Below are 115,343 nucleotides of genomic sequence, written 5' to 3'. Positions count from 1 at the left end.
AGGTTGGCGGGCTGATCGGCCTGTGGCCGACGCTGGCGATCGTGTTGCTGACGGCGGTTCTGGGCACCGTGATGGTGCGCAACCAGGGGCGGATGGCGCTTGAGAAGCTGCAGCGCAGCTTTGCCGAACTGGACGACCCGACCGAGCCGCTGGCCAGCGGGGCGATGATCCTGGTCTCGGGCGTGCTGCTGCTGACGCCGGGGTTCTTTACCGATGGGCTGGGATTTGCGCTGCTGATCCCGGCGGTCAGGGCCGGCGTCTTCCGTTGGCTGAAGTCGCGCGTCACCGTCACGCAGTTCCAGATGGGCGGCGCAACGCGGCACGGCCCCGCGCAGGACCCGTTCGCGCCGGGCGACATCATCGACGGCGAATTCACCGAGATCCGCCCCCGTTCGAACCCGTCGCGCCCGTCGAAATGGGTGGAAGGCCCCCACCGGCATTGAGGTGCCGCGCCCAACTTGCTAAGCAGTGGCGAATTTCATTTTTGGAGCCGTTCCATGACCGAAGACACCGCCGCAGGCAACACCGAAGCCCCCGCCAACCCGCAAGTCAAAATGCGGGTTCTGGGCCAGTTCATCCGGGACATGTCGTTTGAAAACGTGATGGCGCAGAAGGGCATTGCGGGCGACGTTCAGCCCGAAATCTCGGTTCAGGTGAACCTGGATGCAAAAAAACGCCCGGTCGAACATCAGTTCGAAGTGTCGATCAAGCTCAAGCTGACCTCGAAGGCCAAGGGCATGGAGGACGTCCTGTTCCTGTGCGAGATCGACTATTGCGGGTTGTTCCACGTGGAAGGCGTGCCAGAGGACCAGCTGCACCCGTTCCTTCTGATCGAATGCCCGCGCATGCTGTTCCCGTTCCTGCGCCGGATCGTCAGCGACATCACCCGCGATGGCGGCTTCCCGCCGGTGAACCTGGACAGTATCGATTTCGTCGCGCTGTACCGCAACGAACTGATGCGCCGCCAGGCCGAACAGGCCAACAAGACCGAAGCCTGATAGGGATCCCCGCGCCTGGCTCGGGTCAGGTGCGGGTCCACAGGGCGTTGTCGCCCAGTTTCTTCACGAAAGCCTCATGCGCGGCGCGCTCCTCCGCGGTGATCCGCGGGGGCAGGGGCGCAGGCCGCGGGCCCGGGCGCCAGGTCTCGCCGCCACCGCTGGAGTCAGAGCGGGCTGCCGACAGGCCGAAATCGGGCTGCCGCCCGCCGATCAGCTCAAGATAGACTTCGGCCAGGATTTCCGAGTCGAGCAAGGCGCCGTGCAGAACCCGGTTCGAGTTGTCGATGTTGAACCGCCGGCACAGCGCATCCAGCGAGGCGGGCGAGCCGGGAAACCGCTTGCGCGCGATCGCCAGCGTGTCCAGCGCCTGCTCCATCGGGATCAGGGGCAGACCCATCCATCCCAGCTCGGCATTGAGGAATTTCATGTCGAAGGCGGCGTTGTGGATCACCAGCCGCGCATCGCCGACGAAATCGCGGAAGGCCTGCCCGATCTGGGCAAAAACGGGTTTGTCCTTCAGGGTGATCTGGCCGGGTTCGGGCTTTTGCGGCGGCTCCAGCAGGTCGGGGCCGATGCCGTGCACGCCGAAGGCCTCGGCCGGCATCGAACGTTCGGGGTTGATGTAGACGTGATAGGTCTCGCCCGTGGCGACGTGGTTCCACAGCTCGATGGCGCCGATCTCGACGATCCGGTCGCCGCTTTCGGGGTCGAATCCGGTGGTTTCCGTATCCAGTACGATTTCACGCATCTGCCAATCCTGCCCTGATCTGCCTGACCACATCCTGCACCTGTGCGCGGGCATGGTCCAGAGTGTCGGTGACGATCACGAAATCCGCCCGCGCGCATTTTTCGTCATTCGGCATCTGCTTGGCGCGGATCTGCTCGAACTGCGCCTCGGTCATCGTGCCCCGCGCCATGACGCGGCGCTTCTGCTCGTCTGCGGGAATGGAAACGCAGGCCACCGCATCCATTTGCGCGTCGCCGCCGGTTTCGAAAAGCAGCGGGATGTCAAAGACAAGTATGTCTGCCTTGGCCGCCTGTCGAAACGCCTCGCGATCCCGGGCCACCAGCGGGTGGACGATGGATTCGATCCGTTTCAACGCGGTCGGATCGGCGCTGATGATCCGTTTCAGGGCGTCGCGGCTGACCGCGCCATTCTCGATGGCCTCGGGGAAGGCCGCGCGGATCGGCGCGACCGCCGCGCCGCCTTCCGCATACAGCCGATGCACCGCGGCGTCGGCATCCCACACGGCGCAGCCTTCCTGCGCGAACAAGTCGGCGGTGGTGCTTTTGCCCATGCCGATGGACCCGGTCAAACCCAGAGAGAAGCTCATGCCAGAACCGCCGCGCGGGTTTCTTCGGTGACCTCGGGGCGCAGGCCGAACCACCGCTCGAACCCCGGCACCGCCTGATGCAGCAACATGCCCAGCCCATCGACGACCGTACAGCCGGCAGCCTCGGCCTGTTCCAGAAGGCGGGTCTTCAACGGTGCATAGACCAGATCGGTCACCACCGTTCCCGGCTGCAACCCGTCCAGCGGGACGCGCAGCTCGGGCTGACCCTGCATGCCCAGTGACGTGGTGTTCACCACCAGCTCGGCGTTTTCGATCACGTTTCCGGCCTGGACCCAATCGACCACGGTGATGCGCTGGCCGAATTCCTCTTTCAGGTGATCGGCGCGCGACCGCGTGCGGTTGGACAACAGGATCTCGGGCACGCCGGCCTCGGCCAGCGCCTGCAGCACCGCCCGCGCGGCACCGCCCGCGCCGAACACCACCGCCGGCCCGTCTTGCGGCACCCAATCCGGCGCACCCGCGCGCAGGTTCTGCATGAACCCGTACCCGTCGGTATTGTCCGCGTGGATCGAGCCATCGGCCCGGAACACCAGCGTATTCGCCGCCCCGATCACCGAAGCACGGTCCGACACGTGATCGGCCAGGCGCAACGCGGCCTCTTTGTGCGGAACGGTGACATTGGCCCCGACGAACCCGGCCTTGGGCAAGCTGCGCAGGACCGTTTCAAGATCGGCGGGTGCGACATCCATCGGCACATAATGGCCCGGCAATCCATAGGTCTTCAGCCAATAGCCGTGCAGGGCAGGCGATCGGGAATGGGCAATCGGGTGTCCGATGACCCCGGCCAGTGGAATGCGGTTGTCGGTCATTGTTCGATCACCCCTCGGACCGCAAGAAAGTTGAGCAGCTCCAGCAGGGGCATACCCAAGACGTTAAAATAGTCGCCGTCAATGCTGGTGAACAGGCGCACGCCTTCTTCCTCCAGCTTGTAGGCCCCGACGGCGTGGCGAATGCTGTCCCAGTTGCGCGCGACATAACCCTTCAGATAGGCATCCGAACTGGCGCGCATCCGCAACCGCACCTGCCCGACATGGCGCCAGAGCGGTTCGCCGTCCTGATAGATCACCGCCGCCGACAGCAGCATGTGACGCTTGCCGCGCATCGCCTTCAACTGCGCCAGCGCGTCCTCGGGCGTTTCGGACTTGGACAGCAGACGTCCGTCGAAATCCAGAACCTGGTCACAGCCCAGAACCATCGCGCCGGGCGTCTTGTCACTGATCTTGCGCGCCTTGAGCTCGGCCAGAGCGTCGGCGATGTCGCGCGGCGGCGCGCCCTCGGCCAGAAGCGCGCGTTTGGCGGTATCCTCGTCCACGCGGGCGACCTGGACGGAAAACGGCACCCCGGCGTTCCGCAGCAGCTGCGCGCGGATCTCGGACCCCGAGGCAAGGACGATGGGGACAGTCATGTGGAAAACCCCGTGGGCAAGTGGATCATTGGTCTTGAACGGTTTGTATGGTTTTCCGGTTGACACGCAAGCCCGCGATTTCGGCCTGAAACTTCCCTGAGTCGCCCGAAGACTGTCCTGTCGGGACAAGGATAACTCGGGATCTTGGGATTTCCTGTTCATCAAAAGATGTCCCTTGAGTTATCCCCAGAAAAGTTTGGACATCCTCATTTCAAATAATTGAATTTGCTTGCAAAAATTTGGTTTCAACAGAATCACGTAAAATCGGGATTCATTCATCCACCTGGGGAAAACTGGCGGACAAAACAATAATCCACGGATTTTGCCCACCCTACAAAACCATCATCCTTTCTCTTTTCTATTTTTTTTATTAGGGAGGGTCCGACCAGTGCCGGGAAACCCGATGACCGATCTTCTCTTCACGCTGTACCCTTGGGTGAAATCACTGCACATCATGGCGGTGATCTCGTGGATGGCGGGGCTGTTCTATCTGCCGCGCCTGTTCGTCTATCACGTCGAAAAGGCGCAGGCCGTCGACGGCGCGCCCGAGATCTTCTTTGAAATGGAAGAAAAACTGCTGCGTGTGATTATGCGACCGGCAATGATCGTGGCCTGGGTCTGCGGCCTGATCATGGTGTTCACGCCCGGCATCGTCGGGTGGGACTGGGCCTGGCCCTGGGTCAAGGGCGCGGCGGTGATCGGCATGACCTGGTTCCATCACTGGCTGATGGCCCGGCGCAAGGATTTCGTCGAAGGCCGCAACACGCTCACTGGGCGCCAGTACCGTATGATGAACGAGGTTCCGACCGTTTTGATGGTCATCATCGTTCTGGCGGTCATTCTGAAGTTCTGAGGGCCATTTCCGCAGCGGTTTGACTCGGGCGGCGACCGGCCTTATGTAGGGGGCAACCCATCCGTCCGGATGGCGCATCTTCCTGTTTGAAATTCAACGCTGTGCCGCACCCTTGCGGCCAAGGTCCGTATCATCATGACAACCGAATCCCTGAATCTGTCCGATCTGAAGGCCAAAAGCCCCAAAGACCTTCTGGCCATGGCCGAAGAGCTCGAGATCGAAAACGCCTCGACCATGCGCAAGGGCGAGATGATGTTCCAGATCCTGCGCGAACGCGCGGATGAAGGCTGGACCGTGGGCGGTGACGGCGTGCTCGAGGTGCTGCAGGACGGTTTCGGCTTTCTGCGCTCGCCCGAGGCGAACTATCTGCCCGGCCCGGATGACATCTATGTCTCGCCCGAGATGATCCGCCAGCACTCGCTGCGCACCGGCGACACGGTCGAGGGCGAGATCAAGGCCCCCGAAGAAAACGAGCGCTATTTCGCGCTGACCAAGGTCACCAAGATCAATTTCGAAGACCCGGAAAAGGCCAGGCACAAGATCCTGTTCGACAACCTGACGCCGCTTTATCCGAACGAACGGCTGAAGATGGAGATCGAGGATCCCACGATCAAGGATAAGTCCGCGCGGGTGATCGACCTGGTGGCGCCGATCGGCAAGGGCCAGCGGTCGCTGATCGTGGCGCCGCCGCGGACCGGTAAGACGGTGATCCTGCAGAACATCGCGCATTCGATCGAGCGCAACCACCCGGAATGCTACCTGATCGTCCTGCTGATCGACGAACGCCCCGAAGAGGTGACCGACATGCAGCGTTCGGTGAAGGGCGAGGTGGTGTCCTCGACCTTTGACGAGCCCGCATCGCGCCACGTCGCCGTGTCGGAAATGGTGATCGAAAAAGCCAAGCGTTTGGTCGAGCACAAACGAGATGTTGTGATTCTTCTCGACTCGATCACAAGGCTTGGTAGGGCCTTCAACACCGTGGTGCCGTCCTCGGGCAAGGTTCTGACCGGTGGTGTGGACGCCAACGCGCTGCAGCGGCCCAAGCGGTTCTTCGGCGCGGCCCGGAACATCGAAGAGGGTGGTTCGCTGACCATCATCGCCACCGCGCTGATCGACACCGGCAGCCGGATGGACGAAGTGATCTTCGAAGAATTCAAGGGCACCGGCAACTCGGAAATCGTTCTGGACCGCAAGATCGCCGACAAACGCGTGTTCCCGGCCATCGACATCCTCAAATCCGGCACCCGGAAAGAGGATCTGCTGGTCGACAAGGGCGATCTGCAGAAAACCTTCGTGCTGCGCCGGATCCTCAACCCGATGGGCACGACGGATGCAATCGAGTTCCTGCTGTCCAAGCTGAAACAGACCAAGACCAACTCCGAGTTCTTCGACTCGATGAATACCTGATACGGTCTTGTAACCGACGCGAGGCCTTCGAATGGATACGATATTCGCCTTGGCCAGCGCGCAGGGCAAAGCTGGCGTGGCGGTCATCCGTCTGTCCGGGCCATTGGCGCATCGGGCCGCGGCGGAGCTGTCGGGTGGTGACTTGCCGGCGCGCGGGATGCGGGTGCGCGAATTTCGCGCGCCTGACGGCTCGCGCCTGGACGATGGCCTGGTGTTGACCTTTCAAGGACCGGCCAGTTTCACCGGCGAAGACGTGGCCGAACTTCAGATCCATGGCAGTACGGCCGCGGTCAATGCGGTGTTGCGTACGCTGGCTGACATGGATGGGTTGCGGATGGCCGAGCCCGGCGAATTCACCCGGCGCGCGCTCGAGAACGGCAAGCTGGATCTGGCCCAGGTGGAAGGCCTGGCCGATCTGATCGACGCGGAAACCGAGGCGCAGCGCAAACAGGCCCAGACGATCCTGGCCGGAGAGTTGGGGAACCTGGCCGAGCGCTGGCGGCGCGACCTGATCCGGGCGGCCTCGCTGCTCGAGGCGGTGATCGATTTTGCCGACGAGGAGGTTCCCACGGATGTGACGCCCGAGGTGCGGCAGTTGATTGCCGGGGTGATGGGCGATCTGGACCGCGAGTCGCGGGGGGTGAGAATTGCCGAGCGCATTCGGACCGGTTTCGAGGTGGCGATCGTCGGGCCGCCGAATGCCGGTAAATCAACGCTTTTGAATGCCCTGGCCGGGCGCGAGGCGGCGATCACCTCGGAATATGCCGGCACCACGCGCGACGTGATCGAGGTTCGGATGGATCTGGCCGGCCTGCCGGTGACTTTGCTGGACACGGCCGGCTTGCGCGAAACCCGGGATCACGTCGAAAATCTGGGTATCGCATTGGCGCGGGACAGGGCGGACAAGGCCGATCTGCGGGTTTTTCTGACCGAGGATCCTGATCGGTTGGGAATCGCTTTTCAGCCCGGGGATATTCATGTTCTGCCGAAATCCGATCTGCGCGGTGAATCCGAATTCGGTGTTTCAGGAAAGACCGGGCAGGGTGTGGATCAGTTGATTGACCAGATATCGCGTGTTCTGAGCGATCGAACCGCAACATCTGGAATTGCAACGCGAGAACGCCATCGAGCCGCCATGCAACGCGCATCTGCGGCTTTGACCGAAACGTTGAAGGTTCTGGAATCGGGTCCCGACCTGTATGATATTACAGCGGAAGAATTGCGCACTGCCATCCGCGCGCTGGAATCGCTTGTGGGCCGGGTAGATGTCGAGAACCTGCTGGACGAGATCTTTGCCAGCTTCTGTCTTGGAAAATAGGGAGTGTTTCACGTGAAACATTCACAGTTTGATGTCGTGGTGATCGGGGCCGGCCACGCCGGTGCCGAGGCCGCTCATGCCGCCGCGCGATTGGGCGCGAATACGGCGCTGGTCACGCTGTCCGAGACGGACATCGGTGTCATGTCGTGCAATCCGGCCATCGGAGGGTTGGGCAAGGGTCATCTGGTCCGCGAGATCGATGCCTTGGATGGAGTCATGGGCCGAGTCGCGGACCGGGCAGGTATCCAGTTTCGCCTGCTCAACCGCCGAAAGGGGCCGGCCGTTCAGGGGCCGCGCGCTCAGGCTGACCGGGCGTTGTACCGGGCGGCCATGCAGTCGGAAACGCGGAAACGTCACAACCTGACCGTCGTGACCGGAGAAGTCGTTGATTTTCGGATGGATGGTCCACGTGTTGTCGGGGTTGTTCTGGGCGATGGTTCGGAGATTCCCGCAAAAGCGGTGATCCTGACGTCTGGCACGTTCCTTCGGGGGGTGATTCATATCGGAGATGTCCAGCGCCCTGGCGGACGTATGGGCGACCGACCTTCAGTCAGGTTGGCCGAACGTCTGGACAGCTATGACCTTCCGATGGGCCGTTTGAAGACTGGAACCCCGCCGCGTTTGGATGGACGTACTATCGACTGGAGCGGTCTGGAGCACCAGGAAGGGGATGCGGATCCCACCTTGTTTTCTTTCCTGTCGAAGGCGGTAGAAGCGCCTCAGATCGCGTGCGGAATCACTCATACCAACAGCCGCACCCATGACATCATCGAGAAAAACCTGAAGCGCTCTGCCATGTATGGCGGCCATATCGAGGGCGTCGGCCCGCGTTACTGCCCGTCGATCGAGGACAAGATCGTGCGCTTTGCGGAAAAGGACTCGCACCAGATTTTTCTCGAGCCCGAAGGTGTCAATGACCATACGATCTATCCCAACGGGATTTCGACATCGCTTCCGCAGGATGTACAGGTTGAATACGTCCGGACGATCAAGGGATTGGAAAACGCCGAAATCCTTCAACCCGGCTATGCGATTGAATATGACTATATCGACCCGCGCGTATTGACGGCATCTTTGTCGTTGCCAGATATCCCGGGCCTATATCTTGCAGGCCAGATCAACGGCACCACAGGATATGAGGAGGCGGCAGCGCAAGGTCTGGTTGCCGGTCTGAACGCCGCACTGGTCGTCAAAGGGCGAGAGCCGGTCCATTTCACCCGTTCCAACAGCTATATCGGCGTGATGATCGATGATTTGACCACCCGCGGCGTTGCAGAACCCTATCGGATGTTCACGTCCCGGGCCGAGTTCCGCCTGTCGCTGCGTGCGGACAATGCCGACCAACGGTTGACACCCGTCGGTTTGGAAATCGGCTGCGTGGGTGAAGCGCGCCGGGCGGCATTCCAAGACAAGATGGAGAAACTGGCCTCGGTGAAGCAGAAGCTTTCCGGCCAGACCTTCACGCCAAAACAAATTCAATCCGTGGGAATTGACGTCAACCAGGATGGAAATCGACGTGACGGTATGGCGATCCTTGCTTTCCCATCAGTATGTTTTGAAGACCTGATGCCTTTGGTCGATGGTCTGGATGATGTCGCGCCCGATATCCGGCGGCAGATTGAGCGTGACGCGCTGTATGCGAACTACATCGCGCGTCAGCAGAAAGATGTTGAAGCATTGAAGCGGGATGAAGCCTATGAAATCCCAATGGATTTCGACTATTTCGCGCTCGACGGGCTGTCCTCTGAGATGAAGCAGAAGCTGTCTCATGCGCGCCCGGCCAATATCGCACAGGCCAGCCGGATCGAAGGGGTGACGCCCGCTGCGCTGACCTTGGTTTTGGCAAAGCTCCGCCGGGATCAAAAAGCGCGCCCGGCATGACCACCAGTTTCACAGCAACGCCGGACAGCTTGAGTGTTTCACGTGAAACATTCGATCGGTTGCGCCTGTATGTCGACCTGTTGAAGAAATGGAACGCCAGAATCAACTTGGTGTCGCGCAAAACACTGGCTGAGGTCTGGTCGCGTCACATCCTGGATTCGGTTCAGGTCTTTCGTCAAGTGAACGAATTTGACCACTGGGCGGATCTTGGAAGCGGCGGGGGCTTTCCAGGGCTCGTTTGCGCTGTCATGTCCATTGAGATTCAGCCCCAGGCCCGGTTCACTCTTGTCGAAAGCGATCAACGAAAATCGGCTTTTCTGCGCACGGTCATACGCGAGACGGGTGCAAACTGCTCGGTCATCTCCAAGCGAATCGAGATGGCGGACCCGCTGAAGGCCGACGTTCTGTCGGCCCGGGCCCTGGCCGATCTGACGACGCTTTTGTCTTTCTGTGACAGGCATTTGCAAAAAAACGGCGTTGCACTGTTCCCAAAAGGCGCCATCTGGAAAAAAGAGCTGGAGGATGCGCAGCGGGAATGGAAATTCGACGCCGAGCCGATTAAAAGTTTGACTGAACCTCAGGCTGTCATCCTCAAGATCAAAGGAGTCTCACGTGGTTGATCTGTCGCGCCCGGCCGGACCTCGGATTATCGCCGTGGCCAACCAGAAAGGCGGGGTGGGAAAGACGACGACGGCAATCAATCTGGCAGCCGGTCTGGCCGAAGCGGGCTGCAAGGTTCTCGTGGTCGATCTGGATCCGCAAGGCAACGCGTCCACGGGGCTGGGCGTCGAGGATCGGGATTGGACGACCTATGACCTGATTCTCGATGAGGCGCCCCTGGCAGCGGTTGTGCAGGAGACCGAACTGGAGAACCTGTACATCATTCCGGCAACCGTTGACCTGAGCTCGGCCGATATCGAGCTGATTTCAAATGAAAAACGCAGTTATCTTCTGCATGACGCCCTGCGTCAGCCGGCCATTGATGCTTTTGGGCTGGATTTCATCCTGATCGACTGTCCGCCATCGCTGAACCTTCTGACGGTCAACGCGATGGTCGCGGCACATTCGGTTCTGGTTCCCTTGCAGAGCGAGTTCTTTGCGCTGGAAGGTCTGTCGCAATTGATGCTGACGATCCGCGAGGTTCGTCAGACTGCGAATCCCGATCTCAGAATCGAAGGTGTTGTGTTGACCATGTATGACAACCGCAACAAATTGTCCCGGCAGGTCGAAAAGGACGCCCGTGACAACTTGGGCGAGATGGTATTTAAAACCAAGATACCCAGAAACGTCCGGGTCAGCGAGGCACCGTCTTTTGCAATGCCGGTGTTGCAGTATGATTCGGGGTCTTTGGGCGCCATGGCTTATCGGCACCTGGCGCGCGAGATCATGCAGAAGAACAAGAAAATGGCTGTCTGAACGGCTGTCAGGAGGGCGAAATGAGCGCCAAGAAAGCAAAACCAAGGGGGCTGGGGCGCGGGTTGTCCGCATTGATGGCGGATGTCACGCAGGAACCGCAGGGGCAGGAACCAGCCGCGCCGCGTCGACCGGACATGAAAGTTCCGATCGAAAAGCTGCGGGCCAATCCGAACCAGCCGCGCCGCACCTTTTCGCAAGAGCAGTTGGACGAACTGGCCGCCTCGGTCAAGGAAAAGGGCATCATCCAGCCCCTGATCGTGCGTCCCGTCGGGGGGGGCCAATACGAGATTGTCGCCGGTGAGCGCCGGTGGCGCGCCGCGCAGATGGCGCAACTGCATGACATTCCGGTCATCGTGCGCGAGTTCGACGACACCGAGGTGCTGGAAGTCGCCATCATCGAAAACATCCAGCGGGCCGATCTGAACGCCGTGGAAGAGGCTGCCGGTTACAAGCAGTTGATGGATCGGTTCGGCCACACGCAAGAGAAACTGGCCGAAGCCCTGGGCAAGAGCCGCAGCCACATTGCCAACCTGTTGCGTCTGCTGTCCCTGCCCGCAGACGTTCAAGCCCTTGTCGTCGAAGGAAAATTGTCGGCCGGACACGCCCGTGCCCTGATCACGGCCGAAAACCCGTCTGAATTGGCAAAGACCGTGGTCAAAGAGGGGTTGTCGGTTCGGGCGACCGAAGCCTTGGTCAAAAAGCAGCAGCAGAACGACACGGACAAGGCAGCGCCGCGCTCCCGCAACCTGTATGCGGGAAAGGATGCCGATACCCGGGCGTTGGAAAAGGATCTGTCGGCGATCCTGGCGATGAAGGTGGTCATCAACCACAAGCCGGGAACCGAGACGGGGCAGGTTGTGCTGACCTATGAAAACCTGGATCAGCTGGATGATCTCTGTGCCAAGCTCAGCCGCTAGGGCGTGACCAGATAAAGATCATGACCGCACCCAGGGTCACGGCCTGAATGATCAGGACATGAACCGGAACCGAGACCAGAACGGACAGGCCAAAGACGGCGGCAACCGACAGGGTGGCCGCCTTTTTTGCCGCCGGCCGGATCGCGCCCGAGCTTTGCCAGTCGACAATCAGCGGGCCGAAGGTCCGGTGCGTCAGCAACCAGGTGTGCAGCCGGGTTGAGGACCGGGCAAAGAAAAACGCCGCCAGCAGCAGGAACGGAACCGTGGGCAGCAGGGGCAGGACGACCCCGATCATCGCCAGCGCGACGCAGATCAATCCCATTGTAGCCCACAGATAGTGCATCTCTACTCCAGCAATTCCCGGATCACCGCATTTAGGACGGCGCGGCCGTCCGCGGTGGCTGCCAGACGGTTTTCCTGTTGGGTGATCATCCCGATCTCTTGCAGATAGTCCAGTTTGGTCTGCGGCAAAGAGCGCCCGGCCAAGCGACAATACCGATCTATATCTAGACCTTTTGTCAATCGAAGACACATCATGAGGTATTCGTTCGCCTGTTCTTCGGCGGTCAGGGGGGTCCGCAGCTTTTCGCCATTTCCGCGCGCGGTGGCCTTCAGCCACGCGGTCGGTGCCAGATGGGTTTCGGTTGCGATCCGTTGGCCATCTACCGTGATCCGCCCATGGGCGCCCGGTCCGATGCCGACATAATCGCCATAGCGCCAATAGATCAGGTTGTGCCGCGACTCGGCCCCGGGAACGGCGTGGTTCGACACCTCGTAGGCGGGCATGCCGTGGGCTTCGCAGATCTCTTGCGTGGCCAGATACATGTCGGCTGCGCTGTCGTCCTCGGGCAGGCCACGCAGCTTGCCGACTGAATAGCGGTCGCCGAATGCGGTGCCGGCCTCGATGGTCAACTGGTACAGCGACAGATGGTCGATCGCCATCGACAGCGCCTCGGTCAGCTCGGCGCGCCAGTCCTCAAGCGTCTGGTACTGGCGGGCATAGATCAGGTCAAAGCTGACCCGGTCGAAACAGCTGCGGGCGATGTCGAAGGCGGCGCGGGCCTCGGCCACGCTGTGGATGCGGCCCAGCCGCCGCAGATCTTCGTCATTCATTGCCTGAATGCCCATCGAGATCCGGTTCACACCGGCATCGCGATAACCGGCGAACCGTCCGGCCTCGACCGAGCCGGGATTGGCCTCGAGCGTGATTTCCATGTCATTGGCGGGCCGCCAAAGGCTGCGGGCGGCGTCGATCACGGCGGCGACGGTTTCGGGCGCCATCAGCGACGGGGTGCCGCCGCCAAAGAAGATCGTGTTCAGAACCCGCTCGGGGGTTTCGGTGGCCGAGCGTTTCAGCTCGGATAGATAGGCGTCAAGCCATTGTTTTTGATCAATATTTATGGAAACATGGCTGTTGAAGTCGCAATAGGGGCACTTGGCCTCGCAAAAGGGCCAATGCACGTACAGGCCAAAGCCCCCGTTGCGCCAATCATCCGCCAAAGCAGCCTTTCACGAACAGCTCGACCGCGCGGGCGCGGTGGCTGATCTTGTTCTTTTCCCACCGATCCATCTCGGCGAAAGTAACGTCGTACCCATCGGGGACGAACATCGGGTCATAGCCGAACCCGTCCTTGCCGCGGATCGGCCAGACCAGATGACCGGGTGCGACGCCCTCGAACACCTCGTCATGGCCGTCGGGCCAGGCCAGCACCAGCGTACAGCGGAACTGGGCGGTGCGTGGATGCGGGGCGTTGCGCGCCTCAAGCTCTTCATGCGCGCGGGTCATGGCCATCAGGAAATCGCGACCGTTTCCGGTTTCGGCCCAGTCGGCGGTGTACACGCCCGGCGCACCGTCCAGCGCATCGATGGTGATGCCGGAATCGTCGGACAGGGCGGGCAGGCCGGTGGCCTGTGCGGCGGCGTGGGCCTTGATGCGCGCATTGCCGACGAACGTGTCCTCGGTCTCTTCGGGTTCGGGCAGGTTCATCTCGGCCGCGCCCAGGACGGTCACGCCAAAGGGCTCGAGCAGATGGGCCATCTCCTCGAGCTTGCCTTTGTTGTGCGTGGCCACCAGCAGCCGATCGCCTTCGAACCGGCGGGTCATGCGGTGGCGGCCTTTTGCGCGGCCACCAGCTCGGACACGCCTTTTTCGGCCAGTTCCATCAGCTGATCCATCTGCGCGCGGCTGAAGACGGAACCTTCGGCGCTCATCTGCACCTCGATCAGCTTGCCGGATCCGGTCATGATGAAGTTGCCGTCAACGCCGGCCTCGCTGTCTTCGGGATAGTCGAGGTCCAGAACCGGCTGTCCGGCATAGATGCCGCAGGACACGGCGGCGACCGGATCGACCAGCGGGTCCGTGATCACGTCGCCGGTCTTCATCAGCTTGTTCACCGCCAGCCTCAGCGCGACCCAGCCGCCGGTGATCGAGGCGCAGCGGGTGCCGCCATCGGCCTGCAGCACGTCACAATCGACGGTGATCTGGCGTTCGCCCAGGGCGACACGGTCGACCCCGGCGCGCAGGGCCCGGCCGATCAGGCGCTGGATTTCCACGGTCCGGCCACCCTGTTTGCCGCTGGCGGCCTCGCGCCGCATCCGGGTGTTGGTCGCGCGGGGCAGCATGCCGTATTCGGCGGTGACCCAGCCCAGGCCCGACCCCTTGATGAAAGGCGGCACGCGATCCTCGATCGTGGCGGTGCACAGAACATGGGTGTCGCCGATCTTGATCAGGCAGGAACCTTCGGCATGTTTGGTGAACCCGGTCTCGATTGAAACCGGGCGCATTTCGCTTAAATCTCGTCCAGAGGGTCGCATGAGATATCCTTTGTCTGCTGGCTTGGGGATACCGCCCGGCGCGGCAGCGATGCAACCCCGATTGACCTTTCTGTTGGCAGCTATTTAATGACCACCCAGCAAAAGGATCGCCGATGAGTGAAGCGAGCAAAATTCTGGACGAGATGAACGACCGGTCGCGCGAGGTGTTCCGGCTGATCGTCGAGAACTATCTCGAAAGCGGCGAGCCGGTGGGAAGCCGGACCTTGACCCGGTCGCTGAGCGAGAAGGTCAGCGCCGCGACCGTGCGCAACGTGATGCAGGATCTGGAATTCCTGGGCCTGTTGGACAGTCCTCATGTCAGCGCCGGGCGGGTGCCGACCCAAATGGGGCTGCGCATGTTCGTGGACGGGCTGCTGGAAGTCAGCGACCTGGGCGAGGAAGACCGGAAGAAGCTGGACGAAACCTTGGGCAGCAACGCCGGCGACGTCAGCGGCATGCTCGACCGGGTCGGCGCGGCGCTGTCGAACGTGACGCGCGGGGCGTCTCTGGTTCTGACGCCCAAGCACGAGGCCGGGATCAAGCATATCGAATTCGTGTCCCTGGGCCATGACCGGGCGCTTGTGGTTCTTGTGTTCTCGGACGGGCACGTGGAAAACCGCCTGTTCACGCCGCCGCCGGGGCAGACACCCAGCTCGATGCGCGAGGCGGCCAATTTCCTCAACGCCCTGATCGAGGGCCGAACGCTGTCCGATGTGCACCGCATGATCCAGACCGAGATTGCCGCGCGCCGGCAAGAGATCGACGTGCTGGCGCGCGAGCTGGTCGAAAGCGGCCTTGCGGCCTGGGAGGGCGAAGAGACGGACTCGGCGCGGCTGATCGTGCGCGGGCGGGCGAATCTGCTGGGCGACACCGGTCAGGAGGAAGAACTGGAGCGGATCCGGGTCCTGTTCGACGACCTGGAGCGCAAGCGCGACATCGCCGAATTCCTCGAATTGACCGAGGAAGGCGAAGGCGTGCGCATTTTTATAGGGTCCGAGAACAAACTTTTCTCACTTTCGGGTTCCTCTTTGGTGGTGTCTCCTTATATGAACGCTGATCGAAAGATAATCGGCGCCGTTGGCGTGATCGGGCCGACACGTCTGAACTATGGGCGGATCGTGCCGATCGTGGACTATACGGCGCAGCTGGTCGGCAAGCTGATTTCCGACCGGAGCTAGAGGGTAAAAGATGGCAGAGCCGAAGAACGAAGAATTTCTGGACGACATTGCAACTGCCGAGGCGGAAGAACTGGCCGAGGAATTGGCCGAGATCAGCGAGGAAGCGCTGGAACTGGATGCCCTGAAGGCCGAGCGCGACGAGCTGCGCGACAAGTTCATGCGCGCCTTGGCGGATGCGGAAAACGCACGCAAGCGCGGTGACAAGGCCCGCCGCGAGGCCGAACAATACGGCGGGTCCAAGCTGGCGCGCGACATGCTGCCTGTCTATGACAGCATGAAGCGCGCGCTCGAGGCCGCGAGCGACGAGCAGCGCGAAGTTGCCGCCGGTCTGATCGAAGGCGTCGAGCTGACCATGCGCATGCTCAGGGACGTGTTCAAGAAACACGGGATCGAGGTCATCGCGCCCGAGGTCGGCGACAAGTTCGACCCGAACCTGCACGAAGCCATGTTCGAAGCCCCGGTGCCGGGCACCAAGGCGGGCGAGATCATCCAGGTCTCGGCCGAAGGATTCATGCTGCATGACCGCCTGCTGCGTCCGGCGCAGGTGGGGGTCAGCTCGACCCCGGCCAGCTGACGGGCCAGTGGTTGTGAAAATTGAATGGGGCGGTCAGGATCTGGCCGCCTCTTTCAGTTTGTAGATCAGGTCCAGCGCCTCGCGCGGGGTCAGCTCGTCCGGCATGATGTCCTTGAGCATCTCGTCCACTGCCGAGGTTTTCGGCGCGGGCGGCGGCGGTGGTGCAGCAGAAAACAGCGGCAGATCGTCGATCAGGGCCTTCTGCTTGCCGCCTTCGCGCTCGGTCTTCTCCAACTGGTCCAGAACCACGCGTGCGCGCTCGACGACCGAAGCCGGCAGGCCGGCCAGCTGCGCGACCTGCACGCCATAGGACCGATCGGCCGCGCCCTTGTGGACCTCGTGCAGGAAGATCACTTCGCCCTCCCATTCCTTGACCGCGACGGTCGCGTTTTCGACGCCCTCCAGCTTGCCGGCCAGCGCGGTCAGTTCGTGGTAATGGGTGGCGAACAACGCCCGGCAGCGGTTGGCGGCGTGCAGATGTTCCAGCGTGGCCCAGGCGATGGACAGGCCGTCATAGGTGGCGGTGCCACGCCCGATTTCATCGAGGATCACCAGCGCCCGGTCATCGGCCTGGTTGAGGATGGCCGCGGTTTCCACCATCTCGACCATGAACGTCGATCGGCCCCGCGCCAGATCGTCCGAGGCACCCACGCGGCTGAACAGCTGGCTGACCAGCCCGATATGCGCGCGCTCGGCCGGAACGAAACTGCCCATCTGCGCCAGCAGGGCAATCAGCGCGTTCTGGCGCAGGAAGGTCGATTTACCCGCCATGTTGGGACCGGTCAGCAGCCAGATGGCCGCACCATCCTCGGCGCTGAGGTCGCAATCATTGGCGATGAAGGCATCACCGGATTGCTGGCGCAGCGCGTGTTCCACCACCGGATGACGGCCGGCGACGATATCGAAGGCGCGCGAGCCGTCCACCTGCGGGCGGCACCAGTTCTCGCCCCGTGCCAGATCGGCCAGCGCGGTGGTCAGGTCCAGCTCGGCCAGCCCTCGCGCGGCCTGGTTGATGTGGGCAGCCTGCGCCAGAATCTCGTCAGAAAGCCTTTGATAGAGCCGCTTTTCGATCTCCAATGCCAAATTTCCGGCGTTCAGGATGCGGGTTTCGATCTCGCTGAGTTCGACCGTGGTGAACCGCACCTGGTTGGCGGTTGTCTGACGGTGGATATAGGTCTCGCTGAACGGCGGGTTCAGCATCTTCTCGGCATGGGTGGCCGTGGTTTCGATGAAATAGCCCAGCACGTTGTTGTGCTTGATCTTCAACGAGGCGATGCCGGTATGTTCCGCGTATTTCTGCTGAAACCCGGCAATGACCGAGCGCCCCTCGTCGCGCAGGGTGCGGGCCTCGTCCAGTTCTGCGTCGAAACCGGGGGCGATGAAGCCGCCATCGCGCGCCAGCAGCGGCGGGTCGGCGACCAGCGCCTGATCCAGCAGGTCGAGCAGGTCGTCGAAGCCCACGAGGTTCTGCACCGCGGTTGCCAGCAGCACCGGCAGGTCCTGCCCGGCGCAGATCTCGGCAATGGCCTGTGCCTGCGCCAACCCGTTGCGGATGGCGGCCAAGTCGCGCGGGCCGCCACGCTCGAGCGACAGGCGCGACAGGGCGCGGTCCAGATCGGGGGTCTTGCGCAGCGCCTCGCGCAGATCGGCCGCGATCAGGCTGTCCTGGGCGGCAAAATCCACCGCATCCAGCCGGGCATGGATCACGTCCAGATTGCGCGAGGGGCTGGACAGGCGTTGTTCCAACAGGCGCGCGCCGCCCGGGGTCACCGTCCGGTCCACCACCGACAGCAGCGATCCGGCCCGTCCGCCCGACAAAGATCGCGTCAGTTCCAGGTTGCGGCGGGTGGCCGCGTCGATCTGCACGACGCGATCCTCGGATTCCTTCATCGGCGTCTGCAGCAGCGGCAGTTTGCCCTTCTGCGTGATTTCCAGATAGTCGATCAGCGCGCCCATGGCCGAGATCTCGGCCCGGCCAAAGCTGCCGAACGCGTCCAGCGTGCCCACGTGAAACAGCCCGCAGATGCGTTTTTCTGCCGCAGTGCTGTCGAAACTGGCCCGCCCGATGGGGGTGAGCGCGATGCCCAGGTCTTGGACCGTGTCGCGCAGATTGGCCTCGGCGCCATCGGCCACAATCAGCTCGGACGGGGCCAGCCGGGCCAGCTCGGGGCTGAGGCGCACCGAGGTCAGCGGCATCACGTGAAACGCCCCGGTCGAAATGTCGGCCCAGGCCAGCGCGGCCTCGTCGCGCACCTCGGCATAGGCGGCCAGAAAATTGTGGCGGCGCGCCTCGAGCAGGGCGTCCTCGGTCAGGGTGCCGGGGGTGACAAGGCGCACGACATCGCGCTTTACCACCGATTTAGAGCCTCTTTTCTTGGCCTCGGCCGGGCTTTCCATCTGTTCGCAGACGGCGACGCGAAAGCCCTTGCGGATCAGCGTCAGCAGATAGCCCTCGGCCGAATGCACCGGCACGCCGCACATGGGGATGTCTTCACCATTGTGCTTGCCGCGCTTGGTCAGGGCGATGTCCAGCGCCTCGGCGGCGTTCACGGCATCCTCGAAGAACATCTCGTAGAAATCGCCCATGCGATAGAACAGCAGGGCGTCTTTGTTGGCCTCTTTGATTTCCAGGTATTGCGCCATCATCGGCGTGACGTTGGACAAGGCTGCTCCCCTCTGGCGTATTCCGGGCGCGACCTTACAAATCCCCCAACCGCGACGAAAGGTGAAATCGCATAGTCGTTGAGGCGCGCCCCCGCCTGCGGTATGAGGCGAAAAGCCCCGAAGTCATGGAACCGACCGTCAAAATGCCCAAAGCGAAGATCACCAAAGAAGAGGCGCTGGCCTTTCACCTGGAACCCACCCCCGGCAAGTGGGAGGTGCAGGCCACCGTTCCCATGACCACGCAGCGCGATCTGTCGCTGGCCTACAGCCCCGGCGTGGCGGTTCCGTGCGAAGCCATCGCCGAGAACCCCGAGACCGCCTATGACTATACCAACAAGGGCAACCTTGTGGCCGTGATCTCGAACGGTACGGCGGTTCTGGGGCTGGGCAATCTGGGCGCGCTGGGGTCCAAGCCGGTGATGGAGGGCAAATCCGTCCTGTTCAAACGGTTCGCCGACGTAAACTCGATCGACATCGAGCTGGACACCGAGGACCCCGACGAATTCTGTCGCGCGGTCAAGCTGATGGGGCCGACCTTCGGCGGCATCAACCTGGAAGACATCAAGGCGCCGGAATGTTTCATCATCGAACAGCGCCTGAAGGAAGAGATGGACATTCCCGTCTTTCACGACGACCAGCACGGCACGGCGGTGATCTGCGCGGCGGGGCTGATCAACGCGCTGCACATCTCGGGCAAGAAGATCGAGGACGTGAAGATCGTTCTCAATGGGGCCGGGGCGGCGGGGATCGCCTGTATCGAACTGCTCAAGGCGATGGGCGCCAAGCACGAGAACTGCATCGTCTGCGACACCAAGGGCGTGATCTATCAGGGCCGGACCGAGGGCATGAACCAGTGGAAGTCGGCCCACGCGATTGCGACCGAGCTGCGCACGCTGGAAGAGGCCATGAAGGGCGCCGACGTGTTCCTGGGCGTATCCGTCAAGGGCGCGGTCACGCAGGAGATGGTCGCAAGCATGGCCGACAATCCGGTGATCTTCGCCATGGCCAACCCCGACCCGGAAATCACCCCCGAAGAGGCGCACGAGGTCCGCGTCGACGCCATCGTGGCCACCGGGCGCAGCGACTACCCCAACCAGGTCAACAACGTTCTGGGCTTTCCCTACCTGTTCCGTGGGGCGCTGGACATCCACGCCCGCGCCATCAATGACGAGATGAAGATCGCCTGCGCCCACGCGCTGGCCCGTCTGGCGCGCGAGGATGTGCCCGACGAGGTGGCGCTGGCTTATGGCAAATCGCTGACCTTCGGGCGCGACTACATCATTCCCACGCCGTTTGACCCGCGCCTGATCTATCGTATTCCGCCGGCCGTGGCGAAGGCGGGGATGGACACCGGCGCGGCCCGGCGGCCGATCATCGACATGGAAGCCTATGAGCTGAGCCTCAAGTCGCGCATGGACCCGACCGCCAGCATTCTGCGCGGCCTGAACGCCCGGGCCCGCGCGGCGCAAAGCCGGATGATCTTTGCCGAGGGCGACGATCCACGGGTTCTGCGCGCGGCGGTGATGTATCAGCGCTCGGGCTTCGGCAAGGCGCTGGTCGTGGGCCGGCCCGACGACGTGAAGACCAAGCTGGAAGCCGCCGGTCTGGGCGACGCGGTGCGCGAATTGGAGGTGGTCAATGCCGCCAACACCACGCATCTCGATGCCTACAAGGACTTTCTGTACCAGCGCCTGCAGCGCAAAGGCTTTGACCGCAAGGACATCCACCGCCTGGCCGCGCGCGACCGGCATGTGTTCTCGGCCCTGATGCTGGCGCATGGGCATGGCGACGGTCTGGTGACCGGGGCCACCCGCAAATCGGCGCATGTGCTGGACCGCATCAGCCATGTGTTCGACGCCGACGCCGCCCACGGCGCCGCCGGGATCACTGCGCTGCTGCACAAGGGCCGGATCGTGCTGATCGGCGACACGCTGGTGCATGAATGGCCGGACGAGAACGACCTTGCCACCATCGCCGAACGCGCCGCCACGGTTGCCCGCCACATGGGGCTGGAGCCTCGGGTGGCCTTCGTCAGCTTCTCGACCTTCGGCTATCCGGTCTCCGAGCGGACCGAAAAGCTGTACAAGGCTCCGCAAGTGCTGGAGGCGCGCGGCGTCGATTTCGAATACGAAGGTGAGATGACCGTCGACGTGGCGCTGAACGCCCAGCAGCAAGAGGCCTATCCCTTCTGCCGCCTGACCGGGCCGGCCAACATCCTGATCGTGCCTGCGCGGCACTCGGCCTCGATTTCCACCAAGCTGATGCAGGAAATGGCCGGAGCCACGGTGATCGGCCCGATCCTGACCGGCATCGACAAGCCGATCCAGATCTGTTCGACCGGCTCGACCGCGAATGACATCCTGAACATGGCCATCCTGGCCTCGTGCGACATGGCGTGATCCGATGGCAATCTGGAACCTGGGCTCGATCAATGCCGACATCGTCTATGCGCTGCCGCACCTGCCGGCGCCGGGTGAAACCCTTGCGGCCAGCGGTTTGCAGCGGTTTCTGGGCGGCAAGGGCGCGAACATGTCGGTTGCCGCGGCACGGGCCGGGGCGCATGTGCGCCACATCGGCGCCGTGGGGGCCGACGGGCTGTGGGCGCGCGACCGGCTGACCGAATACGGGGTCGACACGCGGCACATCGCGCAGGTCGATCAGCCCACGGGCCATGCGATCATCGCGGTGGATTCGCAGGGCGAAAACCTGATCATCCTGTACCCCGGCGCCAACCACGCGATCGGCGCCGATCAGGTTTCCGCCGCGCTGGCAGGCTCTGACACGGGTGATCTTCTGGTGTTCCAGAACGAAACCACCGCACAGGTCGAGGCCGCGAAGCTGGGCCGCGAGCGGGGTCTGACCGTGTGTTATGCCGCAGCCCCCTTCAGCGCGGCGGCGGTGCAGGCGGTGCTGCCCTATCTGGATTTCCTGATCCTGAACGAGGTCGAGGCGGCCCAGCTGCAACAGGCCACGGGGCTGGCCCCGGCCGATCTGCCGGTCGAACATGTGATCGTCACGCTGGGGTCAAAAGGCGCCCGCTATCATCAACGCGGGCAGGCGGCGGCAGAGTTTCCCGCCCACAAGGTCAAGGCCGTGGACACGACCGGGGCCGGGGACACCTTCACCGGATATGTCCTGGCCGGGATGGACCGGGGGATGCCGATGGCGCAGGCCATCACCCAAGCCAACCGGGCGGCCGCACTGATGGTGATGCGGCCCGGTACGGCAGACGTCATTCCCGATCTGAAAGAGGTACGCGAGGCCGCGCTGGATTAAGATCCGGCAAACGGCGCGGCGCTGCCCCACAGCTGCCGGACCCGTGCATCGCGGCCGCAGGCCTTGCGATAGGCCTTGTAGGCATTCAGCTGGCGTTTCGGCCCGAACCGGGTGAACACCAGCTTTTTGCCCTTGTAGTAATCCTGATGATAGGCCTCGGCCGGATAGAACGCCCCAAGCGGCAGGATCGGGGTCACGACGGCCCGCCCCAGCGCACGCTGCGCTTCGGCTTTGCTGCGTTCGGCCAAAGCTTTTTCGCCTGTGTTAGAGACGAAAATCGCGGTGCGATAGCTGTCGCCCCGGTCACAGAACTGCCCGCCCGCATCGGTGGGATCGACCGAGCGGAAGAACAGGTTCAGCAGGGTTTCACGGGAAACGCGGGCCGGGTCGAAGGTGATCTGCACCGCCTCGTAATGGCCGGTGCCGCCGCTCGTGACCTGGCTGTAGGTGGGGTTCGGAGTCGTGCCGCCGGTATAGCCCGAAACCGCTTCGATCACGCCGGGCACGGATTCGAAATCAGCCTCGACGCACCAGAAACAGCCGCCCGCCACGGTCAGCGTCTCGGTTCCGGCCGCCGGGGCCGGTTGAGCGCGCAGAATCAGCGCCAGCGCAATCAGCGCAAACAGAAGGGTCAGCTTGATCTGGTCGAGGCAACGGGCCATGGCGGACCTCCTTTCCGCCTCAGGCTGCCGCGCAACGGGGCGGCTGACAATCGGCTGAAACCGTTTGTCACGCGGTGGTGAGTCGAGTTTATCGCCTAGCCCAGCAGTTGCCCCAGCTTCATCGCGACGCCCATGTCGCCCGAGATCTTGAGCTTGCCCATCATCACCCCGGTCATCGGGTTCAGCTTGCCGGTCAGCAGTTTGCCCAGATTGTCGCGCGAGATGCGGATGGTGCAATCGGTCTCGCGGTCCTGGGTTGTGGCCGTGTTGTCGGCCAGAACGATCACGCCATCGGCGCCGCAATCGAATTTCAACGAGCCGTCAAAGCGTTTGTCGGCCAGCCCTTTCTGGATTCCCTCGGCGATTTCCTGCAGCATCCCTGCCTCCCTGTTTCGCACTTGCGTTCGGGGTGACAGAGGGCAGGGGCCGGGGCAAGCGTGACCTTACGTGTTCAGCCCAGGGCCTGCTGCGTGCGCGGGCAGGGCTGACCGTCGTAGAACGCGCCCAGAACCTCCTGGAATTCGGGAGGCGCATCGGGCACGGCGGCGAACAGGGTCATGGAAGACCGCAGCTTCTTGGCATCGACCTTGCCCAGAATCTCGGCCGGGTCCTTGCCTGCGTGGGTCAGCATCAGCCGGGCCACCTCGGTCAGGCGGCGGCGCAATTCGGGGTGGGCCAGATAGGCGGCAGCCTCGTCCAGATCCTCGATTCCATAGAGCTGCGCCATGTGCGACTGGCCCAGCTCGGCCAGTTGCGGAAAGACGAACCACATCCAATGGCTGGTCTTCTGCCCCTGTTCCAGTTCGCGCAGGACATCGGACCAGACCGTGTCCTGCGCTTCGATGAACATTTCCAGTTCGTCGTTTATGCCGTCATCCTCGGTCACTTGGACAACCGCTTGTCGCGCGCCGCCAGCAGCTTGAGCCGCAGCGCGTTCAGCTGGATGAAGCCCGCGGCGTCTTTCTGGTCGTAGGCGCCGGCGTCCTCCTCAAAAGTCACATGCGCCTCGGAATACAGCGAGTGATCCGACCAGCGGCCCACGGTCGAGGCCAGACCCTTGTAAAGTTTCACGCGGACGATGCCGGTGACGTGTTCCTGAGATTTGTCGATGGCGGCCTGCAGCATTTCGCGCTCGGGGCTGTACCAGAAGCCGTTGTAGATCAGCTCGGCATATTGCGGCATCAGCTGGTCCTTCAGGTGCATCGCGCCGCGGTCCATGGTGATGGATTCGATGCCGCGATGCGCTTCCAGAAGGATGGTGCCGCCCGGTGTTTCATAGATGCCGCGCGATTTCATGCCCACGAACCGGCCCTCGACCAGATCCAGACGGCCGATGCCGTGCTTGCCCCCGTATTCGTTCAGCTTGGTCAGGATGGTGGCGGGGCTCATCGCCTCGCCGTTGATGCTGACCGGGTCGCCTTTTTCAAAGCCGATCTCGATATATTCGGGCTCGTTCGTGGCGTCCTCGGGGTGGACGGTGCGTTGATAGACATAGTCGGGCGCCTGAACGGCGGGGTCTTCCAGAACCTTGCCCTCGGACGAGGTGTGCAGCAGGTTTGCGTCCACCGAGAAGGGCGCCTCGCCGCGCTTGTCCTTGGCGATCGGGATCTGGTGCGCCTCGGCAAATTCCAGCAGCTTGGTGCGGCTGGTCAGGTCCCACTCGCGCCAGGGCGCGATCACCTTGATGTCGGGGTTCAGCGCATAGGCCGCCAGTTCGAACCGCACCTGGTCATTGCCCTTGCCGGTGGCGCCATGGGCCACGGCGTCGGCGCCGGTTTCCTCGGCGATTTCGATCAGGCGCTTGGAAATCAGCGGACGTGCGATCGAGGTGCCCAGCAGGTACAGCCCCTCGTACTGCGCATTGGCGCGGAACATGGGGAAGACGAAATCGCGGACGAACTCCTCGCGGATGTCCTCGATATAGATGTTCTCGGGCTTGATCCCCAGCAGCTCGGCCTTCTGGCGGGCGGGCTCAAGCTCTTCGCCCTGACCCAAGTCGGCGGTGAAGGTCACCACCTCGCAGCCATACTCGGTCTGCAGCCATTTCAGGATGATCGAGGTATCAAGGCCACCGGAATAGGCCAGAACAACTTTCTTGGGCGCGGACATCTGACTTCCCCTTAAACGTAAGACGATTGGCCCCTAGCGGGTTTTCGACGTGGGGGCAAGAAGCAGTGGGTTGACCGGGCGCTGCGAATAAGCGCACACCAGAGACAACCAAAGATTGTCAAAGGGGTTCTTTGAATGCTTGGATGGAAGATTTTCGCACATTCGCTGCGGATGGTGTTCGGCAATCTGCCGCAGGTTCTGCAAATCGTTCTGGGCCCGGCCGTGATCGGAACCGTCGCCATAATCGGGCTGTTTCTGGTGTCCGGCATTCCGGTCGAAGCCTTTGACGACGGCGCCACGGGATTGCCGCCCGAGGTGAATCCGGCATCATTCATCCTGTTCCTGATCCTTCTGGCGATCGTGATGCTTGTCACCATGGGCTGGATCGCCGTGGCGTGGCACCGTTTCATCCTGCTCGAGGAGTATCCCAGCGGGCTTCTTCCGACCTTCCGTTTCGATCGCATCCTCGCCTATTTCGGGCGCGGGCTGATGCTGGTAATCCTGTTTGCGATCGGATACCTGCCGATGCTTGTGATGATCGGAATGCTGGGCGAGGGCGCGATCGCGGTTTCGATCTTTCTGACGATCCTCTACATCGTGTTCCTGACCGTCTGCTTCTATCGGTTGTCCATCATCCTGCCTGCGGCCGCCATCGGCCGTCCGATCACGCTGGGCGACGCGTGGAGCAACACCCAAGGCACCTGGGGCGCCATTCTCGTTCTGGTTCTGGTTTCGATCCTGTTCCAGTTCCTGGTGCAGCTGGCCGGCGGCGTTCTGTCGATGATTCCGGTTCTGGGGGTTCTGATCGCCGTGTTCTTCGGCATGGTGATCCTGCCGATGATCAATGTCAGCATCCTGACCACGATGTACGGCGTGTTCATCGAAAAACGCGAACTGGATTGATCGCCCGTACACCGATGTATTCCTTGCCCTTGTCGGCCTGATGGGGCAGGGAATGCGGCATGAGTGATTTCATGACCCGCGCCCGCGCCGCCGAACAGGCCATGCGCACCGTGTTTCCTGCAACCCCGTTGCAGCGCAATGCCCATCTGTCAAAGAAATACGACGCCGATATCTGGCTGAAACGCGAAGACCTCAGCCCGGTGCGGTCCTACAAGATCCGCGGCGCGTTCAATGCCATGCGCAAGCAGCAGGGGCAGGACCTGTTCGTCTGCGCCAGCGCGGGCAACCACACGCAGGGCGTGGCGTTCATGTGCAAGCACATGGATGTGCGGGGCGTCATCTTCATGCCGGTCACCACGCCGCAGCAGAAAATCCAGAAAACCCGGATGTTCGGCGGCGACAACATCCAGATCCACCTGACCGGCGACTATTTCGATCACACGCTTGCCGCGGCTCAGGACTGGTGCGCGCAGCAGGGTGGGTATTTCCTGTCGCCCTTCGACGATGACGACGTGATCGAGGGGCAGGCCTCATTGGCCGTCGAAATCGAGGAACAGCTGGGCCGCCTGCCCGATCACGTGGTGCTGCCGGTGGGCGGGGGCGGCATGTCCTCGGGCGTGGCGACGTGGTTCGGCGACCGCACACATTGCCTGTTCGTCGAACCCGCCGGCGGGGCCTGTCTGCGCGCGGCGCTGGCGGCGGGCCATCCGGTGGCGCTGGACAAGGTGGACAATTTCGTCGACGGCGCGGCAGTGGGCCGGATCGGGGACAAGCCGTTCCAGCTGTTGCGTGACCGGCATCTGTCGGACGTGATCGTCCTGCCCGAAGACCGCATCTGCACCACCATGATCGAGATGTTGAACGTCGAAGGCATCGTGCTGGAGCCCGCCGGCGCCCTGGCGATCGAGGCGGTGGGCGATGTCCAGAGCTTTGTGCGCGGCAAAACGGTGGTCTGTGTCACCTCGGGCGGGAATTTCGATTTCGAACGTCTGCCCGAGGTCAAAGAGCGCGCACAGCGCTATTCGGGCGTCAAGAAATACTTCATCCTGCGCCTGCCGCAGCGGCCCGGAGCGCTGAAGGAATTTCTGAACATCCTCGGCCCCGAGGATGACATCGCCCGGTTTGAATACATGAAGAAATCGGCGCGCAATTTCGGCTCGGTCCTGATCGGGATCGAAACCGCCAAGCCCGAAAACTTTCTGCGCCTGTTCGCCCATCTGGACGATGCCGGTTTCGTCTATACCGACATCACCGACGACGAGACGCTGGCGCAGTTCGTGATCTGACCGCTCACAGGTTCTGCGCCAGTTCGGCCAGGAACATCTTGCGCGACTCGTCGAAGGCGGCCAGGACCGCGTCCAGATCCACCTCGGCGCCCTGGCCCGCCGCGGCCCGCCGCTCGCCATCCTGGCACAGTTTGGAGAAGGTTTCGAACCCGAGGCTCAGCGCGCTGCCCTTCAGAAAATGCAGGTTCTGTTCAAGTTCGCGCCGTTCGGTATCGGCCTGCAGGCGGTCGATGACCTCGCCGACCTCGTCCAGAAAGATGCGAACGACTTCATCGAACTCGTCCGGCCCGACCTCGTCGCGCAATTGGCGCACTCTGGGCCAGTTTATCATGCCCGTTCTCCGCGTTGACCCGTTTGTGACCTGACTATCTGAGCCGGGTAAAGAGCAGGTTAAGCGCGGCGCCGCGTGGTGTTGCCGGGTTTTCACCGATTGTTAAGATTGGGCGCCTAGCGTTTCTGCACCCCGAACAGGAAGCGCAGAGGTCGGCGTGCGATTGCCCAGCCAACCAGAGATCAAGGCTGATCTGGATTTTGGTGCCATCCGGAACGTGCTGGTGGTGGATGACAGCCGCCTTCAGCGCCGGATCCTTGTGGCGTCGCTCAAGAAATGGGGGTTCACCGTCATCGAGGCCGACAGCGGCGAAGAGGCGCTCGAGCTGTGCCGCCAGGGTCTGCCAGATCTGGTACTCAGCGACTGGGTGATGCCGGGGATGGGCGGGTTGGAATTCTGCCGCGCCTTTCGCGAATTGGAAAAGGACGCATACACCTATTTCATCCTTCTGACGTCCAAAAGCGAAAAGCAGGAGGTGGCGCGCGGCTTGGATGCGGGGGCGGATGATTTCCTGATCAAGCCGCTCGAGGCGGACGAGTTGCGCGCGCGGATCTCGGCCGGTGCGCGGATCCTGGGCATGCAGCGTGAATTGTCGGAAAAGAACCGGCTGATCGAAAAGGCCCTGTCGGAACTGCGCGTCGCCCATGACCTGATCGACAAGGATCTGAGGCAGGCCCGCCACATACAGGAATCGCTGGTACCCGAACTGACCCGGGAGTTCGGCCGCTCGCGCGTCAGCCTGTTGCTCAAGCCCTGCGGCCATATCGGCGGTGACCTGGTGGGCATGTTCTCGCCCGGTCCGAACCGGATCGGGTTCTACAGCATCGACGTGTCCGGGCACGGCATCACCTCGGCCATGATGACGGCACGGTTGGGCGGCTACTTGACCAGCCAGCATTTCGACCAGAACGTGGCGATGGAGAAGCGGTTCAACAAGTTCTATGCGCTGCTGCCCCCCGAACAGGTGGCCGAGACGCTGAATGCCCGCCTGATGGCCGATACCGGGATCGAGGAATATTTCACGATGGTCTACGCGATCGTCGATCTTCGGTATGGCCATGTGAAGATGGTTCAGGCCGGCCACCCGCACCCGCTGTTGATCCGTGCGGATGGGGCGATGCAGTTCATGGGCGACGGCGGTCTGCCGATCGGCCTGATCGATGGGGCGACTTTTCGACAGACCGACTTCTACATGCAGCCGGGCGACCGGTTGCTGTTGTATTCCGACGGGTTCACCGAATGCCGGGTGGCCGGCGGCGGGCTGCTTGACGAAGACGGGCTGTGCCGGCTGGCGGGGGAGTGTCTGGCCCAGCACAACGGCCCCGAATTTCTGGACGACATGTTCTGGCGGCTGACCCAGTCGATGCCGCCCGGCGAGACGATGGATGATGACGTTTCGGCCGTGTTTTTCGAGTTCAACGGGAACTAGCGCCCCGAAAGATACAAGCGGGCGAAATGGCGGTCGCCGGCATTGCCCAGCATGTGAACCGCGTCGCCCGCGTTCATCCAGACGGCCTCGTGAAAGGCTTCGGTCGGCGGGCCCTGGCGCCGCACCGGGTGGGCGCGGTAGATCAGGCAGATTTTTTCGGCCCAAAGGTCGTATTCGGGCATGTAGGTAAAGCGCCGGAACGCGCCGATCCGGCGGGGGGCGGCAATCGACCAGCCGGTTTCCTCGAACACTTCGCGATGCAGGGCGGCGATCGGGGATTCGCCCGGATCGATCCCGCCGCCGGGCAGCTGCAGGTCAGGGCCGGGCTCGATCTGGCAGGTCAGAAGCAGGCTGCCGCCCCGGGGCAGCAGCGCGTAGACGCCCACGCGCCGGGTGTATCTGCGCCCCGGTTCCGGGGTTTCGCCGAACCGCCTGATCATGTAAGAGCCCTTTCAACTCTGGATCTTCGACCTATATGGTGGCGGTATGCCAACCCGTGGCGTTTAAGGAAACCCCATGTCTTTTGGAACGAAAATCGCGTGGGACGATACCGTCCTGCCCTTTCAACTCGATGTCTCGGATATGCGTGGCCGCGTGGCGCGGCTGGACGGGGTGCTGGACGGCATCCTGAAACAGCACGACTATCCCGAGCAGGTCGAGGCGCTGGTGGCCGAGATGGCCCTGCTGACCGCGCTGATCGGCCAGACCGTCGCGCTGCGCTGGAAGCTGTCGCTGCAGGTGCAGTCGAACGGACCGGTGCGGATGATCGCCACCGACTACTACGCCCCGCGCGAAGAAGGCCAGCCCGCGCAGATCCGGGCCTATGCCAGCTTTGACCGCGACCGGCTGACCGATGGCGCGCCGTTCGATCAGGTCGGCGAGGGGTATTTCGCGATCCTCATCGACCAGGGCAAGGGGACGCAGCCCTATCAGGGGATCACGCCGCTGACCGGCGGATCGCTGAAGGCCTGCGCCGAGTCTTATTTCGCCCAGTCCGAGCAATTGCCGACGCGGTTTTCGCTTAGTTTCGGAAAATCGACCGAACCCGGTGCCGGCGAACGCTGGCGCGCGGGCGGCATCATGCTGCAGCACATGCCCAAGGCCTCGCCCTTCGTGGCCACGAATGACGGCACCGGCGACATCCTGACAGCGTCGGACCTGGTGGATGGCGATGAAGGCGAAAACTGGGACCGTGTGAACATCCTGCTGGATACGGTCGAGGATCTGGAAATGATCGGGCCGTCCGTGGCGCCGACCGACCTGCTGGTGCGCCTGTTCCACGAGGAACAGCCCCGCGTGTACGAGGCCCAATCGGTTCAGTTCGGCTGCACCTGCTCCGAGGACCGCGTGCGGCAAAGCCTGTCGATCTACTCGGCCCAGGACATCGAGAAGATGACCACGGACGAAGGCACCGTCACCGCCGACTGTCAGTTCTGCGGCGCGCATTACGTGCTGGATCCGAAATCGGTCGGGTTTGAGGCCGAAGACCCGGATGACGGCTGACCTGATCCCGCGTCTGAGCGAAGCGCTGGCCCGTCCGGGTGACGGGTCCAGCGACTTCGACCTCAATCCAGGCACGGTTCTGCCTGCGGGACGCAAGCTGCGCCCCGCAGGTGTTCTGGTGGCCGTGGACCTGGCCCGCGGTGATCCGCGCCTGATCCTGACCAAGCGGTCCTCGGCCCTGAAACACCATCCGGGGCAGATCGCCTTTCCGGGCGGCAAGCAGGACGACACCGACGCGGATGTGACCGCCACCGCCCTGCGCGAAGCGCAGGAGGAGATCGGCCTGCCGCCGGACCTGCCGCGCATTCTGGGTACCTTGCCGGTGCATGAAACCGTCACGTCATTCGCCGTGACGCCGGTGGTGGCGGTTCTGGAGCGCGGCTTTGACCCGGTGGCTGAACCGGGCGAGGTGGACGAGGTGTTTTCGGTTCCGCTTGCGCATGTGCGGAACCCTGCGAATTATGTGGTTGAATCGCGCATCTGGCGCGGAACACGGCGGTATTACTTCGCGGTGCCCTATGGCCCCTACTACATCTGGGGCGCCACGGCCCGCATGTTGCGCGGGCTGGCGGCACGGATGAACGAATGATGCGGATCACCGAAGACTGGATCACGAACCCGGCCACGCAGAACGTGTGCAAGGCGCTGACCGAGGGCGGCGCGCAGGCGCTGTTCGTAGGGGGTTGCGTCCGCAATGCGCTGCTGGGGGCACCGGTCTCGGATCTCGACATCGCCACCGATGCCCGCCCGCAACAGGTGATGGACCTGGCCGAAAAGGCGGGGCTGAAGGCGATTCCGACCGGGATTGATCATGGCACCGTGACCGTTGTCAGCGACGGCATACCGCATGAAATCACCACCTTTCGCCGCGACGTTGAAACCGATGGGCGGCGCGCCGTCGTGGCCTTTTCGGATCAGGTGGAAGAGGACGCCGCCCGCCGCGATTTTACGATGAACGCGCTTTATGCCCGCCCCGACGGCACCATTCTGGATCCGCTGGGCGGCCTGCCTGACCTGCAGGCGCGGCGCGTGCGGTTCATCGGCACGGCCCAAGATCGCATCCGCGAGGACTATCTGCGCTCGTTGCGGTATTTCCGCTTCCACGCCTGGTATGGCGACGCGCAGGCCGGGATGGACCCGGATGCTCTGGCGGCGATTGCGGCCGATCTGGACGGGCTCGACCGGCTGTCGCGCGAGCGGGTCGGGGCCGAGATGCTGAAACTGCTGGCCGCGCCCGACCCGGCCCCGTCGGTGGCCGCCATGCGCAGCATCGGCGTTCTGGCGCATCTGCTGCCCGGCGCCGACGATCGGGCGCTGCCGATCCTGATCCATCTTGAATCGCAGGCCGGGCTTGCCCCCGACGCGCTGCGCCGTCTGGCAGCCATCGCAGGGCCCCAGGTTGCCGGGACCCTGCGCCTCAGCAAGGCGCAACTGGCCCGCTTGACCCGGATCCGCGACGGGGCGCAGGGCGGTGCCGGGGCGGCCGAATTGGGGTATCGGCTGGGACAGCCAGACGGGCAGGACGCGGCCCTGCTGCGCTGCGCCTTTCTGGAACGGCCCTGGACGGCCGAGACGGGCGCGGCCGTCGAAAAAGGGGCCGCGGCGACATTCCCGGTCAAGGCCGCCGATCTGCTCGGGCGTTACTCCGGCCCTGCGCTGGGCGCCAAACTGGCCGAACTGGAAAGCAACTGGATCGCCTCGGATTTCACGCTGGACCGGGACGCGCTGCTGCAAGACTGACGGGAAGTCTCAAAAGGGGATGACAAGCCCGCAGGTGTTCGGATAGGGTGCGCCTGTCACATGGATGGAGGACTGCGAATGTATTACGGGATCTGGTTCGGCTGAAGCCGGAACACCTGACCCGTACGGGTGGTGTTTTGGCGCCATCTGCTTTCGCATTTTCAATTTTCCTGCTCAATCGGAGCACCTCCATGTTTCGCTATTTCGAAAACCTCGTAGACCCTTTTGTTGCCTATGAAGAGGTAGACAAGCCGCCGACGCGGCTGTGGCCCTTCATGCTGGATTATTCCCGCCCTTTTCGGCGCGTCTTCTTCTGGGCCGCGCTGATGTCGATCATCGTGGCCGCGGTCGAGATCGGGTTGATCTATTACATGGGCCGGGTCGTCGACCTGCTGGGCGGATCGCCGTCCGAAGTCTGGCAGGCCCACGGGACCGAGCTGGTTCTGGTCGCGCTGTTCATTCTTTTCCTGCGGCCCATCCTGCATGTGCTGGACGTGCTGTTGCTGAACAATGCGATCCTGCCCAATTTCGGCACGCTTATCCGCTGGCGGGCGCACAAGCACGTTTTGCGCCAATCGGTCGGCTGGTTCGAGAATGATTTTGCCGGGCGCATCGCCAACCGCATCATGCAGACCCCGCCCGCCGCGGGCGAGGTCGTGTTCCAGGTTTTCGATGCGATTTCGTTCTCGCTGGCCTATCTGATCGGTGCGGCGATCTTGCTGATGGCCGCCGATCCGCGCCTGCTGCTGCCGTTGCTGATCTGGTTCGCGCTCTATGCGCTGCTGGTGCGCTGGACGGTGCAGCGGGTGGGGCCGGCGTCGCAGGCCGCGTCCGATGCGCGGTCCACGGTGACGGGCCGGGTGGTCGACAGCTATACCAACATCCATTCTGTGAAGATGTTCGCCCATGCCCAGCAGGAGCTCGACTATGCGCGTGAAGCGATCGAAGAGACCCGGCGCACCTTCCAGACCGAGATGCGCATCTTCACCATCATGGATGCCGTTCTGGTCGCGCTGAACGGCGTGCTGATCGTCGGTGTGGTCGGTTGGGCCATTTACCTGTGGATGCAGGGCAGTGCCTCGGTCGGGGTGGTGGCGGCGGCCACCGCGCTGACGCTGCGGCTGAATGCCATGACCGGCTGGATCATGTGGGCGCTGACCAGCTTCTTCCGGCAGCTGGGCGTCGTGGCCGAAGGGATGGAGACCATCGCCCAGCCCGTCGACCTGCTGGATGCGCCGGGCGCCAAGCCGCTGCAACTGACCGAGGGCCGGATCGAGATCCGTGACCTGTCGCACCACTATGGCCGCGAGACCGGCGGGCTTGATCACGTCAATCTGACCATACAGCCGGGCGAGAAGGTCGGGTTGATCGGGCGCTCGGGGGCCGGGAAATCGACCTTGGTCAAGCTGCTTCTGCGGTTCTACGACGTGGAAAGCGGTGCGATCCTGATCGACGGGCAGGACATCCGAACCGTCACCCAGGACAGCCTGCGCCGCAATATCGGCATGGTTCAGCAGGACAGCGCGCTGCTGCACCGCTCGGTGCGCGACAACATCCTGTATGGCCGTCCCGATGCCACCGAAGAGCAGATGATCGCCGCTGCCAAACAGGCCGAGGCGCATGACTTCATCCTCGACCTGCAGGACCCGCAGGGCCGCACCGGCTATGACGCCCATGTGGGCGAGCGCGGCGTCAAGCTGAGCGGCGGGCAGCGGCAGCGGGTGACGCTGGCGCGGGTGATCCTGAAGGACGCGCCGATCTTGTTGTTGGACGAGGCCACATCCGCCCTAGATTCCGAGGTCGAAGCCGCAATCCAGGAGACGCTGTACGGCATGATGCAGGGCAAGACCGTGATCGCCATCGCGCACCGGCTCAGCACCATCGCCCAGATGGACCGCATCCTGGTGATGGACGGAGGCCGGATCGTCGAGGAAGGCACCCATGCCGATCTTCTGGAGCAGGGCGGTCTTTACGCCCAGTTCTGGGCGCGCCAATCTGGCGGCTTCATGAACCCCGAGGCCGCGGACGAGGCAGCAGAATGACGGTCGCAGACCTGATCAAACCGTTTGAACCCACCCAGACGCCCCCGCCGCAACGGCTGGGGGCGTTCATTCGCTGGTGCCTGGCAGGGGCCTGGCCCATGTTGTTCGCCGCTGCGCTGTTTTCGGCCCTGGCAGGTGCAATGGAGGCTGGAACCGCCTGGATTCTGGGCTGGGTGATCGACGTCGCGACCGCCAGCGGCCCCGAGAACTTTCTGACAGCGCGAAACCTGTGGATGATTCTGGGTGCCGTGGCGTTCTTCATGCTGATCCGGCCGCTGCTGTTCGGGCTGTCCTCGGTGTCGAACAATTATATCGTCATGCCCAACATCCCGCCGCTGGTGCTGGCCAAGCTGAACCGCTGGACGCTGGGGCAGTCGGTCACCTATTTCGACGACGATTTTGCCGGTCGCATCGCCCAGAAACAGATGCAGACGGCCAATGCGCTGACCTCCGTCGTGTCCGAGACCATCAGCGCCATCGTCTTTGCCTTGGCCTCGCTCGTGGGCTCTTTGCTTTTGTTAGGGTCTATTCACCCCCTGGTCATGCTGCCCTTCGTGGCTTGGCTGGCGGTGTATTTCCTGCTGGTGCGCTGGTACCTGCCACGGATCCGCACACGTTCGGCCGCGCGGGCCGGGGCGCGGGCGATGGTGTCGGGGCAGGTGGTGGACACGATCACCAACATCAAGACCGTCAAGCTGTTTGCGCATTCAGAGTTCGAGGATCAGGCCGCCCGCGACTCGATGGTTGCGCTGCGCGACAAGTCGCTGGCCTTTGGCAAGCTGTCCGCCAGTTTCCGGTTCATTTTGATGACACTGGCGGGGCTTCTGCCGGTTCTGCTGTTGGGCGCCACCTTGTGGCTGTGGCAGGCCGGGTCGGCGACCACCGGGGATATCGTGGCGGCGGGCGCCATTTCGATCCGTATCGCTCAGATGACGGGCTGGGTCAGCTTCACCCTGATGGGGATCTACGCCCATGTGGGCGAGATCGAGAACGGCATGAAAACCCTGGCACGGCCCGACCGGGTCGAGGATGCGCCGGACGCCACCGAGCTGACGGTGCCCGAAGGCCGGATCGAATTTTGTGATGTCAGCTTTGCCTATGGTCGCGACGTGGGCGGAGTCTCGGACCTGACGCTGACGGTGCAGCCGGGCGAAAAACTGGGAATCGTCGGTGCCTCGGGGGCGGGAAAATCCACCTTGGTTTCGCTGCTGCTCAGGCTCTATGACAGGGAAAATGGGCAAATTCTGATCGACGGGCAGGACATCGCCCGCGTCACGCAGGACAGCCTGCGCCGCCAGATCGGCATGGTCACGCAGGAAACCGCGATGTTCAACCGCTCGGCCCGCGACAACATCCTGTACGGCCGGCCAGATGCCACCGAAGACCAGATGATCGCCGCCGCCAAAAAGGCAGAGGCGCATGATTTCATCCTCGATCTGCAGGACGGGCAGGGGCGCAAGGGTTATGACGCGCATCTGGGCGAGCGCGGCGTCAAGCTGAGCGGCGGCCAGCGTCAGCGCATCGCTTTGGCCCGCGCGATCCTGAAGGACGCGCCGATCCTCGTGCTGGACGAGGCCACCTCGGCGCTGGATTCCGAGGTCGAGGCCGCGATCCAGACCGCGCTGCACCGGGTGATGGAGGGCAAGACCGTTCTGGCCATCGCCCACCGCCTGTCCACCCTCAGCGAGATGGACCGGATCATCGTTCTGGATCACGGGCGCATCATTGAAAGCGGGCCGCATGACACTCTGCTGGCGCAGGGCGGCTTGTATGCGCGGTTCTGGCACCGTCAGTCGGGCGGGTTCATCCAGACCGAGGCCGCCGAATAAGGGTTTTGTTGGCGCATCAGCCCGGCTATCAGGCAGGCCATGACGCAGGAATACACCATTCTCCGCCTCGGGCATCAGGGCGACGGCATCGCCGAGGGCCCGGTCTATGCCCCCCGAACGCTGCCCGGAGAGCGGGTCAGCGGCGCGTTGGACGGCTCGGTGCTGACCGATTTCAAGGTGCTGACGCCGTCGGACGATCGGGTCAAGCCGCCCTGCCGCCACTACAAAAGCTGCGGCGGTTGCCAGTTGCAGCACGCCTCGGACGCCTTCGTGGCCGATTGGAAGGTCGAGGTGGTGCGTACCGCGCTGGCCGCTCAGGGGCTGCAGGCCGAGATGCGCCCGATCCTGACGTCGCCACCGCAGTCGCGTCGCCGCGCCACCATCGCGGTGCGCCGCACCAGGAAGGGCGCGCTGGCGGGGTTTCACGGCCGCGCCTCGGACGTGATCACCGAGATTCCGGATTGCCAGCTTCTGGACCCGGCGCTGACCGCCGCCATCCCCGTGGCCAAGGCGCTGGCCGAACTGGGCGGCAGCCGCAAGGGCGTGTTGTCGGTTACCCTGACCCTGTCCGAAGCCGGTCTGGACGTGGCGGTGCAGGGGGGCAAGCCTCTGGACGGCCCGATGGAACTGGCCCTTGCGCAGGCGACCGAGCAGCACGGGCTGGCGCGACTGGCCTGGGACGGCGAGGTGATCGCCATGCGCAACCCTCCCACACAGCGGTTCGGGCCGGCCACGGTGGTCCCGCCGCCGGGGGCCTTCCTTCAGGCCACGAAAGATGGAGAACAGGCTCTGACACAGGCTGTTTTGGAGATCGTCGGCCCAGCCAAACGAGTGGTTGATCTGTTCGCGGGCTGCGGCACGTTCTCTTTGCCGCTGGCGCAACGGGCCGAGGTTCATGCCGTTGAAGGCGCGGCTGACATGACCCGCGCGCTGGATCAGGGCTGGCGCAAGTCCACGGGATTGAAACAGGTCACGACCGAGGCGCGCGACCTGTTCCGCCGCCCCTTGATGCCGGACGAGCTGCGCCGTTTTGACGCCGTGGTTCTGGACCCGCCGCGCGCCGGCGCCGAGGCCCAGGTGGCCGAGCTGGCCCAGGCCCGCCGTCCGGTCATTGCCTATGTGTCCTGCAACCCTGTGACCTTTGCGCGGGATGCAAAAATTCTGGTTCAGGCGGGCTATGCCCTTGAATGGGTCCAAGTGGTTGACCAATTTCGATGGTCATCCCACAGCGAACTGGTGGGCAGCTTCAAACTGGCAGAGAAACCATGACCCGACAGGAGACCCTCCGCATGACGATCCGGCAGCGCCTGCAGGCCTTTGTCGAAAGCCCACGGTTTTCGCAGTTCATCACCGGCGTCATCCTGGTGAACGCGGTCTTGCTGGGCATGGAAACCTCGGACGGCCTGATGGCGAAATTCGGGCCGGTGATCGTGCTGCTCGACAGCCTGTGCCTGGCCATCTTCGTGGCCGAGATCGTGATGAAACTGGTGGCCCGCGGGGGGCGGTTCTTTCTGAACGGCTGGAACGTGTTCGATTTCGTGATCGTCGGCATCGCCCTGGTGCCCGGCGGCGCGGGAATTTCGGTTCTGCGCGCGTTGCGGATCCTGCGGATTCTTCGCGTGATCTCGGTCGCGCCGCGCCTGCGCCGGGTGGTCGAGGGGTTCATCCAGGCGCTGCCGGGCATGGGCAGCGTGTTCCTGCTGATGGCGATCCTGTTCTATATCGGCGCGGTGATCTCGACCAAGCTGTTCGGCGACAGCTTCCCCGACTGGTTCGGCGATCTGGGCCGGTCGGCCTATACCCTGTTCCAGATCATGACGTTGGAAAGCTGGTCGATGGGGATCGTGCGCCCGGTGATGGAGGTCTATCCCTATGCCTGGCTGTTCTTCGTGCCCTTCATCATGGTCACGACCTTTGCGGTGGTGAACCTGCTGGTGGGTCTGATCGTGAATTCGATGCAGGATGCCCACCACGCCGAGGAAGGCGTCAGGACCGACGCCTATCGGGACGAGGTGCTCGAGCGGCTGGAGTCGATCGAACGCCGCCTGACCGAGCATATGAACAGCAAAAAGTGATTTCCGTTTTCGCCGGATTTTGGCATGATGCGCCAAAACGAGCAGGCAGTGAAATCATGGATCGTCGAGCATTTGGACTGGGTGCGTTGGCAACGCTGAGCCTTTCGGCCTGCGGTACCTCGGGGCCCCGTTTCCTGACCTATGATGGCCCCGAGGTGACATCCATCGTGGTCAACAAGGGCGCGCGCAAGATGTATCTGCTGCATCACGAACGGATCCTGCGCGAATATGATGTCGACCTGGGCTTTGCCCCCGATGGCACCAAGATCAAACGCGGCGATGGCCGCACCCCCGAGGGCACCTATCTGATCGACCGCCGCAATCCCCGCAGCCGGTACCACCTGTCGTTGGGGATCTCGTACCCCAACGCCCAGGATATCGCCAAGGCCAAGGCGATGGGGGTCGATCCCGGCGGCGACATCTTCATCCACGGCCAGCCGAACCTGCGCAAGGAGCTCAAGCGCGCGAAAAAGACCCCGGACTGGACCGCGGGCTGCATCGCCGTCAAGAACGACGAGATCGAAGAGATCTATGCCATGGTCAAGCCCGGCACGGTCATCACGCTGCGCCCATGACCGGCTGCCAGTCGCCGAAACCGAACTGGGCATAGTCGCGCTGATAGGCATCGGCCGCCAGCGATTCGAGCCGGGCATCGTAGATCTGTTCCAGCCGATAGGGCGCATCCGGCTCTGACGGGGGCGGCGCGGGCGGTGCATCATGGCCAAACCTGCGCGCCAGATCCGGCAGGGCGGTTGCCATCTCGTCCTCGCGCAGGATCAGGTCGGGTTGGGCAAAGGCGGAAATACCCTCCAACACCTGCGCCTGGCTGCACCACAGCCCATCCACCCGGATCGGGGTCTGACCTGCAAGGTTCAGCTTCAGAAACTCCAGAAACGCGGCAAAGGCTGCATAATGCTGTTCCAGCGTATAATTCCGTTCGCGCAGCTGCCCCGGAAGGGGCAGTTTGAACCGATTGCGCAGCGTGGACCGGATGGCGGCATAGCCGCCCGGCCCAGTGGGCAGGATCTTGTCGCAGAATACCGCATGGGCGCGGGCCAGCGGGTGTCGCAGCACGGTGAACTTGCGATGCCCCGGGCGCGTCTTCATCCAACGGCGCACCTGTTGCTGGTTGCGCCGGGTCAGCAGCCCGTCGGGCGGGCAGCCGTCCAGCGCGGCCAGCCAGCGGGTCACCGCCTGCTCGGGTCCGCCGCGCACCGGCAGGTATATCAGCGGCGTGTCCGGGGCCGCGACATAGCGGGGCACGCCGGGGCCGCGTCGCGGTTCGAAATTCGGCGAGCGGTGCAGGTTGAACCAATCGGTGTCGCGCAGCGCCTGTTGCAGTTCCTCGGGGTTCGAAACCTTGGACAGGGCGGGCGCCGGATTCTGCGGTTTGAGGTCGGAGGACAGCCGGTCCAGCCGTGCCGCCACGCCCAGCCAGGCGGCCAGCCCGTTCAGAACCTCCAGATCGGACAGGTCGTCATATCCGATGTGGAAGGCAACCTGCCCGGTGCGCTGCAGGTGGTTCAGAACCGCAAGGCGATGCTCCTGCCGCTGGTCCAGATAGTCGGCGAATTCCTGCGGATCGAAGGGTACCAACGCATCGCGCCGCTGCTTCACGTTGGTCAGCTTCCACTGCTGGGTGACGCGGGCGATCTTCAACGAGATGTAGCTGTCCAGCGGGTTGCGGGTCAGGACGATCTTGGCGCAGCGCGGATCGTCCAGCGCCAGCGCCAGAGCGCGCGGGTCGTGCGACGGGAAAAACCGGAATCCGTGCAGGCCGCCCGGTGCCGTGCGCACGGCCCGGATCACCGCTGCGGGGTCTTGGTCGCGCTGGTCGATGGAGAAACCCAGAACATGGGTTTCCTTGGGATACCCGATGAAGTGCGGGTTGAACAGCTCGCCATGGCAGGTCACGCCATCCAGCGCGTTCAGATGCGTCTCGAGCAGGTTCGAGCCGGTGCGCATGTCGGCCAGGACGATGAAATGGTCAAACGGGTCGGGCATTCCGGATCATTGCACCAGATAGGGCTTGTGATAAGGCCGGGTCTGGCCGCCAAACACGTCGTCGACCGGAAAATCCCCCATCAGGAAGGGGTGCATGCCTTGGTTCTTGAGGTTCTGCAGGAATTTTCCGAACCCGCTCAGATCGACCATCCTGGGCGCTTCGATCAGGTGGCCCGGCTGCGACACGCCCATCTCGTCGATGACGGTCTGCAGGTGTTCGATCGGGGATTCGACGAATTCCGCCATCGACCAGATCCGCACCCGTGCCTTGGTCCAGACGGAATCGAGCACCTCGAGCTGCTCGCTTTCGATCTTCTGCAGCCGCGCGGCCTGGGCGCGGATTTCCGCGAAATTCTGGTTCGACCGGAACAGGGGGACCGCCCAGGCGCCGGTCACGACCGAAACCTGCGCGTTCTTGTCCCGCGCCAGGAACCAGTTGATCTTTTGCGTGTCGGCCGGGCCGAACTGAAAGCACTGCCGCTCGCCGCGGGTGTTCCAGATCAGGTTCGACAGAAAGGCGGTCGGGTTGTAGTCGCGCAGAGTCGCGCTGTCGCTGAGCGCGCCGTTGACCAGGGTTTCGCGGCCTGCGAACTCGGCCCGCTCGGGTGCGAACAGATGGCCGTGCACCCGCGCGCCGGTGGTGTTGGCCAGCCAGTCCTCGAAATCGATGAACAGTTCGGAAAACCCCTGAAACACCGAATAGGGGAACGCGGTCAGACCGTTCTCGCTGCCGTGGCGGGGAAATCGGCTTTGCATGTACAGCCCGTCGCGCCCGCGGGTGCGACGCTCGACCGCGCGGGAAAACACCCGGTCGATCTTGCCCGGATTGGGTTCGGCCGGTTTCAGCGCGCCGGGCTGGTCGGACAGAAACGTCCGGTACAGCCGGTCGGCCTGAGGCCAGATCTTGCGGGCGACGAAACAGTCGGACCGGCGCAGCAGCTGCAGGTGATCGTCATCGAAAATGTGCGGCCGGCCCTGATAGTCGAATTTCGACAGGGTCAGCGAGCGGCTTTCGATCTGGGTGGAATACAGCCGCGCCAGCGTCTGGAAATAGCTTTCGTCCGGAATCCAAACATGCCGGAAATAGCGATCGTAAATCGGGCGTTTCGGGTCCTGCAGGATTGCCGACAGCGTCTGGCGGGTCAGGCACCACCACTGGCTGCCCATGTGGGGCACCAACCCGTCGGGGATGCGCCGCCGATAGCCGACCGCGCGTTGCAGTTTGACGAACCGGTCGAACAGCTTGCGGTGCTTGCGCCACGAGAACGGAAACCGCAGCGTGAACCGTTCGGCATCCAGCCCGCCCACGGTCCAGCTGACATCGGCGGTGGTGGCGCTTTCGATGAAGTCCACGCGCGGCCGGTCGGCCAGATAGTCGATCAGGTCCTGCACCGGGCGCAGCGGCAGGCACGCGCCCGAGGACAGAAAGACGTGACGCACATCCGGGAAGCGGTCCAACATCTGTTCCGCGGCCGTCTGGGTGGCCGCCACGATCCCCCAGCCGCCCCAGTGACAGACATGGCGGTCACAGAACACGATCAGCGGGTCATCGGCGCAGGCCGACACGAAATCGTCATGCACCTGTCGGGCGACCTTGCGGTCGACATGGATCACCACCGGACATCCTGCCGCCGTCCAGTGCCGGGCCACCTGTTCGGCCCGGTCCAGCGCGGTATGGACCAGCATGATGATGCCCAGGCTGCTGCTCATGCCCAGTTCCCCTTGGACATCAGGCCCAGAATCTCGAGCTGGCGCCAGTTGATGTATTTCTCGGACCATTTGCACCAGAAGACAGGCCGGTTCTCCAGCTGGGCCAGATAGGCCTTGTATTCCGCCGACCCGCGATAGTGCTGGCCCCGCTTCAGCTCTTCCTGCACCTTGGTGCCCAGGGTGTTGATCAACTTGGCATGCAGCAGGGCACCGCTGGCCTTTTCGCCGCCCCATTCGTCATAGACCTGGTTCAGGCCACGTGGCAGCAAGGCGTGGGTCGAACTGACATAGACATATCGCCGGTCCCATCTGACCAGCGGGATCTTGTTCAGGGCCGGGGCTTTTTCCGGCCGGTCCCGGAAGAACATGCGCGCGCGTGGGCCACCCTGGATCCAGAGATTGCCGTAATCGGGGTTCTTGCTGATCACATAATTGCCCGAGTCGAACCAGGGCGCGATTTCGAACGGGTCCTGACCTTCGTGATACGGGGCGTCCTGGATCGGGCCTTCGGGGTACATGTCCAGCAACATGGTGCCGAAGCTGCGCACCCCGGTGCCGTCCAGCCAGTCGGTCAGCGCGCGCAACGGGCGCGTATCGCAGAAGGGATAGACGAAGAACTCATCCGGGTCGACGGTCAGAACCCAATGGCCATGGGCGTATCGGCGCAGCAGGTGGTTGGACCAGTCGATCCCGAAGGTGGCCCGGCGATAGCTGGACGCCGTATGCCAGACCGAGACGTCGGGCTGCTGCGCCAGGAATTCCAGCGTGCCGTCATCGCTGTCATTGTCCACGAACAGAAAGTGGTCGATGCCCAGCTTGCGATAGTAGGACAGGAACCAGGGCAGGCGGATCTTTTCGTTGCGCACCACGCTCATCAACAGGATGTCATCGGGGCGGATCTGGCGGGTCTTGTCCTGAACGGGTGTCAGATCGCGGCGGCGTCGGGCGCAACGCAACAGACGGCGCTTGCGCCGCAGTCTCATCCGATAAGAGTCCAGAAGGCTCACGCGACTGCCCAACCTTTTTTCCTTACGCGAGCATGCCCGGGGCTGGCTGCGGCCAGAGTGGTGCCGGGCAATGACGTTTTATGACACTTTCGCACCTTGCAAGGCAATCTATTTAAATGGCGTTAGTCAGACAGGGGTTTTCCGGGTTCGGCCTTCCCCCTTCAGCGCCAGCCGCCCGAAGACATCAGCCCCAACGTTTGCAGATGCGCCCAGCCCGCAAAGCGCTCGGAACGGGCGGTCCACAGGTCGGGTCCGGCGATGATGCCATCATAATATGGCCCGAATTGGTCAGGATCGTGAAAATGCTGGCGCCTGCGCTTTTCCTCCTGCGATTTGGCGACGACCTGCGGCAGGAACTTGGTGTGCAGCAGCACCCCCGAAGGCGCCTCTCCGCCCGGCCCGTCATAGGCATGGTTCAGATGCCGGGGCAGCGCCGAGTGGCAGGAATTCACATAGGCGAACCGGCGGTTCCACCGCACCAGGGGGATCTTGTTCAGCGTCGGCGCCCGCTCGGGCCGGTCGGCAAAGAACACCCGGTCGCGCACCCCGCCCTGCACCCACAGATTGCCCAGCGGCTGTTGCCGCCGCACGCGATAGGGGCCGGGGTCGAACCAGGGCAGGGTTTCGGTCGGGTCGGTGTCGGGGTCGTGCGTCTGGCTGCCCAGCGGTCCCTTGGGATAAAGGTCGAGCATCAGCGCGTCGAAGGCCAGCTGCCCGTTTCCGTCCAGCCATCGGGTCAGGTCATGCAGGGTGCGGCTGTCGTGATGGGCATAGATCAGCAGCTCGTCGGCATCCACCATCAGGGTCCAGTGGCCATGGCCATAGCGCATCTGCAACCAGGTCAGCCAGTCCAGCCCGAACCGCGCCTGGCGATAGCTGGCCTGCGTTTGCCACAGCGACACGTCCGGCTGGTTCAGCAGATAGGTGACCGAGCCGTCATCGCTGCCGTTGTCGACCATCAGGAAATGATCGACCCCCAGCCGGCGATAGTGGCGCAGGAACCAGGGCAGGCGCTCGATCTCGTTGCGCAGGGTGGTAAAGGCCAGAATGTCGGTGGGCGCGATCAGCCGGGTCTTGTCCGAAACCGGCGTCAACGCGTGGCGGCTGCGGAAGGACCGCCACAACAGACGCTTGCGTTTCAGGCGCAGGCGGTATCTGCGAACCCAGCCCGGGGCGTTTCCGTCGGTTGTCGAAGCTTTGCCCATGGCAAGATCACTTCTCGTAATGGCCATTCTGATGCCAACGCCAAGCATCGCCGATCATCACCTCCAGCCGCGACCGTTTGGGCCGCCAGCCCAGCTCGGCCTCGGCCCGGGTCGAGCCTGACACCAGCTTGGTGCAGTCGCCCGGCCGGCGCGGACCGATATTGAAGGGCACCTCGCGATTGGTCACGCTGTGCGACTGCGCGATCACCTCTTTGACCGAAAACCCGGTGCCGGTGCCCAGGTTGAACACCCGGCTGCCCTTGCCCTGTTCCAACCAGCGCAGGCCCAGCACATGCGCATCCACCAGGTCGCAGACATGGACATAGTCGCGGATGCAGGTGCCGTCGGGCGTATCGTAATCGGTGCCAAAGACAGTCAGCGCGTCGCGCTTGCCGTCGATCGCGTCCAACAGCAGCGGAACCAGATGCGTCTCGGGGCGGTGAAACTCGCCCACGTCGCCGTCAGGGTCGGCACCGGCCACGTTGAAATAGCGAAAGATCACGTGGTTCAGCCCGTGCGCGGCTTCGAAATCGCGCAGGATGTCCTCGATCGCGCGTTTCGAAGCGCCATAGGCGTTCAGCGGGTGTTGCGGCGTGGTTTCGTCCAGCACCACGTTGTCGTGGTCGCCATAGGTCGCGCAGGTGGACGAGAACACGAAATCCAGGCAGCCTGCGGCCACGGCCGCCTCGATCAGGTTCAGGGATCCGGTGACGTTGTTGCGCCAGTACCGACCCGGCTCACTCATGGCTTCGCCGACTTGGCTGAGCGCGGCGAAATGCATCACCGCCGCCGGTTGGTATTTGGCAAAGACCTGATCCAGCCGCGCGCGGTCCAGCAGATCGCCCTGTTCGAACGGGCCGAATTTCACCGCATCCTGCCAGCCGGTGACAAGATTGTCATAGGTCACGGGCACATAGCCCGCCTGCGCCAGCGCCTTGCAGGCATGAGATCCGATATATCCGGCGCCGCCGGTCACAAGTATGTTGGTCATCCGTGGTCCTGCCGAATGTCTGCCCGTCATGGATTAGCTGCCAGGCTGCCTGCGCGGAACGGGGAATTTGCGCCTATTCCAACCCCATCGCGGCCATCATGCTTTCGATCTTGGCCACGTCCTGCGGATTGTTCAACTCCCAGAACTGGCGGCCTTTGGCCTCGACCTCGACACACAGAACCTTGCGCCCGTTTTCCATGAACCGCAGCTGTTCCAGCCCCTCGAGCCGTTCCAGCGGCCCGACCGGCCAGCCCGGATAGGCGGCCAGCGCGTCGGGACGGTAGGCGTAGACGCCCACATGGTGGAACACCGGCGTCGGGTCCGACCCGGCATAGGTATCGGCGGTGAAAGGGATCACTTCCTTCGAGAAATAGAGCGCGCTGTGATCGGCTGCGAAGACGGCGGTGGTGCCGCCCACCCGGCCATGCCTGCGGTCGTTCAGCAGCCCGTTCAGCGCCTCGCCGTCGCACCGCAGCACCGGCGTGGCCACGCCGGCCTCGGGCGCGGCGCGCAGGCCCTTGACCAGATCCTCGATGAACCAATGCGGGGTCAGGGGGGCGTCGCCCTGCAGGTTGACCACGATCTCGTATCCACCGCCCAGCCTGTCATGCGCCTCGGCGCAGCGTTCGGTGCCGTTGGCGCAGCTTTCCGAGGTCATCACCACCTCGGCGCCAAAGCCCTCGGCCGCGGTGCGGATGCGGTCGTCATCGGTGGCCACCACCACACGGTCGACGTCTGAGACCGACATGGCCGCGCGCCAGGACCTTTCGATCAGGGTCATGGGCTTTCCCGTTGCGCCGGTCAGCGGCACCAGCGGTTTGCCCGGATAGCGGGTCGAGGCATAGCGGGCGGGGATCGCGATCAGAACCGACATCAGGCCTCCTTGAGTTCGACGCCGGGGGCATAGGCGATGAAGAACGGGTTGGCATAGCCCTCCTTGCCGTAGGTCAGCGGCCGGTGGTCGTCGAAACGCACCACATGGCCCCCGGCACCGGCCAGCACCGCGTGGCCTGCGGCGGTGTCCCACTCCATCGTGCGGCCGACACGCGGGTAGAGGTCGGCCTCGCCCGTGGCCACAAGGCAGAATTTCAGCGACGAGCCCGCCGACTTGCTGTCCTTGACCTGGTATTTGTTGATGTAGTCATCCGTGGCCTGATCGCGATGCGATTTCGAGGCCACCACCAAAAGCGCCGAATTGTCCGGTTCAGAGACTGAAATCGGGGTCAAAGTGCCCGGTTCGTCCTTGTCCAGGGCACCGGTTTCCTCGACCGAGCGGCCATCGGCCAGGGTGTAGAACATGCGCCCGCGGGCCGGAGCATAGACCACGCCGCGGGTGGGCACGCCGTTTTCGACCAGCGCGATGTTCACGGTGAAATCCCCACGCCGGTTGATGAATTCCTTGGTACCGTCCAGCGGATCGACGATCAGAAAGGTGTCGCCCTGCTGGCTGTGCGACGCGGCCTGTTCCTCGGTCACCAGCAGGATGTCGGGAAAGGCGGCGCGCAGCCCGGCCGAGATCAGCGCATCGGCGGCTTCGTCGGCTTCGGTCACGGGGCTGGAATCGGATTTGACCTTCACGTCAAAATCATCGGCATCGTAGATCTCCATGATCTTGTCGCCCGCTTCCAGGGCCAGGCGTCTGATCACGGGGATGAGGTCGTCATAGGTCACAAAAATGCTCCGTTTCCATGGTTTGTTGATCCGAAAACCTGACGAACTTATGCTGTGCCGGATACGGAACGGCAAGGAATTCGTGCCAGGCTGTCGGAACAAACCCGGGAAAGAGCGTTCGAGTGTTCTATTACAAGCGCAGCAGCAGCCTGCTTGGCAGCGCCTTCACCACGGCGGAGCTGGTGTTCCACGCCGTCGTGCGCAACATCCGCTCGCAGCACAGCAACGCCGTTCTGGCCATCGTGATAAACATCGTGCAGGTGGTGCTGCTGGCCAGCGTGTTCTATTTGATCATGTCCTTCATGGGGCCGCGGGTGGCCAAGATCCGCGGCGAATTCATCCTGTACCTGCTGTCGGGCATTTTCCTGTTCATGACCCATATCAAGGCGGTGGGCGCGATAGCCTCGTTGGGGGGCACCAACAATCCGATGATGCTGCATTCGCCGATGAACATGATGGTGCTGCTGCTGGCGGCGGCTTTCGGTGCGCTGTACACGCAGATCGTGTCGATCCTGGTGATCCTGTTCGTCTACAGCGTGGCGGTCAACCCGATCGAGATGCAGGACCCCGGCGGTGCCTTCGCGATGCTGGTGCTGGCCTGGTACACGGGCTGTTCCGTGGGGCTGGTGTTCATGGCGCTGAAGCCGTGGCTGCCGACGGTTTCCCTGATGCTCAGCAACGTCTACCGCCGGTTGAACATGGTGTTTTCCGGCAAGATGTTCGTGGCCAACGCGTTGGGCGGCTATTTGCTGGCGATGTTTGCCTGGAACCCGCTGTTCCATGCGATCGACCAGTGTCGGGGGTTCATTTTTCGCAACTACTTTCCGCGCAACACCAGTTGGGAATACGCGTTGTGGGTCGGCATCGCGCTGATGATGATCGGCCTGTTGGGCGAATTCTATACGCGCAAGCACATCTCGAAAAGCTGGGAGGCCCGGCGCTAAGCCGCCACGCGCAGGGTCAGGTTGATGCGGCCCCCCTTGGGCAGCAGACGCGACGACCCGAACCGGATCCGGTCGATTCCGTGATAGGCCAGCCGGGCCGGCCCGCCCATGATCACCACGTCGCCCGAGTTCAGCCAGACGGATTCGGTCTTGCCGCCGCGGGAGGTGTTGCCGATGCGGAACAGCGCGTCATCCCCCAGCGAGATCGATACGACCGGCCACGAGAAATCGGCCTCGTCCCTGTCCTGGTGCAGGCCCATCCTGGCGCCTTCGCCGTAATAGTTGATCAGGCAGCAGTCCGGGTCGCGGTCCAGACCGGTCACCTCGTGCCAGATGGACAGGATCGGCTGCGGGATGTCCGGCCAGGGCATGCCTTTGGGGTGCGCGCCCTGGTATCGGTATCCGCGGCCGTCCGACACCCAGCCCAACGGCCCGGCCGAGGTCATCCGCACCGACATCCTGCGTCCCGAGGCCGTGCTGGGGTGAAACAACGGCGCGGCTTTCAGAACCGGGCGCAAGGCGTCGATCAGCCGTTGCTGGGCGGCGCCGTCCAGATGGCCTTTTCTGATGTCGAATCCGCGTAAATTCAGGCGCGTCACGGCAGAAACCTCATTCCTTTCGAAATCCTTGCCAAAAAAGGCCCAAGATTCCCGAAAACCTGCATTTCACAGTGCTTGCAGGCCTCGGGCCTCGCCCTTATATACGCCGGGACGCGCGATGGTGTAGTGCCGCCGCGCCCAACAGATCGGGGCCGGGATGCCATAACGGGTTCTGGCCTCGGGACATCGCCTTGAAAAGAAAGGGATCAAATATGGGAAAAGTAATCGGGATTGACCTCGGGACCACCAACTCGTGCGTGGCCATCATGGACGGCGCGCAGCCGAAGGTCATCGAAAACGCAGAAGGGGCGCGGACCACGCCCTCGATCGTCGCCTTCACCGAAGACGAGCGACTGGTCGGTCAGCCGGCAAAACGCCAGGCGGTCACCAACCCTGAAAACACGATTTTCGGCGTCAAGCGCCTGATCGGCCGCCGCGTCGACGACCCCGAGGTCGAAAAGGACAAGAAGATGGTGCCCTATCGCATCATCGACGGCGGCAACGGCGACGCATGGGTCGAAGCCCGCGGCGAAAAGTACTCCCCAAGCCAGATTTCGGCCTTCATCCTGGGCAAGATGAAGGAAACCGCCGAAAGCTACCTGGGTGAGGAAGTCACGCAGGCCGTCATCACCGTTCCGGCCTATTTCAACGACGCTCAGCGTCAGGCCACCAAGGACGCCGGCAAGATCGCCGGCCTGGAAGTGCTGCGGATCATCAACGAACCGACCGCCGCCGCGCTGGCCTATGGCCTGGACAAGAAAGACAGCCAGACCATCGCGGTCTATGACCTTGGCGGTGGTACCTTCGACGTGACCATCCTGGAAATCGACGACGGCCTGTTCGAGGTCAAATCGACCAACGGTGACACCTTCCTGGGTGGTGAAGACTTTGACATGCGCATCGTCAACTACCTGGCCGAAGAGTTCAAAAAGGAACACGGCGTCGATCTGAGCCAGGACAAGATGGCGCTGCAGCGTCTGAAGGAAGCCGCAGAAAAGGCCAAGATCGAGCTCAGCTCGACCACCCAGACCGAGATCAACCAGCCGTTCATCTCGATGGGTTCGAACGGCCAGCCGCTGCACATGGTCATGAAGCTGACCCGTGCCAAGCTGGAATCGCTGGTCGGTGACCTGATCAAGAAGTCGTTGAAGCCCTGCCAGGCCGCTTTGAAAGACGCCGGCATCTCGGCCAGCGACGTGGACGAGGTGGTTCTGGTCGGTGGTATGACCCGGATGCCGAAGGTCATCGAAGAGGTGACCAAGTTCTTCGGCAAAGAGCCGCACAAAGGCGTGAACCCCGACGAAGTGGTTGCCATGGGCGCCGCCATCCAGGCTGGTGTTCTGCAAGGCGACGTCAAGGACGTGGTTCTGCTGGACGTGACCCCGCTGTCGCTGGGTATCGAAACCCTGGGCGGCGTGTTCACCCGCCTGATCGACCGCAACACCACGATCCCGACCAAGAAGTCCCAGGTCTTCTCGACCGCCGAGGACAACCAGAACGCGGTGACCATCCGGGTGTTCCAGGGTGAGCGTGAAATGGCGGCCGACAACAAGCTGCTGGGTCAGTTCAACCTTGAAGACATCCCGCCGGCCCCGCGCGGCATGCCTCAGATCGAGGTGACCTTCGACATCGACGCCAACGGCATCGTCTCGGTTTCGGCCAAGGACAAAGGCACTGGCAAAGAGCAGAAGATCACCATCCAGGCTTCGGGCGGTCTGTCGGAAGAAGACATCGAAAAGATGGTCAAGGACGCCGAGGAAAACGCCGAGGCCGACCGCAAGCGCAAGGAGCTGGTCGAGGCCAAGAACCAGGCCGAAAGCCTGATCCATGCGACCGAGAAATCGATCGAGGAGCATGGCGACAAGGTCGATCCGTCGACCATCGAGGCGATCGAACTGGCCGTGGCCGCGCTCAAGGACGAATTGGAATCGGACAATGCCGACAAGATCAAGTCGGGCATCCAGAACGTGACCGAAGCGTCCATGAAGCTGGGCGAGGCGATCTACAAGGCGCAGTCTGAAGAGGCCAGCGAAGAACCGGCCGCCGCCGATGCGGGCCCCGGCGATGACGACATCGTCGATGCCGAGTTCGAAGATCTGGACGATGACAAGCGCACCTAACGGCTAACCGGGCCAGTTCGGGCCGGTCCGGATACCGGGCCGGCCCGTTTTACGTTGAGGCAGAAGGAAACACCGATGTCAAAACGCTGCTATTACGAAGTGCTCGGCGTATCCAAGGGCGCTTCGGCGGAAGAGATCAAGAAGGCGTTTCGCCGGAAGGCGAAAGAGCTGCATCCCGACCGCAACAAGGACAACCCCGAGGCCGAGGCGCTGTTCAAAGAGGCCAACGAGGCCTATGACATCCTGCGCGATGCCGACAAGAAAGCCGCCTATGACCGGTTCGGTCACGCGGCCTTCGAGAACGGCACCGGCGGTGCGCGTCCGGGCGGCGGTTTTGGCTCGGGCGATTTTTCCAGCGCCTTTTCCGACGTATTCGACGATCTGTTCGGCGATTTCATGGGCGGCCGTCAGGGCGGTGGGCGCCGGGCTGCGCGGGGGTCCGACCTCCGCTACAATCTGCGCGTGACGTTGGAAGAGGCCTACTCGGGGCTGCAGAAAACCATCAACGTGCCGACCGCCGTGGCCTGTTCGTCCTGCGAAGGCACCGGCGCCGAAGGCGGGGTCGAGCCCACCACCTGCCCGACCTGTTCCGGCATGGGCAAGGTCCGCGCGCAACAGGGCTTTTTCACCGTCGAGCGCAGCTGCCCGACCTGTGCGGGTCTGGGCCAGATCATCAAGAACCCCTGCAAATCCTGCCACGGCTCGGGCCGGGTCGAGAAGGAACGCGCGCTGTCGGTCAACATTCCCGCAGGTGTCGAAACCGGCACCCGCATCCGCCTGGCTGGCGAGGGCGAGGCCGGGATGCGCGGCGGCCCTCCGGGCGATCTGTACATCTTTGTCGAGGTGACGCCGCACAAGCTGTTCGAGCGGGATGGCACGAACCTGTATTGCCGGGTCCCGGTCAGCATGGCCAAGGCGGCGCTGGGCGGTTCGATCGAGGTGCCCACCATCGACGGTGGCCGCGGCCGCGTACAGATTCCGGCCGGCAGCCAGTCGGGCCGGCAGATGCGTCTGCGCGGCAAGGGCATGCCGGCGCTGCGGGGCGGCGGTGTCGGGGACATGTTCATCGAGCTTGCGGTCGAGACCCCGGTCAACCTGACCGCGCGGCAGAAAGAACTGCTGAAGGAGTTCGACGAGCTGGGCGAAGACAACCACCCGGAATCCAAGAGCTTTTTCTCGTCCGTCAGATCCTTCTGGGAGCGGATGCAGGGTTGATCCCGGCGTTTCAGACAGCCAGGGGCCGGCGGAACACCGCCGGCCTTTTTTGTTTCTGAGTCCAGTTTGGTCGGAAACTGCGCGGAATTGGCCCTTGATTCTCGGCCTCAGCCTTGAGAATGTCCGCGCCAACCGTTGGGGTGCCCCTTGCCCGGGGCTGAGAGGCGCGCGCGTCAACCCATCGAACCTGATCCGGGCAATACCGGCGGAGGGAACGGTCTAAAACATGCAGACGTTTTCCATGCCGGAATTGCCCCTGACGACAAATGGGGGTGGCATGGCATCTATCGCTTTGACAATCGCAGGATCCGACAGCGGCGGAGGGGCTGGCATTCAGGCCGATCTCAAGGCGATGTCGGCGTTGGGTGTGTTCGGTGCCAGTGTCATCACCGCCGTCACGGCGCAGAACACGCAGGCCGTCACCGCCGTGCATGGCATTCCGCTGGACGTGATCGCCGCGCAGATCGATGCGGTTCTGTCCGATCTGGACGTGCGCGCGGTCAAGATCGGCATGCTGGCCACGCCCGAGATCATCCAGACCGTCGCCGACGGCCTGTCCGGCTTTGCAGGCCCAATCGTGCTGGACCCTGTGATGATCGCCAAATCGGGCGATGCCCTGCTGGCGCGCGAGGCGGTGCAGACGTTGCGCGAAGTGCTGCTGCCCCGCGCCACCGTCCTGACCCCGAACCTGCCCGAGGCCGCCTGTCTGCTGGACCGGCTGGTCGCCGAAACGCCCGAGGAAATGGTCGCGCAGGGCCACGATCTGTGCTCCCTGGGGGCTGGGGCTGTCCTGATGAAAGGCGGGCACGGCAAGGGCGATACCTGCCACGATCTGCTGATCGACCGGAACGGCATCATCGGTGAATTCACCGCGCCCCGTCAGGACACGCGCAATACCCACGGCACCGGATGCACCCTGTCCTCGGCCGTCGCGGCCGGTCTGGCCAAGGGGCTGTCGCTTGTCGATGCGGTGGCGCAGGCGCATGACTACCTGCAAGGCGCGATCACCCGCGCGGACGAGTTGCAGGTCGGCTCGGGCCACGGGCCGGTGCATCATTTCCACCGGGTATGGCCGGCGTGACGGTCTGGTCGGTCATAGGCGCCGGTGTTGCCGGTCTGGCCGTGGCCTCGGAACTGGTCGCGCGGGGCGCGCGGGTACAGGTGTTTGATCCCGCCGGGCCTCCCGGTCCGCATGGCTGTTCCTGGTGGGCGGGCGGCATGCTGGCGCCGTGGTGCGAATACGAAAACGCCGAGGAACCTGTGCTGAGGCTGGGCCAGCAGGCGATCGACTGGTGGGCGGCCCGCACCCCGGTCGCGCGGCAGGGAACGCTGGTCGTGGCCAACACGCGCGACCTGCCCGACCTGCGCCGCTTTGCCCGCCGGACCGAGGGGTTCACGCAGGTCGATCAAGCGAAAATCGCTGAATTAGAACCTGATCTGCACGGGTTTTCCCAAGGCCTGTTCTTCACCGACGAGGCCCACCTGGACCCCCGCCGCGCGCTGCAGGACCTGTATCGCGGCTTGCAGGACAAGGGGGTCGAATTCCACCGCAAGCTGGCTCCGTCGCGGCTGGACAACGCCATCGACTGCCGGGGCCTGCACGCGCGCGACATCCTGCACGACCTGCGCGGCGTGAAGGGGGAAATGCTGGTGATCCGCTGCCCCGACGTGACGCTGTCCCGGCCCGTGCGGCTGCTGCATCCCCGGATGCCGCTCTATGTGGTGCCGCGAGGCGAGGGCATCTACATGCTGGGCGCCACGATGATCGAATCCGAGGACAGCAGCCGGATCACTGCGCGCTCGATGCTGGAACTGCTCAGCGCGGCCTATGCGCTGAACCCGGCCTTCGGCGAGGCCGAGGTGCTGGAGATCGGCGTCGATCTGCGCCCGGCCTTTCCCGACAACCTGCCGCGCATCCGTCGCCTAGGGCGGACGATCTATGCCAATGGCCTCTTTCGTCACGGCTATCTGCTGGCCCCGGCGCTGGCCAAGGGCGTGGCCGATCTGGCGCTCGAGAACACACATTCGGAGATGGTCGATGAAGATCGTGCTTAATGGCGAGCCGCGCGAGGTGCGCGCCGAAACCCTTGGCGACTTGCTGGCCGAATGCGGCTTTTCCGGCCGCGTCGCCACCGCGGTGAACGAGGAATTCGTGCCCTCCAGCCTACGCATCGCGCACAAACTGGCCGAGGGCGACCGGGTCGAGGTCGTCGCACCGATGCAGGGGGGCTGAGGATGAAAAGGTTTTACGGCACCGAACTGCCCAACCCTTTGATGCTGGGCACCGCGCAATATCCCAGCCCGGCGATCCTGGAACAGGCGTTCCGGGCCAGCGGCGCGGGTGTCGCCACCGTCTCGCTGCGGCGCGAGGGCGCCGGTGGGGCAGGGCAGGCCTTCTGGTCGATGATCCGCGATCTGGGCGTGCTGATCCTGCCCAACACCGCCGGCTGTCACACCGTCAAAGAGGCCGTCACCACCGCCCACATGGCACGAGAGGTGTTCGACACGCCGTGGATCAAGCTGGAACTGATCGGCCATACCGACAGCCTGCAACCCGACGTGTTCCAACTGGTCGAGGCCGCGCGCATTCTGACCGACGAGGGGTTCCAGGTGTTCCCCTACACCACAGAAGACCTGATCGTGGCCGAGCGTCTGCTGGCCGCCGGGTGTCAGGTGCTGATGCCCTGGGGCGCGCCGATCGGGTCCGGGCGGGGCCTGAACAACGAATACGCCCTGCGCGCCATGCGGGCCGAGTTTCCCGACGTGCCGTTGGTCGTGGATGCGGGCATCGGTCTGCCCAGCCACGCCGCCCACGCGATGGAGCTGGGCTATGACGCGGTGCTGCTGAACACCGCCGTTGCCCGCGCAGGCGACCCGGTGGCAATGGCGCGGGCCATGGCGCAGGCGGTGCAGGCCGGGCAATTGGCGCATCAGGCCGACCCGATCGAGCCGCGCGACATGGCCGAACCCTCGACCCCGGTGATCGGAAAGGCCTTTTTGTCATGACGCTCGACCGCTTCTATCCGATCTTCGATCACACCGACTGGCTGCGGCGTATGCTGCCCTTGGGCGCGAGGCTGGTGCAACTGCGCATCAAGGATCAGCCCGACGCGGTGGTGCGCGCGGAAATCGCCGCCGCGCTGGCCCTGTGTCGGGACCACGGCGCGGTGCTGGTGGTGAACGACTATTGGCAGGCCGCCATCGACGCGGGCTGTGACTGGATTCATCTGGGGCAGGAGGATCTGGACGACGCCGATCTGCCCGCCATCCGAAAGGCCGGGCTGAAACTGGGCGTGTCCACCCATGACGATGACGAGCTTGAACGCGTGCTGTCGATGGATCCGGACTATGTGGCGCTGGGGCCGGTCTATCCGACCATCCTGAAAAAGATGAAATGGCACCAACAGGGCCTGCCGCGCGTGACCGAGTGGAAACGGCGCGTGGGTGACATCCCGCTGGTCGGCATCGGCGGCATGAGCGTCGAGCGCGCGCCGGGCGTGTTTCAGGCCGGGGCCGACATCGTCTCGGTCGTCACCGACATCACCCTGAATCCCGACCCCGAAGCGCGGGTGCGGCAGTGGATCGAGGTCTCGCGATGAGCCGCTACGCCCGCCAGGTGATCCTGCCCGAGGTCGGGGTCGAGGGGCAGAACCGCCTTGCCCGCGCGCGGGTTCTGGTGGTCGGCGCCGGGGGGCTGGCCGCGCCCGTGCTGCCGCTGCTGGCCGGGGCCGGGGTTGGGCGTCTGACCATCGTCGATCCCGATACGGTGGACCTGTCGAACCTGCACCGTCAGACGCTGTTTGCCGAGGCCGATTGCGGCCGCCCCAAGGCCGAAGCCGCCACCGAACGCTGCCGGGCGCTGAACAGTGAGATCACCGTTGAGGCGCAGAATCAGACTCTAACACCAGCAAATGCCGCCGATCTGGTGGCCGAGGCCGACCTGGTTCTGGATTGCGCCGACAGCTACGCGGCCAGCTATACGTTGTCGGATACCTGCCTGGCGCAGGGCAAGCCGCTGATCAGCGCATCGGTGCTGGGCCTGTCGGGCTATGTCGGCGGGTTCTGCGGCGGCGCGCCGTCCCTGCGCGCGGTGTTCCCCGACGCGCCCGACAGCGGGGCCAGTTGCGCCACTTCGGGCGTTCTGGGTCCGGTCGTGGCAATGATCGGCGCGATGCAGGGGCAGATGGCGCTGGGCGTGATCCTGGGCCTCGATCCCTCGCCGCTGGGCCAGATGGTGCAGGTGGACGGGCGAACTTGCACCAGCAGCGGTTTCCGCTTTGACACCGCGCCGGATCCGGACAGGCATTTCCCCTTTGTCGCCCCGTCGCAACTGGCTGCCGATGACCTGATCGTCGATCTGCGCAGCGTCGATGAAGCCGTCCAGCCGATCCACCCCGACGCCCGCCGAATGACGGTCGAGGCACTGAGAACAGACCCTAACAAGGGCAAAACGCTGGCTCTTTGCTGTGCCACCGGGCTACGCGCCTGGCGCGCGGCCGAGGAACTCCACCCCCATTGGCGCGGCCGGATCGTTCTGGTCGCCGCCGCAACGTCGTGAAGCAAAAGGAAACGCAAACCATGAAGAAGCTGATCACCGCCATTGCCCTGCTGGCCGCCGCGCCCGCCTGGGCGCAGGACAAGATGACCGTCCTGCTGGACTGGTTCGTGAACCCCGACCACGGGCCGATCATCGTGGCGCAGGAAAACGGCTATTTCGCCGAACAAGGGCTTGAGGTCGAAATCGTCCCGCCCGCCGACCCGTCGGCCCCGCCGCGCCTTGTGGCCGCCGGTCAGGCCGATCTGGCCGTGTCCTACCAGCCGCAGCTGCATCTGCAGATCCACGAAGGCCTGCCGCTGAAACGGGTCGGCACGCTGGTCGCCACGCCCCTGAACTGCCTTCTGGTGCTAGAGGATGGCCCGATCAAGACGCTGGCCGACCTCAAGGGCAAGAAGATCGGCTTTTCGGTCGCCGGCGTCGAAGAGGCGATCCTGACCGCGATGCTGAATGCGCATGGCGTGTCGCTGGACGATATCGAGATGATCAACGTCAACTTCTCGCTGTCACCGTCGCTGATGACCGGGCAGGTGGATGCCGTGATCGGTGCCTTCCGCAATTTCGAGCTGAACCAGATGGATATCGAGGGCGTTCCGGGCCGCTGCTTCTACATCGAGGAAGAAGGCGTGCCGCCCTATGACGAGCTGATCTATGTCGCCAACCCCGAGACGATGGACAAGGACAAGATCGCCCGCTTCCTGGCCGCCACCGAGAAGGCCACGCAGTTCATCGTGAACAACCCGGAAAAAAGCTGGGAGATCTTCGCCGCCACCTCGCCCGAGCTGCAGGATGAACTGAACGCCCGCGCCTGGGTCGATACCCTGCCGCGTTTCGCGCTGCGTCCCGCGGGGTTCGATGCCGGCCGCTATGCCCGGTTCGAGGCCTTCCTGAAAGACTCGGGCATGATCGACAGCATCAACCCGGTCAGCGCCATCACCATCGACGTGACGGCGCAATGAACGGCTATGGCAAAGCCTTCGCACTGATGCGCGACGCGGCGCAGGGGCCGTGGCGGGACTATACCCGCCACGCCTTTGTCGAGGGGCTGAAGGACGGCACCCTGCCGCGCGCGGCGTTTCTGCATTACCTTCGGCAGGACTATGTGTTTCTGATCCATTTCTCGCGCGCCTGGGCGCTGGCGGTGGTGAAATCGGAAACCCATGCCGAGATGCTGGCCGCGTCGCGCACGGTGAACGGGCTGATCAGCGAAGAGATGCAGTTGCATATCGGCATCTGCGAGGCCGCGGGCATCAGCCAGGACGAGCTGTTCGCCACCCCCGAACGACCCGAGAACCTGGCCTATACCCGCTATGTGCTCGAGGCGGGCTACAGCGGTGATCTGCTGGATCTGCTGGCGGCGCTGGCGCCCTGCGTGATGGGATATGGCGAGATCGGCACCCGGCTGGCGGCCGAGGCCACCTCGGACACCTATCGCGATTGGATCAACGCCTATTCCAGCAGTGAATATCAGGAAGCCTGTCAGGCTGTGGGTGAACTGCTGGATTCGGCTCTAACAAGGCGACTCGGGGCGGATTTTCGTACCACACCGCGTTGGGATCGCCTGTGCCAGACCTTCCGCACCGCGACCGAGCTCGAGGTGAATTTCTGGCAGATGGGTCTGACCCCATGACCCCGCCCCCCGATCTGATCCTCAGTGGACAGGCCAGCATCGACGGCGCGCCTCTGTTCGCGCCGCTGACCCTGTCGCTGAAGGCCGGGCAGTGGACCTGTCTGCTGGGCGGATCGGGGGTCGGCAAGACCACGGTTCTGCGCCTGATCGCCGGGTTGGCGACCGGGGCCGCGTTCACCGGCGAGATCCGCGCCAGCGACGGGCTGCCGGTGGCCGAGCGCGTGGCCTACATGGCGCAGGACGATTTGCTGCTGCCCTGGGCGACCGTCGCGCAGAACGTGGCGCTGGGCGCCCGGCTGCGCGGCGAACGGGTCGATCAGGACCGCCGCGCCCGGCTGATCGAACGGATGCGCCTGCAGGATCACATGGCCAAGAAACCCTCGGAACTGTCGGGGGGGCAGCGGCAACGCGTGGCGCTGGCCCGCACCCTGATGGAGGACAAGCCGATCATCCTGCTGGACGAGCCGTTTTCGGCGCTGGATGCGCGCACCCGTGCAGACATGCAGGACCTGGCCGCCGAGGCGTTGCAGGGACGGACCGTTCTGCTGGTCACCCACGATCCTGCCGAGGCCGCGCGTCTGGGCCAGTCGATCATGGTGATGACGCGACACGGCCTGACCCCGTGCCAGCCGCCTCATGCGCCGGTACCGCGCCGAGTGGACGATCTGGAAACGTTGGAAACGCAGGGCGCGCTGCTGAAGCTGCTGCGCGAGGAGGTGGCATGAAGACGCTCTCGGCCCTTGCCGCGACGCTGTTTGCGCTGGCCCTCTGGCAGGCGATCGTCACCCTGACCGGCCTGCCGAAATTCATCCTGCCCGGCCCGGCGGTGGTGGCCGAGACTTGGTGGCAGAACCGCTGGCTGATCGCCGAACACACCTGGATCACTGCCATCGAGGTGCTGATTGGCCTGGCCTGCGGCACCGTGCTGGGCGTGGTCACCGCGCTGCAGTTGGCCAATTCCCGCGCCGCGCGGGTGCTGGTACAGCCGATGCTGGTGTTCACCCAGGCGTTGCCGGTCTTTGCTCTGGCGCCGCTGCTGACCCTGTGGCTGGGCTATGGGCTGTGGTCCAAGGTCGCGATGGCGGTGCTGATCATCTATTTCCCCATCACCTCGTCGTTTTTCGACGGGCTGATGCGCACGCCGCCCGGCTATCTGGACCTGGCCCGCACCATGCAGGCCAGCCCGCGCAGCGTGTTGTGGGATATCCGCATCCCGGCGGCGCTGCCCTCGCTGGCCTCGGGGATGCGGCTGGCGGCGGTCTATGCCCCGATCGGGGCCGTGATCGGCGAATGGGTCGGCTCGTCGCAGGGGCTGGGATACCTGATGCTGCTGGCCAATGGCCGCGCCAAGACCGACCTGATGTTCGCCGCGATGCTGACGCTGGGGGTGTTCTCGATCCTGCTGCACCTGGCAGTGCGCCGCGCCACGGCCCGCATGGCCGGTGAGGCGCGTTAACCATTCGGAAACCGATTCTGAGGCAATCATGGGCGCATGACCAAGGACGCCTTTGCCGAAGCCCCATCGCTGTTCGAAAGTGACGAAGCGCCGGTCACGCCGCTGCCCACGGGTCGGTTGCCCTCGTACATCAAGGATCACCGCAAGCGCCTGCGTGAACGGTTCATGTCAGGTGGTGCCGGGGCGATGCCGGATTACGAGCTGCTGGAACTGGTCCTGTTCCGCTCGATCCCCCGGCAGGACGTAAAGCCGCTGGCGCGGCGGCTGCTGGATGCGTTCGGCGACTTCAACCGGGTGCTGACCGCCCCGGTGGAACGCCTGCGCCAGATCAAGGGCGTGGGCGATACGGTCATCACCGATCTGAAAATTCTCGAGGCCTGCGCCCATCGCATGGCCCGCGCCCGAGTGATGCAGCGGCACGTGATTTCCAGCTGGGACGCGTTGCTGGACTATTGCCACACCACCATGGCGCATCGCGAGATCGAGCAGTTTCGCGTGTTCTATCTGGACCGCAAGAACGTGCTGATCGCGGACGAGGAACAGGCCAAGGGCACCGTCGATCACGTACCCGTCTACCCGCGCGAGGTCGCCAAGCGCGCGCTGGAACTGAACGCCTCGGCGCTGATCCTGGTGCACAACCATCCGTCGGGTGATCCAACCCCGTCGCAGTCGGATATCGACATGACCAACCGCATCAACGATGCCTGCGCCGCACTGGGGCTGACCTTGCACGATCACCTGATCATCGGAAAATCGACCGAACTGAGCTTCCGCTCGGAAGGTTATCTCTAGCCGCTAGCGCACCCAGACTTCGACCCGGCGGTTGGCCTTGCGGCCCCAGTCGGTGTCGTCGCAGGCCAGGGGCATCGCCTCTCCGAACCCCTCGACCGAGATGTCGACGGAGTCGGGCACCGATGTCTGCACCGCCGCCAGAACCGCGTTGCGCACGGTCTGGGCGCGGCGCAGGGCGATCCGGGCATTGGACTCGGCCGGTCCGTCGCCGTCGCTGAAGCCGACGAAAACCAGTTTGCGCCCGTCATACTGGCCCGATTCAAGCGCCTGTGCCATTTGCAGGATGTTTGACCGCGACTGCGCGTCGGGCCGTGACGAACCCGGTTCGAACCGGAAGGACAGCGACAGGCGCGACAGGGGGCGCAGGGTTTCGACCATGCGTTGCAGCTCGGCCAGCCCCACTTCGGATCCACCTGATGTGATGGCGTTGGCCAGCCGGTCCCCCTGCAGCCCGATCCGAACGGTCTCGTGCGACTGGTCGGTGAACCCGGCCTTGCGGATCACCATCTGCGCCTCGGGGCCCAGGGCATAGGCCAGAAACTGCCGGGCGATCTTGGGCAGGCGCCGCTGTGGCAGATACAGGAACATCGGCAGGGTCAGGGGGTAGTCCTCGGTCTTGATGGCCGGGCGGGTGGCCCGCAGCGCGTGGCCGCAGCCCCCCGCCAGCGGCAGGGCGCGCAAGCCGCTTGCTTGGGCCAGCGTGGCGATTCCGATGGCAAACGGATCGCGCGCGACGGCCGCGACCAGATCGCTGCCCCGCGCATGGCGGATCGCGGTGTCGGCGGGCTGTGCCTGGGCGGGCTGCATCAACCGGTCCCGCACCGCCTGCGCCAGGCCTGATCCGGCATCGGGCAGATGCAGGGAAATCGGCGCGTCCGGGCCGCCGAGTTCGGCCCAGTTGGTGACCGCGCCGCTGAACACCCGCGCCAGATCCGCCGGTGAGATCTGCGTCAACGGATTGTCCGGCGCCACCACCGGCACCAGCGCGTCCAGCGCCACCACCCGCGAGCGGCGCGGCCGGGTCAGGTCACCCAGACCGGCCTCGCGCGCCCCGGCGATCTCGGGCGCGCGGATCTCGCGCAGCGCCAGGGCGATGTCGGTTTCGTCGGCGATCAGATCGGCAAACGCCTGGCCGGTCGGGGTGGCGTGCAGGGTAAATCGGGCCAAGGGCGCATCGCGTCCGGACCGATGCAGGGCCAGTTGAACCCGGTCGGCGCCCAGGTCGGTGCGTGTCACCGTCAGCCCTTCGCGCGCGGCAAAGCCTTCGATCAGCGCAGGAAACAGCGTTTCGGCCATCACCGGGGCGCCCGACAGGTGCAGTTCGGTGACGAAATCGGTCAGGCTGGGGCAGGCCGGACCATCGCAGGTCACGCCCGAGCCGTCCACCGTCAGCTCTCCGAACCGGGTCTCGACGCGATAGAACTCGCCGTCATATCCCAGAAGGGTGCCGGTGATCTCGACCTGGCCGTCATGCGAGGTCAGCGTGATGTCCTGTGCCTGGGCGCTGGATATACCAGTGAACAGCGACACCGCCGTCACCGCCGCGCGAAGAAATGCCATGAAGTCCGTTGACCTGCCTGCCAATTAGTTTGCGGCGATTTTCAGGTCTTGGAACAGATTATTCAACACCAGAAAATCCTGGCCGCTGTCGCAGGCGGGCAGAACAAGTGACAATTCGCGCGACCGCAGATCCTGGTCGCTCAGCAGTTCGAGCGATTGCATGCTCAGCTCCTGCCCGCAATTTTCGGGGGTGATTTCGGCCTCGACGGTCAGAGCCACCGACCCGTCGGTTCCGTTGCCGTCCTTGGGAATCGAGTAGATTTCGACCTTGCGCCCGCCGCCGGTGCCATAGTGATCCACCCGGCCTGCGCCTTGCGCTACGGCGTTCGACCAGACATGCCCGGCCTCGCCATACGAGGCGCCGAATTCCAGCGCGTGCAATTGCAGGTCGGTGTTGCCCGACCATTGAAGGGCCACGCGGTCAAACCCGGTGATCTCGGGCACATGGGTGGTGGCCACAGTGCCCAGCTTGTCGTCGAACGAGATCAGGAAGATCGCGTATTCGGCCAGAACGGGGATGGTCAGATCCAGACGCCCGTCCTGGTCGGTCTGGCCGGTGAAGACCATGCCGCTGTGCAGCAATTCGACCGTTCGGTTCGGATGGCAGGGCGCCGTCACGACGACGCGGGCGGAAGCCAATGGCGCGGTCGTCGCCCGGGCACGCAGTCCGCAATCGGCCGCTGCGGTCGGGGCGGCGGGGGCAGGGCGCGCGGTGTCCGGGATAGGGGTGTCGCCGGTGGCCGGAGAGGCGGATGTCAGGACAATGTCCTGGAGACCTGCGATCATCGTGCTTTCGGCAACGGCCGTGTGTCCCGCAGAACGGGATGCGGCCGACTGTGCGGCCGGGCCGTTCTGCATCAGGTATCCGATGGCCAGCGCGCACGCGACCGTGCCGCCGGTGGTCACATAGTTTCGAATCACGAACAAGACACCCTCCCCAGTTGAAGGAGCGAAGGAGACTGTCGTTAAAGATCGCGGCCAATATGTGGCCGCGACGCGGAGTCATTGTGTCGGAAATCTGGCCGGATCAGGCCAGTCGGCCGTGGCAATGCTTGAATTTCTTGCCCGATCCGCAGGGGCATTGATCGTTGCGCGAGGGATTGCCCCAGGTTGACGGGTCGTCCTCGACGAAGCCGGGGCGCGCATCGCCCGAGGCCTTGGCCTCGGCCACCGCTTCGGCCTGCTCCGCGGCCTTCTGGATCTGGGCCTGCTGCGCCTGCATCTGGGCCAGCATCTCGCGCTGTTCTTCCTCGGTCAGCGGGCGCACGCGGGCCAGCTGCTGGGTCACCGTCTCGCGCATGCCGTCCAGCATGTTCTCGAACAGCTGGAACGCCTCGGTCTTGTATTCGTTCAGCGGATCGCGCTGGGCGTAGCTGCGGAACCCGATGACCGAGCGCAGATGTTCCAGCGTCAGCAGGTGTTCGCGCCATTTGCTGTCGATGGTCTGCAGCAGCACCTGCTTTTCGATGTTGCGCATGTTTTCGGGGCCGAAGGCGGCAGCCTTCTTGGCCATCATCTCGTCGGTTTCCTTGATCAACCGCTCGCGAACCACTTCGTTGTCGACGCCGTCCTCGGCCAGCCAGTCAATCAGCGGAACATCGATGCCCAGCTTCTCGATCACGGCGGCATAGAAGGCTTCGGCATCCCATTGATCGGCATAGGTCTTGGGCGGCATGTACTGGTCGACCAGATCATCGATCACCTGCTCGCGCATGTCCGACACGATGTCGGACAGGTCGTCGGAGGACATGATCTCGCGGCGCTGGCTGAAGATCACCTTGCGCTGATCGTTCATCACGTCGTCGAATTTCAGGACGTTCTTGCGCATGTCGAAGTTGCGGCCTTCGACCTTGGCCTGCGCACGCTCCAGCGATTTGTTCACCCAGGGGTGGACGATCGCCTCGCCTTCCTTCATGCCCAGCGTGGTCAGAACCTTGTCCAGCCGTTCCGAGCCGAAGATGCGCATCAGGTCGTCTTCCAGGCTGAGGAAGAACACGGTGCGGCCCGGGTCGCCCTGACGGCCCGAACGGCCGCGCAGCTGGTTGTCGATGCGGCGGCTTTCATGGCGTTCCGAGGCCAGAACGAACAGGCCGCCGGCCTCCAGCACCTTCTGCTTTTCCTCGGCGTGGCGCGCCTCGGCCTGGGCGCGCAGTTCGGCCGGATCGGCGTCGGGGTTTTCGGCCAGCGCCTGCATCACGCTCATTTCCACGTTGCCGCCCAGCTGGATGTCGGTGCCGCGGCCGGCCATGTTGGTGGCGATGGTCACCGCGCCCAGACGCCCGGCCTCGGCCACGATCTGGGCCTCCTGCTCGTGCTGGCGGGCGTTCAGGACATTGTGCTTGATGCCTTCCTTGGTCAGCATCTGGCTGAGCATCTCGGACTTCTCGATCGAGGTCGTGCCCACCAGAACCGGCTGACCCTTGGCGTTGGCCTTCTTGATCTCTTCGATCATGGCCGCGTATTTCTCGGCGGCGGTGCGATAGACCTGATCGTCCTCGTCCACGCGGGCGATCGGCTTGTTGGTCGGGATCTCGACCACGCCCAGGCCATAGATCTCGGCAAATTCCTCGGCCTCGGTCAGGGCGGTGCCGGTCATGCCGGCCAGCTTGTCATACAGGCGGAAATAGTTCTGGAAGGTCACGCTGGCCAGGGTCACATTCTCGGGCTGGATCGGCACGCCTTCCTTGGCTTCGATCGCCTGGTGCAGACCTTCGGACAGGCGGCGGCCCGGCATCATCCGGCCAGTGAATTCGTCGATCAGAACCACGTTGCCATCGCGGACGATGTAATCCTTGTCGCGCTGGAACAGCTTGTGCGCGCGCAGGCCCTGGTTGACGTGATGCACCACCGTGGTGCTTTCGGGGTCGTACAGCGACTGGCCCTCGGGCAGCAGGCCGCGGGCCTGCAGCTGTTCTTCCAGGAACTCGTTGCCTTCGTCTGTGAAGGTCACGCTGCGGGATTTTTCGTCGATCGTATAATGATCTTCCTGCAGCTCGGGGATCAGCGCGTTGATGGCGGTGTACAGATCCGACCGGTCCTGCGACGGCCCCGAGATGATCAGCGGCGTGCGCGCCTCGTCGATCAGGATCGAGTCGACCTCGTCCACGATCGCGAAATTGTGGTGTTTCTGATAGACGTCCGCCAGGTCCGACTTCATGTTGTCGCGCAGATAGTCGAAGCCCAGCTCGTTGTTGGTGGCATAGGTGATGTCGCAGGCATAGGCGGCCTTTTTCTCGGTATCGGGCTGGCCCGACCAGATCACGCCGGTGGTCATGCCCAGGGCGCCGAACACCTTGCCCATCCATTCGGCGTCGCGCTTGGCCAGGTATTCGTTGACCGTGACCACATGTACGCCCTTGCCGGTCAGCGCGTTCAGATAGGCGGGGAAGGTGGCCACCAGGGTCTTGCCTTCGCCGGTCTTCATCTCGGCGATGTTGCCCTGATGCAAAAAGATACCGCCCAGAAGCTGCACGTCGAAGGCCCGCAGACCCAGCGCACGCTTGGCGCCCTCGCGCACGTTGGCGAAGGCTTCGGGCAGCAGGTCGTCCAGGCTCTCGCCCTCGTTGGCCCGCTTGCGCAACTCGTCGGTCTTGGCCTTCAGATCGTCATCCGAGAGCTTTTCGAACTCCGGCTCCAGCGCGTTGATCTTTTCGACCAGCGGGCGGGTTGCCTTGATCTTGCGGTCGTTCGGTGTTCCGAACACCTTTTTGGCAAGCGTACCGAGTCCCAGCATGTTCACTCCAGCGGATCTTTTCTTGTCTTGGTTGCGACAGGCTTGCCCACCTTGCGCGCAACCCATAGATAGCTGGGAGGAAAGATGGTCCTGTCAAAGGCTTCAAGCGATGTAAGCGGCAGGTTCCAGAGTGTCAACGCCACGCCCTGTCGCGGCCAGAATATAGGATGAATTCATGCCCAAAGGTCTCACTTTTCTGCCATCGCTGGCGCTTGCGGCCATGATGGCCCTGCCGGTTGCCGCTGACTCCCAGCCGTCGGCCGACACGGTCGTGGCGCGCGTCAACGGCGACGAGATCACCTTGGGCCATGTCATCGCCACCGCGGCCAGCCTGCCGCCGCAATATCAGCAGCTGGACGACGAGGTGCTGTACCAGTTCATCGTCGAGCAGCTGATCCAGCAGCAACTGCTGAGCCAGGAGCAGGAAGACCTGACCCGCCTGAACGCGCTGATGCTGGAAAACGAGGAACGCTCGTTGAAGGCGGTGCAGACGGTGAACCAGATCACCGATGCCCAGGTGACCGACGACGCGATCCAGGCCGCCTATGACGCGCAGTTCGCCGAGTTCCAGGGCGAGGACGAGTTCAACGCCAGCCACATTCTTGTCGCGACCGAGGAAGAAGCCAAGGAGATCAAGGCGCAACTGGATGACGGCGCCGACTTTGCCGAACTGGCCAAAGAGAAATCCACCGGCCCGTCCGGCCCCAATGGCGGCGCGCTGGGCTGGTTCGGCAAGGGCCAGATGGTGCCCGAGTTCGAACAGGCCGTGATCGGGCTGGAAAAAGGTCAGGTCTCGGACCCGGTGCAGACCCAGTTCGGATGGCATGTGGTGATCCTGAACGACAAACGCAAATCCGAAGCGCCCGAGCTGGCCGAAGTGCGCGATGAGCTGGCCCAGTCCGTCCGTCAGGAGGCCATTCAGGCCAAGATCGACGAGTTGACCCAGGCGGGCAGCGTCGAGCGCCCCGAGGTCGAGGGCCTGACCCCGGATGTGGTCCGCAAGCTGGACCTGGTTCAGGAGTAACCCGGCGTGGCCAAGATCACCAAGGTGTCTCCGCTGGCCCCTGCGGCCTTCCCTGATCTGCCGGTCATCGACGGTGTGCGGTTCGCCACCGTCGCCGCCGGGGTGCGGTATCAGGGCCGCACCGACGTGATGCTGGCGGTGCTCGATCCGGGCACCGCGGTGGCGGGGGTGTTCACCCGCTCGGCCACACGCGCGGCGCCGGTGCTGGATTGCCAGGACAAGATCGGCGGGCCCAGCGACGGGCCGGCGGCGATCCTGGTGAATTCGGGCAATGCCAACGCCTTTACCGGGCAGTACGGGCGGGCCTCGGTCGAGCAGATCACCGCAGCTGTGGCGCAGGCGACCGGTGTGGCGCAGAACCGCGTGTTCACCTCGTCCACCGGGGTGATCGGCGAGCCGCTGCCGCATGACCGGATCGTGGCCCGGCTGGACGAACTGACCGCCGGCCTGCGCGCCGACGCCTTGGAGCAGGCCGCGCGGGCGATCATGACCACCGACACCTTCCCCAAAGGCGCCAGCGCGCGGGTCGAGATTGACGGCAAAACAGTCTCTGTTGCAGGGATTGCCAAAGGGTCGGGCATGATCGCACCCGACATGGCGACGATGCTGGTCTATATCTTCACCGATGCGAAGATCGACCAATCTGCGCTGCAACGGATGTTGGCCGAGCAGACCGACCGGACCTTCAACTGCATCACCGTGGACAGCGACACCTCGACCTCGGACAGCCTGCTGCTGTGCGCGACCGGCGCGTCGGGGGTGGAGGTCACCGGCAATGCCGATTTCGCGCGGGCGCTGGAATCGGTGATGCTGGATCTGGCGCATCAGGTGGTGAAGGACGGCGAAGGCGCCACCAAATTCGTCGAGATCCGCGTGACCGGCGCCGCCTCGGACGCCGATGCCAAGGTCCACGGCATGGCCATCGCCAATTCACCGCTGGTCAAGACCGCCATCGCGGGCGAGGACCCGAACTGGGGCCGCGTCGTCATGGCGATCGGCAAATCCGGCGCGGCGGCCGATCGCGACAAGCTCAGCATCCGGTTCGGCGATATCCTCGTGGCCGAAAAGGGCTGGGTCAGCCCGACCTATCGCGAGGAAGACGCCGCCGCCTACATGAAGGGCCAGGAACTGGTGATCGCGGTCGATCTGGGGCTGGGCGAGGGCAAGGCCACCGTCTGGACCTGCGATCTGACCCACGGGTACATCGAGATCAACGCGGATTACCGGTCGTGACATCAGAGCAATTCCAGCAGAAGTGGAGCCCGGTTTTGCGTCCGGGACTGCGACCATGAAAACGGTTCTCGTCTCTGCCGTCGCGTTGATCGACGTGGATGGGCGGGTGCTGCTGGCGCAGCGCCCGGAGGGCAAGGCCATGGCTGGCTTGTGGGAATTTCCCGGCGGCAAGATCGAGCCGGGCGAAACCCCCGAAGCCGCCCTGATCCGCGAATTGCACGAGGAACTGGGCATCGACACCTGGGCCTCGTGCCTGGCGCCGCTGACCTTTGCCAGCCACAGCTATGACGATTTCCACCTGCTGATGCCGCTGTTTGCCTGCCGCAAGTGGCAGGGCATTCCGCAGTCGAAAGAGGGGCAGGCGTTGAAATGGGTGCGCGCGAATGACCTGCGCAACTTTCCGATGCCGGCGGCGGATGTTCCACTGATCCCGATTTTGCGGGATTGGTTGTAACAATTCGTAAGATTCCGGAAAACATCACGAAAAAGTTGACGCTGATCGTCCTCCTTGTCCTTAATCGGGGCAGCGGCGCGCGGGTCTGACCCGGCGACGTCGTTCCGGCCCACACCGGGGCCGGATGGGGAGGAGAGATAGAATTGGCTCAGACGCAGTCGGGCGCCGAGGGGATGCACTCCCTTCCGGCGCTGCTACACCGCAATGCGACGCAGTTCGGGGATGCCCCGGCCTACCGCGAAAAGGAATTCGGGATCTGGCAATGCTGGACCTGGGCGGAAACGGCCGCCGAGATCCGTGCGCTGGCTCTGGGATTCCTGGAGCTTGGCGTTGAAAAGGGCGACCATATCGCCGTGATCGGGCGCAACCGTCCGGCGCATTACTGGTCGATGGTCGCGGCCCAGATGGTGGGCGCGGTGCCGGTGCCGCTGTATCAGGACTCGGTCGCCGAGGAGATGGCCTATGTGCTGGAACACTGCGGCGCGAAATACGTGGTCTGCGGCGACCAGGAGCAGGTCGACAAGGTCATCGAGATCCAGGAGAACCTGCACCAGGTCAAGCACATCCTCTATACCGACAAGCGCGGCATGCGGAAGTATGACCACAGCCAGATGAACGCGCTCGAGGACATCATGGCCGAGGGCCGCGCCGGTCACTACCGTTTTGACGCCGAACTGGACCGCCGCATTTCCGAGATCACCTATGACGACACCTGTGTGATGCTCTACACCTCGGGCACCACGGGCAAGCCCAAGGGCGTGGTGCTGTCGAACCGCAACGTGATCGAAAGTGCCAGGAACTCGGCCGAATTCGACCACCTGACCCGGAACGAGGACATCCTGTCCTATCTGCCGATGGCCTGGGTGGGCGATTTCATCTTTTCGGTCGGTCAGGCCTATTGGTGCGGATTCTGCGTGAACTGCCCCGAAAGCGCCGACACGATGATGACCGACCTGCGCGAGATCGGCCCGACCTATTTCTTCGCGCCGCCGCGGGTCTTTGAAACCCAGCTGACCAACGTGATGATCCGCATGCAGGATGCCAGCGCGCTCAAGCAGCGGATGTTCAACTATTTCATGGATCACGCCAAAAAGGTGGGCGGCCGCATCCTGGACGGCAAGCCGGTCGGCCTCATTGACCGCCTGAAATACGCCCTCGGCAACGTGCTGGTCTATGGGCCGCTCAAGGATACGCTGGGCTACGGCCGCATCCGCGTGGGTTACACCGCGGGTGAGGCGATCGGCCCCGAGATCTTCGAGTTCTACCGCTCGCTGGGGATCAACCTCAAACAGCTGTATGGCCAGACCGAGGCGACCGTGTTCATCACCGTCCAGCCCGACGGCGAGGTGCGGGCCGACACCGTGGGCGTGCCGGCCCCCGACGTTGAGATCAGGATCGACGACAAGGGCGAGATCTACTACCGCTCGCCCGGCGTGTTCGTCGAGTATTACAAGAACCCCGAATCCACCGCCTCGACCAAGGACCCCGAAGGTTGGGTGGCCACGGGCGACGCGGGCTTCATCGAGGAAAGCAGCGGCCACCTGCGGATCATCGACCGCGCCAAGGACGTGGGCAAGATGGCCGACGGCTCGATGTTTGCGCCGAAATATGTCGAGAACAAGCTGAAGTTCTATCCCGACATCCTGGAGGCGGTGCTGTTCGGCAATGGACGCGACCGCTGTGTGGCCTTCATCAACATCGACCTGACGGCGGTGGGCAACTGGGCCGAGCGCAACAACATCGCCTATGCCTCGTACCAGGAACTGGCGGGCCATCCGCGGGTGCTGGAGACGATCCGCAGCCATGTGGAAGAGGTCAACAAATCGGTTGCCGCCGACGAGATGCTGTCGGGCTGCCAGGTGCACCGGTTCGTGGTGCTGCACAAGGAGCTGGACCCCGACGATGGCGAGATCACCCGCACCCGCAAGGTGCGCCGCAAGTTCGTCGAGGACAAATACGCCGACATCATCGCCGCGCTCTATGACGGGTCCGAGACGGTCTCGACCACGACCGAGGTGACCTATGAGGACGGGCGCAAGGGATCGATCAGCGCCACGCTGCAGATCGTCGACGTGCCGGTCGTGCCGGTGTCGCATCAGAAGGTGGCCGCGGAATGAGGCCGGTCGTGCGCCGCTCGGCCTGCGGCCATCGCCCCGCCCGCCGTCCCGTTCACCCGCAGTTTGAGGAGTAGACGATGCTGGATGCATCCGACGACGGATATGTCACCGAGGATGGCCGCAAGATCGGCGGCGTGGTGATGGAGATGAAGAACATCACCCTGCGGTTCGGCGGCGTGGTTGCGATCAAGGACATCTCGTTCGACATCCGGCAGGGCGAAATCCGCGCGATCATCGGACCCAACGGCGCGGGCAAGTCCTCGATGCTGAACGTGATTTCCGGGTTCTACGTTCCGCAGGAAGGCGAGGTCTGGTTCCACGGCAAGAAACGCCCGCCGATGAAACCCTATGAGGTGGCCCGCCAGGGCATCGCCCGGACCTTTCAGAATATCGCCCTGTTCGAAGGCATGAGCGTTCTGGACAACGTGATGACCGGCCGCCTGAATTTCATGAAGACCAACATCGTGCAGCAGGCGATCTGGCGCGGCAAAGCCGAGGCGGAAGAGGTGGAAAACCGCGAGGCGGTGGAGAAGATCATCGACTTTCTGGAAATCCAGCACATCCGCAAGACGCCGGTTGCGCGGCTGCCCTATGGCCTGAAGAAACGCGTCGAACTGGCGCGCGCGCTGGCCGCCGAACCCAAGCTGCTGCTGCTGGACGAGCCGATGGCGGGCATGAACGTCGAGGAAAAAGAGGACATGAGCCGATTCATCCTGGACGTGAACGACGAGTTCGGCACGACTATCGCCCTGATCGAACATGACATGGGCGTGGTGATGGACCTGAGCGACCGCGTGGTCGTGATGGATTACGGCAAGAAGATCGGGGACGGCACGCCCGACGAGGTGCGCAACAACCAGGAAGTCATCGACGCCTATCTGGGGGTCAGCCATGACTGAGCACCGTACAGAATTGAGGGGAGGCGCAGATGCCTGATCAGTTGATTTTCGCGATGGAGGTCTTTCTGAACGGCCTCATGGCCGGGGTGCTGTATGCGCTGGTCGCGCTGGGCTTTGTGCTGATCTACAAGGCATCGGGGATCTTCAACTATGCCCAGGGGGTCATGGCCCTGTTCGCCGCGATGACGCTGGTGGGGATCATGAACGGGCAGGTGCCCTTTGCCCATCTGATCAACGCCACCTTCGGCACGCATGTCTATACGTTCGGCTGGACCGTTCCGGCGCTGCTGGCGATCATTCTGACGATGGGCGTCATGGTTCTGCTGGCCTGGGCGGTGCAGCGTTTCGTCATGCGCCACCTTGTGGGGCAGGAACCGATCATCCTGTTCATGGCGACCATTGGTCTGGCGTACTTCCTTGAGGGCGTGGCCGACCTGATGTGGGGATCCGAGATCAAGACGTTGGACGTGGGCCTGCCGCAGGGCATCAACCTGTGGATCGACGAGACCACCTACAACGTCTTCGGCTACGGCTTCTTCATCGACAATCTGGACATCGTGGCGACGATCATCGCGGCGCTGTTGGTGGCGGCGCTGGTGGCGTTCAGCCAGTACACCAAGCAGGGCCGCGCCATGCGGGCGGTGGCCGACGATCACCAGGCCGCGCTGTCGGTGGGGATTTCGCTGAACTTCATCTGGATCATGGTTTGGTCGGTGGCCGGGTTCGTGGCGCTGGTCGCGGGTATCGTCTGGGGCACCAAGTCGGGCGTGCAGTTCTCACTGTCGCTGATCGCGCTCAAGGCGTTGCCGGTGCTGATGCTGGGCGGGTTCACCTCGATCCCCGGCGCCATCGTCGGCGGGCTGATCATCGGCGTGGGCGAGAAGCTGTTCGAGTTCGCCGTGGGCCCGCTGGTAGGCGGCGCGACCGAGAACTGGTTTGCCTATGTGCTGGCGCTGATCTTCCTTGTGTTCCGGCCGCAGGGTCTGTTTGGGGAGAAGATCATTGAAAGGGTTTAGGTTAAAAACACTGTATACTTTTTTTTGCTCCATTGCGGCTACCGTTTTGATCGCTGGTTTCGCTTCGGCAGGATGCACCGCAATCAGTGAACCGGAAGAAAACGCAGGCTTGGAAACGGTCAAGATTCGCATGCAGGAAAGGCGCTTCCATACCGCCTTTGGGTCTTTTGAAATCGAGGATGCGGCCAAGAAAAGCCTGGCAGATCAGATCTCGAGTTTGTCCGGCAAGGGGGAACTTAAGTGTGTGACCCTAAGACGCGTTCGCCAGAGCGAATACTTCATCAGTGAAGTCGTGATGTTCGAAAGTGATAACACGATATTCTATTTCATGGTCTCAGGCGAAACCGCTTCAGATGAATTCCGAATGATCAATATTTGGGCATCTACGGACTTCGACGAAATCAGAGGGCTTTTGTACTGATGACTAAGCTGATCGCCATCATCAACATCATTGCATGGGCCGGGTTCTGGGCGTTTGGGTATATCGCCCTGACATCGGATGATCTGACGGACGGCCAACTGACCATCGCGGCAATCCTGGCCTTTGCAGGGCTGATCATGGGTATTCTGGCCTACATGAAACTGGTGCGCGCCTCGGAGGCGAGCGGATATGCCAAACGGTCCAGCCAACTGGACGCCGAAGCCCGCAACCGGGCGCAGGAACAATGGGGAAAGTAAGACATGTTCTATCGTGAGGCCGGAGACTTCAAGACCTCCTACAGGGACGACAACCAGACTTTCCCGATCAAGTTCGACCGGTATCGGTATTATGTGGTGCTGGCGGTGGCGTTCGGGATCATCCCGTTCATCATCAACGACTACTGGGCCAACGCGCTGTTGCTGCCCTTCCTGATCTACGCGATCGCGGCGATCGGGCTGAACATCCTTGTGGGCTATTGCGGGCAGGTTTCCCTGGGTACCGGGGGGTTCATGGCCGTGGGCGCCTATGCCTGCTACAAGCTGATGACCGCTTTCCCCGACGTGTCGATGTTCATCCATGTGATCCTGGCCGGCGGCATCACCGCCATCGTGGGCGTGCTGTTCGGCCTGCCCAGCCTGCGGATCAAGGGGTTCTACCTGGCGGTGGCGACGCTGGCGGCGCAGTTCTTCCTGGTGTGGCTGTTCAACCGGGTGCCGTGGTTCTACAACTATTCGGCCTCGGGGCAGATCAACGCGCCCGAGCGTGACGTGTTCGGCATCATCATCACCGGACCCAACGCGCCGGCCTGGGCCACCTATCTGTTCTGCCTGATCTTTCTGACCGCCTGCGCGATCATCGCCCGCAACCTGACCCGCGGCACCACCGGGCGCACCTGGATGGCGATCCGCGACATGGACATCGCCGCCGAGATCATCGGGGTGAACCCGCTGCGCGCCAAGCTCAGCGCCTTTGCCGTCAGCTCGTTCTTCGTGGGCGTGTCGGGCGCACTGTTCTTCGCCATCTACCTGGGCGCGGTCGAGGTGGGCGAGGCCTTCGGCATCCAGAAATCCTTCCTGGTGCTGTTCATGGTGATCATCGGCGGGCTGGGCTCGATCTTCGGATCCTTTGCCGGCGCGGCCTTCCTGGTCCTGCTGCCGGTGGTTCTGAAACTGATCGGCGTGGATCTGCTGGGCTGGCCCACCGACATCGTCGCGCATCTGCAACTGGTGATCGTGGGCGGGCTGATCATCCTGTTCCTGATCCTCGAACCGCACGGTCTGGCGCAGCTGTGGCGCGTCGCCAAGGAGAAACTAAGACTCTGGCCCTTCCCGCACTAGGGACCGGCCCAATCAAGAAAGGGGCGCAAAGCCCCGAACAACATCGGACAAATCAAGGGAGGAGACACCCGATGAACAAGAAACTGGCAACCCTGGCGCTGGGCGCCCTGATGGCCGCCGGCCCGGCGATGGCCGACCTCGTGTTCCCGTCGCTCAGCTACCGCACCGGGCCTTACGCCGCGGGCGGCATCCCCTTCGCGGATGGCTACGCGGATTATTTCACCCTGCTCAACGAGCGGGACGGCGGCATCGGTGGTGTTCCGGCCAAGGTCATCGAGTGCGAAACCGGCTACAACACCGAAAAAGGTGTCGAATGCTATGAATCGACCAAGGGTGAAGGGGCGCTGGTGTATCAGCCGCTGTCGACCGGCATCACCTATCAGCTGATCCCGAAAACCACTGCCGACGACATCCCGATGCACACGATGGGATATGGCCGCACCTCGGCCAAGAACGGCAAGGTGTTCAGCCACACGTTCAACTATCCGGCCAACTACTGGGACGGTGCCTCGGGTGCGATCAACTATCTGCTCGAGGAAAACGGCGGTGACCTGAGCGGCAAGAAGATCGCGCTGGTCTATCACAACTCGGCCTATGGCAAGGAGCCGATCCGCACGCTGGAAGAGCTGTCGAAAAAGCACGGCTTCGAGCTGGTGGCCCTGCCGGTCGATCACCCCGGCCAGGAGCAGAAATCACAGTGGCTGCAGATCCGCCGCGACCGTCCCGACTATGTCCTGATGTGGGGCTGGGGCGTGATGAACCAGGTGGCCATTCAGGAGGCCGCGAACATCCGGTTCCCGATGGAGAATTTCATCGGCATCTGGTGGTCGGGCGCTGAACATGACGTGATGCCGGCCGGTGCGGCTGCGGATGGTTACAAGGCGCTGACCTTCCACAACGTGGGCTCGGACTATCCGCTGTATGACGACCTGAAGAAATACGTCGTCGATGCAGGCAAGGCCGCCGGTGCCGGCGATCAGGTCGGTACGGTCCTGTACAACCGCGGACTCTATGCCGCGATGCTGGCCGCCGAGGCCGCCAAGAAGGCGCAGGAAATCTCGGGCAAGGCCGACATCACCGGTGCCGACATGCGGGCCGGCATGGAAGCGCTTGAGATCACCGAAGAGAAGATGGCCGAACTGGGCCTGCCGAACTTTGGTCCGGCCTTCACCGTGACCTGTGAAAACCACGGCGGCAACGGAATGGTGGGCGTGACCCAGTGGGATGCGGACACCAAGACCTGGTCGCTGATCTCGGACTTCAAGCCGACCGATGGCGAAGTGATCGGCGCGCTGATCGAGGAAGACTCGGCTGCCTATGCCGCCGAGAACAACATCGAACTGCGCTGCAACTGAGCGGCACGAAAACCGGGGCGGCGGCTGACTGCCGCCCCGAACCGGACAAGCCCCGAACGGGGCAGGCATGAGGACACGCGCTGATGCTGGATGCGGCACAAACCACTGACGTGCAGGCGGAAACCCTGCTTGAGGTCAACAATATCGAGGTGATCTACAACCACGTGATCCTCGTGCTGAAGGGCGTCAGCCTGACCGTGCCCAAGGGCGGGATCACCGCGCTGCTGGGCGGCAACGGGGCCGGCAAGACGACGACGCTCAAGGCGGTGTCGAACCTGCTGAAATCCGAACGCGGCGAGGTCACCAAGGGCTCGATCAAGTATCGCGGCCAGAACGTGCACGAGCGCGACCCGGCCGACCTGGTGCAGAAGGGCGTCATCCAGGTGATGGAGGGCCGCCACTGTTTCGAACATCTGACCGTCGAGGAAAACCTGCTGACCGGGGCCTATACCCGCAAGGACGGCAAGGCCGCCATCCAGCAGGACCTTGAACTGGTCTACAACTATTTCCCCCGCTTGAAAGAGCGGCGCCGCAGCCAGGCGGGCTATACCTCGGGCGGGGAACAGCAGATGGTCGCCATGGGCCGCGCGCTGATGAGCCGCCCCGAGACGATCCTGCTGGACGAGCCCTCGATGGGCCTTGCGCCGCAGCTGGTCGAAGAGATCTTCACCATCGTGAAGGACCTGAACGAACAGGAAGGCGTGTCCTTCCTGCTGGCCGAGCAGAACACCAACGTGGCGCTGCGCTTTGCCCATTACGGATACATCCTGGAATCGGGGCGCGTGGTGATGGACGGCCCCGCCGCCGAATTGCGCGAGAACCCGGACGTCAAGGAGTTCTACCTCGGCATGTCCGACGAAGGCCGCAAGAGCTTCCGCGACGTGCGGTCCTATCGTCGCCGCAAGAGGTGGCTGTGAGCGGATGGAGGATCTGGCGATGACATTCTACGACGCTCTGGAAACCCGTTCGGCCGATCAGCGCGCTGCCGAGCAATCGGCCGGTCTGCGCGAACAGCTGGCGCGGGCGAAATCCGCGCCCGGTTTCGCGGCCCATTTCGCCGATGTCGATCTGGACGCGATCCAGACCATCGCCGATCTGCCCCGGCTGCCGGTTCTGCGCAAATCCGACCTGAGCAGCGCGCAGGCCAAGCACCCGCCGTTTGGCGGTTTTGCGGTCAAGCCCGCGCATGGCTTTGCCCATGTGTTCCAGTCGCCGGGGCCGATCTATGAACCCGGCGGAGTCGATCACGACTGGTGGCGCATGGGCCGGTTCCTGCATGCGGCGGGCGTGGGCCAGGGCGATATCGTGCAGAACTGCTTTGGCTACCACCTGACGCCCGCCGGCATGATCTTTGAAAACGGCGCCCGCGCCGTGGGGGCCGCGGTTCTGCCCGCCGGCACCGGCCAGACCGAGCTGCAGGTGACCGCCGCGCGCGACGTGGGCTGCACCGCCTATGCCGGCACGCCGGATTACCTCAAGGTGATCCTCGACAAGGCCGACGACATGGGCGTCAGCCTCAAGTTCTCCAAGGCCGCCGTGGGCGGCGGGGCGCTGTTCCCCTCGCTGCGCCAGGCCTATGCCGATCGGGGCATTTCCTGTCTGCAATGCTATGCCACGGCCGATCTGGGCAACATCGCCTATGAAAGCGCCGCAATGGAGGGCATGATCATCGACGAGCATGTCATCGTGGAAATCGTGACCCCCGGCACCGGAACACCGGTGGCGGAAGGCGAGGTCGGCGAGGTCGTGGTGACCTCCCTCAACCCCGACTATCCGCTGATCCGCTTTGCCACCGGTGATCTGTCGGCGGTGCTGCCCGGGCAGTCGCCCTGCGGCCGCACCAACCTGCGCATCAAGGGCTGGATGGGGCGTGCCGACCAGACCACCAAGATCAAGGGCATGTTCGTGCGCCCCGAACAGGTGGCCGCGCTGGTCGCCAAGCATGACGAGATCGTCAAGGCCCGCGTGATCGCCGCCCGGCAGGGCGAGATGGACACGATGACCGTGCAGATCGAAAGCTGCGGCGGTGATGCCGATACCTATGCCCGATCGGTGGTCGAGGTTCTCAAGCTGAAGGGTGCGGTTCAGGTGGTGCCGCCCGGCTCGCTGCCCAAGGACGGGCTGGTGATCGAGGATCAGCGCGTCTACGACTGATCCGGCGCGGGGTTCTGCGGCCAAATGCGCCGCAGAATCCTGTGCCTGCCCACTGGCGTTTCCGAGTTTTTTGGTCGATTAAAGGGGACCCGCAACCTTTGCCGACCCGAGGCCATGGCCCAGATCGAATATTCAGAACATGGATCGCGCAACCGTGGGGCCTTGGGCACCCGGTTCGTCGGGATCCTGGCCTATCTGGTGGCCGCGGCCTGTCTGTTGCCGATGGTCGCCGTGGTGCTGGCGGCCGTCACCGGCGGCACCGACACGATCCGGCATCTGCTGGACACGGTCCTGCCCGGCTATGCGGCGACCACGGCCATTCTGGTGGTTCTGGTTTCGGCCGGTACCTTCGCCATCGGGGTCGGGGCCGCGTGGCTGGTCACCATGACCCGCTTTCCCGGCGTGCGCCTGTTCGAAGTGGCGCTGGTGCTGCCACTGGCCTTTCCGGCCTATGTGCTGGCCTATGCCTATACCTTCATCCTCGATCATCCCGGCATCGTTCAGACCACGCTGCGTCAGGTGACCGGCTGGGGCCCGCGCGACTATTGGTTCCCCGAGATCCGCTCGACCGAGGGCGCGGCGGTGATGCTGATCCTGGTGCTGTACCCCTATGTCTATCTGCTGGCGCGCGCGGCCTTTCTGCAGCAAAGCGCCACCGCCTTTCTGGCGGCGCGGGCGCTGGGCAGCAGCCCGTGGTCTGCCTTCTGGCGGGTCTCGCTGCCGATGGCGCGGCCCGCGATTGCCGGCGGCGTGCTGCTGGCGGTGATGGAGACCATCGCCGATTTCGGTACGGTCGCCTATTTCGGGGTTCAGACCTTTGCCACCGGCATCTACACCAGCTGGTTTTCCATGGCCGACCGCGCGGCGGCGGCGCAGCTGGCGCTGTGCCTTCTGGCCTTTGCGCTGGTCATGGCCGTGACCGAGCGCACCCAGCGCGGCAAGGCCAAATACTACCAGCCCGGCAAACGCCATTCGGCCTTGCCAGCGGCGCAATTGTCCGGCTGGCAGGCCGTGGCGGCGTGGGGTCTGTGTGCCATCCCGGTTCTTTTTGGGTTTCTGCTGCCGGTGGTCGTTCTGGTGCAGATGGGGCTGGAGTCCGAGCAGAACCTGCTGTCGGCCCGGTATCTGGGGTTCATTCGCAATTCTCTGACGCTGGCGGGAACGGCGGCGGTGATCACCGTCTGTGCGGCGGTCTGCGTGGGGTTCTATCAACGGCTGCGGCCCGGGCGCGGCTCGGCCACCGCAGCCTATCTGGCGCGGCTGGGCTATGCCGTGCCGGGCGGCGTGATCGCGGTGGGGCTGATCGTGCCCTTTGCCGGGTTCGACAACGCGCTGGATGCCTGGATGCGGCAGACCTTCGGCGTGTCGACCGGGTTGCTGGTCACCGGCTCGATCTGGCTGTTGGTGGCGGCCTACATGGTGCGCTTTCTGGCGGCCGCGCTCAGCGCTTATGAAAGCGGGCAGAGCACCGTTCATGCCAACATGGACGCCGCTGCCCGGTCTTTGGGGCAGACGCCGCTGGGCACGTTGCGGCGGGTGCATCTGCCGATTCTCACGCCCTCGCTGCTGACGGCGCTGCTGATCGTGTTCGTGGACGTGATGAAGGAACTGCCGGCCACGCTGATCATGCGGCCGTTCAATTTTGACACGCTGGCGGTGCAGGCCTATCGGCTGGCCTCGGACGAACGGCTTGAGGGCGCTGCCGTTCCGTCGCTGGTGATCCTGGCCGTGGGGCTGCTGCCGGTGATCCTGATCTGCCGCCAGGTCGGTCGCAGGCCCTGAGGGTCGGTTCAAAAATACCACACCCTGTCGTGACGGGCTTGATCTGATCCCCGTTTCCGGCAAGGCTGAAGACATGAACATGCAGCCTCCCAGCCGGAACCCTGCAGGTCCGGCCCAGATGCCGGTGGCCTTCAACCGGCAAGAGATGTCATTGATTCTTTCCGTCTATGGACGGATGGTCGCCGCCGGAGAATGGCGTGACTATGGGATATCCAACCTGCGCGACGTGGCGATCTTTTCGATCTTCCGGCGCACGGCCGAACACCCGATCTATCGCATCGAGAAACACCCGCGTCTGCGGCAGAAACAGGGCATGTTCTCGGTGGTGGGCATGGACGGGCGCATCCTGAAACGCGGGCACGACCTGCGCACCGTCCTGCGGGTGCTGGAGCGCAAGTTGATCCGCTCGGTCGACCCGGATTAGAGCCGCTTGTGCGCCGTGACCGGCCCGTCGCCTTGGGCTTCGATCCGGGCAATGGCTTGATCCATCGGCTCGAATACCACGGCCATGTGATGGGCATTGGCATGCAGCAGCATGTTGTCGCCGGACACCCAGGCCACATGGCCTTTCCAGAACAACAGATCGCCACGCTGCGCCGGGGTGCCTTGGGGCAGTGCGGTGCCAAGCTCCCACTCCTGGTCGCCGCTGTCGCCGGGGCAGGCCACGCCGCAGGCCAGCAGCCCGGCCTGAACCAGCCCCGAACAATCCAGCCCCCACCGGCTGTTGCCACCCCACAGATAGGGCGTGCCCAGAAACAGCTCGGCCACGGCGACCGGGTCGTTCAACAGGGTTCCGACCGGTTTGACATGCGCGGCTGGGATGAACCCAAGCTCGGTCTCGACAAAGCGGTCCTGCTGCGACAGCACCACGATCCGGCTGCCAAAGCTCAGGCTGACGCGGTCGGGGCTTTTGATGTCGGGCTGCGCATAGGCATGGGTCGCCGGGGCCCATATCCAATGCGTGGCCGGCGCGTCGGGGCCCAGCTGGTCGGCACGCAGCCAGCCTTGATACCCATCCTTGTCGGAAACCACCCGGCACCAGCCGCCGGACTGTTCGGTGACGTCAAGGCCGTCGCCATACAGCAGCTGCCGGTCGCGCGGGCCCTTGGGTTTGCGCAGCAGGTCCACGACGGGGCGGATGACGCGCGCGCGGGTCACAGGTCCAGCATCCCGGGCAGGGCGGTCAGCAGGGCGCGCGGCCCTTGTCCCAACCCGCCCTTGCTGCGGCCGGGCTCTTTGGCCTTTTGCCAGGAGTAGATGTCGAAATGCATGTACCGGCTGTTTTCCACGAACCGCCGCAGGAACAGCGCCGCGGTGATCGACCCGGCGAACCCGCCCGCCGGCGCGTTGTCGAGATCGGCGATGCCCGGCTCGATCAACGTCTCATAGGGCGTGTGGAACGGCATCCGCCAGACCGGGTCAGCCGCCTGAAAGGCGGCCTGCGACAAGGCCTGCGCGGCGGCATCGTCATCGGTGTAGAACGGGGCCAGATCCGCCCCCACCGCCACCCGCGCCGCGCCGGTCAGCGTCGCCATCGAGATCACCAGATCCGGCGCGCCCTCATCCGCCAGCGCCAGCGCGTCGGCCAGCACCAGCCGCCCTTCGGCATCGGTGTTGTTGATCTCGACCGTCAGGCCCTTGCGCGAGGTCAGGATGTCGCCGGGCCGGAACGCGTTGCCCGCCACCGCGTTTTCCACCGCCGGGATCAGCACCCGCAACTGCAACGGCAGATCCAGTGCCATGATCATGCGCGCCAGTCCTAGCACGTTCGCCGCGCCGCCCATGTCCTTTTTCATCAACCCCATCGCCGCGGCGGGCTTGAGGTCCAGCCCGCCGGTGTCGAAACAGACGCCCTTGCCGACCAGGGTCAGTTTCGGACCGCTTGTGCCCCAGGTCATTTCGATCAGGCGCGGGGCCTGTTCGGCGGCCCGGCCCACGGCGTGGATCATCGGGAAATTCCGTTCCAACAGCGCATCGCCTCGGGTCACTTCAAACTGGGCGCCGAACTCCCCGGCCAGCGCCTCGGCCGCGGCCTGCAGCTGATCGGGGCCCATGTCGGCCGCGGGCGTGTTGACCAGATCGCGGATCAGCGCCTCGGCATTGGCCATGATCTCGACCCGCGCGGCGTTCACCCCGTCCGGTGCGACCAGCCGGGCCTTGGCGGCCGATTGCGTGGCATACCGGTCAAAGGCATAGCCGGTCAGCAACCAGCCCAGCGCCTCGATCTCGGCGCGGTCGGCGGGCAGGCCCGACGCGATGGCATAGGTGCCCTCGGGCAGCGCCTCGGCCGCGGCGGCCAGCGGGAACCGGACCCGCGCGCGCCGGTCGGTGGTACCATAGCCCGCCAGTGCGCGATCGGGCGCCCCATCAGCCCCCGGGATCAGCAGCACCTGCCCCAACGCCCCGGTGAACCCGTTCGCCGCCACCCAGGCCTGAACCTGCGGCGGCTGCGCTTCGAGCCATCCATCGCGTGCGTCCTGGTCGATGACATGCAGCGCGATGGCCGGTTGGTCGGGGGAAGCGAATGTCAGAGTCATAGGGGCCTCGGTCTGATCTGGGTCGTGCACAGACTAGCCGCCCGCTTGGCGCCCGCAACCCCCGTCAGATCGAAAGATCCTGCTGGTCCCACACGGCGGTCAGCGACCGTTCGCCCACCCGGATCAGCCGACAGAGCGTGGCGCCGGCGGCCGCCGCATCGCCCGCATCCACGGCCCGGGTCACGTCCGCAGCCACCCGCGCCAGCAGGGTCATGCCGACCTGTTCGGCGATCGCGATCAGAGACCTGGCGCATTTGCGCAGATCGGTCCAGTTGCGCTGACGCCAGTGCCGTTCGCAGTTCGACAGGCGCACGGCCAGTTCCTCGACCGTGCGGCACAGTACGTCCATGGCGTTCTGGTCGCCCAACTGCCGGTACAGCCCGCTCAGGCAGTCCGGGTCCAGACGGACGGATTCCTTCTGTTCAAGCGTGACAATCTTGTCCACCACATTCACCCCAATCTTCGTGCCCCCACGGCACCGACGACCCTGCCACAGTGAACCTTTGCAATTCCTTGAGGCCAACCGGCAAAATCGCTCGAATTTTTCTTGAATCTGGGTTACAGCGGCCGCCAGAAAGACAATCAGGGACAGCCCAATGCAATTTGCCAAACCTCTGCCGAGCTATCTGGTTCAGCGGTATCACGGCTGGAAGGCCACCACCTATTCCGAGAACCAGGCCTGGTACCGACGCTTGGCAACCGAGGGGCAACGCCCGCGCGCCATGGTGATTTCGTGCTGTGACAGCCGGGTGCATGTCACCTCGATCTTCGGCGCCGACCAGGGTGAGTTCTTCATCCACCGCAACATCGCCAACCTGGTTCCACCCTACGAGCCCGACGGCGAGCGCCACGGCACCAGTGCGGCGATCGAATACGCGGTGACCGCGCTGAAGGTGGCGCATCTGATCGTACTGGGCCATTCGCAATGCGGTGGCGTGCAGGGCTGCATCGACATGTGCAAGGGCAACGCGCCGCAGCTGGAGGCCAAGGAAAGCTTTGTCGGCCGCTGGATGGACATCCTCAAGCCCCGGTTCGAGTTGGTCGCCGAAATCGACGACAGTACCGAACAGGCCCGCCAGTTCGAGCGTCAGGCGGTCGTTGCCTCGCTCGAGAACCTGATGACCTTCCCCTTCGTCGAAAGCGCCGTGAAAGCCGGCGAGCTGTCGATCCACGGGCTTTGGACAGATATCGGCGAGGGCGCGCTGGAATTCTACGACCCCAAGGAGAAGAAGTTCGCCTTGGTCTGAGCGACGGAACGAAACTTGTTCGACCGCCGGCCAATCCCATTTGTCGGCGATCGTCCGTTGGGTCCGTGCCGCATCAATGTTGGGCGCCGCGTCGAACGAACCCGTATGCGGCGGAGATTGTGGTTTTTCGGGGCCGGCCGCGAGTGCCGAGCCCCAGCCATCGTTCAGGAAAGATACCTTGTGACGAATGTATCCCGCATTGTCTTCGCGCATTGATTGAGTAGAGTTGTCGTTGAAGAACAACGAATTTTTTCAGAGGAACAGAATTGCTTGTTTCAGGAACTGAGGGCGGAGATGAATTGGATGCCCTTGCCGGTGGCAGCACTTTGGTTGGCTTGGGTGGAGATGACACGCTGCGGGGGGCAGAGGGCGACGACAGTCTGGACGGCGGTACCGGCGCAGATTCGCTTTTTGGGTTTGATGGGAACGATACGCTCCGGGCGGGGGCGGGAAATTACACGATTTATGCCCACGAAGGCAATGACGTTCTGACCGGAGGGGCAGGCGATGATTTTCTGGCCGGGGGGCGTGGGGATGACGAATACGTCTTTGACCAGGGCTGGGGAGACGATGTGGTCGAGTCGGGCTCGGCCTTTCATGGACAGGATTTCATTACGTTCGGTGCCGGAATTCTGGCCGCCGAGTTTTCCGGCCAGTGGAGCGGAAACGACCTGATTCTGACCTATTCCAGCGGCGACAGCGTGACGATCCGGAACCATTTCCTGTCAAGTTCACGCTTTGTCGAAGAAATTCGATTTGCCGACGGCACGCGCTGGGATGAGGACGATCTGGTGCTGCTGACCAACAACCCCACCCAGTCCGCGGATACGTTGCGCGGCGTCGCAGGTGACGATTCGCTGTCGGGCCTGGGCGGGGATGACAAGATCTATGGCTATGCCGGAAACGACACGCTCCGGGCGGGAGCGGGCAACGACTCGGTCTATGCCCACGAAGGCGATGACGTTCTGTCCGGTGGGGCAGGCGACGACCTTCGGGTTGGCGGCGCCGGGGATGACCAGTTCATCTTTGACCCTGGCTGGGGGCAGGATGTCGTGAACGCCGGGTACACGTCGAATGAGCACGACCAGATTCTCTTCGGCGCTGGAATTCTGCCAACCGATCTATACGGCGCGCGCGACGGGAACGATCTTGTTCTGACCTATTCCAGCGGCGACGGTATTCGGATCAAGAACCACTTTCTGGGCTTCGGTTACGAGGTCGAGGAAGTGCGGTTCAACGATGGAATGGTCTGGGACACCGACGACCTTGCCTATCTGGCGCGGTTCGGCCAGTTGTACGGGGAAATCGAACATTTCGCCGAGCAACTGACCGACGGGTACTGGGAAAGCATCGGTCTGTCGCGGATGACATTCGATCTGAACGGTTCGAACCGGATCACGTATTCTCTGTCTGGTCTGGACGCCAAGGGCTCCTATTTCGCCCGCGCCGCGCTGGATTCCTGGGCCCAAGTGTCGGGTTTGGAATTCGTCGAAACCGCGAATGCCGCACAGATCGTCTTTGATGACAGCGAAACCGGCGGTGTCACCTATCATTGGGTGACCAACAACAGGATTGACCAAGCATTGGTCAATGTTCATTCCAGCATTTCGGCGGCATATCCGAACGAACCTTGGGGCTATGCCTTCGAAGTCTATCTGCATGAAATCGGCCATGCGCTGGGCCTCGGCCATGCCGGGAACTACAATTTCACCGTCACGTATGGTGACGACAACGTATTCATCAACGACAGCACACAGTATTCGGTGATGTCGTATTTCTATCCCGGAGACCACCCGTACGCGACTGGTACGAACGCCTATTTCTTCAAACCGAACGCAGCCGACATCCTGGCCGTGAACCAGCTTTACGGGCTGAATCCCCAGATCAATTCCGATGACACGGTCTACATGCTGGCCGGGCAGGCCGGCGATGTTCAGGTCACGCACGAGTACTTCCCGTTCTTTTTCGCGGTGCAGGATTCGGGCGGTATCGACCGGCTCGACCTGAGCGGAAGTTCGACCGGCCAGAGGATCAACCTGGTGGAAGGCGCATTCTCGGATGTCGGCGGCTTGACGCTGAATCTCTCCATCGTTCCCGGAACGGTGATCGAGCACGCGACGGGCGGTTCCGGCAGCGACCGGATCACGGGCAACACCGAGAACAACGATCTGCTGGGGGGGCTGGGCAATGACACGCTGTTCGGCGCTGCCGGAGACGACACGTTGCTCGGTGGAGCAGGCGGAGACGATCTGACCGGTGGTCTGGGAGACGATTTGCTGCGCGGCGAGGCGGGCAGCGATGTCTTGCGCGGTGACGATGGGCACGACACCCTGCTGGGGGGCGACGGCCTTGACACTTTGATCGGCGGCGCGGGCGATGACAACATTCAGGCGGGAGAAACCGGCACGGATCTGCGCGACATCGTCTATGCCGGGGCCGGAAACGACACGGTCGATGGCGGCTATGGCAACGACAGTCTGCGAGGCGATGCCGGCGACGACCAGCTGACCGGAGGTTTCGGTGTCGATGAGTTGATCGGCGGCACCGGCAATGATGTGGTTTCGGGCGGTGCGTGGTCAGACCTGATCTTTGGCGGCGACGGTGATGATTTCATCAATGGCGGTTTCGGCTTTGATCGGGTCAATGGCGGAGCAGGCGCCGACCTGTTCTATCATCTGGGTGTCGTCGGGCATGGTGCGGACTGGATTCAGGATTTCGACTCGGCCGAAGGCGACCGCCTGTTCTTCGGTGGACCGGCCTCGGCGACGGTGGATGATTTCCTGCTCCAGCGCGCCAACACGCCCAACGCAGGTGATGCCGCCGCTGACGAGTTCTTCGTGACCTATATTCCCAGTGGAAACATCCTGTGGGCGTTGATCGACGGTGCAGTTCAGGAGTCGATCGAACTTCGGATCGGCGGCGAGGTGTTCGACTTGCTGGCCTGAACGACGGACCGATTCACTCTGACGGGCCACACAAGGAAAACCCCGCTGCCGGCGGTGACAGCGGGGGATATTTGTTGCTTGCTTTCATCAGGGCCGGATGTCAGCCCTTTTTCAGAACCTCGCGGCCCAGCAGCTCGGCGATCTGAACCGCGTTCAGGGCCGCGCCCTTGCGCAGGTTGTCCGACACGCACCACAGGTTCAGGCCGTTTTCCACGGTCGAATCCTGACGGATGCGGCTGATGAAGGTGGCGAAATCGCCCGCGCATTCGACCGGCGTGACATATCCACCGTCCTCGCGCTTGTCGATCACCATCAGGCCGGGGGCCTCGCGCAGGATGTCGCGGGCCTCGTCCTCGTCCAGGAATTCCTCGAACTCGATGTTGATCGCCTCGGAATGGCCCACGAAAACCGGCACGCGCACGCAGGTCGCGGTCAGCTTGATCGACGGATCGACGATCTTCTTGGTTTCGGCGACCATCTTCCATTCTTCCTTGGTCGAGCCGTCCTCCATGAAGACGTCGATATGCGGAATGACGTTGAAGGCGATCTGCTTGGTGAATTTCTTCGGCGGCACATCGTTGATCGGGTTGTAGACGGCCTTGGTCTGCTCCCACAGCTCGTCCATGCCTTCCTTGCCGGCGCCCGAGACCGATTGGTAGGTCGAGACCACGACGCGCTTGATCCTGGCGCGGTCATGCAGCGGCTTGAGCGCCACCACCATCTGCGCGGTCGAGCAGTTGGGGTTGGCGATGATGTTCTTGTTCTTGTAGTCGTGGATCGCCTGCGGGTTCACCTCGGGCACGATCAGCGGGATCTCGGGATCGTAGCGATAGAGCGACGAGTTGTCGATCACCACGCAGCCCGCCGCGGCCGCCTTGGGGGCGTAATCCTTGGTCGCGGCCGAGCCCACGGCGAACAGCGCCATGTCCCAGCCGGTGAAATCGAAGGTGTCCAGATCCTGGGTCTTGAGTGTCTTGTCGCCAAAGCTGACCTCGGTGCCCAGCGAACGGCGGCTCGCCAGAGCGGCGATTTCGTCAACCGGGAACTGGCGCTCGGCCAGGATGTTCAGCATTTCGCGGCCCACGTTCCCCGTGGCGCCGACGACAACGACGCGATAGCCCATGTCTAGTCTCCTGAATTAAGGACGCGCGTTCATAGCCGCGAAACCGAAAAGAAAAAAGGGCCTTCGCGGCGGAATTGATCGTTTGACGCAGTTTTGCGGCGACTCAGGCCTTCAGCAGCTGCTGATAGAGCGCAACAAGGGCCTGCGCCTCGCCGTTGATGTCGAAATTCCGTTCCACATGGGCGCGGGCGGCCCGGCCTGCGCGGGCCAGGGAATCACGGTCCGCCAGCATCTCGGCCGCGGCCGCGGCCAGCGCCGGAATGTCGCCCGGAGGCACCACCCGACCCAGCGTCGGGTCGGTCACGATCTCGGAGAATGCGCCCACATCGGTGGCCACCACCGGCACACCGCAGGCCATCGCTTCGAGGGGGGTCAGTCCGAACCCCTCCCAGCGTTGGGGGGCGATGAACAGATCCAGCACCTGGTACCATTGGGCAATCTTGTCCACGGTGACCTCGGGCTTGAACAGGATGCGGTCGGACAGGCCGGCTTGGGCCACCTTGTCCTTCAGTTCGGTCAGGAAAGCGCTGTGTTTCTCGGTCGCGCGGCCCATGACGATGCCATGTACGTCGGGGACCTGCCCGCACAGGTCGATCATCGCATCGACGAAGGCGTCGGTGCCTTTCTGGTGGCGGATGCGGCCATAGCAGCCCAGCAGCAGCCCGTCGGGCAGGCCCATTTGCGTCCGCAGCCCCGCCTTGTCGGCGGGTGGCGCGAAATCCTGCAGGTTGATGCCGTGCATGATCACCTGCGCGTCGCGCTCGAGGTACCCGGCCGTCTTGCGCGAGGTGGCCACCACCGCGTCCATCTTGCCGATCAGCCACTTGGTATAGCCTGTATGCGCCCGCTGCGAGGCGCTGGTGAACAGCAGTTTCAGCCTCAGCCGCAACAGGTCGCGCAGGATCAGGCCCAGCAGCATCTCGGTGTTGCGGCGGGCGTGCCAGACCCGCAGCGTCTTGCGTGACAGAAAGGGCAGGCGGCCCAGCGGGATGTGCGGGATGTCCGCGGGCAGGCCCGGGCCGGTGGCGGCAATGTCGATCCACTGCGCCTGCAACGGCACCAGCCGCGCGATCGTGGCGGTCACGCCGGACAGGCGGCGTTTCAGGTTGGGGGCGATAACAACGGGGTCGTTCACGAGATGCGCTCCGGCGGGGTCTCAGTCCATGCTGTCACGGCTGAACAGGTAGATCACGCAGCCGATCGTCAGCGTGACGGCAAAGAAGGCGAATATCGCTGTGTAGGGTGCGGTTGGCCCCATGTCCACCGTCGCCGCATGGATGCGGCCGGTGGCGAGTTGCGCCAGCCCCACGCCGCCGATCCCAAACAGGTTCAGCAGGGTCACGCCGCGCCCCACCAGATGCGCCGGGATGAAGGCGCGCCCATGCGCCATGATCACCGGGAAGGATGCCCCCAGAAACCCGATCAGCGCCATCAGTAGAACCGACAGCCAGACGGCCTCGGCGACCCACAGCCCCAGCAGCCCCAGCGCCAGCACCGCCACCGCGTTGCCGCCGAAGATCACCCATTTTCGGGTGTTCAGCAGCCGGTCCAGCGGCCCGTAGGCAAAGGTGCCCGCGATCATCGCGGCGCCCATGACCAGCGTGGCCTGCCCGATCTGGGTGGCGCTCAGCCCGAACACGTCCAGCAGATAGGGGCCGGCCCACAACCCCCGCAGCGCGGCCGAGGGTGCATAGGCGACCAGCATCAAAGGCAAAACCGCCCACAATGCAGGCTCACGCAGCAGGTCCAGAACCGACCCTTTCTGCTCGGACACCACCCGCGCGGGGTCTTTGACCGTCACCCAGATGCCCACGGCCACGGCGCCCGAGATCGCGGCCAGCCCCGCCAGCGTCGTGCGCCAGCCCATCAGCTCGACCGCCAGCGCCGTGGGGTACGAGGCCACGAGGTTGCCGACCGACCCCACACCCAGCATCACAGCGGCCAGGGTCGCGAACTTCGCGGGCGGGTATTCGCGGGCAAAGATGAAATACGAGGCCATCAGAACCGGCGAACACCCGACCCCGATCAACGCCATCGCCACCGCCACATGCCGGGGCGTCGCGGCCAGCGCGAACACTGCGGCCCCACCCGCGCCGCCGATCAGCAGCAGAACCGCCGCCGTCTGCCGGGGGCCAACCCGGTCCAGCGCCCAGCCCACCGGGATCTGCATCGCCGCAAAGACCAGAAACCACAGGCCCGAGGCCCAGGCCAGATCCTCGGGCGTGGCACCGATGTCGCGGGCCAGATCGGCGGTCAGAACCGCAAGGAACGCACGGAAGAACTGGCTGAGGACATAGGCCAGACACAAGATCACCAAACCTGCTTGCATGTCGGTCTCCCCGCCGTTCGCCCTGCCAGGATGCTTGGCACGTCCCGACGCCATGCACAAGCGCGTGTGATATGTTGCAATATCGGGACAGGCACGCGGACTGCGCTAAAATGATCGCAAGGAAATGGGAGGGACGATGAAGGACTCCGATCCGGGATTCTATGACCGGGTTCCCGTCACGCGCGATTTTCTTGCCCTGTCGGACCCGGCGCGATTCACGCCGGTGCCGGACGGCTGGATCGTCGGCGTGGCCGATATCGTGGACTCGACCGGCGAAATCGCCCGTGGCCGCTACAAGACCGTGAACACGGTGGGCGCGGCGGTGATCTCGGGCATGATCAATGCGCTGGGCGGTCAGAACTTCCCCTATGTCTTCGGCGGCGACGGGGCCGGATTCGCCGTCGCGCCCGAACACGAACCCAAGGCGCGCACCACGCTGGCGGCGCTGCGCAGCTGGGCCGCGGCCGAGTTCGACATCGCCCTGCGCGCGGCCCTGGTGCCCGTGTCCGACCTGCGCGCGGCAGGGCATGACCTCCGGGTGGCACGCCATGCGCCGTCCACGGGGGTGGATTACGCCATGTTCACCGGCGGCGGGCTGGCCTGGGCCGAGGCGCAGATGAAGGCTGGCCGGTACGAGGTTCCGCCCGCCGGACCCGAGGCGCAGCCCGACCTGACGGGTCTGTCCTGCCGCTGGTCCAACAGCCCGGCGCGGCATGGGCAGATCGTGTCGCTGGTCATCCAGCCGACCGCCCGCGCGACCGAACGCGATTTTGCCGATCTGGCGCAATCGGTCCTGTCCGCCGCCGAGGAGTTGGAGCGCGCGGGTCATCCCGTACCGGCCGGAGGACCGCCAATGAAATGGCCGCCGCCGGGGCTGGCGCTCGATGCCCATGTCTCGCGCGCGGGGCGCAACCTGGCCGTGCGCAAGGCCGCGCTGCTGATGCAGAACCTGCTGATCTGGCTGTTGTTCAAAACCGGCAAGCGTCTGGGCGGCTTCGAGCCGGGCCACTACAAGACCATGGTCAGCCGCAACGCCGATTTCCGCAAATTCGATGACGGGCTGAAGATGACGCTGGATTGCGACGACGAGACTTTGCAGCGGATCACCCGGCTGCTCGAGGACGCGCGTGGGCGCGGCAAGGTCCGGTACGGCATCCATTCCCAGCACGAGGCGATGATGACCTGCGTCGTGCCCGCCGCTACCCGCGACGATCACGTGCATTTCGTCGATGGCGCCTCGGGCGGCTATGCGCAGGCTGCCGCCGCGATGCGGGGCTGAGCCGCCCTCAGGCCTTCCATTTCGCGGCCAGCCCGCGCGCCGCCTGCGCCAGAAGCATGACGTCGATGCCGACCGCCAGAAACTGCGCGCCCATGTCGCGATAGGTCTGAACCGCTTCGTCATTGGTGCCCAGAATGCCAGGCGCCTTGCCCGCGGCCCGGATCCGTTTCAGCGCATCGGCGATGGCCGCGCGGACCTCGGGCGCGGTGCTGTCGCCCTGGTATCCCATGTCGGTGGACAGATCGGCCGGGCCGATGAAGACGCCATCCACGCCCTCGACCTGCAGGATCTCGTCCAGCGCGGCCAGGCCCGCCCGGTTTTCAACCTGCACCAGTAGACAGATCTCGTCATCCGCGGTCTGTACATAGTCGCCGACCTGACCGTACATCGTCGCCCGCGACGCCGCCGCCCCGACGCCGCGCGCGCCCGTCGGCGGATAGCGGCAGGCCCGCACCAGTTCGCGCGCCTGATCCGCGCTTTCGACGATCGGCACCAGAACGGTCTGAGCGCCGGCATCCAGCACCATCTTGATCAGCCAGGTCTCGCCCACGGGCACCCGCACCACCGGATGCGCGCGGCTATTGGCCAGCGCCATCAGCTGATCGCGGATCGAACGGATGTCATTCGGGGCATGTTCGCCGTCGATCACCAGCCAGTCGAACCCTGCCGTGCCCATGATCTCGGCGGTGACGGGTTCGGCAAAACTCATCCAGCAGCCGATCTGCATTTTGCCCTGTGTCAGAGCCTGTTTGAACGGGTTTTTCGGGGCGGGCATCAGCGGTCCTCCTGCGGGGTCATGGGCAAGGTGCGGGCGATTTCGGTGATCACGTCAAAGGCCATCCGGACGTCCTCCTCGGTGGTTTCGAACTGGCCGGCCTGAAACCGGATGACGATGTCGCCATCGACGCGGGTCTGGGTCAGATAGATGCGCCCGTCGTCGTTGATGGCGTTGACCAGCCGCAGGTTCAGGTCGTCCAGATCCGCGGCGCCGGGTGGCTCATATCGGAAGGTCCACAGGGACCACATGGGCGGGGTGACGATCCGGAAATCCGGCTCGGCCGCCAGCCGGTCATGCAGGTCGCGCGACCAGTTGACGTGGTTGCGCAGCCGCGCGCGTAGCCCCTCCAACCCGTAGGCGCGGATCACGAACCACAGTTTCAGCGCCCGGAACCGCCGGCCCAGCGGCACGGACCATTCCGAATAGTTGATGATCCCGTCCTTGCCATGGGTTTTCAGGTATTCGGGGCTGATCGCCAGCGTCTGCACCAGATCGTCGGGGTTTTTCAGGAAATGCGCGCAGCAGTCGAACTGAACCCCCAACCATTTGTGCGGGTTGAACACGATGCTGTCGGCCTGGTCGATCCCCGGCCAATAGTGGCGGTATTCGGGGCAGATCATCGCCGACCCGGCCCAGGCCGCATCCACATGCGTGTACAGCCCGTATTTCTGCGCGATTTTCAGGCACGCATCCACCGGATCGGTCGCGCCGGTTCCTGTGCCGCCGACGCACAGGATCACCCCCGCGGGGTGAAGGCCGGCGTCCAGATCGGCCCGGATCGCGGCCTCGAGCGCTGCCGGGTCCATGCCGCGCCAGTCACCCTTGATCGGGACGCGCACCAGGTTGTCCTGGCCGATCCCGGCCACCCAGATGGCGCGATCGACCGATGTGTGCACCTCGGACGAGCAATAGACGCGCAAGGGTGTCTGCCCAAACAGGCCCTGACGGTTGCCCTGCCAGTTCAGCGCCTTTTCCCGCAGGGTCAAAACGGCGGCCAGCGTGGCCGACGAGGCCGAATCCTGGATCACACCGGCAAACCCTTCGGGCAGGTCCAGCGCCTGCCGCAGCCAGTCCATCATCCGGGTTTCCATCTCGGTCGCCGCGGGCGAGGTCTGCCACAGCATGCATTGCGGGGCGATCGCGCTGGCCAGAAACTCGGCCAGTACCGAGGGCGCCGAGGCGTTCGAGTTGAAATAGGCGAAGAAGCGCGGATGCTGCCAGTGGGTGATGCCGGGCATCACGATCCGTTCGAAGTCTTCGAAGATCCCCTCGATCGGCTCGCCGGTTTCGGGCGGGGCGGGGGGCAGGGCGTTCAGCACGTCGCCCGGCCGGGTCCGGGCACGAACGGGGTGGTCGCCGACGGTTTGGTGATAGTGCTGAGCCCATTCGGCGACCCGCTTGCCCCAGTCCGAGAATTCATTCCATTGCATCGGTCACCTTTTTCGTCGCATCGTTTCCGTGACAGTGATGGACACGCCGCGGCGCAGGTCAATCGAAATTCCGAACGGCCCCGCGCGCACCACCGCCCGGACGGCTTGATCGTCCCGGTGTCATGCCTATGCTGCGGGCAACGGCCACGAACGGACACGCCATGACCCGACCCCTGTTTTCCCTGCCCGAACCCGTGGCGATTCCTGTATCAGGCGAGGATACCACCTATCCGGTGGGGCGCATCTTTTGCGTCGGCCGGAACTATGCCGCCCATGCGGCCGAGATGGGAAACGAGGTCGACCGCGAGGCGCCGTTCTATTTCACCAAGTCCCCGCAGAACGCCATTCTGACCGGGCAGACCGTGCCTTACCCGCCGGGCACCGAAAACTACCACCACGAAATGGAACTGGCCCTGGCCATCGGACGCCCGGTGTTTCAGGCGACGTCGCGGCAGGCTTGGGACGCGGTGTTCGGATATTGCTGCGCGCTGGACATGACGCGGCGCGACCTGCAGATCCGCGAGCGCAACAAGCAGCGCCCCTGGGATCTGGGCAAGGATGTGGAAAATGGCGCGGTGTTCGCGCCGCTGACCCGCGCCGCCGATTGGGGCCCGGCCGACAATGCCCGCATCCATCTGAGCGTCAACGGTGAGGTCCGGCAGGACGCCACCCTGTCCGAACTGATCTGGAAGATCGACGAGATCGTCATGCACCTGTCCCGGTTCTATCACCTGCGGCCCGGCGACCTGATCCTGACCGGAACGCCCGCCGGTGTCGGCCCGGTCGTCGCCGGAGATGAGCTGACCGGCGGCATCGACGGGTTGGCGCCCATCCGTCTGACCCTCGGACCGGCGGAATAGACCCTAGATGGGGATTTTTTGGCCACTCAGACCGGCGCGCGCAGCCAGTCTGCGTCAAAGGCGACCCGATCCAGCCCGGCAAAACGGCGTACCCGGTCCAACTCGGCCTCGAGCCGCCGGGTGCGGGCGTGCGACCACCGGACCCCACGCTCGGGCCACAAGGCGCGGACCCGCAAGGTGCCTTCGTCGCGATGGGCCTTCATGTCGATCCGCCCGATCAGACGGTCTTTTTCGAGCAGCGGAAAGACGTAGTAGCCATAGATCCGCTTGGCCTCGGGCACGAACACCTCGATCCGATAGTGGAAGCCGAACAAGCGCTGGGCACGGTTGCGGTCGCGCAGCATCGGGTCGAACGGGCTGAGCACACGGATCCGCCCCGGCGCGGGGGCAGGGTCGGCAGCCTGGTCCGCCAGGCCGGGCCGTGCAACCGCGCGGCGCATCCGGCCATCGGCGCATTCTATCTCGATTTCCTGCAGATCACCCCGTGTCAGAGCCTGTTTGCACCACTCCTTCGCCTCGGCAGCGGTGACCGTGTCCCAAAAAGCGGCCAGTTCGCCCGAGGTGGCAAAGCCCAGCCGGTCGAGCGCCGCGTTGCACAGCCAGTCCACCGTCGCCTGATGGTCGCACTCCATCATGCCGGGGCAGAGATGGGTGTCGATCACACGCTCGGTCAGGTCGTATCGCTTTTGAAACCCCCGGCGCCCCACCACCGTCAGCGCGCCCGAGCGCCACAGGTATTCCAACGCCGTTTTCGAGGGGTGCCAGTCCCACCAGCCGCCCGCGCTCTTTTTCTCATCTTGGCCCAGATCGGCCGAGCACACCGGGCCGTGGTCGCGGATGTGCCGCAGCACGGTCTCGAACTGCTGCTCGAACCCGTCGCGCCGCCAGTTGCGCCAGCGGGCCCGCAGCATCTCGGCGTCACGCCGGAAGCGCAGATGCCAGTGCGGGTAGAACGCCATCGGGATCATTGCGGCGTCGTGGGTCCAGTGTTCGAACAGGCCGCGGTCGTGTTCGTACAGGCGTTTGAGGTCGTTCGGCCGATAGGACGGGCGGCGCGAGAACAGGATCATGTCATGGGCGCGCGCCACGGTGTTGATGCTGTCGAGCTGCACGAAGCCCAGCCGGTGGATCAAGTGCAGCAGATCGGGCCCTTTGGCCGGACCTGCGGGCTGTTCCGCCAGCGCGTGGCGGTCCATGAACAGCGCGCGGGCGGTTCGGTTGTCCAGCCGGGGTCGCGCGCGCGCCTCAGCGCCGCTTGAGCGTGTCGCCATAGCTGATCTTGGGCGTCAGGGTGATGCGGGTCTCGATCTCGGTCTCGGGATCGGCCCGCTTGGCGGCGATGATTTCGGCCGCCTTGCGCCCGATTTCCAACCGGCAGGCATCCATCGTCGCCAGCTTGCGCGGCAGACCCTGCAGCAATTCCACGTTGTTGAATCCGGCCAGACCGATCTGACCGGGAATGTCGATGCCCTGCTCCAGCAGGTACAGCAGCCCGCCCGCGCCGATCATGTCGTTGGAATAATACAGGAAATCCAGATCCGGGGACCGGTCGAGCATGGCCTTGGTCATCTCGCGCCCCTTGGCCAGGGCCGAGCCGCCGGAATAGAACTCGCGATCCTCGATCTCGATCCCGTTCTTGCCCAGCACCTCGGTAAAGCCCTCGAACCGTTTGCGCGCGCGGTGGTCCAGCGGCATCTTGGTGCCCATGAAGCCGATATGCTGATACCCGGCCTTCAGGATCGCCTGCGCCATCTCGCGCCCCGCACGACGATGCGAAATGCCCACCATCGCGTCCACAGGCTTGCCGTCCGTATCCATGATCTCGACCACCGGAATGCCCGCCGAATCCAGCATGGCCCGCGCGGCCTCGGTATGTTCCAGCCCGGCGATGATCACGCCCGACGGCCGCCACGAGAGCATCTCGTACAGGACTTTTTCTTCTTTTTCCGGCAGATAATCGGTGACGCCGACCACGGGCTGCAGCTCGGTATCCTCAAGCACCTGGTTGATGCCGGTCAGCACTTCGGGGAAGACCATGTTCGACAGCGACGGGATGATCACCGCCACCAGGTTCACCCGGCTCGAGGCCAGCGCGCCGGCGATCTTGTTGGGCACGTATCCCAGCTCTTTGGCGGCGGCCAGAACGCGGGTGCGGGTGGCCTCGGACACGTCGCCTCGATTGCGCAGGACCCGGCTGACCGTCATTTCCGACACACCGGATGCTTCCGAGACATCACGGAGGGTAAGCGGGCGTTTCTTTTCTGTTGTCACCGGGGATACCTGCATTGTTGTTTCCCCGATGCTAGCGCGAACGGGGCAATCTGTTCAACTGTTGCGCAAAGGTCATGACAAGCGGGAAAAACCCGGCTAGAGAAGGCACCGCGCGGCCCCGTGGCTCAACTGGATAGAGCAGCCCCCTCCTAAGGGGCAGGTTGCAGGTTCGAATCCTGCCGGGGTCGCCAGCAACTCCGTTTGTTGTTGCTGCCAAAGCAACCAGAATTAGGCGCAAAAGAACGAATTAGTGCGCGCAAGGTGGTTGGCCGAATGATGCGGCAGTCTGCTGCACACGAATAATGTGACGCAAAAGCAATGGCTTGTGAGGCCTCACCCTGCACCCAACCTGCCTGCCACCTGCTCCCCGTCACCCCCTGATTTGACTCGTCGCCCCGGATTGCGTCACTGGAGGCAATCAGGTTCCGGAACCTTTCACACCCATCAGCCCGCCCGCCTCGGCGGTGTGGACACCAGCGCGGCAAGCCCTGTCGCGCCACGAAAGGATTCTGCGATGCCCCGTGCCACCACCACGATTCCATTTCATGCGCTGCGGTTCGAAGACGACCTGCCGACGCTGCACGAGGTCGAGCGGCGCCTGAAGACATTCCTCCGCAGCCTCCGCAGGCAACGCCAGGGGGCGCAGACCGGTGACGATGACGGCCGCGACAAGATGGATCAGTTCTTCGACTATCTGAATGAGGCCGAGCGGAGGAAGATCCGGCGTCGCGCGCACCGCTACGTGCAGCGGCTGGACGCCCTGTCCGGTCTGTCTCATCTGAGCGAGGAGAGCCGTGCGAAGCTGACGCCCTTGCGCGGCGGGCTGCCGGTGACAAAGATCACAACGGAACACGAGGCCGACGAGATCGCCGCCGCGCTGCAAGCCGAGATGCCCTGGATGGCGCCCGCGACCGAAGCGGTCTGGCACGGGCTGCGGGCCTCGGCGCGCTTGGGCCTGCCCGGAGTCCGGTTCACGCCGCTGGTCCTGATCGGCCCGCCCGGCATCGGAAAGAGCTTCTGGGCGCGACGGCTGGCGCATCATCTGGAGGTGCCCGCAACCAAGATTGACGCAACGGGCGAGCCTGCGTCCTTCGCGCTCACCGGATCCCAGCGCGGCTGGGGCAGCGCCCATGCGGGCAAGCTGGTCAACACGGTCCTGAACAACCGGCATGCCGGACCGCTGGTGATCATCGACGAGATCGAAAAGGCCGACGAGGTCTACTCCAACAAAGGCACGCGGCACACGCTCACCGACGCCCTGCTGCCGCTGCTGGAGCGGATGACGGCGGCGACCTGGCAATGCCCTTTCTTCCAGGTCAAGATGGACATGTCCTGGGTCAACTGGGTGATGACGGCGAACAGCCGGCAAGGCCTGCCGGAACCATTCCAGAGCCGCTGCGTGGTGCTGGACCTGCCGGACCTGACCATGGGGCAGTTGAGAGACTTCGCCATGAACGAAGCCGCGCGGCGGGGACTTCCCGAGCCTGCCTCTGACGCCCTCGCCGCCATCTTCGAGACCGGCGCATTGTCCCACCGCCGCCTGAGCCTGCGCACCGTCGCCCGGATGCTCGACCGCGCCGAGATGCTCTCCAACCGTCCATTCTTGCATTGAGGATGCGTGGGATAGGCTGTCAGGCGTGCCCGTTCCGCTGAGCGGGTGCGACATCTTCCAGACGGTAGATCGGGCCGAGATCCTCTCCGCCGGGCCGAAACCGCGGGACGCCGGCCTTGCGCAGGCGCAGCGCCACCTCGCGACTGCTTTCGCCCAGCGTGGTGGACAGCAGCTTGTGCGTCGTGAACCGCGCGTAGAACGCCGCCGCGTCTTCCGGGGTGACGTATCGGTCGTGCCGGCGGGTCTGCGGATTGTAGAGGACCGTCACACTGGCGTGGCCGTGTTCGACAAGGCGTCGGAACGCGCCATGCCTGACCAGCCCGACCTCTCTGGCAAAGTCCGACATGGTCTGGTGCGCAGGTTTTGGGGGCCGAATGACCGCATCCACATCCTCCTTGCGCACGAAGATGGCGGCATAGCCTTTGAGATCTGACCGTCGGCCTGTTTCAATCTGGCCAGCGCGGATCGCCGCGATGACCACATCGATCCCCACCCGGGCGCGCAGCGCGGCCCGGTGGACATGCTCCCAATCGGTGTCCGTCTCCGCAATCGACTCCGCGCCGTGCGACAGATCGGCAAGCAAATTCTCGGCATCCGCCTGATCCCATGCTCGCCGCGTCGCCTCCGGCGGAAAGCGCGGCGTCAGGACACCCGCAAGGGCCAATGCCTCCAACTGCTGGTCTCCACAGCCCAGACGTCGCGCCAGTTCCTTCGGTCCGACCAGCCGCCCGATCGCGGCAAGAAGGGACTCCAGCGCCTCTGCCGGAAAGGTCAGACGCGCATCGGGGCGCGGGTCGTCCTCCTGCACCACGCCTTCGGCGACCAGAAGCCGCCGCATCAGGGCGGGCGAGACCCGGGCTTCTTCGCCTGCGGTTACGACGGAATGGCGCAGGCGTTTGTCCAGTGAAACGCCAAGAACCTTCGTCCCGGCGGCCACCGGCCAGACATCCAGCACCACCTCGCGCAGCATGTCTCGAAACGGGTCGTATCGATGATCCTCCAGCGCGCTGTTGGAGAGCCAGTCATGCAGGCGCCCGAAGGCCTTGCGGGATTCGTCATTCGGTCTCGAGGCGCGGTCGGCCAGCTGGCGAAAGGCATCCCGGATGGCCTCCGGTCCCTGCCGCGCCACCTCGAACCCCACCGCGCGCGCCGGGCTGTCCGCGGGAAACCCAGCCGGCACGATCCGGCCGCGTATGAGTTCTCCCCCCAGCAGCTGGCAGATCTGTGCCGCGACGTCGATCGGGAACTGCGCCAGCCACGTTGGGTCCGTGCCCGAGGACAGACGCGTGTCGAGCCATTGGTCATATTCCGTGATTTCAGTGGCTTCGGTATCCACGCGTCCATCCAACAGATCGGGTAGAAGCCGCCTCAACCGGGTGGCGAAGTCAAATCGGCTGGCTTGTCGTGTCTCCGTCCACAGCGGCGCAAGCGCCATCCGGTGCCGGACACAGACCGTCACATGCCGGAACTGCCAGTCTCCGCGCATGACCATCCCGTCCGTCGGTGCATGGTCCGACAGGTCGGCGTCTTCACGCAGGCATTCGGGGCAGCCGCGTATCGTCGGGTTCACGACCGCGCGCGAGACGACCTGTTCGTTCCGGAAATGCATGCGCACCCCGGCAACAGGTCGAGGTGACCAGGAAACAAGCTCCGTGATCTCGTCAGGTGACAGTTCGAACAAAGCACCAACCTCGCTCACCGCATCCGGATCCAACGCAATCAAGGCCTTCTGCGGTAATCCGTGTTCCGAGGTGAACTCCCACAACCCCAGCCCCCGCATCGCCGCCGCACGCGACAAGTACGACAGAAGCGTCTCGCGATCCCGAGGCGTCGGGCGAACAGTGATTGTTGATAGCAGCGTGCTCATTGCCTCAGCAATCTAGCCGCTTGATCGGCGGATCATAGACCGGAGGAGACAGAATCCATTCCGTTCAACTTCGATAGGTGTGGATTGGCGTTGGTCTTATCCTGTCGCTGGATGCGTTGTTCAGGCGAAAGAAGTTTACTGTTGGGCTGAGAGACGGTTCTTGCTCGCTCAACGGTAAGTATGCATTTCTTCCTCCACTTGCCCCGGCGACTGCGTTCGCTAGATCCGTTCGCGTCCGAGTTTTTCCCTTGTTATTGGGGGCTATGTGGAAGGTGATAGTCACCTTCGCCCGTGCGAATGGTCTGGAATTGGTGTCCCCGGACCGAAATTCTATGAGCTTGTTGAGCGTGCGGACTAGGTGAAACCCTCTCAAATTATCAAAAGGAAATGATGTAATGGTAATGTCAAAGCGCTACGACCCCGGTGGATTTCGCCCGAGATAGGGCTGGAAAAAACTGCCTATCCGGCGCACGGGATGGCCAAAAGGAAGGTTTTTGGGCAAGGGGTAAAAGCCATATTGCTAAGACTTTCAACGGCGCGATCGGTTCACGACAGCCCGCGCTCGAAGGGTCTGCAAAACGCTTTGCTCTCGACCACTCTGCACGACAACATTATTGCTGTCCGTAACCAACACAGCAGATTAGGCAAGACCTACTTATTCGGGAGTCAACATGCCTCAACCAATTGATCGGATAGATGTCCATTTGGACGGAATCGGCCACCTGATTTCGGACAAGAAGATTGAAGTACCCGCTTATCAGCGGTCCTTCGCATGGGAAAAGGATCAGGTTACAGACCTGTTTCGGGACATAAATGATGCAATCCGCGCCAATGCGCCGGAGTATTTTCTTGGCACGATTGTTCTTACTCCTGCCGAGAACGACAAAACGCATGTGATTGATGGTCAGCAGAGAATCGCCACGACTTTGGTGTTTATTGCCGAAGTTCGAAATTTTCTACGCGCTCGCGGCGATGTTGATCGCGCAGAGACGATCCAATCCGGATATATCGCCAAGCGCGACCGAAGAACGTTAGAGACGCAGGCTAATGTTGTTCTGAATGAGAGTGACAACCCGTTTTTTCAGACGGTCGTCGTTGAGGATGGCGCGATGGAAACTGGTACCGAGGCCCACACTAGGATAAAGGACGCAAAGACCATCGCGAGGGAGTTTGTGGACCGCATCGCGGCACAATCTCACGAGCCAGTAGAAGCGCTGAATGACTGGCTGGACTACATCGACAACAAGGCGAAGGTCATCGTTGTCAACGTCAGCAGCGAGGCCAATGCCTATACGATCTTCGAGGTTCTGAATGATCGAGGGATCGACCTGTCAATTGCTGACCTGCTCAAGAACTATTTGTTCAGGATCTCTGAGACTCGCCTGCGCGATGTGCAGGATGCCTGGTCCAGTATGCGCAGCCGGATAGAGAGCGTTGAGCGGGAACAAGCGATCAAGACCTTTATCCGTCATGTCTGGTCGTCGCGGCATGGCCTCACGCGCGAACGCGAGCTTTATGACCGCATCAAAGAGCGTGTAACTAGCAGACAGCAGGCCGTTGATCTGGCGGTAGAACTGAACAACGCCGCCGCCGACTATGCAGCGTTGTATAACCCAGCTAACCCCAAATGGCGGGCTCTAGGTCCCGCTGTGCAAGATGCGATATATGCACTCGGCGAACTGCGGGTTATCCAGAACCGTCCGCTTGTTCTGGCGATCCTGCGCCACTTCGAGGACGTCGAAATCCGCCGCGCTTTGCCGATGCTGGTGTGCTGGACGGTGCGCTTTCTGATTGGAGGATCGGGCGGGAGTGGCACGTTGGAGAACCTGTTCTCGACAACGGCGCAGAAAATCTCAGCCGGAGAAATAATGACTGCACGGCAGCTTTTTGAGGCGACACGGGGCTCTCTCCCCAGCGATGCCGTCTTTCGTGATGCCTTCGCGGCGGCGAATGTCTCGAAGAATTTCTTGGCGCGTTTCTATCTCCGCGCGATTGCGACCCACGACAATCCCGATAGCGAGTATCGGATCAGCCAGCACCATGATGAAGTGAACCTGGAGCATGTTCTCCCGCAGGAGCCGGGCGATAACTGGAACCATATATCGGCAGAAGATGCGAAGAGTTGGCATAAGCGTCTGGGAAATTTGACTATCATGGACAGCGCGCTCAATGTCGCCGCCGCAAATGCTTCCTTCGACGACAAGAAAGCGATCTATGCGCAGTCGCGTATTGAGATAACGCGCTCGCTCTCGGAGCTACCCGATTGGACGCTGGACCGGATTCAGGACCGTCAGAACGCGCTTGCCGAAAAGGCCGTTCAGGTCTGGCCGCTTGCGCCTCGGGGATAGGCTCAGGGTTTAGTGATGAATTCGCGCAACCGAGAGTGCCGAACCATTTCGGGGATAGTCTGGAGAGTGAAGACTTTGCCCTGCGTGGCCTCAAGAAGCTTCTTCATGTCCTGCCGCCGCTGCTTGAAGCCGCGCCCGGCGATGCAGGCAATCACCTCATAGCGCGGCCCTTCTTCGGGGGTGCGGTCTCGGACGCTCATCGTACGAAGATGCTGCACCCGCGTTACCTTGTCCCGCGCGGTACCATCGTCTTCGGCGAGCTTCGCCTCAATGATGACCTGGGGATTGAATTCATCGGGGATGATGAAAACGGGGGCTTGCTCGAAGCCGGCGATGCGCTCTGCGCGCTTGGTCTTGCGGAAGCTGATCCCGTGCCGCGTTAGCAGCTTCTCGATGGCGGTTTCGACCAGATCCCCGACAAGTTCGCTGACCGAATCCCGATGACCAGCAAAAGGACGGCCCAAGTAGCGCTCGTAGAGCAACATGGAGTAAGGAACGCCCATGTCGGCCAGGGGACCGATGCTGGTAAGGCCACTTGCCGTATCAGCTTTATTCAGACGGTGGATCAGGGCCGCATCAATCTCCGGCGCTCCTTCGGTCAAGAGTTTGCAGGCCGAGCGCACCAGAGCCTGTACTCTCTCCCCCGTCTTACCCGTTGGTCTCAGCGGTTTTTTCGGAGAAAGCCTGACATTCCGGTCGATGCTGCGCGCCGCACTCTGGGTTACCACGACATCCGTATTCTCGGTTGCGGCTTCCGCCCATTCGGACGGGGTAAAGCCCAGCATGGCGCGCAGCACGATAAGCGTGATCGGCGTCTGGAAGGCGAGCATGACCACAGGCTCGGGATCAAGATCCGAAAAGCCTTTCGTGATCTTCTTCAGGGCTTCGTAGCCGCCTTCGAACACCGGATAATCAATGAACCCGTCCCCTTTGGGGAGGGTCATGAAGCCTGACTTCAAGGTCGCGAAAACCTCATCAACGTAGGTCTCGATGTCGGCTTCAATCTCGGGATAGGAAACTTCAAAAGGCGACGGCATCTTGTTCGCGCTTGTCCTTTCTTGAATGATCAAATAATGAACCAAAATCTTGTGGCTGGACCTCAAGCGCTTCTGCGCGGGCGATGATATCGTCCGGCTCGCCGAATGCAGTTAGCGCCGTACCAAATCGCTCAAGCTTGGCTGCGATTGGCTGATCACGGTCCCAGCTTTCCCGCAACCTCCAGATCGCAAGACGGGTTAGATGGCCGAAGGTGATACAGCGAATATCCCCCTTGCGCGGGTTCATTCCCGCCTCGGTCAGTTCGGCAAGCTCCTTTGCCACCAGCGCGGCAAGCTCTTCGGTATTCCGACAAAGCGTGTCTTTGGATGCGGCTCCCGTTGAACGGCAAACGAAGACGCTATCAACGATGGACGAGCCTGTGCCGTGAATATGGATCGAGCCGCTCATTTCCGCCGGACATGGGAGCGACGCGGAACAGGTCAGGCCCGCATCAAGGATCGCGACACCGATAGCCGCATAGGCTTCGAGTTTGTTGTGGTGGTAGGTGAAAGCCAGAGGCGCACCAGGTTTCAGCGCTATCGCCATCTTCGAGTAGACGGCAGCAAGACCCTTCGTGAAATGCTCCAGCGTGCGGCCCAATGTCTGATTGCCCGTCAACTCTCCCGCGTCACGGGAGGAAACGCGCTCGAAGCCCTCCGCCTCTTCACCGAGAAGAGCACGGAGCCAGACATAGCAGAAGTCCATCAGTTCGCCGTACTGAACATTCCCGAAATACGGCGGATCGGTGAACACCGCGTCAAGGCTCGCTGGTTTGATGTCGATGTCGGTTGAGTTGGCACACCGAATGGCGATCTTGTGGGGCCGATGGCCGTTTAGTCGTTCCCCGATCCATTCCCCGACGATGGGAACCTGAACCTTCTTCTTGCCGTCGCGCCGCACTTCGAATGGCGCATCGCAGTAGCGTTTTGCGCGCGAATATTTCTCAATGATGTTCGACCATCCACCCGAACCGACATTGGTGCCACCACTATTGACGATCCCGAGTAGATTGGATTCGACGGGCATCAGGCCCACCGGAAAACCATGCAACGAGAATATGTCGAGGGATTTCAACGCCATCGTATCGTAGCGGCAAAGCATGTTCTGGTAGCGCAGAAGGTCTGAGAGATTGGTCGCAAGCGCGTGCCGGATGCGCTCATTTTCAATCGACGCTATGAAAGCCGCGCTCTTTTCCAGCCCATAGAGCTGCCGCGCGTTAAATAGTTCGCGGTACCGCTTATAGCCCCAACGGTGAAGGCGGTCGGTTTCATCGCCTGGCAAAATTTCCTGTTCCGGAACGAATTTCGGCTCGTGAGCCTCCCATAGACGTTCAACCTCCTGAGCCCGTTCGATGTCCTTTGAATCGGGGGCTTTGAAGAAGCGGCCTTTGTGGTCCTTCTTGCGTTCGGGGTTGTAGTATTCAATCGCGACCAGTCGATGGCGCAGAGGCCCGTCCTCGGGGCGGGGATATTTGTTGATATGGCCGCACGAGGGGCAAGCGCAGCGGCTGCGCTTGGCGGGCCCCTCAAGGACCAGTTCGGCATCACACGTCTTGCAACGACCAGGCTCTCTTGCCGAGGCGCATTCGTTGAGCGCGTAGCACTGGCTGCACACGATCACATGGGCCGGATGGCGCGTATCGTCCGCGATCCGATATCTTGGGAAAAGCGGCACGCCTTCACCGCAGGCCGAACAGTCAACCTCCTTGACCCAGATGAAGTATTTAACCGGAACATCCTGCTCGCCATAGATCGGGCAATCGGTCCTGTAGAAGCGGTCGAGGTCGGCCTTCAAAGCGTCGATAAGTTCGCCTGCCGCTTTCTGGTAGGCCGACAGATCAAGGTGTTCGATTTCTTCGCGGACGATCCATGCGGCCATAGGGTTGATGTCGTAGCCCTGCACATCACAGCCGACGCGGTTCGCTTCGATCAAGGGCGTGCCGCCACCCATGAACGGGTCGGCTACAGTCTTGTCGCTGAAATCATTAGCCACGAAGAACGTCTCGGCAACCGGGCGGTCCGAGAATTCTGAAAGTGTCAGCGCACGGAAAAGCGTCCCTGGCCTGCGTGCAAACCATTTATGCACAGCTATGATCGGTCGGTAGTTCTGCTGGATCTGCTTCTCCTTGAGAGCAAGCGCAGCCACGAAGCTGATGTTGTAGTTGTGCTCGATGGTCATGGGGTAGCCAAGATGCGGGACAGCCGCCACAAGCTTTAGAGGCTCGGAGACCCAGGCGCAACAACTTCTAGGTGCTCTCGCATGCTTAGTGCTGACCAATCGGGAGTTTGATCGGCTCTGAGGTAGCCGCGTCGCTCAATCAAGTGGAAGTAGTTGCTTCGGCCACTCCATCAGCAGAGCCGCCCGCAACCGCCCAAGCGTTGCCTCCGACCCCCGCCGACCGTCCCGGGTTGCCTCGGCGATGCCTAGCGCGAGCAGAATAAGGTACAGAATCTAGGTCACGTAGAGGGCGGGCGATCCCCCTGCAATTGACGACGCGGATCGGCACATGCAGGGTGATGCGCCAGCTAACAAGCGCGCCGGCGGGCTAAGGGCATAGAAAAAAGCCAAAGCTTGTGCCAGACCGAATGGCAGATTAGAATGTTGAAGCTGGCATTTTCCAGCAATTTTCCAATAACATAGACAGAGATTTCTGGGCCGATGACAACGATCAAACTTATCCCGTGTCCCGCGTGCGGTAAGAAGATATCTGTCAACTCCAGCGCTTGCCCGAAGTGCGGAGAGCCTATGAAACCGGTTGCTGTAAAACGTGCTATTCGCCAAGAAGAGGCGGCAAACAAGTTTGGTCTATTCGTTGGGTTTGGATTTCTTCTCCTTTTAGGGTTTTGTGTGGTGGCTGGATCAAATCGAAGCCCTGGAAAATGCGAGCGGGAAGCCACCATCGCTGGGGAGTTTGTAACAAGCCTGTATAATGCTTGTTTGGAGCGAGAGCGCCTGTCGTCGTATTAGGTTGTTGGCATGGTCGATCCGCCTGACGCACCATAGCGAGGCCTTTTAGACCGTCTTTGGATGGTGTAGCTGCCGCCTCTTGGATCAGGAAAATCCGCCGTCTCACTTCAAGGGGGCAGAACAACGAGAAAAAAAATCCCCAACAGTCTTGTGACAGCACAGGAAAAATTCGCACCCCAAACTTCGCTAAGTATTTCATTTACTAGAGTTTGTGCGGCGGATCCCCTAGCGCCACATTGAGACAACGAAATAATCAGGAATTTGCCAGTTTGAACGCTGTTCGGCAGAGTTGCGATTGACCGATTCTCGGCTTGGGGCAACAACTCCGCGTGATGCCTTTATGGACAAGGTGACCTGCCAGACCTGTCACGCCCAGACTTGGGTCTGCAGCGCAAAACCTGATGTCACCAGATTCGCGCCCGAGCGTTTCACGAGGCACGGCTGGATGCACTCCTCAATCTCGGCCGTGAGGATCCGCGATCCAACAGAATCCATCCTGATCTTCCTGGGGAAGCCCGGCCATTCGCGTTTGGCCTCCCTATCCCTCGATTTTCGGATTAGGAGGTCGCGCGGAGTGCTCACGGCAGACAAGATGTGCAATCGCACCGTGCAGGGTGACCCAAAATGCTCCTTGTAACTGGCATGCAAAAGTCCCCAGCTTCTCAGGGTGCGAAAACCCTTCCTCGACCGCAAATCCCACGGCCATTTTTTGCTGCGTCCGGCAATGGCATCTTCCTGACCGTCGGCCGGTTCGCGGACATGAATGCGAAAGGCTGAGAGACCTGCAAGTCGTGCAGGGTGGGGGTTGCCCACGTGCTTGCAGCGGTTAGAAAGACCCTGCCGGGAACGTCCAAGCGATGACTACGCCGACCCGCAGGGGACTACCCAAACCCTCGGGTATCAATGCCGCTGTTCCTTTCGGCTTCTACATCTGACGCAGCCGGAATCCACGACCGCAAGATATTGATCCGCCTCCTTCGACGCGTCTGTACCGACCTCGAAAGCGAATGGTTCCAATTTCGCTGAACAACCCCGGCCCATGGCCGGACCGAAAAGGTTATCCACATAAACCATCCGAATTTTGCGCCGGGGGACTTTGAGGACGAAAATTTTCCTCATAGGTCGTCGTTACCGAGCAGCGGCAAGACCGGTTACCACATGGGTGACCGCAGAATTCGCAGGCTGTTCGGAGTGCGAATTTCTTGGTGGGAAGGGAAGTCTAACTGCATGAAATAAAATAATAATTGACTCGAATCGCAACGCCCTGAACGTTGCGCTTCGTCTCGCCCCGAGGGGGTCCGCGCCGGGTTCCAACGGGGACAAAGAAAAAGGCACGCCCGAAAGCGTGCCATCAAGGTGGGGCAGATCGCCCGTCAACTCTTGCCAGACTAGAGGCCGAAAACGGTCCAGGCAAGCGCGATCCCTGTCCCGACGATGGAAATGCATGAACTCGATCGCACCGGCGTTCGGGAACGGAGAAGTCATGGCAAATCAACAGGACTGGGATACTTCACTCGGCGAACAAAAGAAGCAGCCTGCCCTGCGGGTGGGGCCGATCTTCGGCGTCCTGCCTTATGATGGCTATCGTAATCCGCTGACCCGCAGTTCGACGACCTCTCGGGTATCAATGGCAATCGCAACGCCTGCGACCGGCGGTCAGCGCAAGGTCTATCACTTCGATGGGCAGCGCGAGATGGCGGTTGCACTGGAAGCGGTGTTGAGCCCTGAACTGTATAAGCTGGAGGTTCAGCTTCCGCCCATCTCGTATCGTGGCCGCAACGGAAAGCTGCGGTCCCACAGTTTCGATCTGCGGATTACCTTTCGCGACGGGTTTCGGCGGGCGGTGTTCGTACGCAACGGCCGGAGCCTCGCGCGCCCGGAAACCCAGGCCGAGATCGAAGCGATCTTCGAGGCGACACCAAAATCTTTCGCCGATGACAAGGTCGTCGTGAACGGGGATCAATACACGCGAGGATACCGGGACAACCTGCTTCGGGTCTGGGAAGCCTCGAAAGCCGCGGACCCGGACGTTGACGCGTATGTTCTGGATCGCGCCCGCAGCACCACGTTCTGGCTCATGAAAGACCTGATCGCGCGCTGCGATCTGCCTTCGGGCAAGACCTTTGACGCCATCCTGCGGCTGATTGGCCAAGGGCTCCTGGGCGCGAACTGGCACGCGGTCATCTGGCCGCATTCCCGCATCTGGCTGGCCTGATGGCGCCGCGTACCCGTTACAAGGTTCCGCAGGGGTCCGAACTGATCCTAGACCGGCGGCGGTGGCATGTCGTCGGGAAGGATCCGGACGGGTATGCCGTGGAAAGCCTCGAGGATGGCGAGTGCATCACGCTGTCCTTCGATCGGGTGGACGAGGCCCTGAAGTGTGGCGATGCCCAGCTCATCACCCCGAAAGAGGCCGAGAGCAAAAGGAAGCTGCTGGAGTATACGGGCGGCTATGAGCGCGTTGAGCAGCTTCCGGAACAGGAGCGCCGGGATGTGCGGGTCCGATTGGGCCTCGTGCATGCCATGGAAAAGCTCGAGGCCAGTGGAGCGAAGCTCACGCAACGCTATCTCGATCGCAGGGATGTCAGGAAGCGTCTGCGCAAGATGGCCGTCAAACTGTCGGGAGACACGAAGCTGTTCCGCTGCGCGAATATCGGGAGTGCGTCCAACCCACACGCGCTCCCGAAAGGGCGGAAACTCCAGGAGATGCGCCAAGTTTTCCTGAAGTTCGATCGCAACCCCGTGGTCCTCATGCGTCGGCATCACATGAAGGGTTGGCAGAAAGGGAGGAGCCGCCTCTGCAAGATTCAGGAGCGGTTCATCGATTTCGTCCTCAATAGTTACCTCGACCTCAGGCAACCCAAGCTTGGCACGCTCTACACGGACGCCAAGGAGGTATTCGACGTTCCTGAGGAGGCGGTTCTGCAGGGGTTTGAGTTTCCGTCGATCACTACTGTCCGGAAACGGGCAAAGGCGGAGAGCCCGCTCGTCAAGGAGATTGGCCGCAATGGCGGGCGATACGCCCAAAACAAGTTCGGCGCCGGTTCCACCGACATTCGGGCCCTGAACTTCGGAGAGACCTGCGTGACAGATCAGGTCTATTTGTCGATCTTCACGGACTCATCGGGCGAAGAAAAGATCAGGGAGATCGACCGGAAAAAAGAAGGTACGCCGTTGGAGGAGGGCGAGGTCCGGCGCCTGTGGCTGTTCTACATGATGGATCTGGCAACGCGCCTGCCTCTGGCCTGGTTGCTTTCCGAAACCGCCGATGGCGATCACCAGAAGAAACTTCTGCGGATGGCGATGCGCGACAAGACGCGAGAGAAGATCCGCTATGGCTGCACGCACGATCCGGCCCCACCAGTCCGTCCGAAGCTTGTGAAGTCGGACAACGGTACGGCGACCAGGAACGAGGACATCTATGCCAGCCTGCTTGGCATGGGCACGACCATCGTGACCGGCCGTGCATACAACTCGGTCGACAATTCCTTCGGGGAACGACCGTTCGGCACCCTCCAGTGGAGGCTTCTCAACTTCCTGCCCGGTTATGTTGGAAGTGGCCCCGGGGAATTGAATGGATATGACGGCAAGAAGAATGCGGAACTCACTCCGGAGAAACTGATGGGGTATGTTTCGCGCTTCTTCGTCGATGAATACCCGCATGATCGTCACAACGGCACCGGCATGTTCGGCGCGACACCGATGCAGAAGTTCGACGAAGTCACCAAATACTTTGGCGAAATCGACGCGCCGGATGCCGAGATGCTGCGCATCCACCTGGGGGAAAAAGCCACGGCAACAACCTCGTCCGAAGGGGTCAAGATCTTTGGGATCCCGTACAACTCGGGTGAGCTGCAGAAATTCGCAGGCGGCAAGCGGAAACGCGTGACGGTCTTCCTGAACCCGGACGATCTGCGACACGTCACGGTGATCAGCGATGAGACCAAAGACGTGATGACCGCAGATTTGCGGATGACCACCTTTGCCGACCTGACCCTGGAAGAGGCCATTGCTGTCATGCGGGCGGCGGTTGAAGACAACCCGGAAAAACGCGCGTTGCACGAAGAGCATCTAAAAAAGGCCCGCGCCCGTCGCGTCAGGGAGTCCGGTTACTTTCCGGATTCCAACCTGCCTTCATCCTATGAGCGGATGGAAAAATACCGACGGCTGGCGGAAGAGATGGCGCATGTGGAATTGGTTCCGCTGCCACGTTCCGCACCCACGACACTTCCCGGCCAGGTCATGAAGCGCGACGAGAGTACCCCTCCCGCAGCCTTGCCTGCTTCAGAAATCGAAAGCCCGCCGGCAAGTATGCGTGAAGACGCGATGCCTGAATCTCGGAAGGACCATGGCCACGATCAGAAAGGTCCGCCCGAAACCCCGGACACCGTCTCCAAGTCAGGCCGGACCTTCAAACCCATAAAGGAGAGCAAACTGTGAGTGAATTCATCGTGCCCGGTATCCGCAGCACGGCGGCAAGCACCGCCGATCGGGTTTTTCCCCTTGAACGGGCCACGCGGCTCAAGACCGAGTTCGCCCGGGTGTTCAGTCAGCACCTCGGCAGCCTGGAGAGCGGAGCGCGGTTCGAGACCGAATGTATCCTTGTGACTGGGAAATCCGGAAGCGGGAAGACCAGAGAGATTGCCGAACTTCTCAAGCGGTTCAACGCAAGCGGCATTCCGTTGCCGGGCGGCCGCCCGGCCCGGTTTGCCGAATGCATTCTGAGTGGAACGCAGAGCTGGAAGGATCTGGGGCGCAACACAATCCGGGCCTTGGGTTACCCGCTCCACGACAAGTCGCGATTGACCCGGAACGAGATCTGGGAGCGCATCGTGACCGAGGCCAGGCTCGCCGGGGTCGTGGGGATCCACTATGATGAGGCACAGCACATCTTCCGCAAGAAGAGCGAGCTGGAACTGTTCGCAATTCTCGACTCGTTCAAGACGCTCATGAAGTCCCATGACTGGCCCCTCATCCTGATCTTTTCGGGGGTACCGGAACTGGAAGACTACCTGCTTCTGGAGCCCCAACTCCACCGGTTGGTCAATCGCATCGAGTTTGAAGATGTTTCACTGCCAGAAGACTATGACACGGTCCATGAGATCGTCGGCAGTTATGCCCTGCAGGCCGGTCTCGAGGTGGATGAGGCCATCCTCACCGAAGACTTCTACCACCGCCTTGCAACGGCCGGCGCTTTTCGTTGGGGCCTGATCATCAAGCTGACCATCGGCGCCGTCGGAGTTGCGCGCGTTGCCAGGGCAGTTGAATTGCAAGTGGGGCATTTCATCGACGCCTGGGTCTCGAAAACGCAGGCCAACCGCGCGGCGACCCCCTTCACCCACAGAGCGTACGAGACGATGTACCGCAAGGATCATCCCTTCCTTGAAGCGCTGCGGCAGTAGCGCCACCCACAATCCGACCTTCATGCAAGCCCGTGTCCCAGACACGGGCTTTTTTCATGCTGGCAGTGAGGCCGGCGGCATGCAAAAAAACTTCGAAAAAAGTTTGCGCGGGCTTATTGTTGCCTGCGCGAATTTATTGTTTTCGAGCAAATTTCTGGTTGAGTAACACATTGAAAAAACGTGGTTTTTCGAGGTCTCCGAATCACCCTTTGTTCTTTTTGCGCGCACTTCTGGTTGCTTTGGCAGTTGCCAAAGCAACCAGAATTATGCGCAAAAGAATGAAATAGTGCGCGCAAGGTGGTTGACCGGGTGATGCGATAACCGGCTTTCGACGAAGAATATGGCTTAAAAGCAAAGGCTTGTGAGGCGTCACCCTGCGCCCGAGCTGCTCGCAACCCGCGCACGCTAGCCCACTGATTTGACACATCGCCCCGGATCGCGTCACTGGAGGCAATCAGGTTCCGGAACCCTTCACACCCATCCCCCGCCCGCCCCGGCGGTGTCGACACCAGCGCGGCAAGCCCTGTCGCGCCTCGAAAGGATTCTGCGATGCCCCGTGCCACCACCTCGATTCCATTTCATGCGCTGCGGTTCGAAGACGACCTGCCGACGCTGCACGAGGTCGAGCGGCGCCTGAAGACATTCCTGCGCGGCCTCCGCAGGCAACGCCAGGCGGCGCAGACCGGTGACGATGAAGACGGCCGTGACAAGATGGATCAGTTCTTCGACTATCTGAATGAGGCCGAGCGGCGGAAGATCAGGCGCCGCGCACACCGGTACGTGCAACGGCTCGACGCCCTGTCCGGCCTGTCTCATCTGAGCGAGGAGAACCGCGCGAAGCTGACACCCTTGCGTGGTGGGCTTCCGGTCACCCGCGTCAGCTCCGAACACGAGGCGGACGAGATCGCGGCTGCGCTGCACGCCGAGATGCCCTGGATGGCGCCCGCCACCGAAGCCGTCTGGCACGGGCTGCGGGCCTCGGCGCGCGAGGGCCAGCCCGGTGTCCGGTTCACGCCGCTCGTCCTGATCGGCCCGCCGGGCATCGGCAAGAGCTTCTGGGCCCGGCGACTGGCCCATCATCTGGAGGTGCCCGCGACCAAGATTGACGCAACGGGCGAGCCAGCGTCCTTCGCGCTCACCGGATCCCAACGCGGCTGGGGCAGCGCCCATGCGGGCAAGCTGGTCAACACGGTCCTGAACAGCCGGCATGCCGGACCGCTGGTGATCATCGACGAGATCGAAAAGGCCGACGAGGTCCACTCCAACAAAGGCACGCGCCACACGCTGACCGACGCCCTGCTGCCGCTGCTGGAGCGGATGACGGCAGCGACCTGGGAATGCCCGTTCTTTCAGGTCAAGATGGACATGTCCTGGGTCAACTGGGTGATGACAGCGAATAGCAGGCAGGGCTTGCCGGAGCCATTCCAGAGCCGCTGCGTGGTGCTGGATCTGCCGGATCTGACCACGGGGCAGTTAAGGGACTTCGCCATGAATGAAGCCGCGCGTCGTGGACTACCCGCACCCGCTGTCGAGGCACTCGCCGTACTTTTCGAGACCGGCGCATTGTCCCACCGCCGCCTGAATCTGCGCACGGTCGCTCGGATGCTCGATCGTGCCGAGATGCTCTCCAATCGTCCGATGTTACATTGAGGATGCGTGGGATAGGCTGTCAGGCGCTCAAGTTCCGCATTGCCGGCGCGACATCTTCCAGACGGTAGATCGGGCCGAGATACTCTCCGCCGGGTCGAAACCGCGGGATGCCGGCCTTGCGCAGGCGCAGCGCCACCTCGCGGCTGCTTTCGCCCAGCGTGGTGGACAGCAGCTTGTGCGTCGTGAACCGCGCGTGGAACACCGTCGCGTCTTCCGGGGTGACGTAGCGGTCGTGCCGGCGAGTCTGCGGGTTGTAGAGGACCGTCACGCTGGCGTAACCGTGTTCGACAAGGCGACGGAACGCGCCATTCTTGGCCAGCCCAACCTCTCTGGCAAAGTCCGACATGGTCTGATGCGCGGGCTTTGGGGGCCGAATGACCGCGTCCACCTCCTCCTTGCGCACGAAGATGGCGGCATAGCCTTTGAGATCTGAGCGTCGGCCTGTTGCAATCTGGCCTGCGCGGATCGCCGCGATGACCACATCGATCCCCACCCGGGCGCGCAGCGCGGCCCGGTGGACATGCTCCCAATCGGTGTTCACTGAAGTTATTGGATCGGCCCCGTGCGACAGATCGGCAAGCAGCCGCTCTGCATCCGCCGGATCCCAAGCGCGCCGCGTCGCCTCCGGCGGAAAGCGCGGGGTCACGACGCCCGCCAGGGTCAATGCCTCCAGCTGCTGTTCTCCACAGCCAAGGTGTCGCGCCAGTTCCTTGGGCCCGACGAGCCGCCTGATCGCGGCAAGAAGCGGTTCCAGCGCATCTACCGGAAAGGTCAGGCGCGCGTCGGGGCGCGGGTCGTCCTCCTGCACCACGCCTTCGGCGACCAGAAGCCGCCGCATCAGGGCGGGCGAGACCCGGGCGTCCTCGGCCGCAGTCACGACGGAATGGCGCAGGCGCTTGTTCAGGGACACGCCCAGAACCTTCGTTCCGGCGGCCACCGGCCAGACATCCAGCACCACCTCGCGCAGCATGTCACGAAACGGGTCGTATCTGGGATCTTCCAGCGCGCTGTTGGAGAGCCAGTCATGCAGGCGCCCAAAGGCCTTGCGGGATTCGTCGTTCGGCCCCGAGGCGCGGTCCGCCAGCTGGCGGAAGGCATCCCGGATGGCCTCCGGTCCCTGCCGCGCCACCTCGAACCCCAATGCGCGCGCAGGGCTGTCCGCGGGAAACCCAGCCGGCACGATCCGGCGGCGTATGAGCTCTCCCCCCAGCAGCTGGCAGATCTGTGCCGCGACGTCGATCGGGAACTGCGCCAGCCACGTTGGGTCCGTGGCCGAGGACAGGCGCGTGTCGAGCCAGTGGTCATATGCCGTGATCTCTGTTGTTTCCGCATCCACGCGCCCGTCCATCAGGTTGGGCAGAAGCCGCCGCAACCAGGTGGAGAAGTCAAATCGGCTGGCTTGTCGTGTCTCCGTCCAAAGTGGCGCAAGCGCCATCCGGTGCCGAACACAGACCGCCACATGCCGGAACTGCCAGTCTCCGCGCATGACCATCCCGTCCGCCGGTGCATGGTCCGACAGGTCGGCGTCTTCGCGCATGCATTTTGGGCAGCCGCGTATCGTCGGGTTCACGACCGCGCGCGAGACGACCTGTTCGTTCCGGAAATGCATGCGCACCCCGGCAACCGACCGGGGTGACCAGGAAACAAGCTCCGCGATCTCGTCAGGTGACAGTTCGAACAAAGCACCAACCTCGGTCACCGCATCCGGATCCAACGCGATCAAGGCCTTCTGCGATAGCCCGAGTTCCGAGGTGAACTCCCACAACCCCAACTCCCGCATCACCGCCGCACGCGACAGGTACGACAGAAGCGTCTCGCGATCCCGAGGCGTCGGGCGAACAGCTATGGTAGGCAGGTGCATGGTCATTGCCCGCGCAATTTAGTTGCTTGTTCTGCGGATCATAGATAAGCGGATCCAAGAACTGCACCGTTTGGCATCTAAAGATGTGGATTAGCGTTGGCTGTGTCCTGTCGTTGGAAGCCTTCTTCGGGCGAAAGAGGTTGCTCGTTCGGCCGCGAGACACCTCCTTTTTCCCAACGTTTCGAATCCATCTCGCTCCGCCACTTGCCCTTGGGAAAGCGTTCTCTCGATCCGGCCGCGCCCGAAATTTTCCGTTGTTTTCAAGGGTTATGCGAGTGGGGCTGTTAACCGGCCCCGGCGCGAGATGGCCAGAATTGGTCTCTCCGGGCCGATATTCTCTGAACCTGATGACTGCGCGGATTTGGTGAATTTTCCGTAAGCTACTGATTTAACTCGAAAAATATGTAATGCAACCTGAACACTTCGCTGCGGGTGGCAACCGGCGAGAACCGACCGAGATCGGACGTTCGCCAGCGTCCCGACAGGTGTAGAGCGCGCTGCCAGGTGTGCCGCGCCTCGCGGTGGGTTCAAATCAACATTGTTTTCTCGAACCAACGGCACTCAATTGGCCCATTGCGAAGACAGCGCTTCCGCCTGTTGCAGAACGGTCCTGATCGCAGCGTCCTGCAGGTCTGGAGGATACCCGTACTTACGCAAGATGCGTTTCACCAGAACCCGCATGCGCGCCCGCGCAGACTCGCGATGGGACCAGTCCACCGTCACGTTTGACTTGAGGCTCTCAAGAAGCTCGTGCGCAATCAGCTTCAGAGAGTCGTTCCCGAGGACCTCGATCGCGCTCTCATTGGTGGCGAGAGCGTCGTAGAAGGCGATCTCTTCCTCGGTTAGACCT

The 115,343-nt window shown here is 63.2% G+C and carries 104 protein-coding genes, 1 tRNA gene and 1 riboswitch (1 of these 106 running past the window's edge); of the genes, 64 read left to right on the top strand and 41 right to left on the bottom strand.

Annotated features, from left to right (window positions below; translation table 11 throughout):
- Positions 1–443, top strand: the 3' portion of a protein-coding gene (locus F3H26_RS00525; RefSeq protein ID WP_149774110.1) for an FxsA family protein. 58 nt of this gene lie to the left of the window's left edge; 443 of the gene's 501 nt are visible here — the last part of the coding sequence; its start codon lies off the left edge, out of view; the stop codon is at positions 441–443.
- A gap of 54 nt (positions 444–497) precedes the next feature.
- Positions 498–998 (top strand): protein-export chaperone SecB, encoded by a 501-nt coding sequence (gene secB, locus F3H26_RS00520; protein ID WP_149774109.1) that lies wholly within the window; start codon positions 498–500, stop codon positions 996–998.
- 25 nt (positions 999–1,023) lie between these two features.
- On the opposite strand, the gene dnaQ is transcribed toward secB, so the two are convergent.
- The 4 genes from dnaQ to F3H26_RS00500 are packed head-to-tail and all read right to left on the bottom strand — an operon-like array spanning position 1,024 to position 3,758.
- On the bottom strand, positions 1,024–1,746 hold the full coding sequence (dnaQ, locus tag F3H26_RS00515; RefSeq protein ID WP_149774108.1) for a DNA polymerase III subunit epsilon: 723 nt from the start codon (positions 1,744–1,746) through the stop codon (positions 1,024–1,026).
- A complete protein-coding gene (coaE, locus tag F3H26_RS00510) occupies positions 1,739–2,332 on the bottom strand; it encodes a dephospho-CoA kinase (RefSeq protein WP_149774107.1) in 594 nt (197 codons plus the stop codon). The genes dnaQ and coaE overlap by 8 nt, the downstream gene beginning before the upstream one ends.
- On the bottom strand, positions 2,329–3,162 hold the full coding sequence (locus tag F3H26_RS00505) for a shikimate dehydrogenase (protein ID WP_149774106.1): 834 nt from the start codon (positions 3,160–3,162) through the stop codon (positions 2,329–2,331). Before F3H26_RS00505 ends, coaE begins: the two co-directional genes overlap by 4 nt.
- Positions 3,159–3,758 (bottom strand): Maf family protein, encoded by a 600-nt coding sequence (locus F3H26_RS00500; RefSeq protein WP_149774105.1) that lies wholly within the window; start codon positions 3,756–3,758, stop codon positions 3,159–3,161. The genes F3H26_RS00505 and F3H26_RS00500 overlap by 4 nt, the downstream gene beginning before the upstream one ends.
- Positions 3,759–4,161: 403 nt before the next feature.
- Between F3H26_RS00500 and F3H26_RS00495 the strand changes: the two genes are divergently transcribed.
- The 7 genes from F3H26_RS00495 (at position 4,162) to F3H26_RS00465 (ending at position 11,550) form a co-directional block, all read left to right on the top strand.
- A complete protein-coding gene (locus F3H26_RS00495; RefSeq protein ID WP_149774104.1) occupies positions 4,162–4,611 on the top strand; it encodes a CopD family protein in 450 nt (149 codons plus the stop codon).
- Between the two features lie 135 nt (positions 4,612–4,746).
- Positions 4,747–6,018, top strand: coding sequence for a transcription termination factor Rho (gene rho / locus F3H26_RS00490; RefSeq protein WP_149774103.1), 1,272 nt, complete (start codon positions 4,747–4,749; stop codon positions 6,016–6,018).
- Positions 6,019–6,049: 31 nt separating this feature from the next.
- The gene (gene mnmE, locus F3H26_RS00485) at positions 6,050–7,336 is read left to right on the top strand and encodes a tRNA uridine-5-carboxymethylaminomethyl(34) synthesis GTPase MnmE (protein WP_149774102.1); all 1,287 of its coding nucleotides are present in this window, start codon (positions 6,050–6,052) and stop codon (positions 7,334–7,336) included.
- 12 nt (positions 7,337–7,348) lie between these two features.
- Complete coding sequence (mnmG, locus tag F3H26_RS00480; RefSeq protein WP_149774101.1) at positions 7,349–9,217, top strand: tRNA uridine-5-carboxymethylaminomethyl(34) synthesis enzyme MnmG; 1,869 nt, start codon at positions 7,349–7,351, stop codon at positions 9,215–9,217.
- Complete coding sequence (gene rsmG, locus F3H26_RS00475) at positions 9,214–9,837, top strand: 16S rRNA (guanine(527)-N(7))-methyltransferase RsmG (RefSeq protein ID WP_149774100.1); 624 nt, start codon at positions 9,214–9,216, stop codon at positions 9,835–9,837. Before mnmG ends, rsmG begins: the two co-directional genes overlap by 4 nt.
- Positions 9,830–10,633, top strand: coding sequence for a ParA family protein (locus tag F3H26_RS00470; RefSeq protein ID WP_149774099.1), 804 nt, complete (start codon positions 9,830–9,832; stop codon positions 10,631–10,633). The genes rsmG and F3H26_RS00470 overlap by 8 nt, the downstream gene beginning before the upstream one ends.
- Before the next feature lie 20 nt (positions 10,634–10,653).
- Entirely contained in the window at positions 10,654–11,550 is an 897-nt protein-coding gene (locus F3H26_RS00465) for a ParB/RepB/Spo0J family partition protein (RefSeq protein WP_149774098.1), read from the top strand.
- On the opposite strand, the gene F3H26_RS00460 is transcribed toward F3H26_RS00465, so the two are convergent.
- The 4 genes from F3H26_RS00460 to rph are packed head-to-tail and all read right to left on the bottom strand — an operon-like array spanning position 11,540 to position 14,364.
- Positions 11,540–11,893 carry a YbaN family protein gene (locus tag F3H26_RS00460; protein ID WP_149774097.1) on the bottom strand — a complete coding sequence of 118 codons (354 nt, stop codon included), beginning with the start codon at positions 11,891–11,893 and terminating at the stop codon, positions 11,540–11,542. The genes F3H26_RS00465 and F3H26_RS00460 overlap by 11 nt on opposite strands.
- 2 nt (positions 11,894–11,895) lie before the next feature.
- The gene (hemW, locus tag F3H26_RS00455) at positions 11,896–13,050 is read right to left on the bottom strand and encodes a radical SAM family heme chaperone HemW (protein WP_149774096.1); all 1,155 of its coding nucleotides are present in this window, start codon (positions 13,048–13,050) and stop codon (positions 11,896–11,898) included.
- On the bottom strand, positions 13,040–13,654 hold the full coding sequence (rdgB, locus tag F3H26_RS00450) for an RdgB/HAM1 family non-canonical purine NTP pyrophosphatase (protein ID WP_149774095.1): 615 nt from the start codon (positions 13,652–13,654) through the stop codon (positions 13,040–13,042). The genes hemW and rdgB overlap by 11 nt, the downstream gene beginning before the upstream one ends.
- Positions 13,651–14,364 (bottom strand): ribonuclease PH, encoded by a 714-nt coding sequence (rph, locus tag F3H26_RS00445; RefSeq protein WP_149774094.1) that lies wholly within the window; start codon positions 14,362–14,364, stop codon positions 13,651–13,653. The genes rdgB and rph overlap by 4 nt, the downstream gene beginning before the upstream one ends.
- A gap of 113 nt (positions 14,365–14,477) precedes the next feature.
- On the opposite strand from rph, the gene hrcA reads away from it, so the two are divergent.
- On the top strand, positions 14,478–15,542 hold the full coding sequence (gene hrcA, locus F3H26_RS00440) for a heat-inducible transcriptional repressor HrcA (RefSeq protein ID WP_149774093.1): 1,065 nt from the start codon (positions 14,478–14,480) through the stop codon (positions 15,540–15,542).
- 10 nt (positions 15,543–15,552) lie between these two features.
- Positions 15,553–16,116 (top strand): nucleotide exchange factor GrpE, encoded by a 564-nt coding sequence (locus F3H26_RS00435; RefSeq protein WP_149774092.1) that lies wholly within the window; start codon positions 15,553–15,555, stop codon positions 16,114–16,116.
- A gap of 33 nt (positions 16,117–16,149) precedes the next feature.
- Here F3H26_RS00435 and mutS read toward each other — a convergent pair whose 3' ends face one another.
- Positions 16,150–18,762 (bottom strand): DNA mismatch repair protein MutS, encoded by a 2,613-nt coding sequence (gene mutS, locus F3H26_RS00430; RefSeq protein ID WP_149774320.1) that lies wholly within the window; start codon positions 18,760–18,762, stop codon positions 16,150–16,152.
- A gap of 161 nt (positions 18,763–18,923) precedes the next feature.
- Here mutS and F3H26_RS00425 point away from each other — a divergent pair, with 161 nt between their 5' ends.
- Positions 18,924–21,179 (top strand): NADP-dependent malic enzyme, encoded by a 2,256-nt coding sequence (locus F3H26_RS00425; protein WP_149774091.1) that lies wholly within the window; start codon positions 18,924–18,926, stop codon positions 21,177–21,179.
- Between the two features lie 4 nt (positions 21,180–21,183).
- Positions 21,184–22,056 (top strand): ribokinase, encoded by an 873-nt coding sequence (locus F3H26_RS00420; RefSeq protein ID WP_149774090.1) that lies wholly within the window; start codon positions 21,184–21,186, stop codon positions 22,054–22,056.
- Here the strand turns inward: F3H26_RS00420 and msrA are convergent.
- The 4 genes from msrA to F3H26_RS00400 all read right to left on the bottom strand — a co-directional run bounded on the left by msrA (position 22,053) and on the right by F3H26_RS00400 (position 24,827).
- A complete protein-coding gene (gene msrA / locus F3H26_RS00415) occupies positions 22,053–22,718 on the bottom strand; it encodes a peptide-methionine (S)-S-oxide reductase MsrA (protein ID WP_149774089.1) in 666 nt (221 codons plus the stop codon). The two genes, F3H26_RS00420 and msrA, sit on opposite strands and share 4 nt — an antisense overlap.
- 95 nt (positions 22,719–22,813) lie before the next feature.
- Positions 22,814–23,095, bottom strand: a complete 282-nt coding sequence (locus tag F3H26_RS00410) for an SCP2 sterol-binding domain-containing protein (RefSeq protein ID WP_093963906.1) — start codon at positions 23,093–23,095, stop codon at positions 22,814–22,816.
- Positions 23,096–23,169: 74 nt separating this feature from the next.
- Positions 23,170–23,568 (bottom strand): DUF1810 domain-containing protein, encoded by a 399-nt coding sequence (locus F3H26_RS00405; RefSeq protein WP_149774319.1) that lies wholly within the window; start codon positions 23,566–23,568, stop codon positions 23,170–23,172.
- Positions 23,569–23,600: 32 nt separating this feature from the next.
- Positions 23,601–24,827 (bottom strand): argininosuccinate synthase, encoded by a 1,227-nt coding sequence (locus F3H26_RS00400; protein ID WP_149774088.1) that lies wholly within the window; start codon positions 24,825–24,827, stop codon positions 23,601–23,603.
- Positions 24,828–24,962: 135 nt separating this feature from the next.
- Between F3H26_RS00400 and F3H26_RS00395 the strand changes: the two genes are divergently transcribed.
- Complete coding sequence (locus tag F3H26_RS00395) at positions 24,963–25,730, top strand: hypothetical protein (protein WP_149774087.1); 768 nt, start codon at positions 24,963–24,965, stop codon at positions 25,728–25,730.
- A gap of 59 nt (positions 25,731–25,789) precedes the next feature.
- Positions 25,790–27,016: a threonine ammonia-lyase IlvA gene (gene ilvA / locus F3H26_RS00390; protein ID WP_149774086.1), complete on the top strand. Its 1,227-nt coding sequence runs from the start codon at positions 25,790–25,792 to the stop codon at positions 27,014–27,016.
- A gap of 4 nt (positions 27,017–27,020) precedes the next feature.
- Here the strand turns inward: ilvA and F3H26_RS00385 are convergent, their stop codons facing one another.
- Entirely contained in the window at positions 27,021–27,347 is a 327-nt protein-coding gene (locus F3H26_RS00385; RefSeq protein ID WP_149774085.1) for an Hpt domain-containing protein, read from the bottom strand.
- 163 nt (positions 27,348–27,510) lie between these two features.
- On the opposite strand from F3H26_RS00385, the gene F3H26_RS00380 reads away from it, so the two are divergent.
- Positions 27,511–28,776 (top strand): PP2C family protein-serine/threonine phosphatase, encoded by a 1,266-nt coding sequence (locus tag F3H26_RS00380; protein WP_149774318.1) that lies wholly within the window; start codon positions 27,511–27,513, stop codon positions 28,774–28,776.
- Here the strand turns inward: F3H26_RS00380 and F3H26_RS00375 are convergent.
- A complete protein-coding gene (locus F3H26_RS00375; RefSeq protein ID WP_149774084.1) occupies positions 28,773–29,216 on the bottom strand; it encodes an NUDIX hydrolase in 444 nt (147 codons plus the stop codon). The two genes, F3H26_RS00380 and F3H26_RS00375, sit on opposite strands and share 4 nt — an antisense overlap.
- Positions 29,217–29,292: 76 nt before the next feature.
- Here F3H26_RS00375 and hslO point away from each other — a divergent pair, with 76 nt between their 5' ends.
- The 8 genes from hslO (at position 29,293) to F3H26_RS00335 (ending at position 38,540) form a co-directional block, all read left to right on the top strand.
- A complete protein-coding gene (gene hslO, locus F3H26_RS00370) occupies positions 29,293–30,279 on the top strand; it encodes an Hsp33 family molecular chaperone HslO (RefSeq protein ID WP_149774083.1) in 987 nt (328 codons plus the stop codon).
- Positions 30,269–30,868 (top strand): CoA pyrophosphatase, encoded by a 600-nt coding sequence (locus tag F3H26_RS00365; protein WP_149774082.1) that lies wholly within the window; start codon positions 30,269–30,271, stop codon positions 30,866–30,868. Before hslO ends, F3H26_RS00365 begins: the two co-directional genes overlap by 11 nt.
- Entirely contained in the window at positions 30,865–32,019 is a 1,155-nt protein-coding gene (locus F3H26_RS00360; protein ID WP_188127657.1) for a CCA tRNA nucleotidyltransferase, read from the top strand. Before F3H26_RS00365 ends, F3H26_RS00360 begins: the two co-directional genes overlap by 4 nt.
- A gap of 191 nt (positions 32,020–32,210) precedes the next feature.
- Positions 32,211–34,061: an ABC transporter ATP-binding protein gene (locus F3H26_RS00355; RefSeq protein WP_149774081.1), complete on the top strand. Its 1,851-nt coding sequence runs from the start codon at positions 32,211–32,213 to the stop codon at positions 34,059–34,061.
- Positions 34,058–35,890, top strand: a complete 1,833-nt coding sequence (locus tag F3H26_RS00350) for an ABC transporter ATP-binding protein (protein ID WP_149774080.1) — start codon at positions 34,058–34,060, stop codon at positions 35,888–35,890. The genes F3H26_RS00355 and F3H26_RS00350 overlap by 4 nt, the downstream gene beginning before the upstream one ends.
- Positions 35,891–35,929: 39 nt before the next feature.
- Positions 35,930–37,159, top strand: coding sequence for a class I SAM-dependent RNA methyltransferase (locus F3H26_RS00345; RefSeq protein WP_149774079.1), 1,230 nt, complete (start codon positions 35,930–35,932; stop codon positions 37,157–37,159).
- 20 nt (positions 37,160–37,179) lie between these two features.
- Complete coding sequence (locus F3H26_RS00340) at positions 37,180–37,965, top strand: ion transporter (RefSeq protein WP_188127664.1); 786 nt, start codon at positions 37,180–37,182, stop codon at positions 37,963–37,965.
- A gap of 56 nt (positions 37,966–38,021) precedes the next feature.
- Positions 38,022–38,540: a L,D-transpeptidase family protein gene (locus F3H26_RS00335; RefSeq protein ID WP_149774078.1), complete on the top strand. Its 519-nt coding sequence runs from the start codon at positions 38,022–38,024 to the stop codon at positions 38,538–38,540.
- Here the strand turns inward: F3H26_RS00335 and F3H26_RS00330 are convergent.
- The 7 genes from F3H26_RS00330 to cysQ all read right to left on the bottom strand — a co-directional run bounded on the left by F3H26_RS00330 (position 38,524) and on the right by cysQ (position 46,553).
- Positions 38,524–39,969 (bottom strand): nodulation protein NodH, encoded by a 1,446-nt coding sequence (locus F3H26_RS00330; protein ID WP_149774077.1) that lies wholly within the window; start codon positions 39,967–39,969, stop codon positions 38,524–38,526. The genes F3H26_RS00335 and F3H26_RS00330 overlap by 17 nt on opposite strands.
- A 6-nt stretch (positions 39,970–39,975) precedes the next feature.
- Positions 39,976–41,679, bottom strand: coding sequence for a DUF5927 domain-containing protein (locus tag F3H26_RS00325; RefSeq protein ID WP_149774076.1), 1,704 nt, complete (start codon positions 41,677–41,679; stop codon positions 39,976–39,978).
- Positions 41,676–42,662, bottom strand: a complete 987-nt coding sequence (locus F3H26_RS00320) for a glycosyltransferase family 2 protein (protein WP_149774315.1) — start codon at positions 42,660–42,662, stop codon at positions 41,676–41,678. The genes F3H26_RS00325 and F3H26_RS00320 overlap by 4 nt, the downstream gene beginning before the upstream one ends.
- A 185-nt stretch (positions 42,663–42,847) precedes the next feature.
- Complete coding sequence (locus F3H26_RS00315) at positions 42,848–43,891, bottom strand: glycosyltransferase family 2 protein (protein ID WP_149774075.1); 1,044 nt, start codon at positions 43,889–43,891, stop codon at positions 42,848–42,850.
- 7 nt (positions 43,892–43,898) lie between these two features.
- On the bottom strand, positions 43,899–44,882 hold the full coding sequence (gene galE, locus F3H26_RS00310) for a UDP-glucose 4-epimerase GalE (protein WP_149774074.1): 984 nt from the start codon (positions 44,880–44,882) through the stop codon (positions 43,899–43,901).
- 73 nt (positions 44,883–44,955) lie between these two features.
- Entirely contained in the window at positions 44,956–45,756 is an 801-nt protein-coding gene (locus tag F3H26_RS00305) for a 3-deoxy-manno-octulosonate cytidylyltransferase family protein (RefSeq protein WP_149774073.1), read from the bottom strand.
- The gene (cysQ, locus tag F3H26_RS00300; protein ID WP_149774072.1) at positions 45,756–46,553 is read right to left on the bottom strand and encodes a 3'(2'),5'-bisphosphate nucleotidase CysQ; all 798 of its coding nucleotides are present in this window, start codon (positions 46,551–46,553) and stop codon (positions 45,756–45,758) included. Before cysQ ends, F3H26_RS00305 begins: the two co-directional genes overlap by 1 nt.
- A gap of 122 nt (positions 46,554–46,675) precedes the next feature.
- On the opposite strand from cysQ, the gene F3H26_RS00295 reads away from it, so the two are divergent.
- Positions 46,676–47,497: an ABC transporter permease gene (locus F3H26_RS00295; RefSeq protein ID WP_149774071.1), complete on the top strand. Its 822-nt coding sequence runs from the start codon at positions 46,676–46,678 to the stop codon at positions 47,495–47,497.
- On the opposite strand, the gene F3H26_RS00290 is transcribed toward F3H26_RS00295, so the two are convergent.
- Positions 47,494–48,096: an alpha-ketoglutarate-dependent dioxygenase AlkB family protein gene (locus F3H26_RS00290; protein WP_149774070.1), complete on the bottom strand. Its 603-nt coding sequence runs from the start codon at positions 48,094–48,096 to the stop codon at positions 47,494–47,496. The two genes, F3H26_RS00295 and F3H26_RS00290, sit on opposite strands and share 4 nt — an antisense overlap.
- Before the next feature lie 212 nt (positions 48,097–48,308).
- On the opposite strand from F3H26_RS00290, the gene dnaK reads away from it, so the two are divergent.
- From dnaK to radC, 13 genes are all read left to right on the top strand, one after another.
- Entirely contained in the window at positions 48,309–50,216 is a 1,908-nt protein-coding gene (gene dnaK, locus F3H26_RS00285; RefSeq protein WP_149774069.1) for a molecular chaperone DnaK, read from the top strand.
- Positions 50,217–50,291: 75 nt separating this feature from the next.
- A complete protein-coding gene (dnaJ, locus tag F3H26_RS00280; protein WP_149774068.1) occupies positions 50,292–51,431 on the top strand; it encodes a molecular chaperone DnaJ in 1,140 nt (379 codons plus the stop codon).
- 126 nt (positions 51,432–51,557) lie between these two features.
- Positions 51,558–51,662: riboswitch (TPP riboswitch) on the top strand.
- 46 nt (positions 51,663–51,708) lie between these two features.
- Positions 51,709–52,512 (top strand): bifunctional hydroxymethylpyrimidine kinase/phosphomethylpyrimidine kinase, encoded by an 804-nt coding sequence (thiD, locus tag F3H26_RS00275; protein WP_149774067.1) that lies wholly within the window; start codon positions 51,709–51,711, stop codon positions 52,510–52,512.
- On the top strand, positions 52,509–53,486 hold the full coding sequence (locus tag F3H26_RS00270; protein WP_149774066.1) for an FAD-dependent oxidoreductase: 978 nt from the start codon (positions 52,509–52,511) through the stop codon (positions 53,484–53,486). Before thiD ends, F3H26_RS00270 begins: the two co-directional genes overlap by 4 nt.
- The gene (thiS, locus tag F3H26_RS00265) at positions 53,470–53,664 is read left to right on the top strand and encodes a sulfur carrier protein ThiS (protein ID WP_149774065.1); all 195 of its coding nucleotides are present in this window, start codon (positions 53,470–53,472) and stop codon (positions 53,662–53,664) included. The genes F3H26_RS00270 and thiS overlap by 17 nt, the downstream gene beginning before the upstream one ends.
- A 2-nt stretch (positions 53,665–53,666) precedes the next feature.
- Positions 53,667–54,437, top strand: a complete 771-nt coding sequence (locus tag F3H26_RS00260) for a thiazole synthase (protein ID WP_149774064.1) — start codon at positions 53,667–53,669, stop codon at positions 54,435–54,437.
- Positions 54,434–55,030 (top strand): thiamine phosphate synthase, encoded by a 597-nt coding sequence (locus F3H26_RS00255; protein ID WP_149774063.1) that lies wholly within the window; start codon positions 54,434–54,436, stop codon positions 55,028–55,030. The genes F3H26_RS00260 and F3H26_RS00255 overlap by 4 nt, the downstream gene beginning before the upstream one ends.
- A complete protein-coding gene (locus tag F3H26_RS00250) occupies positions 55,027–55,989 on the top strand; it encodes a HesA/MoeB/ThiF family protein (protein ID WP_149774062.1) in 963 nt (320 codons plus the stop codon). The genes F3H26_RS00255 and F3H26_RS00250 overlap by 4 nt, the downstream gene beginning before the upstream one ends.
- 20 nt (positions 55,990–56,009) lie before the next feature.
- Positions 56,010–56,945, top strand: a complete 936-nt coding sequence (locus F3H26_RS00245; protein WP_149774061.1) for an ABC transporter substrate-binding protein — start codon at positions 56,010–56,012, stop codon at positions 56,943–56,945.
- Complete coding sequence (gene tenA / locus F3H26_RS00240) at positions 56,942–57,616, top strand: thiaminase II (protein WP_223162396.1); 675 nt, start codon at positions 56,942–56,944, stop codon at positions 57,614–57,616. The genes F3H26_RS00245 and tenA overlap by 4 nt, the downstream gene beginning before the upstream one ends.
- Positions 57,613–58,341, top strand: coding sequence for an ABC transporter ATP-binding protein (locus F3H26_RS00235; RefSeq protein WP_149774060.1), 729 nt, complete (start codon positions 57,613–57,615; stop codon positions 58,339–58,341). The genes tenA and F3H26_RS00235 overlap by 4 nt, the downstream gene beginning before the upstream one ends.
- Positions 58,338–59,072: an ABC transporter permease gene (locus tag F3H26_RS00230; protein WP_149774059.1), complete on the top strand. Its 735-nt coding sequence runs from the start codon at positions 58,338–58,340 to the stop codon at positions 59,070–59,072. Before F3H26_RS00235 ends, F3H26_RS00230 begins: the two co-directional genes overlap by 4 nt.
- A gap of 36 nt (positions 59,073–59,108) precedes the next feature.
- On the top strand, positions 59,109–59,864 hold the full coding sequence (gene radC, locus F3H26_RS00225) for a RadC family protein (protein ID WP_149774058.1): 756 nt from the start codon (positions 59,109–59,111) through the stop codon (positions 59,862–59,864).
- A 3-nt stretch (positions 59,865–59,867) separates the two neighbouring features.
- Here the strand turns inward: radC and F3H26_RS00220 are convergent, their stop codons facing one another.
- The 3 genes from F3H26_RS00220 to secA form a co-directional block, all read right to left on the bottom strand.
- Positions 59,868–61,424, bottom strand: coding sequence for a phosphate ABC transporter substrate-binding/OmpA family protein (locus tag F3H26_RS00220; protein ID WP_149774057.1), 1,557 nt, complete (start codon positions 61,422–61,424; stop codon positions 59,868–59,870).
- Between the two features lie 24 nt (positions 61,425–61,448).
- The gene (locus F3H26_RS00215) at positions 61,449–62,345 is read right to left on the bottom strand and encodes a hypothetical protein (protein WP_223162403.1); all 897 of its coding nucleotides are present in this window, start codon (positions 62,343–62,345) and stop codon (positions 61,449–61,451) included.
- A gap of 106 nt (positions 62,346–62,451) precedes the next feature.
- Entirely contained in the window at positions 62,452–65,157 is a 2,706-nt protein-coding gene (gene secA, locus F3H26_RS00210; RefSeq protein ID WP_149774055.1) for a preprotein translocase subunit SecA, read from the bottom strand.
- A 175-nt stretch (positions 65,158–65,332) separates the two neighbouring features.
- Here secA and F3H26_RS00205 point away from each other — a divergent pair, with 175 nt between their 5' ends.
- From F3H26_RS00205 to F3H26_RS00140, 14 genes are all read left to right on the top strand, one after another.
- Positions 65,333–66,181 carry a peptidylprolyl isomerase gene (locus tag F3H26_RS00205; RefSeq protein WP_149774054.1) on the top strand — a complete coding sequence of 283 codons (849 nt, stop codon included), beginning with the start codon at positions 65,333–65,335 and terminating at the stop codon, positions 66,179–66,181.
- 6 nt (positions 66,182–66,187) lie between these two features.
- Entirely contained in the window at positions 66,188–67,414 is a 1,227-nt protein-coding gene (argJ, locus tag F3H26_RS00200; RefSeq protein WP_149774053.1) for a bifunctional glutamate N-acetyltransferase/amino-acid acetyltransferase ArgJ, read from the top strand.
- Between the two features lie 55 nt (positions 67,415–67,469).
- Complete coding sequence (locus tag F3H26_RS00195) at positions 67,470–67,868, top strand: (deoxy)nucleoside triphosphate pyrophosphohydrolase (RefSeq protein ID WP_149774052.1); 399 nt, start codon at positions 67,470–67,472, stop codon at positions 67,866–67,868.
- 173 nt (positions 67,869–68,041) lie between these two features.
- Positions 68,042–69,985 carry an AMP-binding protein gene (locus F3H26_RS00190; RefSeq protein WP_188127663.1) on the top strand — a complete coding sequence of 648 codons (1,944 nt, stop codon included), beginning with the start codon at positions 68,042–68,044 and terminating at the stop codon, positions 69,983–69,985.
- Between the two features lie 77 nt (positions 69,986–70,062).
- Positions 70,063–70,884, top strand: coding sequence for an ABC transporter ATP-binding protein (locus F3H26_RS00185; RefSeq protein WP_149774050.1), 822 nt, complete (start codon positions 70,063–70,065; stop codon positions 70,882–70,884).
- A gap of 29 nt (positions 70,885–70,913) precedes the next feature.
- Positions 70,914–71,900: a branched-chain amino acid ABC transporter permease gene (locus F3H26_RS00180; RefSeq protein WP_149774049.1), complete on the top strand. Its 987-nt coding sequence runs from the start codon at positions 70,914–70,916 to the stop codon at positions 71,898–71,900.
- Positions 71,887–72,321, top strand: coding sequence for a hypothetical protein (locus F3H26_RS00175; protein WP_149774048.1), 435 nt, complete (start codon positions 71,887–71,889; stop codon positions 72,319–72,321). The genes F3H26_RS00180 and F3H26_RS00175 overlap by 14 nt, the downstream gene beginning before the upstream one ends.
- A complete protein-coding gene (locus tag F3H26_RS00170) occupies positions 72,321–72,578 on the top strand; it encodes a hypothetical protein (protein WP_149774047.1) in 258 nt (85 codons plus the stop codon). Before F3H26_RS00175 ends, F3H26_RS00170 begins: the two co-directional genes overlap by 1 nt.
- Before the next feature lie 3 nt (positions 72,579–72,581).
- The gene (locus F3H26_RS00165) at positions 72,582–73,658 is read left to right on the top strand and encodes a branched-chain amino acid ABC transporter permease (RefSeq protein ID WP_149774046.1); all 1,077 of its coding nucleotides are present in this window, start codon (positions 72,582–72,584) and stop codon (positions 73,656–73,658) included.
- 71 nt (positions 73,659–73,729) lie between these two features.
- Entirely contained in the window at positions 73,730–75,013 is a 1,284-nt protein-coding gene (locus tag F3H26_RS00160; RefSeq protein ID WP_149774045.1) for an ABC transporter substrate-binding protein, read from the top strand.
- Between the two features lie 83 nt (positions 75,014–75,096).
- A complete protein-coding gene (locus tag F3H26_RS00155; protein WP_149774044.1) occupies positions 75,097–75,930 on the top strand; it encodes an ABC transporter ATP-binding protein in 834 nt (277 codons plus the stop codon).
- Positions 75,931–75,949: 19 nt separating this feature from the next.
- Positions 75,950–77,167: a phenylacetate--CoA ligase family protein gene (locus tag F3H26_RS00150; RefSeq protein WP_149774043.1), complete on the top strand. Its 1,218-nt coding sequence runs from the start codon at positions 75,950–75,952 to the stop codon at positions 77,165–77,167.
- 114 nt (positions 77,168–77,281) lie between these two features.
- Entirely contained in the window at positions 77,282–78,949 is a 1,668-nt protein-coding gene (locus tag F3H26_RS00145) for an ABC transporter permease (protein ID WP_149774042.1), read from the top strand.
- 73 nt (positions 78,950–79,022) lie between these two features.
- Positions 79,023–79,373, top strand: coding sequence for a DUF2794 domain-containing protein (locus F3H26_RS00140; protein WP_005979948.1), 351 nt, complete (start codon positions 79,023–79,025; stop codon positions 79,371–79,373).
- Here F3H26_RS00140 and F3H26_RS00135 read toward each other — a convergent pair.
- The 3 genes from F3H26_RS00135 to F3H26_RS00125 all read right to left on the bottom strand — a co-directional run bounded on the left by F3H26_RS00135 (position 79,370) and on the right by F3H26_RS00125 (position 81,940).
- Positions 79,370–80,107 (bottom strand): C40 family peptidase, encoded by a 738-nt coding sequence (locus tag F3H26_RS00135; RefSeq protein ID WP_149774041.1) that lies wholly within the window; start codon positions 80,105–80,107, stop codon positions 79,370–79,372. The genes F3H26_RS00140 and F3H26_RS00135 overlap by 4 nt on opposite strands.
- Positions 80,104–81,486 (bottom strand): leucyl aminopeptidase family protein, encoded by a 1,383-nt coding sequence (locus tag F3H26_RS00130; protein WP_149774040.1) that lies wholly within the window; start codon positions 81,484–81,486, stop codon positions 80,104–80,106. Before F3H26_RS00130 ends, F3H26_RS00135 begins: the two co-directional genes overlap by 4 nt.
- 64 nt (positions 81,487–81,550) lie before the next feature.
- Positions 81,551–81,940 (bottom strand): hypothetical protein, encoded by a 390-nt coding sequence (locus F3H26_RS00125; RefSeq protein WP_149774039.1) that lies wholly within the window; start codon positions 81,938–81,940, stop codon positions 81,551–81,553.
- Between the two features lie 142 nt (positions 81,941–82,082).
- Between F3H26_RS00125 and F3H26_RS00120 the strand changes: the two genes are divergently transcribed.
- Together F3H26_RS00120 and F3H26_RS00115 are read left to right on the top strand one after the other, a co-directional pair.
- The gene (locus tag F3H26_RS00120) at positions 82,083–82,733 is read left to right on the top strand and encodes a carbonic anhydrase (RefSeq protein WP_149774038.1); all 651 of its coding nucleotides are present in this window, start codon (positions 82,083–82,085) and stop codon (positions 82,731–82,733) included.
- Positions 82,734–82,999: 266 nt separating this feature from the next.
- A complete protein-coding gene (locus F3H26_RS00115; protein WP_149774037.1) occupies positions 83,000–85,678 on the top strand; it encodes a calcium-binding protein in 2,679 nt (892 codons plus the stop codon).
- 100 nt (positions 85,679–85,778) lie between these two features.
- Here F3H26_RS00115 and F3H26_RS00110 read toward each other — a convergent pair whose 3' ends face one another.
- From F3H26_RS00110 to F3H26_RS00100, 3 genes are all read right to left on the bottom strand, one after another.
- The gene (locus tag F3H26_RS00110; RefSeq protein WP_149774036.1) at positions 85,779–86,801 is read right to left on the bottom strand and encodes an aspartate-semialdehyde dehydrogenase; all 1,023 of its coding nucleotides are present in this window, start codon (positions 86,799–86,801) and stop codon (positions 85,779–85,781) included.
- A 103-nt stretch (positions 86,802–86,904) separates the two neighbouring features.
- Positions 86,905–87,936, bottom strand: coding sequence for a glycosyltransferase family 4 protein (locus F3H26_RS00105; RefSeq protein ID WP_149774035.1), 1,032 nt, complete (start codon positions 87,934–87,936; stop codon positions 86,905–86,907).
- A gap of 21 nt (positions 87,937–87,957) precedes the next feature.
- Positions 87,958–89,130 carry an MFS transporter gene (locus F3H26_RS00100; RefSeq protein ID WP_149774034.1) on the bottom strand — a complete coding sequence of 391 codons (1,173 nt, stop codon included), beginning with the start codon at positions 89,128–89,130 and terminating at the stop codon, positions 87,958–87,960.
- A 136-nt stretch (positions 89,131–89,266) separates the two neighbouring features.
- On the opposite strand from F3H26_RS00100, the gene F3H26_RS00095 reads away from it, so the two are divergent.
- Complete coding sequence (locus F3H26_RS00095; protein WP_149774033.1) at positions 89,267–90,409, top strand: DUF3095 domain-containing protein; 1,143 nt, start codon at positions 89,267–89,269, stop codon at positions 90,407–90,409.
- 7 nt (positions 90,410–90,416) lie between these two features.
- On the opposite strand, the gene F3H26_RS00090 is transcribed toward F3H26_RS00095, so the two are convergent.
- Both F3H26_RS00090 and F3H26_RS00085 read right to left on the bottom strand, forming a co-directional pair.
- Positions 90,417–91,184 (bottom strand): HpcH/HpaI aldolase family protein, encoded by a 768-nt coding sequence (locus tag F3H26_RS00090; protein WP_149774032.1) that lies wholly within the window; start codon positions 91,182–91,184, stop codon positions 90,417–90,419.
- Positions 91,184–92,617 (bottom strand): pyridoxal phosphate-dependent decarboxylase family protein, encoded by a 1,434-nt coding sequence (locus F3H26_RS00085; RefSeq protein ID WP_149774031.1) that lies wholly within the window; start codon positions 92,615–92,617, stop codon positions 91,184–91,186. Before F3H26_RS00085 ends, F3H26_RS00090 begins: the two co-directional genes overlap by 1 nt.
- Positions 92,618–92,778: 161 nt before the next feature.
- On the opposite strand from F3H26_RS00085, the gene F3H26_RS00080 reads away from it, so the two are divergent.
- On the top strand, positions 92,779–93,477 hold the full coding sequence (locus F3H26_RS00080; protein WP_149774030.1) for a fumarylacetoacetate hydrolase family protein: 699 nt from the start codon (positions 92,779–92,781) through the stop codon (positions 93,475–93,477).
- 26 nt (positions 93,478–93,503) lie between these two features.
- Here the strand turns inward: F3H26_RS00080 and F3H26_RS00075 are convergent, their stop codons facing one another.
- Both F3H26_RS00075 and F3H26_RS00070 read right to left on the bottom strand, forming a co-directional pair.
- Positions 93,504–94,748 carry a winged helix-turn-helix domain-containing protein gene (locus F3H26_RS00075; protein WP_149774029.1) on the bottom strand — a complete coding sequence of 415 codons (1,245 nt, stop codon included), beginning with the start codon at positions 94,746–94,748 and terminating at the stop codon, positions 93,504–93,506.
- Entirely contained in the window at positions 94,723–95,748 is a 1,026-nt protein-coding gene (locus F3H26_RS00070) for a LacI family DNA-binding transcriptional regulator (RefSeq protein ID WP_188127655.1), read from the bottom strand. The genes F3H26_RS00075 and F3H26_RS00070 overlap by 26 nt, the downstream gene beginning before the upstream one ends.
- A gap of 114 nt (positions 95,749–95,862) precedes the next feature.
- Between F3H26_RS00070 and F3H26_RS00065 the strand changes: the two genes are divergently transcribed.
- Both F3H26_RS00065 and F3H26_RS00060 read left to right on the top strand, forming a co-directional pair.
- Positions 95,863–95,939, top strand: a tRNA-Arg gene (locus F3H26_RS00065).
- Between the two features lie 323 nt (positions 95,940–96,262).
- Entirely contained in the window at positions 96,263–97,360 is a 1,098-nt protein-coding gene (locus F3H26_RS00060) for an AAA family ATPase (RefSeq protein ID WP_149774027.1), read from the top strand.
- 19 nt (positions 97,361–97,379) lie between these two features.
- Here F3H26_RS00060 and F3H26_RS00055 read toward each other — a convergent pair whose 3' ends face one another.
- Entirely contained in the window at positions 97,380–99,227 is a 1,848-nt protein-coding gene (locus tag F3H26_RS00055; protein WP_149774026.1) for a TniQ family protein, read from the bottom strand.
- A 671-nt stretch (positions 99,228–99,898) separates the two neighbouring features.
- On the opposite strand from F3H26_RS00055, the gene F3H26_RS00050 reads away from it, so the two are divergent.
- Positions 99,899–101,575 (top strand): DUF262 domain-containing protein, encoded by a 1,677-nt coding sequence (locus tag F3H26_RS00050; RefSeq protein ID WP_149774025.1) that lies wholly within the window; start codon positions 99,899–99,901, stop codon positions 101,573–101,575.
- 2 nt (positions 101,576–101,577) lie between these two features.
- On the opposite strand, the gene F3H26_RS00045 is transcribed toward F3H26_RS00050, so the two are convergent.
- Both F3H26_RS00045 and F3H26_RS00040 read right to left on the bottom strand, forming a co-directional pair.
- Positions 101,578–102,612, bottom strand: a complete 1,035-nt coding sequence (locus F3H26_RS00045) for a hypothetical protein (RefSeq protein ID WP_149774024.1) — start codon at positions 102,610–102,612, stop codon at positions 101,578–101,580.
- Entirely contained in the window at positions 102,596–104,791 is a 2,196-nt protein-coding gene (locus tag F3H26_RS00040; protein ID WP_149774023.1) for a DUF1156 domain-containing protein, read from the bottom strand. Before F3H26_RS00040 ends, F3H26_RS00045 begins: the two co-directional genes overlap by 17 nt.
- Before the next feature lie 567 nt (positions 104,792–105,358).
- Between F3H26_RS00040 and F3H26_RS00035 the strand changes: the two genes are divergently transcribed.
- From F3H26_RS00035 to F3H26_RS00015, 5 genes are all read left to right on the top strand, one after another.
- Positions 105,359–105,580 (top strand): hypothetical protein, encoded by a 222-nt coding sequence (locus F3H26_RS00035; protein ID WP_223162395.1) that lies wholly within the window; start codon positions 105,359–105,361, stop codon positions 105,578–105,580.
- A gap of 1,483 nt (positions 105,581–107,063) precedes the next feature.
- The gene (locus tag F3H26_RS00030) at positions 107,064–107,795 is read left to right on the top strand and encodes a hypothetical protein (protein WP_149774021.1); all 732 of its coding nucleotides are present in this window, start codon (positions 107,064–107,066) and stop codon (positions 107,793–107,795) included.
- Entirely contained in the window at positions 107,795–110,020 is a 2,226-nt protein-coding gene (locus F3H26_RS00025) for a Mu transposase C-terminal domain-containing protein (RefSeq protein WP_149774020.1), read from the top strand. Before F3H26_RS00030 ends, F3H26_RS00025 begins: the two co-directional genes overlap by 1 nt.
- Complete coding sequence (locus tag F3H26_RS00020) at positions 110,017–110,982, top strand: ATP-binding protein (RefSeq protein WP_149774019.1); 966 nt, start codon at positions 110,017–110,019, stop codon at positions 110,980–110,982. Before F3H26_RS00025 ends, F3H26_RS00020 begins: the two co-directional genes overlap by 4 nt.
- 549 nt (positions 110,983–111,531) lie before the next feature.
- Positions 111,532–112,632, top strand: coding sequence for an AAA family ATPase (locus F3H26_RS00015; RefSeq protein WP_149774018.1), 1,101 nt, complete (start codon positions 111,532–111,534; stop codon positions 112,630–112,632).
- Positions 112,633–112,651: 19 nt separating this feature from the next.
- Here F3H26_RS00015 and F3H26_RS00010 read toward each other — a convergent pair whose 3' ends face one another.
- Positions 112,652–114,499 carry a TniQ family protein gene (locus F3H26_RS00010; RefSeq protein ID WP_149774017.1) on the bottom strand — a complete coding sequence of 616 codons (1,848 nt, stop codon included), beginning with the start codon at positions 114,497–114,499 and terminating at the stop codon, positions 112,652–112,654.
- A gap of 555 nt (positions 114,500–115,054) precedes the next feature.
- On the bottom strand, positions 115,055–115,343 hold a 289-nt coding region (locus tag F3H26_RS00005), incomplete at its 5' end, for a type I restriction enzyme endonuclease domain-containing protein (protein WP_149774016.1).

Source organism: Ruegeria intermedia (assembly GCF_900129345.1).
GTDB classification, from domain to species: domain Bacteria; phylum Pseudomonadota; class Alphaproteobacteria; order Rhodobacterales; family Rhodobacteraceae; genus Ruegeria; species Ruegeria intermedia.
This window is presented reverse-complemented; position numbering and strand designations above follow the sequence as displayed.

Bases quoted from the DNA above. Each gene is read 5' to 3' on its own strand.
- secB (WP_149774109.1), top strand. From the start codon at position 498: ATGACCGAAGACACCGCCGCAGGCAACACCGAAGCCCCCGCCAACCCG.
- dnaQ (WP_149774108.1), bottom strand. From the start codon at position 1,746: ATGCGTGAAATCGTACTGGATACGGAAACCACCGGATTCGACCCCGAA.
- coaE (WP_149774107.1), bottom strand. From the start codon at position 2,332: ATGAGCTTCTCTCTGGGTTTGACCGGGTCCATCGGCATGGGCAAAAGC.
- F3H26_RS00505 (WP_149774106.1), bottom strand. From the start codon at position 3,162: ATGACCGACAACCGCATTCCACTGGCCGGGGTCATCGGACACCCGATT.
- F3H26_RS00500 (WP_149774105.1), bottom strand. From the start codon at position 3,758: ATGACTGTCCCCATCGTCCTTGCCTCGGGGTCCGAGATCCGCGCGCAG.
- F3H26_RS00495 (WP_149774104.1), top strand. From the start codon at position 4,162: ATGACCGATCTTCTCTTCACGCTGTACCCTTGGGTGAAATCACTGCAC.
- rho (WP_149774103.1), top strand. From the start codon at position 4,747: ATGACAACCGAATCCCTGAATCTGTCCGATCTGAAGGCCAAAAGCCCC.
- mnmE (WP_149774102.1), top strand. From the start codon at position 6,050: ATGGATACGATATTCGCCTTGGCCAGCGCGCAGGGCAAAGCTGGCGTG.
- rsmG (WP_149774100.1), top strand. From the start codon at position 9,214: ATGACCACCAGTTTCACAGCAACGCCGGACAGCTTGAGTGTTTCACGT.
- F3H26_RS00465 (WP_149774098.1), top strand. From the start codon at position 10,654: ATGAGCGCCAAGAAAGCAAAACCAAGGGGGCTGGGGCGCGGGTTGTCC.
- F3H26_RS00460 (WP_149774097.1), bottom strand. From the start codon at position 11,893: ATGCACTATCTGTGGGCTACAATGGGATTGATCTGCGTCGCGCTGGCG.
- rdgB (WP_149774095.1), bottom strand. From the start codon at position 13,654: ATGACCCGCCGGTTCGAAGGCGATCGGCTGCTGGTGGCCACGCACAAC.
- rph (WP_149774094.1), bottom strand. From the start codon at position 14,364: ATGCGACCCTCTGGACGAGATTTAAGCGAAATGCGCCCGGTTTCAATC.
- hrcA (WP_149774093.1), top strand. From the start codon at position 14,478: ATGAGTGAAGCGAGCAAAATTCTGGACGAGATGAACGACCGGTCGCGC.
- F3H26_RS00435 (WP_149774092.1), top strand. From the start codon at position 15,553: ATGGCAGAGCCGAAGAACGAAGAATTTCTGGACGACATTGCAACTGCC.
- mutS (WP_149774320.1), bottom strand. From the start codon at position 18,762: ATGATGGCGCAATACCTGGAAATCAAAGAGGCCAACAAAGACGCCCTG.
- F3H26_RS00425 (WP_149774091.1), top strand. From the start codon at position 18,924: ATGCCCAAAGCGAAGATCACCAAAGAAGAGGCGCTGGCCTTTCACCTG.
- F3H26_RS00420 (WP_149774090.1), top strand. From the start codon at position 21,184: ATGGCAATCTGGAACCTGGGCTCGATCAATGCCGACATCGTCTATGCG.
- msrA (WP_149774089.1), bottom strand. From the start codon at position 22,718: ATGGCCCGTTGCCTCGACCAGATCAAGCTGACCCTTCTGTTTGCGCTG.
- F3H26_RS00410 (WP_093963906.1), bottom strand. From the start codon at position 23,095: ATGCTGCAGGAAATCGCCGAGGGAATCCAGAAAGGGCTGGCCGACAAA.
- F3H26_RS00405 (WP_149774319.1), bottom strand. From the start codon at position 23,568: ATGTTCATCGAAGCGCAGGACACGGTCTGGTCCGATGTCCTGCGCGAA.
- F3H26_RS00400 (WP_149774088.1), bottom strand. From the start codon at position 24,827: ATGTCCGCGCCCAAGAAAGTTGTTCTGGCCTATTCCGGTGGCCTTGAT.
- F3H26_RS00395 (WP_149774087.1), top strand. From the start codon at position 24,963: ATGCTTGGATGGAAGATTTTCGCACATTCGCTGCGGATGGTGTTCGGC.
- ilvA (WP_149774086.1), top strand. From the start codon at position 25,790: ATGAGTGATTTCATGACCCGCGCCCGCGCCGCCGAACAGGCCATGCGC.
- F3H26_RS00385 (WP_149774085.1), bottom strand. From the start codon at position 27,347: ATGATAAACTGGCCCAGAGTGCGCCAATTGCGCGACGAGGTCGGGCCG.
- F3H26_RS00375 (WP_149774084.1), bottom strand. From the start codon at position 29,216: ATGATCAGGCGGTTCGGCGAAACCCCGGAACCGGGGCGCAGATACACC.
- hslO (WP_149774083.1), top strand. From the start codon at position 29,293: ATGTCTTTTGGAACGAAAATCGCGTGGGACGATACCGTCCTGCCCTTT.
- F3H26_RS00365 (WP_149774082.1), top strand. From the start codon at position 30,269: ATGACGGCTGACCTGATCCCGCGTCTGAGCGAAGCGCTGGCCCGTCCG.
- F3H26_RS00360 (WP_188127657.1), top strand. From the start codon at position 30,865: ATGATGCGGATCACCGAAGACTGGATCACGAACCCGGCCACGCAGAAC.
- F3H26_RS00355 (WP_149774081.1), top strand. From the start codon at position 32,211: ATGTTTCGCTATTTCGAAAACCTCGTAGACCCTTTTGTTGCCTATGAA.
- F3H26_RS00350 (WP_149774080.1), top strand. From the start codon at position 34,058: ATGACGGTCGCAGACCTGATCAAACCGTTTGAACCCACCCAGACGCCC.
- F3H26_RS00345 (WP_149774079.1), top strand. From the start codon at position 35,930: ATGACGCAGGAATACACCATTCTCCGCCTCGGGCATCAGGGCGACGGC.
- F3H26_RS00340 (WP_188127664.1), top strand. From the start codon at position 37,180: ATGACGATCCGGCAGCGCCTGCAGGCCTTTGTCGAAAGCCCACGGTTT.
- F3H26_RS00335 (WP_149774078.1), top strand. From the start codon at position 38,022: ATGGATCGTCGAGCATTTGGACTGGGTGCGTTGGCAACGCTGAGCCTT.
- F3H26_RS00330 (WP_149774077.1), bottom strand. From the start codon at position 39,969: ATGCCCGACCCGTTTGACCATTTCATCGTCCTGGCCGACATGCGCACC.
- F3H26_RS00325 (WP_149774076.1), bottom strand. From the start codon at position 41,679: ATGAGCAGCAGCCTGGGCATCATCATGCTGGTCCATACCGCGCTGGAC.
- F3H26_RS00320 (WP_149774315.1), bottom strand. From the start codon at position 42,662: ATGAGACTGCGGCGCAAGCGCCGTCTGTTGCGTTGCGCCCGACGCCGC.
- F3H26_RS00315 (WP_149774075.1), bottom strand. From the start codon at position 43,891: ATGGGCAAAGCTTCGACAACCGACGGAAACGCCCCGGGCTGGGTTCGC.
- galE (WP_149774074.1), bottom strand. From the start codon at position 44,882: ATGACCAACATACTTGTGACCGGCGGCGCCGGATATATCGGATCTCAT.
- F3H26_RS00305 (WP_149774073.1), bottom strand. From the start codon at position 45,756: ATGTCGGTTCTGATCGCGATCCCCGCCCGCTATGCCTCGACCCGCTAT.
- dnaK (WP_149774069.1), top strand. From the start codon at position 48,309: ATGGGAAAAGTAATCGGGATTGACCTCGGGACCACCAACTCGTGCGTG.
- dnaJ (WP_149774068.1), top strand. From the start codon at position 50,292: ATGTCAAAACGCTGCTATTACGAAGTGCTCGGCGTATCCAAGGGCGCT.
- thiD (WP_149774067.1), top strand. From the start codon at position 51,709: ATGGCATCTATCGCTTTGACAATCGCAGGATCCGACAGCGGCGGAGGG.
- thiS (WP_149774065.1), top strand. From the start codon at position 53,470: ATGAAGATCGTGCTTAATGGCGAGCCGCGCGAGGTGCGCGCCGAAACC.
- F3H26_RS00260 (WP_149774064.1), top strand. From the start codon at position 53,667: ATGAAAAGGTTTTACGGCACCGAACTGCCCAACCCTTTGATGCTGGGC.
- F3H26_RS00255 (WP_149774063.1), top strand. From the start codon at position 54,434: ATGACGCTCGACCGCTTCTATCCGATCTTCGATCACACCGACTGGCTG.
- F3H26_RS00250 (WP_149774062.1), top strand. From the start codon at position 55,027: ATGAGCCGCTACGCCCGCCAGGTGATCCTGCCCGAGGTCGGGGTCGAG.
- F3H26_RS00245 (WP_149774061.1), top strand. From the start codon at position 56,010: ATGAAGAAGCTGATCACCGCCATTGCCCTGCTGGCCGCCGCGCCCGCC.
- tenA (WP_223162396.1), top strand. From the start codon at position 56,942: ATGAACGGCTATGGCAAAGCCTTCGCACTGATGCGCGACGCGGCGCAG.
- F3H26_RS00235 (WP_149774060.1), top strand. From the start codon at position 57,613: ATGACCCCGCCCCCCGATCTGATCCTCAGTGGACAGGCCAGCATCGAC.
- F3H26_RS00230 (WP_149774059.1), top strand. From the start codon at position 58,338: ATGAAGACGCTCTCGGCCCTTGCCGCGACGCTGTTTGCGCTGGCCCTC.
- radC (WP_149774058.1), top strand. From the start codon at position 59,109: ATGACCAAGGACGCCTTTGCCGAAGCCCCATCGCTGTTCGAAAGTGAC.
- F3H26_RS00220 (WP_149774057.1), bottom strand. From the start codon at position 61,424: ATGGCATTTCTTCGCGCGGCGGTGACGGCGGTGTCGCTGTTCACTGGT.
- secA (WP_149774055.1), bottom strand. From the start codon at position 65,157: ATGCTGGGACTCGGTACGCTTGCCAAAAAGGTGTTCGGAACACCGAAC.
- F3H26_RS00205 (WP_149774054.1), top strand. From the start codon at position 65,333: ATGCCCAAAGGTCTCACTTTTCTGCCATCGCTGGCGCTTGCGGCCATG.
- F3H26_RS00195 (WP_149774052.1), top strand. From the start codon at position 67,470: ATGAAAACGGTTCTCGTCTCTGCCGTCGCGTTGATCGACGTGGATGGG.
- F3H26_RS00190 (WP_188127663.1), top strand. From the start codon at position 68,042: ATGCACTCCCTTCCGGCGCTGCTACACCGCAATGCGACGCAGTTCGGG.
- F3H26_RS00185 (WP_149774050.1), top strand. From the start codon at position 70,063: ATGCTGGATGCATCCGACGACGGATATGTCACCGAGGATGGCCGCAAG.
- F3H26_RS00180 (WP_149774049.1), top strand. From the start codon at position 70,914: ATGCCTGATCAGTTGATTTTCGCGATGGAGGTCTTTCTGAACGGCCTC.
- F3H26_RS00170 (WP_149774047.1), top strand. From the start codon at position 72,321: ATGACTAAGCTGATCGCCATCATCAACATCATTGCATGGGCCGGGTTC.
- F3H26_RS00165 (WP_149774046.1), top strand. From the start codon at position 72,582: ATGTTCTATCGTGAGGCCGGAGACTTCAAGACCTCCTACAGGGACGAC.
- F3H26_RS00160 (WP_149774045.1), top strand. From the start codon at position 73,730: ATGAACAAGAAACTGGCAACCCTGGCGCTGGGCGCCCTGATGGCCGCC.
- F3H26_RS00155 (WP_149774044.1), top strand. From the start codon at position 75,097: ATGCTGGATGCGGCACAAACCACTGACGTGCAGGCGGAAACCCTGCTT.
- F3H26_RS00150 (WP_149774043.1), top strand. From the start codon at position 75,950: ATGACATTCTACGACGCTCTGGAAACCCGTTCGGCCGATCAGCGCGCT.
- F3H26_RS00145 (WP_149774042.1), top strand. From the start codon at position 77,282: ATGGCCCAGATCGAATATTCAGAACATGGATCGCGCAACCGTGGGGCC.
- F3H26_RS00140 (WP_005979948.1), top strand. From the start codon at position 79,023: ATGAACATGCAGCCTCCCAGCCGGAACCCTGCAGGTCCGGCCCAGATG.
- F3H26_RS00130 (WP_149774040.1), bottom strand. From the start codon at position 81,486: ATGACTCTGACATTCGCTTCCCCCGACCAACCGGCCATCGCGCTGCAT.
- F3H26_RS00120 (WP_149774038.1), top strand. From the start codon at position 82,083: ATGCAATTTGCCAAACCTCTGCCGAGCTATCTGGTTCAGCGGTATCAC.
- F3H26_RS00110 (WP_149774036.1), bottom strand. From the start codon at position 86,801: ATGGGCTATCGCGTCGTTGTCGTCGGCGCCACGGGGAACGTGGGCCGC.
- F3H26_RS00100 (WP_149774034.1), bottom strand. From the start codon at position 89,130: ATGCAAGCAGGTTTGGTGATCTTGTGTCTGGCCTATGTCCTCAGCCAG.
- F3H26_RS00095 (WP_149774033.1), top strand. From the start codon at position 89,267: ATGAAGGACTCCGATCCGGGATTCTATGACCGGGTTCCCGTCACGCGC.
- F3H26_RS00090 (WP_149774032.1), bottom strand. From the start codon at position 91,184: ATGCCCGCCCCGAAAAACCCGTTCAAACAGGCTCTGACACAGGGCAAA.
- F3H26_RS00085 (WP_149774031.1), bottom strand. From the start codon at position 92,617: ATGCAATGGAATGAATTCTCGGACTGGGGCAAGCGGGTCGCCGAATGG.
- F3H26_RS00080 (WP_149774030.1), top strand. From the start codon at position 92,779: ATGACCCGACCCCTGTTTTCCCTGCCCGAACCCGTGGCGATTCCTGTA.
- F3H26_RS00075 (WP_149774029.1), bottom strand. From the start codon at position 94,748: ATGGCGACACGCTCAAGCGGCGCTGAGGCGCGCGCGCGACCCCGGCTG.
- F3H26_RS00060 (WP_149774027.1), top strand. From the start codon at position 96,263: ATGCCCCGTGCCACCACCACGATTCCATTTCATGCGCTGCGGTTCGAA.
- F3H26_RS00055 (WP_149774026.1), bottom strand. From the start codon at position 99,227: ATGAGCACGCTGCTATCAACAATCACTGTTCGCCCGACGCCTCGGGAT.
- F3H26_RS00050 (WP_149774025.1), top strand. From the start codon at position 99,899: ATGCCTCAACCAATTGATCGGATAGATGTCCATTTGGACGGAATCGGC.
- F3H26_RS00045 (WP_149774024.1), bottom strand. From the start codon at position 102,612: ATGCCGTCGCCTTTTGAAGTTTCCTATCCCGAGATTGAAGCCGACATC.
- F3H26_RS00040 (WP_149774023.1), bottom strand. From the start codon at position 104,791: ATGACCATCGAGCACAACTACAACATCAGCTTCGTGGCTGCGCTTGCT.
- F3H26_RS00035 (WP_223162395.1), top strand. From the start codon at position 105,359: ATGAAACCGGTTGCTGTAAAACGTGCTATTCGCCAAGAAGAGGCGGCA.
- F3H26_RS00030 (WP_149774021.1), top strand. From the start codon at position 107,064: ATGGCAAATCAACAGGACTGGGATACTTCACTCGGCGAACAAAAGAAG.
- F3H26_RS00025 (WP_149774020.1), top strand. From the start codon at position 107,795: ATGGCGCCGCGTACCCGTTACAAGGTTCCGCAGGGGTCCGAACTGATC.
- F3H26_RS00015 (WP_149774018.1), top strand. From the start codon at position 111,532: ATGCCCCGTGCCACCACCTCGATTCCATTTCATGCGCTGCGGTTCGAA.
- F3H26_RS00010 (WP_149774017.1), bottom strand. From the start codon at position 114,499: ATGACCATGCACCTGCCTACCATAGCTGTTCGCCCGACGCCTCGGGAT.